Origin of the sequence: Companilactobacillus mishanensis (assembly GCF_003946505.1) — a bacterium.
Classification (GTDB): Bacteria; Bacillota; Bacilli; order Lactobacillales; family Lactobacillaceae; genus Companilactobacillus; species Companilactobacillus mishanensis.
Window position 1 is genome coordinate 57,672 of the sequence record NZ_RHON01000001.1, and the last position, 115,343, is coordinate 173,014.

The window sequence follows — 115,343 nt, forward strand, 5'->3', positions numbered from 1 at the left end:
AAACTTTTGACACCAATTCTTCCACATACAATGGAGCAGGTTTGGGAATATCTCAAAGAACCTGAAGAATATGTTCAATTAGCTGAAATGCCAAAAGCAGAAAAACAAGCTGATTTTGATGAAATCGAATCAACATGGACAGCATTTATGTCATTCCGTGATGATGTGTTGAAGTCACTTGAAATGGCACGTGATAGCAAATTGATCGGTAAATCACTCGAAGCTAAAGTTACAGTTTACCCAAGTGATGAATTGAAAGAGACATTATCTAAGATTGACAGTAACTTGGGTCAATTATTAATTGTTTCTCAATTTGAGATCAGTGATGCTGCTGTTCCAGATAACGCTGACGATTACGAGAATGACAGTGTTCTCGTTGAAAAAGCTGAAGGAGAAGTTTGTCAAAGATGTCGTATGGTGAAAACTGATGTAGGTTCTGACTCAAACTTCCCTAATTTCTGTGCTAGATGTGCTAAGATTGTAACGGAAGAATATCCACAAACAATAAGCGAAGGCTTTGAAGAATAGAGTTGATACTATGTTTGAAGGTAAAATTGTAAGATATAACAAGAATAAGGGTTTTGGATTTATCAATGATGGAGAAAATGATATTTTCTTCTTTGCTGACTCAATTCTTAACCGTGAAGACTTTTATATTCAAGAAGGTCTGACAACTACATTTGAAGTTGCACCTGGTTACAAAGGTCCACAGGCTGTAAATATTACTATTACTGCATCAGATGAAGAAGAAAGCACAAATTAGTGCTTTCTTTTTTGTTTGTGAAAATTACATTTTTAGTTATCTATCAACTGAAGATATGTTATTCTATTTTGCATGTTACAATTAAAATTGCAGTAGTCTAAATTGTTGATCAAGAGGTTTTATTAATGCATAAAGAAGATTCAAAATATTATGAACAAGTCGTTGCTACAAAACGAATGTTTGGTGGCAAAATCTTTAACGTAGATGTTGAACAGGTTATTTTACCTAATGGAATTCCATCTATCAGAGAGATTGTCCAACATCATGGTGCGGTCGGTATTATTCCACTTGTAGACGACAAAATGATTTTTGTACGTCAGTGGAGAGCCCCACTAGAGCAAGAAACATTAGAGATCCCCGCTGGAAAAATTGATACGGATGAAGGATCTGATTTACAAGAAGTAGCACTCCGTGAAATGAACGAAGAACTCGGTTTAACGACTGATAAATTAGAAAAGGTAACGGCATTTTATGCCAGCCCTGGTTATTCTAATGAAAAATTAACGATGTATTTAGCCAAAAACTTGAAGCCAGTAGAAAACAAACGCCCATTGGATAGTGATGAATTTCTAAACGTAGAGAAATTGACACTGGATGAAGCCAAGAAGTACGTCGAAGACGGAACAATATGTGATTCTAAAACCATTTATGCAATCACATATTGGGAATTGCTTAAATCGAAGGGTGAATAGTATGTTTTCTAAACTTAAAAGTAGATTTAATGGTAATAAATTTAATAAAAAGAATAATGATCAGTCACTTAATCCAGTAGTATCTGAAGAAGATATCCAAAAACAACAAAAAGCGATTGCAAACCAAGAGCGGCAACGTGTTGAGCAGGAGTATAGGAAGCAACATCCTGATCAAATGAAGGAAGAACAAAAACTTTCTTTCGATCATAAGACAAATAAATTGAAAAAAAGACTAAATATTGCGATTATTACAGTATTCGGCTTAATTGTTCTTGTATTCTTAATTTTATTTTTTGTATAAGGAGTTCATATAAATGAAAATTGGCGTAATTGTTCCAATGGAAGAAGAAATCAAATTATTAAAGGATTCACTGAGAGATGTCGAATCTCAAACAGTTGCTGGTGTAGAAATAACTACTGGTAATTATGGCAAGCACAAGGTAATTCTTGCTCAAAGTGGAATCGGTAAAGTTCAAGCAGGGATGACAACTACTATTTTGAATGAACGCTACACACCTGATTTAGTCGTAAACACTGGTTCAGCTGGTGGTATTGGCGAAGGACTCAAAATAGGTGACATTGTTATTTCTGAAAAACTTGCCTATCACGACGTTGATGTGACTTCATCAGGTTATAAGATGGGTCAATTACCAGGAAGTCCTTTATATTTTGAAGCTGATTCATTTTATGTAAACGAGATTCAAAAAGCAGCCGAAAAGACAAACTTGATCTATCACAAAGGTTTGATAGTTTCAGGAGACCAATTTATTGACGACAAAGCTAAGATTGCTACAATTAAAAAGTCGTTTCCAAATGCATTGGCATCTGAAATGGAAGGTGCAGCAGTTGCACAAGTATGTACTCAATTTGGTACACCTTTTGTGGTTATCCGTTCCATGAGTGATGTTGGTGATGAGGATGCCAGTGTCAGCTTCGATGAATTCGTAGTTGTTGCCGGTCGTAAATCAGTTCAAATGTTGCTGAACTTTTTAGATCAAGAATAGTTTGAAAAGGAGATTATTACGTTGGGGTATATATATTTAGATAATGCTGCCACCACACCGATGGCTAGTGAAGTTATTGAAGTAATGCATGAACAAATGATCAATACATTTGGAAATGCGTCTGCTACCAATTATTTTGGTCGTCAAGCTCGTAAAGTACTTGATGAAAGTAGACATACTATTGCGCAAAGTATCAACGCTAAGGACTCAGAAATCGTCTTTACTAGTGGCGGTACTGAAGCTGACAACACTGCTATCATTTCAACAGCCTTATCTCGTCAAGATAGAGGAAAACACATTATTACAGATACAACTGAACATGAGGCCGTTTTAAAACCCATGGCATATTTGGAATCCATTGGTTTTGATGTGACTTATCTTGAACCGGATGAATCCGGGGTAATTTCAGTAAAATCTGTTAAAAATGCCCTAACTGATGATACAATATTAGTTTCCATTATGTATGGAAATAATGAGGTCGGTTCAGTAAATCCAATTTCAGAAATTGGTGAGTTATTAAAAGATCATCAAGCATATTTCCATACTGATGCTGTACAGGCCTATGGAACTGAGGATATTGATGTCAAAGCTGAAAATATTGATATGTTATCAACGTCAGCTCACAAGTTATATGGACCTAAATTCATGGGCTTCTTGTACATCAATGATTCCATTCATATTCCTTCATTGATCATGGGTGGGGATCAAGAAACTAAACGTCGTGCCGGAACTGAAAATATTCCAGCAATTGCTGGATTCGCTGAAGCAGTTAGAATGGCTTCAGACAGTGAAAAGAAAGCTAGACGAGAAAAATATTTTGGTTTCAAGCAACAAATCCAAAAAATTCTGAACGAGAATGGTATCAAATATGGTATTAACGGTCCATCCACTAGTCACGGATTAAATCACGTGTTTAATTTGTATCTACCTGGAATCGATCGTGGTATTCTATTAACGCGTTTAGATTTAGATGGTTTTGAAGTATCAGGTGGTTCTGCCTGTACAGCAGGCAGTTTGGAACCATCACATGTGCTGATTGCCATGTTTGGAAAAGATAGTCCACGTATTCATGATTCATTGAGAATTAGTTTTGGTAAGAATAATACTCCAGAAGAAGTAGAAGCTTTTACAAAAAAACTAATAGAAATCGTCAATGACTTGACTAATTAATAAAAAATGAGCAAACTAAATATTGAGAATTTTATTAATTAAGGGGACTTATTATTATGGAAAAAAATGACGCTCAAGTTTTAGGCGATACAAACGTATACGAAATTGCACCAGATGTTAAAAAATACTCACTCTTGGATGCTGGATTTTTTGAAAGCAACCGTGGCAATTTCCGTTTGGAAAGACCTATTTCAGGAACATCACCATATGATGCTAGATATATGCTAAAAATCACTATCAATGCTAATCTTGATGGAATGAGAATGGCTATTACTGATAAAAGTGGATTGCATAATCTCAATATTTTTAAAGGTAAAGATACACAGTCAGAAATAGATGACTATAAATTTTTAATTAAGTACTTGATCGAAAAGGATGTTTTGATCAAGAAATAAGAGGGTTATTTTTATGGAAAAAGCAAAAAAGCGCGTAGTTGTTGGAATGAGTGGTGGAGTTGATTCTTCAGTAAGTGCTCTTTTGTTGAAACAACAAGGATACGAGGTTATCGGTGTCTTCATGAAGAACTGGGATGACACAGATGACTCTGGAGTATGTACAGCTACTGAGGATTATGAGGATGTAGCAAAGGTTGCCAACAAAATCGGAATTCCTTATTATTCAGTTAACTTTGAAAAAGAGTATTGGAATCGCGTGTTCCAATACTTCTTGGACGAGTACAAGAAGGGTAGAACTCCAAATCCTGACGTTATGTGTAACAAGGAAGTTAAGTTTAAGGCATTCTTAGACTATGCCAATCAATTAAATGCTGACTACATCGCAATGGGTCACTATGCACAATCATTTACAGATGATAACGGTGTAGTTCATTTATTACGTGGTGGAGATGCTAACAAGGACCAAACTTACTTCTTGAGTACTGTTCAACAAGACCAACTAAAGACTGCTTTATTCCCAATTGGCGGAATGCAAAAGTCAGAGGTTCGTCGTATTGCTGAAGAGGCTGGTTTAGCTACAGCTAAGAAGAAGGACTCAACTGGTGTATGTTTCATCGGTGAGAGAAACTTCAGAAAGTTCCTTAGTGAGTTCTTACCTGCACAAGAAGGTACTATGATGACACCTGAGGGTGAGGTTAAAGGTAAGCATACTGGTTTGATGTACTACACAATTGGCCAAAGACAAGGCCTTGGTATTGGTGGAAATGGTAAGTCAAACGAGCCATGGTTTGTTGTTGGTAAGGATATGAGTAAGAACATTCTTTACGTAGATCAAGGATATGAGAATCCAAGATTATACGCTGACCATCTGGAAGCATCTGATTTGTCATTTATCACAGGTCTTGACTATGGAGATGAATTCCACTGCACAGCCAAGTTCAGATATCGTCAACAAGATACGGGTGTTACAGTTCACGTATTGGACGATGGCAAGGTCACAGTTGACTTTGACAACCCAGTTAGAGCAATTACACCAGGACAAGAAGTCGTATTCTATGACGGTGAGGAGTGCCTCGGTGGTGCAACTATCGATGCTGCTTACATGAAGGCAAAGAAGTTACAATACATTTAAAAATTAATGATCCTTTTTCGATTGGATTGTGGATGTTTAACATCCATATGACAATTGGGAAAGGATTTTTTGTTGTAATCTGTACATATCATGAGTATGCTTAAACTATTCTTAGTCAAGAAAAGGAGAATTGATCAGCAAGACAGATTTATAAATTACTAAATGGGGTGAATTACTTTTGGAAAGATCTAGGAGAAAACATTTATTGTATGTTATTTTCTTAATTTCATTGGTTCAGTTAGCTATGTTTTCCATTGTGTATAGGATTAAGTCGCCAAGTGAATTTTCTTCGATGGTTTATCAAGTAAATACTAGTAATAAAATGAAACTGATTATTTTTCTGACATCTTTATTAATATTAATTTTTATCTTTGCAGTATCGTTGATACTGACGAACAGCTTTCGCTATTTAAGTCATAAGATTTTTTCAACTTCAGATTCTACTTGGCATTTTGAACTTATTTTTATTTATTTTTTGTTCATCTCTAGCATTCAGGTGATTGTTTCAGCAGTCGGGGTCAAATATTTGTCTTATCCTTTACCTATCATGTATATGATTGCTTTGATCTATTTGGCTTGGAAGGTATGGAATAAATCAAAAAATGTAATTGGTACAGCCGGTATAATTATGTTTGGGGTATTGATTCAATTCCTCCTGGAAGTATTGAGCTAATTTAGAATGTTATTAAGTTTAGAGAAAGGTGAATCCTCAAATTGAGAATTCACCTTTTTTATTTCAAAGATATTGAGATTTTGTATTAAATATACCGGGTACCTTGAAAAAATTGAGATAAATCTCCATAATTGGAGTATTAAGTAAAAATAGTAAGGTGAATTGGCATATGGAACTATATTTTGTGAGACATGGGAAAACTGAATGGAATTTGGAAGGTAAGTATCAAGGGAGTCATGGAGATTCTCCGCTATTACCTGACAGTATTCATGATATTAGTTTGTTGGCTGAACGTTTACGTAAAGTGAATATTAGTCATGCTTACACTAGTCCATTGCCACGTGCCAAAACTACAGCCGAGGTTCTTATTTCTGATATGAACAAGAATATTCCTCTAACGGTAGTTGACGACCTTCGTGAATTTGATTTGGGTGTTATGGAAGGTAAGAAATTTGTTGATCTTGAGAAGAAAATTCCCGAAGTCATTCACGCCTTTCGTTATGAACCTGCTGACTATGACAATAATAAAATCAAAGCTGAATCATTTGAATCAGTAGTGAAGCGTACTAATTCTGCAATCAATCTGATTGTTGATAAAAATCATGGTAAAGGTAATGTTTTGATCGTCAGCCATGGTGCTGCATTAGTTGCAATGATCCAATCACTTTTGGGTAACGATATTGCTGACATCCGTAAAGATGGTGGCTTATCAAATACAAGTTTGACGCATCTACGCTATGAAAATGGTCGATATAAATTGATCAATTGGAATGAAACAAAGTTTTTAAACAAAGAACTAAAGAGTACTGACACTATCTGAGGTATTTTATGACTGAATCTAAGCAACAAAAAGAGACCAGAATACAGCAATTGGTCAAGAAGTTAGAAAAGGACAATCGACAATTGCCCGTAATCCTGGAATTGTCCGCCAACTTAGTAGAGGTTGGCGATTTGGAGCAGGCTGAAGATCTTTTAACTAGATCATTGACATTATTTCCACAAAATACAGACCTTTTATATAATTTGGGGAATGTCTATTTTTTGGCAGATCAATCTGAAAAAGCCCATGAGATTTTCACTTATCTGATCAAGGCCAATTATGGGTTTGAAGCCTACTTCATGGAAAGCAAGACTTTAAATCAACAAGGTAAAAAGTCGATGGCGATAGTTTACGCTTTGACTGCGGTTGAAAAAGCACCAAATGACTTTGCTGCCAATGAGCTGATTGCAGACTTATTGATGGCGAACGGAAATTTTGATGATGCTAAAAACTACTATATTAAGGCAAATGGAATCAATCCAACTGCTAAGGCGTATTTCAACCTAGCACTATGTAAAATGAATTTGAAAGAACCATATGAACACGAATTAGATCAATCTAAAAAATTAGACAATGATTATTATTTAAAAAACGAAAAAGAATTAGCTGATCTACAGCAATTTATGACGAAGAATCGAGGTAAAAATGACTGAAACTGATGAAAAACAATATTTTGTTGGAACAGTAAAAGCTATTTTCTTCGAGAATCCTGAGAATTTATACAAAATATTTTCCATCAAAGTTAAGAAAACCAATACTGATTGGGATGCCAGTGATATCGTTGTTACCGGCAGTTTTGGAGAAATTTCTGAAGAAGAAGAATACAGATTTGAGGGTGAATTAGTGGATCATCCTAAATATGGACAACAATTTAAAGCTGAAACTTATCACCACAGTCGGCCCAGCGGTCGTAAAGAGTTGATAAGCTTTTTTTCTGGAGAAGAATTTCCTGGTATAGGTAAGAAGACTGCTGAGAAAATCGTTGATAAATTAGGTGATAATGCGATCGAAAAAATTATCAGAGATCCTAATGCACTGGATTTTTTGAAGTTAGGCGAAGAAAAGACCAACTTGGTGGTAGAACAGATTTCTAATAACAATGAAGCTGAACAGACACTCTTCGAATTAAGTAATTTTGGCTTTGGAAATGTATTATCTGCTCGAATCTACCAACAGTACGGCGCGAATACCATCGATAAAATCAATGAAGACCCCTACAAACTAGTTTTGGAAGTTAAAGGAATCGGATTTAAACGTGCTGATGAATTGGCAAGGAGACTAGGAATTGCTGAAGATGATCCGCGTCGAATCAAGGGAGCTTTGATTCAAATTGTTGATGACTTGGTTAACTCGTCCGGCGACACCTTTATTCCACAAGAAGTTATGTTGAAACGAGCATATTCAACTTTACAATCTCGAAATACTAAGCCTGATTTGGATCAGAAAATTGTGGATTGTCTAAAGGAATTGGTAAATGACGGTTCAATAATTGTTGAAGATAAGAAAGTATATGAAAAAACTATTTTTGATGCTGAATGGTCAATTGCCCAATCTTTGAAAATGATCACTGATACGTACAAAGGTGAAGAGTGGTCTGACAAAGAATATAAAACTGAACTTGCCAAAGTGGAACGTGATTTCAAAGTAAAATACGATGACTCACAAGAGAATGCCATTCGACAGGCCTTGAGCCATTCAGTCTTCCTATTAACGGGTGGACCAGGTACTGGTAAAACAACAATTATTAACGGAATCGTAGCTATGTATTCTAAGTTGAACGATGCCACACTTGACCCAGAATCAGAGGATTATGCTATTGCTTTAGCTGCACCAACTGGAAGAGCGGCTAAGCACATGGGTGAGACGACTGGACTTCCAGCTATGACCATCCATAGATTGCTCGGACTTACGGGAACTGCCGATGATGAATATGCTGAACCAACCTTAGATTGTAAATTATTGATAATTGATGAGATGTCCATGGTTGATACAAGATTATTCAAAACTCTGATTACTGCAGTTCAGCCGGGTACCCAGGTTATTTTGGTCGGTGATAAAGATCAGTTGCCATCTGTCGGACCAGGTCAAATATTTTCAGATATGATACAAAGTGATGTTTTTGCAACAACCATTTTGACGGAGATTCATCGTATGGATGAGGATTCGACAATTATTCAATTGGCTCACGATATTAATCGAGGAATAATTACCGATGATGTTTTTCAAAATCGGTCTGATCGAAGCTTCTTTAGTACTGGTAGCAACAATGTGCCAGATGCCGTTTCACAAATAGTCAGCAAATCAGCCGAACGAGGTTTTGATATTGCTGATGTTCAAATTTTGGCGCCAATGTATCGTGGAAAAGCAGGTATTGATAATTTGAATGTAACGATTCAAAATGTTGTCAATCCAATGAACGAAAAACGCAAAGAAGTTTCAATGGGAAATGTACATTATCGAATCAATGACAAGGTTGTTTATTTAGTTAACACACCTGAGGATAATGTATTCAATGGTGAAATCGGTAAAATAGTTGGTATTGATTTGGCGAAGACTAATACTGATCACGTTGATAAAATTATTATCGATTTTGAAGGAAATCAGGTTACGCTGGATCGAAAAGATTGGAGCAATATCACGTTGGCTTATTGTACCTCGATACATAAAGCCCAAGGTTCTGAATTCGAAATGGTCATTTTACCGTTAGTTAATGAGGAATCAAGGATGCTCCGTCGTAATTTGTTGTATACGGCAATTACTAGGTCTAAGAAAATCTTGATCATGGTTGGTAATAAGTCGGCTTTTGAACGAGCCATCCAAGATCAATCATCTGCTAGAAATACTACTTTGAAAGAACGACTGTTAGAGATTTTTAAAGTGGCAGCTGAACCGGTAGTAAATGAGGATTCAGATTCAGATGAAGTTGAAGACCAATCAGAAGATGATGGACAATTAACTTTGGATAAAGTTATGAGCAATGCAATTGATCCTATGATCGGTATGTCAGGAGTCACACCATTTGATTTCATGAAAGATACAAATAAAACCGCTTAGACAATGTCTAAGCGGTTTTTGTTTTTTATTCGATTGGTAACCAGAATTGATGCTGAATCGATTTGAAATGTATATGGAATTCATGCTGTCCTAATTCTTCACCATCCATTTGGCCTTGTTCGACACTATGGTCTGAAATAGTAAATTCTGGCTCTTGAATATGCCATACTTCCTTATCCTTCAGATGTGAACCATTCGTCAGCAATTTGGTAAATAGTTTAACGAATGTCATACCGGTGATTTTATTGACAACAACTAAATCTAACTTTTCATCGAAAGGTTGGGCAAGAGGGTCGATAGCAATCCCACCACCAAAATAAGGATGATTTGTTGCAACCACTATATATGCTGAATCGAAATGTTTAGTTTTACTTCCATATTCAACATCGATAGGGAATCCACCTTGAAGATGAATAACTTTTATCAAGCTCGAAACATATGCTAAAGTCCCCATCTTCAACGTATTCAAAATATCTTTTCGTTTGGAGTGGTTAGTGTAATATACCGTACTTGCATCGAAACCCATTCCGATGTTGTTAACAAAGTATTTAGTTTGATTGGTGTTTAAATCATCCGCTTGTGCAACATCGATCGTGACTGGATCATCCATGATCAACATCTTTTGCAGTAATTCAAGTGGACCCTGTTTTTTGATTTTCAATCCTCGACTAAAATCATTTCCTGATCCACTGGGGATGTAGGCAAGGGGAGTATCAGGATTATCTGATATCATTACTCCATTGAGAGCCTGGTTTAAAGTCCCATCTCCACCGATAACCAAAATTCTGGTAAATGGAGTAATATTTTCTGCCAATTGTTTGGCAATTGGTATTCCATCGCCATCACATTTAGTTTCGTGAACTTCAAAATTAATTTCAGCGTTTTTTAGAAAATTTTGAATCTTGTTCCAAGTACTTTTTGATTGGCCATTGCCAGCACGTTTATTATAGATTATTTCAATCTTCTCAATCTTTGACATTAGTTCTGGTTACTCCCCTAGAAATAAAAAAGCAGATCGATTGATCTGCTTAAATTGAAGTTGATATTAACATTGGAAGGATAACAGGATTTCTTGCAGTACGTTTGTATAAGAATTCTTGTAATCCATCGATGATAACTCGTTTTAAAATTGCTTCGGTGACAGGATTTTCTTTGTCATCAAATGCGTTCTTGATCAAATGGAAAACACGTTTTTGCGCTTGATTGATCAACTCACCTGATTCTCTCATATAGACGAATCCTCTAGAAAGAATATCTGGACCAGCCAAAACAATATGTTTCTTGTAGTCGATAGTTGCAACTACAACGACCATTCCTTCTTCTGAAAGAATTTGACGATCGTGGATAACAACGTTACCAATATCGCCAACACCTTTACCATCGACATAAACATCTCCGGCAGGGAAGTGTCCTGCACGATGAGCAGTATCTTTAGTCAAGGCAAGAACATCACCGTTTTCCATCAAGAATGAATGATCTTGCGGAACATCACATAATTCAGCTAATTCAGTGTGTATCTTTAACATACGATACTCACCGTGAATTGGCATGAAGAACTTAGGCTTCATTAATCGAAGCATCAATTCTTGTTCTGTTTGACCACCGTGTCCAGAAGCATGGATATTGTTGACTTTACCATGAATAACTTCAGCACCAGCTTCAGATAATTGGTTGATCAAATGGTTAACACTGATAGTGTTACCAGGAATAGGGTTACTAGAGAAAATAACCGTATCTCCAGGTTGAATACTGATCTGTCTGTGTGTTCCGTTTGCAATACGACTAAGTGCTGCAAGTGGTTCACCTTGAGAACCAGTACATAAGATCAATGTTTCGTTAGCAGGAACGTGATTCAATTCGTGTGGGTCAATCAACATTTCATCAGGAATATTTAGATATCCTAATTCACGACCATTTGCGATTGCACCTTCCATGCTTCGACCAAAGACAGCAATTTTACGACCCTGTTGGATCGCAGCGTCAACGGCTTGAGAAACACGATAAATATTTGAGGCAAATGTAGCAAATATGATTCTGCCTTGAATAGTCTCAAATATTTGGTGAATAGTAAGACCAACTGAACGTTCTGATTTTGAGAAAGTTGGAATTTCAGCATTTGTACTGTCTGACATGAGAAGTAAAACACCTTCAGCACCAAGACCAGCCATCTTTTGGAGGTTAGGTGCAGGTAGTCCAGCAACAGGAGTCAAGTCAAACTTGAAATCTCCAGTTTCTACGATTGTTCCTTCTGGTGTATGTACAGCAACACCTAATGTATCAGGAATTGAGTGAGTAGTTCTGAAAAATGTAACGCTTGTTTTGGGAAACTTGATTACAGAATCTTCACCGATTACGTTCATTTTTGTAGATTGTAATAGGCCATGTTCTTCCAATTTACCTTTAATTAATGCACAAGCTAATGGACCGGCATATATAGGTATATTTGGTAACTTTTGTAATAGGTAAGGAATTCCACCAATATGATCTTCGTGACCATGGGTGATAAATAAACCTTTAATTTTATCTTGATTTTCAACTAGGTAACTATAATCAGAAATTACGTAGTCGATTCCCAGAAGCTCGTCTTCAGGGAATTTGATACCGGCATCAATAACGATCAATTCGTCTTGATATTCGACACCATACATATTTTTACCGATTTCGCCAAGGCCCCCGATGGCGAAAACAGCAACTTCATTATTTTTAACGTTTAGAGCCATTAACTAAAACTCCGTCAATTTGAAATTAGGATTCTGTTGTTCATATTCAAGATGTTTCTCGTCTAATTCTTGAATCAATTCGATATCGTAATTTGTATTTTTTTCTACTTGTTCACGTACGTCAACGCTGGTATCAGCATCGATGTAGATTGAATGTGTATATTCACGGCGGGGGTTATCTTGTTTGTTTTCTTGGAATAAAACTTTGTATATCACTATAAATTTCTCCTTTTGTATTTCATTAAAACGAAGCTCAAAAGTGTTTCGTTTAAGTATTTCCAGTCCATTTGGTTGAGCAATCAACAAGTAACACAATTTTAACATACACGAACTAGTAAGTATACTCAATCGCACGCATGGTGAAGCGCTTTTTTACGAGATAACAACTGTGCTTGGGTCTACTTCAAAAGGATTCTTTTTGTCGATCTTGTCATAGTATAAATGACCATTTAAATGATCGATTTCATGTTGGCAAACGATTGCAGGATAATCGCGCACACGTAGTGTTTGAGAGTTACCATCAAAATCATCATATTTGATAGTGATACGGTCGGATCTAGGAACAAATCCAGGGACATCCTCATCAACAGACAAGCAACCTTCACCTTGTGATAAAGCTGCATTTTGAACTGAGTTTCTAACAATAACGGGGTTGATCAATGTGATTTTTAACAAAGGCTTGTCGGGATTTTCTTCGTCTGGGACTAAAACAGCAGCCATCATTTCTGAGACTCCAACTTGGGGTGCGGCCAAACCGACACCGGCACGAAGTTGATGCTTTTCGGCGAATTCCTCATTTTGACTGTTTACTAGGTATTCCATCATGTCATCAGCTAATTTTTTATCTTTATCACTTAATGGAAATTCTACTTTTTGGCTTACTTTTCTTAAAACAGGATCGCCATCACGGACGATATCTTTCATTAAATACATATTTTCCTCCAATAATGTTGGGTTATGAAGCTAGTAATTACATTATAGATTATTTGACCTAAAATTTTTACTTAAAAATCTATATTTTATTATGAGTAACTATAATTTAAAAAGCTTGTGAAATATGGTAAACTCGATTTATGCAACATATGTTTGCGGTTTCATCGTTGATACTGCAGGCTAGAATGACTTTTAATGCTGTTCCATTACCAATAACTCATAAGTGCTATCGAATCCATTTTTGATCTTGCACTTTTTTTGTGTAATGGGGTTGGTTGATCAAGTTGAATCGTTGTTGTACCAAAAAAATTTTGTTTAATCTAGGAGGAACCAGATATGAAGCTAATTGATTATGGTGTTAGGGACGATGAAAGACCTTATATTGAAGAGTGGTCAAAGAAGAATAATATCGAAGTCAAAATTGTTCCAGAATTGCTAAATCCTGAGACTATCGAATTGGCCAAGGATTATGACGGGGTTGTTGCTTATCAACAACTACCATATGAATCAGCTATTTTTGACAAAATGAATGAATTTGGTATTCATGTGCTTTCACTTAGAAATGTTGGTGTTGATAACGTTCCTTTTGATGCCCTTAAGAAAAATGACATCAGATTGACTAATGTTCCCAGTTATTCACCAACAGCAATTGCTGAATATTCAGTAACTGGTTTGATGATCTTACTTAGAAGTATGAAATCAATGATCCGTAAAGTTGATAAACATAATTTTATGTGGGCACCTGATATTGGTCGTGAATTAAATGAGATGACTGTGGGTGTTGCAGGTACAGGTAGAATTGGTCAAGCTGCAATTAAAATCTATCAAGGTTTTGGAGCAAAAGTGATTGCTTTTGATAAATATCGTAATCCTAATATTGAAAAACAAGATTTATATGTAGACACATTAGATGAATTATTAAAAGAATCTGACGTTGTAACACTTCATTTGCCAAGTTTGGGAGCAGGAAACACTGTTATCAATAAAGGCAGCATTGCAAATATGAAAGATGGTGCGATCGTCGTAAATACTGGTCGTGGTGATTTGATCAATACCGCTGACCTTAACGATGCTGTGAAATCAGGCAAACTTTTAGGAGCTGTGCTAGACGTATATGAAAATGAAGTTGGTATTTTCAACAGTGACAGAACAGGCCAAGAGCTAGATGACAAACTTTTGAGCGAAATGATCGAGAATCCTAAGATTATCGTATCTCCTCATATTGCCTTTTATACAACAACCGCGGTTAAGAATATGGCAACAATTTCTCTAGACTCGATGGTTGACGAATTGAACAATGGTAAATCAGATAATGAAATAGACCTTGGATAATGAAATGAAAATTGTTTTGTAAAAATTATTGTATTTTTTTTCATCAATGGTAAACTGAAAGTATTGAAAGCCCTTACAGATATATGTAAGTGGCTTATTGTTTTGAATGGAAGGAATGTGAAAAATGGCACAAAGTTCAGTTGTTGATTTTGACGCAATTAAGAAAAATTTGGCAGATTTACCGAAACCTATTCAGATTTTGGATGAAAATTCCAAGGTTGTTGACAAAGAGGCATTTGATTCATTTTCCGATGACGATCTTGTCGAATTCATGAAGAAGATGGTTTGGGAACGTGCATTGCACGAACAAACAATGAATTTCTCTCGTCAAGGACGTATGGGATTCTATGCTCCTACAGAAGGTGAGGAAGCTTCAGAGATGGGTACAGTCTTAGCTATGAAGAAGCAAGACTACTTATTACCTGCTTATCGTGATGTTCCTCAATTGATCCAACACGGAGCAACAGTTACAGAAGCATACTTATGGTCAAGAGGCCATGTTGTTGGTAACAAGTACGAAGCTCGTGCTATGATGCCACAAATCATCATCGGTGCTGCATATGATGAAGCAGCCGGTGTTGCTATGGGTCTTAAGAAAAACGGAGAAGAAGCAATTGCCTTCACATATACAGGTGATGGTGGTACTTCTCAAGGTGATAGTTACGAAGGTATGAACTTTGCCGGAGCTTTCCAAGTACCTGCATTGTTCATCGTTCAAAATAATGGTTTTGCTATTTCTACTCCAAGAAATAAACAGACTGCTGCACCTTCACTTGCACAAAAAGCAGTTGCTGCTGGTATTCCAAGTGTTCAAGTTGATGGTATGGATATTTTGGCATGTTACAAAGTTGCTAAAGCAGCTCGTGACTACATCATCGCTGGAAATGGTCCCGTAATGATCGAAACATTGACATATCGTTATGGTGCTCACTCAAGTGCTGGTGATGATCCTTCACGTTACAGAACTGAAGAAGATACAAAACCTTGGCATGAAAAAGATCCTCTAATTCGTTTAAGAAAAGTTCTTGAAGATAAAGGACTTTGGTCAGATGAACAAGAAGATAGTCTCGTGGATGAGTACAAGGCAACATTCAAAGATGCAATCAAGGAAGCAGATGCTGTTCCAGTTGATAAGGTTTCAGATATGTTGAAACGTACATTTGAAATTCCAACTCCAGAAATGAGAAAAGAAATTGAAAAATTCGAAGCAAAGGAGTCGAACTAAAGATGGCAAAGAAGACATATATTAAAGCAATCACTGACGCCTTGGATATTGTTTTGGACGAAGATCCAAAAACATTGATCTTTGGTGAAGATGTTGGTAAAAACGGTGGTGTATTTAGAACCACACAAGGTTTACAAGACAAGTATGGTGAAGACCGTGTCTTTGATACACCTTTAGCTGAATCAGGTATTTTAGGATTAGCAACTGGTCTTGGTGTTACAGGCTGGCGTCCAATTCCTGAAATCCAATTTATGGGATTTTCATTTGAAGCTATTGACCAAATTGCTGGCCAAGAAGCTAGAATGCGTTTCCGTTTCGATGGTAAACAACATTCACCAGTTACTATCCGTACACCTTATGGTGGTGGTACACATACTGCTGAAATGCACGCTGATAACCTTGAAAACTTCTTTACAGGAGTTCCAGGACTACGTGTTGTTATGCCAAGTAACCCATACGACGCAAAAGGACTATTGATTTCATCAGTTGAAAGCAATGACCCTGTTCTATTTATGGAAAACTTGAAGTTATATCGTTCAATGAAGGATGATATTCCAGAAGGCAAGTACACAGTTCCATTGGATCAAGCTAATGTTGTACAAGAAGGTACAGACTTAACTATTGTTGCTTATGGTGCTGAAGTTAACGAAGCAAAGAAAGTTGCTGACAAACTTAAAGACAAAGCTTCTATTGAAGTTATCGATCTAAGAACTGTTTCACCAATCGATACAGACACAATTTTCAAATCAATCGAAAAGACACACAAAGTAGTAATCGTTCAAGAAGCTCAAAAAATGGCTGGTGTTGGAGCACAAGTTGCTTCAGCAATTGCTGAGGATGCTATTCTTTCTCTTGATGCACCAATTGGTAGAGTTGCTGCTCCAAATAGTGTTTACCCATTCGCCCAAGGTGAGGATTACTGGATCCCTGGTGCTGATGAAATTGAAGAAAAAGTAAACGAAATTTTAAACTACTAATTAATGACTAAATGCATGGAAGGGAAGGATCCAAAGTATGGCTTTTAAATTTAAACTACCTGAACTAGGTGAAGGTATGGCCGAAGGTGAAGTTGCTAGCTGGCTTGTTAAAGAAGGAGACACAGTTAAAGAAGATGATTCTTTAGTTGAGATCCAAAATGATAAATCAGTTGAGGAGCTACCTTCTCCTGTTGCTGGTACTGTTAAACAAATTGTTGCTCAAGAAGGAGCAACTGTTGAAATTGGAGATACTTTGATCATTATTGATGATGGTTCTCCTGACACAGGTGACAACGATGCTGCTCCAGCAGCCGCTGCTGACGATGCTGCTCCTGCAGCATCAGATGACAAAGCTGCCGCTCCAGCCGCTGCAGCAGCACCTGCTGCGGAAGCTACTGGTTCAGCAAATGCTAAATACTTAGCAATGCCATCTGTACGTCAATATGCACGTGACCAAGGTGTTGACCTATCAACAGTTACACCAACTGGTAAGCATGCACAAATTACTGAAGCTGATGTTGATACAGCTAAGAGTGGTGCTCCTGCTGCAGCCGCCGCTCCAGCCGCCGCCGCTGCTCCAGTTGATACTGCTGCAGAACCTATCAAACCTTACAAGTCAGACTCACCAGAACTTGAAACACGTGAAAAGATGACTATGACAAGAAAAGCTATTGCTAAAGCAATGGTTCAAAGCAAGCATAGAAGTCCACACGTAACTAGTTTTGACGATGTTGAAGTTTCAGCATTGATGGCTAACCGTAAGAAATACAAGCAAATTGCTGCTGACAAAGATATTAAGTTAACATTCTTACCTTATATCGTTAAAGCATTAGTTGCTGTAATGAAGGAATATCCAGAATTCAACGCATCTATTGATGACACAACTGAAGAAATTGTTTACAAACATTACTTCAACGTTGGTATTGCAACAAACACAGATCATGGTTTGTATGTACCAAATATCAAGAATGCTGATTCTAAAGGTATGTTCGAAATTGCTAAAGAAATCTCAGAAAACTCTCAAGCCGCATATGACAACAAGATGAGTGCCAAGACAATGTCTGGTGGTTCAATTACTATCAGTAACGTTGGTTCAATTGGTGGTGGCTGGTTTACACCAGTTATCAACCAACCTGAAAGTGCTATTTTAGGTGTTGGTAAAATCGCTAACGAACCATACGTTGACGAAGATGGAAACATTCAAGTTGGTAAGATGCTCAAGCTTTCATTGAGTTATGACCACAGATTAATTGATGGTGCTTTGGCACAAAACGCATTGAACCTCATGAAGAAATTGCTTCATGATCCAGATATGTTGTTAATGGAGGGTTAGTATTAAAATGGCAGATAATGTTGAAGAAAAAGATACAGTTATTATTGGTTCAGGTCCCGGTGGATATGTTGCAGCTATTCGTGCAGCCGAATTAGGACAAACTGTTACAGTTATTGAAAAAGAAGACACTGTCGGTGGTGTTTGTTTGAACGTTGGATGTGTACCATCCAAAGCTCTTATCGCTGCTGGTAACCGTTTGAAGCAAGATCGTGACTCATCAGTTTATGGTATTACTACAACAGGTGCTGAAATCGATTTTACTAAGACACAAGCATGGAAAGACGAAAAAGTTGTTGCTCGTATGACAAACGGTGTTAACATGCTTCTCAAGAAGCATAAAGTTGAATTGATCCAAGGAGAAGCATACTTGGACAATGATACACAACTACGTATCATGCCAAGTGGTCCTCGTCAATTCATGGATAACGGTGGTGGCCAAACTATTAAGTTCAAGAACTTAATTTTGGCAACTGGTAGTCGTCCAATTGAAATTAAAGGATTCAAATTTGGTGAACGTATTATCGATTCTACAGGTGGCTTGAACCTTAAAGCTATTCCTAAGGAATTCGTTATCATCGGTGGTGGATATGTTGGTACTGAGTTAGCTGGAGCATATGCTGACTTAGGTGCACATGTTACTATCCTTGAAGGTACACCAAACATTATTCCTAACTTTGAAAAAGATATGGTTTCTGTTGTTAAGAAGAACCTTGAAAGCAAAGGCGTTACAATTATTACTAGCGCCATGGCTAAGAAGGGTGAAGAAACTGACAAAGATGTAACTGTAACTTATGAAGTTGATGGAAAAGAAGAAAAAATCACAGCTGACTATTGTATGGTAACTGTTGGACGTCGTCCAAACACAGACAACTTTGGTCTTGAAATGACAAGTGTTAAGACAACTGATCGTGGACTTGTAGAAGTTGACGAACAAGGTCGTACATCCGTTTCAAATATCTTTGCTGTTGGTGATATCGTTCCCGGACCTGCTTTAGCTCACAAGGCTTTCTTTGAAGCCAAAACAGCTGCAGGTGCAATCTCAGGACAAAATTCTGCTAATGACTTTATTGGTGTGCCAGCGGTCTGCTTTACAGATCCTGAATTAGCAAGTGTTGGTCTAACAAAAGACGAAGCTAAAGAAAAAGGAATCGAAACAGACGTTGCTAAGTTCCCATTTGCCGGTAACGCTCGTGCCGTTTCACTTGACGAAGCTGAAGGTTTTGTAAGATTAGTTGCTGAAAAAGGCACTGGTACATTAATTGGTGGTCAAATTGTTGGACCTGGTGCTAGTGAATTGATTTCTGAATTAAGTGTTGCAATTAATTGTCAACTTAACGCAGAAGACATTGCACGTACAATTCACCCACATCCAACATTAGGCGAACCTGTACAAGAAGCTGCAGATATTCTTATTGGATATCCTACACATATTTAATTAAACAAAAGCGATGCAATTGCATCGCTTTTTTTGTATAGTTAAAGAGTAAAAAGATTGGGGGATTTTGACAATGCGAGAAAATTACAGTTATCCACTTGATGGTGATTGGACGTACGATGATATCGTTAAAGTCGTTGCACTATACAACGCAGTAGAGGCTGTTTATGAACATGGAATTCAACGGGAAGAATTTATGCAAAAATATCGAGCATTTTGCCAAGTAGTACCTATGAAAATGGAACAAAGACGTTTGGATCATGATTTTGAACAAGAGTCTGGATATTCAATTTACAAGGCATTTAAACAAAGTCAATCGACTCCAGTTAACGGGAAAGTAAGGCTTCATTATGAAAGAACAAAGTAAGGAAATAGATAAATTTTTAACTTCATTGCTAAAAGATGTCGGTGAAAAATTATTTGTTGATGCGGATCGTAACAAAAGTGTTGCAACTAAGTCTGGTAGAAATGATTTAGTTACAAATTTCGACAAATCAACTGAAAAGTCAGTTGTTCAAACTATCAAAGAAAATTATCCGGATGCTGTTATTGTAAGTGAGGAAGGCTATGGTGATACTCCTGATAGCATGGATGGCCTGGTATTTTTTGTTGATCCAATTGACGGTACCATGAATTTTGTCAAACGTAGGGATGATTTTGCTTCCATGATCGGGGTATATTTGGATGGTAAGCCATATGTCGGAGCAATTATTGATGTGATGAATAAAAAGATTTATCATGGTGGTCCTGAAATCGGTGTTTATGAAAATGAACATAAACTTGAAAATCCTGAAAATTTGGAATTATCGCAAGGGCTAGTTGATATAAGTGGTCCAATGGTATTAGCAAATAAATTTAATACTCAAAAAGTAGTCCACCATAGTAGTGGAATTAGAATTTTTGGTAGTGCAGGAATAGTTTTTAAACATTTAGTAACTGGAAAAGAAGTCATGTATATGTCCTATTTAGCTCCTTGGGACTTGGCTGCTGGACGAGTACTTTGTGAAAGTATGGGCTTAAACGTTGTAGGAGTTGACGGTACGCCTGTAAATATGCTAAAATCACAAGTCGTAATAGCTGGTACTCAGAAAGTCGTTTCTGAAGTACTAGAAACGGTTAAAAATTGTGACTAAACTGTGAATTACAATCACAGTTTTTTTATTGCAAGTGATGATTATTGTCATTTATGGAAGGAAGAAATAACTTGACTAAAAGAAGAGAAGATATTAGAAACATTGCGATTATCGCCCACGTTGACCACGGTAAAACAACCCTAGTTAATGAAATGCTAAAACAATCAGATACATTAGATGAACATTACCAAATCCAAGATCGTGCCATGGATACTAATGCAATCGAAAAGGAACGTGGAATCACAATCCTTTCTAAGAATACTGCTGTTGATTATGACGGTAAGAAGATCAACATTTTGGATACTCCAGGACACGCCGATTTCGGTGGTGAAGTTGAACGTATCATGAAGATGGTTGATGGTGTCCTATTAGTTGTTGATGCTTATGAAGGAACAATGCCTCAAACACGTTTTGTTTTGAAGAAAGCTTTGGAACAACATTTAACACCAATCGTTGTTATTAACAAAATTGATAGACCAGGTGCTCGTCCTGAAGAAGTTGTTGACGAAGTTCTTGAATTGTTCATCGAATTAGGTGCTGACGATTCACAACTAGACTTCCCAGTTATTTATGCTTCAGCTATCAATGGAACATCAAGTTATGATTCTGATCCTGCAAAGCAAGAACATACTATGAATCCATTGTTTGATACTATCCTTAAGACTATTCCAGCTCCTATTGATAATTCAGACGAACCTTTACAATTCCAAGTTGCCTTACTTGATTACAACGATTATGTTGGTCGTATTGGTATTGGACGTGTATTCCGTGGAACTATCAAAATCGGTGATAACGTTACTGTTATGAAGCTCGATGGATCAACCAAGAACTTCCGTGTAACGAAGATATTTGGTTTCATGGGTCTTGATCGTGTTGAAGTCCAAGAAGCTAAAGCCGGAGACCTTATTGCTGTTTCTGGTATGGAAGATATCTATGTTGGTGAAACTGTATGTCCAGTTAATCATGAAGAAGCTCTACCATTGCTTCGTATTGATGAACCAACACTACAAATGATGTTCCTACAAAATAACTCACCTTTCGCTGGTCGTGAGGGTACAGAAGTTACTGCTAGAAAGATCGACGAACGTTTAAGAAGACAATTACATACTGATGTTTCACTTAAAGTTGAAGATACTGATCAAGCTGGTGCTTGGATGGTTTCTGGACGTGGTGAACTTCACTTGTCAATCCTTGTTGAAGAAATGAGACGTGAAGGATTTGAACTACAACTTTCTCGTCCAGAAGTTATCTACAAGAATGTTGATGGCGTTAATAGCGAACCATTTGAGGAAGTTACAATTGATACACCTGACCAATACGTTGGTTCAGTTATCGATGCAATGTCACAAAGAAAAGGTGACATGAAGAACATGGAAAGTACTGGTAATGGTCAAACTCGTTTGATCTTCTCAGCACCTTCACGTGGATTGATCGGATTTTCAACAGAATTCCTTTCAATGACTGGTGGTTACGGTATCATGAACCATACATACGAAGAATACAAACCAGTTGTTAAGAACTGGGAACCAGGTAGAAGATCTGGTGCCCTAGTTTCAATCAACCAAGGTCAATCAACAACTTATAGTTTGCAATCAGTTGAAGATCGTGGTCAATTATTTATCGGTGCACAAGTTGATGTTTATGAGGGAATGATCGTTGGTGAAAGTAGCCGTGATCAAGATATCGCTGTTACAGTTACTAAAGGTAAGAACCTTACAAATACTCGTGCTTCAGGTAAAGATCATGCTGCTGCTATCAAGACACCTAAGGCTATGTCACTAGAACAATCTATCGAATTCTTGAATGAAGATGAACTATGTGAAGTAACACCTAAGAATGTACGTCTTCGTAAGAAGATTCTTGATACAAATGAACGTAAGAAGTATGACAAACAACGTAAAATGTCTAAAAAAGCTTAATTCAAAGAGGACAAGAGAAATCTTGACCTCTTTTTTTTATACCCAATTGTGTAGTAACGAGATTTTGATTGGTGGTATAATCTTAGTATTAGATTTTGGGAGTTTAAATGTGAAAAAATTAAAGCTAATTGACCTTTGGATCGTCGTTCCTTATGTGATTCTTTTAGGGATCGGTATCGTTATGGTCTATTCTGCCAGTTTTTATAATAATATGATGCAAGGTGGTAGCACCACACAATATCTTTTGAAGCAGACTTTATATGCTTTGCTGGGTGCTTTTATCTGTTTTATTGTTTATATGCTCAAGGCAAAAGTATTAAAGGGAAGAGGTCTCTTAAGTCTTCTTGGTGGTATAACTTGGTTTTCATTACTGTTTTTGGTAATAAGGGCAAGAATTAATCCAAGCAGTAATATTAATGGTGCTTCTGCATGGATCAATTTGGGGTTAATAAATTTTCAGCCACTAGAATTAGCCAAACTTGTTTTGATAATGTATTTAGCCTTAGTATTGGCGATAAAACAAAATAAAATGAATGACATCGACGGATTTAGAAGTTTATGGCAAGCTAACAAGGTACCGTTGATTTTCATTTTGACCATGATAATAATGGTCGTAGTTCAACCTGATTTTGGTGGAGCTTTAATTTTAATTGTGTTGAGTTTGGTGTTGATTTCAGCATCTACTATACCTTCCAATTTAATTTGGAAACTCGATGGTTCATTAATAGCTATGGTTACTGCTGCATTAGTGTTCCTATTTACAGCAAAACCAGGATTCTTTATTCATAATTATCAGTATCAACGATTTTTGGCCATGCAACATCCATTCGAATTAGAGAGGACGTCTGGGGCACAGATCGTAAATTCATTCTATGCCATCAGTAACGGTGGATTCTTTGGAGTAGGTTTAGGAAACAGTATTCAAAAAAGAGGTTATTTACCAGAACCTCATACCGATTTCATTTTATCTATCATCAGTGAAGAATTAGGTGTTTTTGGAGTATTGATCATTCTTTGCTTATTGGCCATGATAGTTTTGAGAATCGTCCTTGTAGGATTACGCTCAAAAAGTACATATAATTCATTAGTTTTGTATGGAATTGCTACAATGCTCATGTCACAAATCATTTTAAATGTTGGTGGATTATTAGGATATATTCCTTTGACCGGTGTTACATTGCCATTTATTAGTTATGGTGGTTCAAGTATATTGGTCTTATCCGCAGCATTAGGTATCGTACTCAATTTGGAGGCGACAGCAAAGTTTGATTCAATCGAAAAATAAAGGTGATTTAATGTTTAAAAAAGTAGAACGTCAAGCACTTTATGTTTGGCTCTATTCCATGAAATGGAAAAAGAAGTTACAACATTATGGGACTATTTACTATAGTTCACCCAAAATGAAATATGTAATGCTTTATGTCAATACCAGCAGATTGGCTGATGTCAAAAAAGAACTTACGACTAAAAAATATGTTAAAAGAATATCTTTGGCACATCGTAAGGAACTTGATGAACATTATGATTTGGCTGATGTCAGAAAAGCTGAAAAATTTACCGAAGGTGGAGAAGAATGAAAGTCGTATCTGGAGCTTTTGGTGGTCTAAATTTAAAACCAGTTCCTGGAAAAAACACTCGTCCAACTTCTGGGAAGGTCAAGGAAGCCATGTTTAGTATGATCACTCCATACTTTAACGGTGGAATCGCTTTGGACCTTTTTGCTGGAACAGGGTCGCTGGGAATTGAAGCAGTTTCTCGAGGCTATGAAAAGGCATATTTAGTAGATAAAGCCTATAAAGCAATTAATGTAATTCATGAGAACGTTGAAAAAACACATCACGAAGAACAATTTGTTGTAGTAAAATCATCGGCAACTGAAGCATTAAAATCATTTGCTGAACAGTCAGTGAAATTTGACTTAGTTTTTCTGGACCCACCATATAGAATGAAGATCACTGAAAATCTAATTAAAGATATGATTTCAAATCAACAATTAAATGAGGGTGCTGTTATTGTTGATGAAACCGATTATGAAGTAGATTTATCTGAAATGGATAATTTAAGTTTGATCAAAAAGAAGGATTACAAAGATACAATGGTTGCGTTGTATCAGTACGGAGGAAATTGATGTCAGAAAGAATTGGATTGTACGCAGGCAGTTTTGACCCAGTGACTAACGGACATTTGGATATTATTAGGAGAGCTTCAAAGCTATTTGATAAGGTAATAGTGGCAACAATGACCAATACAAAAAAGACTTATCTCTTTAACTATGAAGAAAAGAAGTCTTTTATTGAAAATGAAATTAGTGATTTGGATAACGTTATTGTTATTGACGGTAAGGATCAACTAACAACTGGCCTTGCAAAAAAATACAATGCACGTTTTCTGGTCAGATCAATGAGAAACTCGGATGATTTTGGTTATGAATCCGGAGTGGCTACGATCAATAAAGTATTAGACGATGATATTGAAACAGTATTTTTATTGGCAGATTATCGCTATACAAATATTTCATCATCAATGATCAAAGAGGTTGCAAGATTCGATGGGGACATTTCTCAATTAGTCCCTGAACTTGTAGCCCAAGAATTGAAAAAACGGTTGAGAAAGGTAAACTAGCCATTGAAATTCAACAAAACACGCAATAAAGTAATTGGCGCCATATTCATTGTTATTGTAGTATTGCTATTTTTTATGTTCCCAACCAAATACTATTTGGAAGTTCCAGGAAGCGCGGAACCGACCTCACAATATGTGAAAGTTGATGGCAAACACGACAAGAAGAAAGGTGATTTGCTTTTAACAACAGTTGGACTAGTTAAAGGAACACCTTTCACCTTGTTAAAATCATTGGGGAATGACTTTGAGACTATTTCTCCTCAGGATGAGTTAATGGGTGGTGAAACATCGCAACAATATTTCCAAGTTCAACAGTATTATATGAAGTCGGCGACAAACAGTGCGATTCAAGCTGCCTACAGTAAGGCACATAAACCTTTCACCAAAGAGTATAAAGGTGTTTATGTAATGGATATTACTAATAATTCCAATTTCCAAGGGAAGCTGGAAGTTGGAGATACCATTAATGCTATTGATGGATACAAATTTCATAGTTCGACACAATTCATTAATTATGTGAAAAAGTTGAAAAAAACCGCTACAGTCAAAATTAACTTCATTCGTGATGGCGAGAAAAAAGAGGCTAAAGGTACACTTGTTAAGTTGCAAGATACCAAGCGTCATGGGTTAGGAATAACTTTAACTGATGATACAGTCGCAAAGGGTACTCCACCAACTGTCATCAATGCTGGCCAAATTGGAGGACCGTCAGCTGGTCTGATGTTTACACTACAAGTGTATTCACAAATAGCTAATAAGAACCTTAAAAAAGGTAGAACGGTTGCTGGTACCGGTACGATAAGCCCAGATGGAACAGTTGGACCAATCGGTGGTATCGATAAAAAGGTTTACGCAGCGTCTGCCGAAGGAGCAACCATATTCTTTGCGCCAAATGACCCTGTAACTAAAGAAATTAAGAAATATGATCCAACATATGTGAATAATTACAACTTAGCCAAACAAGCCGCTAAGAAGATACATACAAAGATGAAAATCGTTCCAGTTAAAAAATTGGACGATGCAATCAATTATTTAGAAAAATAAAACAATCAGTCGAAAGACTGGTTGTTTTTTTGCGTAATATACTTTGAGGTGATTTTAATGGAAAAAATTATTGAAAAGCTAAAAGAGTATAAAATTGTAGTTCTTACGTGCTTGGTAATGCTTTTGGGAGTCATGTATTTGAATGTGAATGGCAATAAAAAGAGCCAAGTAACTGAAACTAAACCCATGACTGAAGTTGTTCAAAAAAAGGATCCTATGAAGAGCAAAGAAAATGAACCCAAGAATATGATGGTCGATGTTCAAGGTGAGGTAAAACATCCAGGTGTATTTAAGATGAATAAAGGATCTATTGTCTTAGATGCTGTCAAAATGGCAGGAGGAATAACTGAAAGTGGTGATATTAGACAAGTTAATCAAGCTCAAAGAGTGACAGATGCCATGCAAATTTATATTCCACACATTGGAGAAAAATCAGCTGTTGCTAGTGGAAATACAAATTCTGGTTCTCAGTCCGGTGATAAATCCAAAACACAGGTAAACATTAACACGGCAGCAGTCGAAGACTTTCAATCAGTGTCTGGTATTGGTCCGAAGAAGGCTGAAAAAATTATTGAGTTCAGAGAAAAGAATGGAAATTTTGCTCAGTTAGAAGATTTAACAAAGGTCAGTGGGATAGGTGACAAGACTTTAGAGACACTCCGTGATTCATTGACAGTATAATGAGAAATAACTGGATTTTCCCAGCGATGTTGGTTACCTTGCTGTCATTTTGGTATTTTACAAGTAATAATTTATTAAATGGAATATTGATCGTATTTGTTTTATTGCGTATTTGCTTTTTAAAGAACACCAGGATTCTCATTGTTGTACTATTTTTAGGAGCCATATTTGCATTTAAATTTGAAACAGTTCAGCAAAGCCTATTAAATTCGGCAACAATTGAAAATTTGAGCAAAGTCACTATATTTCCGGATAAAATCAAAGTTAATGGAGACTTGTTGTCTGGTGATGCTGTGACAAAGCAGGGTACTGTAAAATTTCTATACAAAATTCCAACTGAAAAAGAAGCAATGTACTGGAAGAAAATTTCCGACCCAATCGATGCCGACGTATTTGTTAAAAGTATTGATAAAATAGAAGGACCCAGAAATCCTGGTGAATATAATTTTAAATTATATTCAAATCATCGGCAGATATTTTATAATGCAAAGTTTTCAAAGATTAATATGCCAACATTGCATGAACCACACGGAATTTTTGAGAAAATAAATGTTTTACGAATACATTCAATAAAGTATCTTGACAGTTTGCCTAAGTGGATCAGGATACATACCCAAAATTTGTTGATAGGCTACTCTGGTAACGATGAGTCTGATTTTTTCAAGACACTTAGTGTCTTAGGAGTCATTCATTTATTTAGTTTATCTGGCTTACATATACTTATTTTGGTCAACATGTTTTTGAAGTTTACATCCTTACTGAAAGTTACCAGAGAAGCTGCAGAGTACATATTGTTAACCATATTGCCAATTTATGGTGTGTTTGTGGGATCTAAAACTGGTATTTGGCGAGCTATCGTACTTACATTGGTTGCAATTATTGTCAAAAAATTGGAAATCAAACTTAGTAAATTAGATGTATTTTCCATCACGATATTGATATGCGAGTTAGTTAATCCGTTTGCGGTGACTGAAATGGGTGGCCAATTGAGTTTTCTTTTGTCGTTAGCTCTCATTTTTTTGAATGCAGGTTCATTTATTGCGTCTACTTTCAAAATGAATATTGTCAGTGTCCCAATTATTTCTTTCTATACATTTCAATTCAGTTGGTTAACATTAATAATGAACTTAGTGTTTGTTCCTATATTTACTTATATTATTTTGCCGACCACAATATTAGCACTGTTTAGTGTAAACAAATTCAATTCATTCTGGCTATGGTTAAATGGATGGTTCGATAAAATGTATTCATTGATGGGATTAATTTCCACGGATAGTCGTTTTGCATTCACTACAGGACAAATATCTATTTGGCTGGTAGTTGTAATGATAATTCTGTCGTTTTACTTTATTGAGCGAAAGAAAATATATGATAAGTTTTTAATTGAATTCATTGTCGTGTTTTCCATTTCAGTATTCTTGATCAAAGTTCCTATGTTTGGGTCAGTCTCGTTGATTGACGTTGGACAAGGAGATAGTATTTTAATCACAACTCCTCTCACTCGCAAGACAGTTTTGATCGATACTGGAGGAAAATTGGCCTTTCCAGTTAAACCCTGGCAGAGAAGAATTAGTATGAATCAAGTAGAGACTAGTACTATTCCAGTTTTAAAATCTAAGGGAATCACACACATAGATAGAGTTTTTCTTTCACACAAAGATGTTGATCATATTGGTAATCTTGAAACCTTGTTGACTAAATTTCCAGTGGATGAAGTTAGTTTTGGAAGTGGATTAAATACAAATCAGAGAATTAAAGATATCATGAATGCTCATAAAGATGTGAAGTTTTCAGCTTTAGAAAGTGGTGATCACCTTGATTTAGGGAATATAGGTTGGAATATCTTATGGCCAAGTAAGCCTAGTATTGGTGAAAACGGTGATTCTTTAACTATTCTTGCAAATATAAAAGGGACAAATTGGCTGTTTACTGGTGATCTGGATATCGAGAATGAGAATAAAATAATTGCGGCAAATCATTTTCATGTTGATTATTTAAAAGCCGGGCATCATGGTTCGAAGACTGCAAGTGGAGACAAACTATTGGAAGAGATACGTCCACAATGGGCATTGATTTCAGCCGGGGTCAATAACCGATATGGTCATCCTAATAAGGAGACTATTGATAGATTTGATACTCACAAGATTGCACATGTGAACACTGCTGATTATGGTATGATAACTTGGTATTACTTTCCATTTGATCAACATACAGAGCTAAAAGGATATTTGAAGGGTGAATTGATTGAAGCTAAATGAGTTAAAAACAAACTTAAAGCAGAATAATGTTAGTAACGTTTATTTGGTGACGGGACAAGAGCAGGCATTTATTAAGGACATTAGAAAGTCGTTCAAGAATCTCTTACAACCAGAAGAACAAGAAATGAACTTTTCTAGTTTTGATTTGAGTGAAATACCAATTGGAGATTTGATCAATGAATCTATCTCAGCACCGTTCTTTGGAGACAGACGGCTTGTTTTTGCTGAAAACCCATATTTCATGACTGCTGAAAAAGTAAAGCATACAGTTGATCAGGACCCAGAAGTTTTGATCGACTATGTCAAGAACCCAACTCCCACGACAATATTAGTCATTTTTGCAACGTATGAAAAATTGGATGCCCGAAAGAAGATTACTAAACAATTAAAAAAAGTGGCAACTCCGATAGATGCAGGGATGTTAGATAGTCATTTGTTAGCAAAAGCAATTCAACATGAATTGAGTCAAGATGGTTATTCCATTAATGGGGATGCTTTGAATATGCTTATCAGTAAAACAAAAGGCAATTACTCGCAGACACTTAATCAACTGGATAAATTGAAATTATATGCTTTGAAGTCAAAAATTATCAACGTTGATGCAGTTAATGAACTTGTTCCTCAAAGTTTGGATGACAATGTTTTCGATTTGATGAATAGTATTTTAAAAAACGATGTATATAATGCCGAAGATCTATATCATCAGTTTTTATTGCAAAAAATCGACCCGATATTATTAACTGCAATAATGACCTCACAATTAAGGTCACTGATCCAGACGAGAATACTAAGTAAAAAGGGCTTGTCTGAAGCTACTATTGCTAAGCAACTTAAAATACATCCTTATCGAGTTAAAATGTCTTTACAACAATCTAGAAAAATCGGAATGGACAAATTAAGCCTTATGTTTCACGATATTGTTAATTTAGATTATCAAGTTAAGTCAGGCCAGGGTGACAAAGAACTCCTTTTTGATTTATTCATCGCAAAATTTGCATAAAAAAAGGCCAACCTATATTTAAAATAGGTTGGCCCTAATTTTTAGCAAAAAAAATAAGCAACTAAAGTTGCTTAATGATTGATTAGTTTAATTTTGAAAGTCTTGACTTGTCGCGGGCAGCTTTGTTAGCTTTGATCAATCCCTTTGATTTTGCCATGTCGATTGCACGTTCAGCGGCTCTGAACAATTCATCTTTATTTTCACCATTGTTAGCTGCAACAGTTTCAAAGTTTTTGATAGCTGAGCGCATTGCGCTTCTTTGAGCATTGTTGCGAAGGTTAGCCTTGTCGGCACTCTTTACGCGTTTGATAGCTGATTTAATTTGTGGCATTTATTTCACCTCCGATTTATCGTTTGTTATAAACACAATACGTGTATTATACCCAACGAGAGCATTCAATGCAATGAATACTTATAAAAAAAGTCAGCCTTGATAAATATTTTTAAATGTAGTAATGTTAATAGCTGTGTTAACCATTACTCTGTTTAGCGAGTCACCAACGTTTTGCATAGTATGGCTAAATATAATAGGAAAAGGTGAATAGAATGGCTATTTCAAAAGAACAAAAGAACGAAATCATCAAAAAATATGCACGTAAAGATGGAGATACAGGTTCTCCAGAAGTACAAGTTGCCGTATTAACTTATGACATCAATGCATTAAACGATCACTTGAAAGTAAACAAGAAGGATCATCATTCATACGTTGGATTATTGAAGAAGATCGGTCACCGTCGTAACTTACTTTCATACCTAAGAAACAAAGACGTTCAACGTTATCGTGAACTCATCAAGTCATTAGGTCTACGTCGTTAATATATAAATATAAACATAATCAAAGAGATTCCTACGGGAATCTCTTTTTTTTTGTAATGTTTTTATTGTACTTTACAATGTGATAAGATGTTATTCAGGTATAGCTCAAGTAGTCTGATCAAAGACTTAAAAAAACGCAATTTAAATTGTGATCTATGCTATTTTTACGAAATGAGAGATGAAAAATGAGTCAAAAAATTAAAATTATGATTCTTAGTGGTGTACGTGAAACAGGTAAAAACATGTACGCTGTCGAAGTTAATGATGAAATATATATTTTAGATATTGGTTTGCAATATCCTGATAACGATCTTTATGGAATTGATGTCGTTGTCCCAGATATGACTTATATTCAAGAAAACATCAGTAAAGTTGTCGGTATCTTCTTGTCACATGGTCATGCGGATGCGATTGGTGCATTACCATACTTAGTTGGAGATTATGACATTCCAGTCTTTGGTGCGAAAATGACCATTGAATTAGCAAAAATCGTCTGTTCAAATGATCGTCGTAGTAAGAAATTTGATAACTTCCATGTTATCGATGAAAACACAGCTATCGACTTTAACGAAGCAACTGTTTCTTTCTTCAAAACAACTCACTCTGTTCCTGATTCATTGGGTACTGTTATCAAGACACAAGAAGGAGAAATCGTCTATACTGGTGATTTCAAATTTGATCAAGCTGCCTTGCCTCTTTACAAGGCTGATTTAGGAAGAATTGCTGCAATTGGTAACGAGAATGTTATCGCTTTATTAAGTGATTCCGCAAATGCTGAATCTCCATTTGAGAACTCAAACGAAACAGATATTTACGACTATATTTTAGATACTTTCAGTTATCATAATGGTCGAATTATTATTGCCCAAGTCGCATCAAACATTCAGCGTATGCAACAATTATTGGATGCCGCTGACAAAACAAATAAGCGGGTTTACCTTTCAGGTTTAGATGCTGAAAAGATTTTGAAGACTGCAATGAAATTGGGCTACCTTGAAGTCGATAACAAAGAATTGATCATTACAAGTAAAGACTTGGATAAAGTCGACAAAAAAGATCTAGTAATTATCGAAACTGGTAGAATGGGTGAACCTATCAAATTGCTTCAAAAGATGGCAAATCCAGCTGCAAAGACCAAGTTTGATATTGAAGAGGGAGACTTGGTATTTATTGCTACAACACCTTCTCACTCACTCGATACAACTTTTGCAAAGACTAGAGATGCTATTTACCGTACTGGTGCTGAAGTTAAAGCTTTAGGTGATGACATGCATCCATCAGGTAATGCTAACAAGACAGACTTACAATTGATGATCAACTTGTTGAAACCAAATAACGTGATCCCAGTTCAAGGTGAATATCGTTTATTGGATGCACATGCCAAGATTGCTCATGAGACTGGTATACCTTATCAAAATATTTTCTTAACTAAAAAAGGTGACGTTTTGAATTATGAAAACGGACAATTTTATTTAGGAAAAGCTGTCGACGCTGGGGATACTATGATTGATGGTATTGGTGTCGGGGATATTGGTAGTATCGTTCTTCGTGATCGTGAATTATTGGCCGAGGACGGTGTGTTTATCGCTGTAGCTACAATTGACCGTAAAAAGAAAAAAGTGGTTGCAAAGCCTAAAATTACCGCTAGAGGCTTCGTTTATATGAGAACAAGCCGTGACCTTCTAAGTGAAAGTTCTGATTTGATCGTTAATCAAATTACTGATTATCTTCAAAACAGTAAAGATTTTGACTGGTCAGATTTGAAACAGGGAGTTCGTGAGAAATTGAACCACTTCTTGTATGAACAAACTAATCGTCATCCAGTAATACTTCCAGTTATTATGGAAGTTAACCAAAACAGACATCGAAAATCCAAAAAATAGACCGTCATAGTGCGGTCTTTTATTATAACGAGGTAAATAATGGACGATTCAGATAATCTAAAAAAAATTTTAGAGCAGGCTGATGACGCATTTGAAAAGGGAAATTGGGAAGATGCGGTGGATTTTTATTCAAGAGCATATGGAATGAAACAATCCTTTTCCATTAATCAAGGTTTAGCGGCAGCGTTGTTAAATCAAAAGAATGCAGATCAGGCAGAGTCAGTAATTTTGGATTATTTTAATTATTATTTAAGTGATCCAGAAGCTGCTCAATTGGCCGTTGACATAGTAATAGAGAACAATGATTATCTGTTGGCCAATCAGATGATTCATTTTTACGCTGAAAATAAACTTTCGACGATAGAGGATGACTTTATCGATAATTTTAAAACGCGTGTAAAAATCTCAGAGGATAGGCATAGTAGATCTTTCACACCAAAAATGAAAATTATCGTGAAAAAAATCAATTCGATAGTCACATTGAATGTTGTGGACCAGATACAGCTGATCAGAAGCCTTCGGGAGTTTGATAAGGAACATTATTTGAGCTGTACCAAGCTTTTGATACAAAATCCGTTGCTTCATCCGCTGCTAAAAAGTGAAGTTATTGAAAATCTTTTTAAGCTTGGCATAGATGAAGAATTGAAAATGTCGTTCTATGGTGAAAATAAAACTTGCAATCCGGCTAGATTAAAGCCTATTATGTCTTCGGATGTTTATTTATCCATGTGTGACGAATTGGAAAAACTAATCGCAAATTCTGAAAATCAAGTTCAACTGGAAAATCTTCGTAGCGAGCTGTCTCTGTACGCTGCGTTGGTCTATCCGTTCGGTTCGGAGATAATAAAAACTCCAGAATTGTGGACAAAAGTTTTCCTTTTGCGGTATGGTTTACTAGATGAGTCACAGGTGGGTGACGATCCGGGGTTATCAGACGTTGAGAAATGGATAGATCGGTTTGATTCATTGATAAATACTTTTCAACAATGAAATTATGAAACTTTTTTCAAAAAGGGTGTTTACAATTCAAACCGCGCCCCGTATAATCCAAAGAGTATATTTTTAGTTGGTGATTTGCGGTGAATTTGTTTGCTTTCGCCTCTGAAAGTAGTATAATTTTTCAGTAAAGAGTCATCTAAAGAACATCTTCTTTGGATTAATCTTATGAAATGAAATTTTAGGAGGATTCTTTGTAATGGCAGAAAAAGAACATTATGAGAGAACTAAGCCCCATGTAAATATTGGGACAATTGGTCACGTTGACCACGGTAAGACTACTTTAACAGCAGCAATTACAAAGGTTTTGGCTGACAAAGGTTTAGCTAAAGCTGAGGATTACGCTGATATTGATAAAGCTCCAGAAGAAAAAGAACGTGGGATCACAATCAACACAGCCCATGTTGAGTACGAAACTGAAAAGCGTCACTATGCACATATTGATGCTCCAGGACATGCTGATTACGTTAAGAACATGATCACTGGTGCTGCACAAATGGATGGTGCCATCTTAGTTGTTGCTGCAACTGATGGTCCTATGCCACAAACACGTGAACACATCTTGCTTGCTCGCCAAGTTGGTGTTGACTACATCGTTGTATTCTTGAACAAGACTGATCTTGTTGATGATGACGAATTAGTTGACTTAGTTGAGATGGAAGTTCGTGAGTTACTTTCAGAATACGATTATCCTGGTGATGACATTCCTGTTGTTCGTGGATCAGCTTTGAAGGCTCTTGAAGGCGACCCAGAGGAAATCAAGCATGTTGAAGAACTACTTGACATCGTTGATGAATATATCCCAACACCTAAACGTGAAACAGACAAACCATTTATGATGCCTGTTGAAGATGTATTTACAATCACTGGTCGTGGTACTGTTGCTTCTGGTCGTATTGACCGTGGTGAAGTTAAAGTCGGTGATGAAGTTGAAATCGTTGGTTTGAAGCCAGAAGTTGAAAAATCAACTGTTACTGGTCTTGAAATGTTCCGTAAGACTCTTGATCTTGGTGAAGCCGGAGATAACGTTGGTGTTCTTCTTCGTGGTATTAACCGTGACCAAATCGAACGTGGACAAGTTCTTGCTAAACCAGGTTCAATCAAAACTCACACAAAATTCAAGGGTGAAGTTTATATCATGACAAAAGAAGAAGGTGGACGTCATACTCCATTCTTCTCAAACTATCGTCCTCAATTCTACTTCCATACTACTGACGTTACTGGTGTTATTGAATTGCCAGACGGTGTAGAAATGGTTATGCCTGGTGACCAAGTTACTTTTGAAGTTGACTTGATTGCTCCAGTTGCCATTGAAAATGGTACTAGATTTACTGTTCGTGAAGGTGGACGTACAGTTGGTGCCGGTGTTGTTACAGACATCATGGACTAATTGTTACTAAAACACGAATTTTAAAGAGTCGAGACCTTGGTCGCGACTCTTTTTTTGTAGTAAAATACCCAAATACACGAAGAAATCATACAGAATATTTACAATGGCGCGATTTTAAGGTAATATTACAAAGTATGAGATCGTGAAATACCGGAGGGATAAAATGTCTGCTAAGGCTAAATTTACAAAAAAAGAAAAAAACACTGGTGAATTAAAATTTGAAATTGACCAAGACACTATTAAAAAAGGTTTAGATACTGCCTTTAACCGTGTTAAGAAGAGTTTGAACGTACCTGGATTCAGAAAGGGTAAAGTTCCTCGTCAAATTTTCAATCGTATGTACGGTGAAGAAGCACTTTATGAAGATGCTTTAAATGCTGTATTGCCAGTCGCATATCAACAAGCTGTTGATGATACAAAAGTTGATCCTGTTGATCAACCACAAATTACTGTTGATTCAATGGAAAAAGGTCAACCATGGGCTATCAGTGCAACTATTACTGTTAAACCAGAAGTTGAACTTGGAGATTACACAGGTATTGCTGTTAAGAAACAAAAACGTAACGTCTTGAAAGCTGATATCGAATCAAAACTTGAAGACTTACAAAAACAACAAGCTGAACTTGTGCTTAAAGATGGAAAAGCTGAAAAGGGCGACACAGTTGTTATTGACTATGTTGGTACAGTTGATGGCAAAGAATTTGATGGTGGTAGTGCACAAAACTACTCACTTGAATTAGGTTCTGGTTCATTCATTCCTGGATTCGAAGACTCATTGATCGGCCACAGTGCTGACGAAGATGTTGACGTTAAAGTTACATTCCCAGAAGATTACCAAGCAAAAGAACTTGCTGGTAAAGATGCAATCTTTAAGACAAAGATCCATGAAGTTAAATCAAAAGAACTTCCTAAGTTAGATGATGACTTTGCAAAAGATGTCGATGAAGACGTTGATACATTGGATGATCTAAAGAAGAAGTTACATGATGAAATCAAGGATCAAAAGAAAGAAACTGCAGAAGAAAACATTCAAGAAGAAGCTATTTCTGGCGCAGTTAAGAATGCTAAGATCGATGAAGTTCCTCAAGCAATGATCGACACAGAAGTTGAAAACCAAATGAACCAATACTTGGCTAACTTACGTCGTCAAGGAATCGATCCTAAATTGTATTACCAAATGACAGGTACAACAGAAGATGATTTGAAGAAGCAATTCTCATCAGACGCTGAAGAACGTGTTAAAACTGACTTAGTTATCGAAGCTGTTGTTGCTAAAGAAGGCATCAAGGCTACTGATGATGAAATCAAAGACGAAGTTAAGTCACTTGCTGACGAATACAATATGGATGAAAAAGCCGTTAGAGGTGCTTTAACTGACGAAATGCTTTCTCATGATATTGCTGCTAAGAAAGCAATTGAACTAATTGTTGACTCTTCAGTTGAAAAATAATTAAAAAAATAAGAGGCTATTAAGCTTCTTATTTTTTTGTAGGCTAAATGCTTTACCTTTCAACTTGGCAATGCTAGACTTTTCAAGTATTGGAACTATTGAAGGAGAATGTATAAATGTTTGATAGTACAGAAACTACAGGTACAATTAGTTGTTCTTTCTGCGGAAAGACTCAAGACCAAGTCAAGAAAATTGTTGCTGGACCTGGTGTTTACATTTGTAATGAATGTATTGACCTGTGTAAAGAGATAATTGATGAGGAGCTTGGAGAAGATACTCCATTAGATCTTGAAAACATTCCAACACCCGTTGAAATCAAAAAAATTCTTGATGATTATGTAATTGGCCAAACTGATGCAAAGCGTGCTTTGTCAGTTGCTGTTTATAACCATTACAAGAGAATTAATAAGATGGAACACTCTAAAGACGGTGAGACAGAGCTTCAAAAGAGTAATATTGCCTTGATCGGACCTACTGGTTCTGGTAAGACATTCTTAGCTCAAACTCTGGCTCGTATTCTGAAAGTTCCATTTGCGATTGCAGATGCTACAACATTAACTGAAGCTGGTTATGTTGGTGAAGACGTTGAAAACATTTTGTTGAAACTTTTACAAAATGCTGATTTTGATGTTGAAAAAGCTGAACACGGAATCGTTTATATTGATGAAATTGATAAAATTGCTAAAAAGAGCGAAAATGTCTCGATTACACGTGATGTTTCCGGTGAAGGTGTTCAACAAGCACTTCTCAAAATTCTAGAAGGTACTGTTGCTAGTGTTCCACCACAGGGTGGAAGAAAACATCCACAACAAGAACTTATTCAAATTGATACTACTAACATTCTATTTATTGTTGGTGGTGCCTTTGATGGTATCGAAACAATTGTTAAAAACCGTTTAGGTGACAAGACAATTGGTTTTGGTGCTGAACAACAAGAGTCTCTTGACGAAACTAAGAGTTTCATGCAACAAATCATTCCAGAAGACTTGATGAAGTTCGGTATTATTCCTGAATTTATCGGTCGTATTCCTATTGTTACTGCTCTTGAGAAGCTTACTGAAAGTGACTTGGTACAAATCTTGACTAAGCCTAAGAATGCCTTGATCAAGCAATATAAGGAATTGATGGATATCGATGGTATCAACCTTGAATTTACAGATGGCGCATTAAATGAAATCGCCAAGATGTCAATTGAACGTGATACCGGTGCTCGTGGACTTCGTTCTATCGTTGAAGAAACTATGTTGGACACAATGTTCGAAATTCCAACAAGAGACGATGTTGAGACTGTTAAAGTTACCAAAGACGCAGTTCGTAAAATTAAAAAACCAGAATTGATATTGAAAGATGGAAAGGTTGCCTAGGTGGCGACTTTTTTTTTGCCATTTTATGATAGAATGATGAGACTGAGGTGAATTATGCAAGTTAATAATGTATCGATGAATTTAAGTGCTGTAAGTTCAAAACAATATCCTGGTGAAGGTTATCCAGAAATCGCCCTTTTAGGTCGTTCTAACGTTGGAAAATCATCACTGATCAACACACTGATCAATCGTAAAAGTTTTGCTAGAACTTCAAGTACACCAGGTAAAACACAAACCTTGAATTTTTATAATATAGAAGACTTACTTTATTTAGTTGATGTTCCCGGTTACGGTTTTGCGAAAGTTTCTAAAAAGCAACGTGAAGAATTTGGAGTTATGATCGAAGAATATTTAACGACTAGAAAGCCTTTAAAGGGAGTCGTGATTCTAGTCGATGGACGTCACACTCCGAGTGATGATGATATTTCTATGTATCAATTTGTTAGTTACTATCACATTCCAACTTTGATTGTTGCGACAAAAATGGATAAGGTTAAAAAGAATCAATGGAACAAGACAATTAGTCAAGTAAATAAAACAATGCAGATCAATCAAACTGATCAATTACAACTATTTAGTGCAGAAACTAAGAGTGGTAAAGATGAAGTTTGGTCTTGGATCGAAAATCATATGAAATAAAAAGGCAGAACAGTTCATGTTCTGTCTTTTTTGTTATATCATGAAAGTGATTTCAATTTTTCTGGAAACATACACTTTAAGAATATATAATATAACTATAGGAATGAAAAACTATATTTAATTGTTATTATTTTTAAAAAAAGAGGATACTATTAGGTGTAGAAATCAATCAATCAGATGGAGGGAATATAATGTCCACATTAGAAGTAAAAGACTTACATGTTTCAGTAGTAGATGATGAAAACGGTAAGGGACAAGAAATTCTTAAGGGTGTCAATCTAACAATGAGTACTGGCGAGATCCATGCAATCATGGGTCCAAACGGTACTGGTAAATCGACCTTGTCTCAAGCTATTATGGGTAACTCAGCATATAAAGTTACACAAGGGGATATTTTGTTTGATGGAAAGAGCATCTTGGAAATGCCTGTTGATGAAAGAGCTAGAGCGGGCTTGTTTTTAGCTATGCAATACCCTCAAGAAATTGCTGGTGTTACAAATGTTGAATTCATGCGTGCTGCTATCAATTCTCGCCGAGCTGATGATGATCAAATTCCAATCATGGAATTCATGAAAAAATTAGATGCTAAACAAGAAATTCTCGATATGACAGATGAGATGTCAGAAAGATACTTAAACGAAGGATTCTCCGGTGGGGAAAAGAAACGTAATGAAATTTTGCAATTACTAATGATCGAGCCTAAGTTTGCTATCCTTGATGAAATTGATTCAGGTCTAGATATCGATGCTCTAAAGGTTGTATCACGAGGAGTTAACTCAATGCGTGGTGACAATTTTGGTTCATTGATCATTACTCACTATCAAAGACTGTTGAATTATATCGTTCCAGACCAAGTTCATATCATGATGGATGGAAGAATTGTCAAGAGTGGTGGACCAGACTTAGCTAAGAAACTTGAAGAAGAGGGTTATGCTGGTTTGCGTGATGATTTGAACATCGATGCAAAATTAACAGACGAAATATAGGAGGGTAATTATGCGACCTAGTTTAAAAGAAAATTATCTTGATCAAGTAGTTGATTTTGCAAATAAAAATGAAGAGCCAAACTGGTTTAGCGAATTACGCCAAGATGCTTTAAACAAATCTGCTGATTTGGCATTACCTCAATATGAAAAAATCAACTATCGTAGTTGGCGTTTGGATCGTCCTAAAGCACCGTTTGCCGAAGATGAAAACATTTCAGACGTGACACTTCCAGAAACAGATAATTTATTAGTGCAAAATGGTGGAACGACTGTAGTTTCAAAATTGAGTGATAAATTAGCTGACAAGGGAGTTATTTTTACAGATATTTGGACAGCTTTGAAAGAATATCCAGATTTAGTTCAAAAATATTTTTTGAATACAACTATTAATGTTGATTCAAATAAATTAATTGCACTTAATTTGGCACTTATGAATGGTGGTTCCTTCTTATACATTCCAAAGAATTTAAAAGTTGAAGAAGCTATTCAAGCAATTTATATTCAAAATGGTGATGAGAAGAAAGACTATAATCATCATGTTTTAGTCGTTGCAGATGAAGGCAGTGAAGTAACTTATCTCGAAAATTATTTGAGCAACGGCAACAAAGAAACTAATATCGCTAATATTGTGGTTGAAGTTGTTGCATTGGATAATTCTAATGTTCATTTCTCCGCACTAGATCAATTTGGAAGCAATGTTTCAACATACTTGAATCGTCATGGTTACGTTGGCAATGATGCACGTCTTGATTGGGCCATCGGTTCCATGAATGATGGTCATGTCGTCGGTGATTTCGGTACAGAACTTCGTGGTGAAGGTTCACATACAGAAGCTAAAGTCGTTGCCATCACTACATCTGACCAAGTACAAGGAATCGATACAAAAGTTACCAATTATGGAAAACATTCAATTGGTCATATTTTGCAACACGGTGTTATCTTGCAATCTTCAACACTTACTTTCAACGGTGTCGGTCATATTGTTAAAGGTGCTAGAGGATCAGATTCACAACAAGAGAGTCGTGTTCTGATGCTTTCTAGAAAAGCCCGTGGAGATGCCGATCCAATTCTATTGATCGATGAAAACGATGTTACAGCCGGACATGCTGCCAGTGTTGGTCGTGTTAACGAAGATCAAATGTACTACTTGATGAGTCGTGGTATCGATGAAAAGACAGCTCAAAGATTAGTTATCCGTGGATTCTTAAGCAGTGTTATTACTGAAATTCCTGAAAAGGAAGTTCGGGATAGAATGACTGCTATGATCGAGAGGAAATTAGTCAATGGACAACAAAAGTAATCCTTGGAGAAAAGATTTTCCAATATTAGATCAAAAGGTCAACGATGAAGATCTAGTTTATCTTGACAATGCTGCTACAACACAAAAACCACAGGCAGTTATTGATGCTATTTCCGACTTTTATTCAAATGATAACGCGAATGTTCATCGCGGCGTTCATACTTTGGCTGAGAGATCGACTGAAGAATTTGAAGCTGCTAGAGAAAAGATTCAAAAGTTCATTAATGCTGAATCAAGTGAAGAAATCATTTATACAAAAGGTACAACTGATTCCTTGAATATCGTTGCCCGCAGTTATGGACAATCAAACATTGAAGCAGGGGATGAAATTGTCATTTCATACCTTGAACATCATAGTAATTTGGTTCCATGGCAACAGTTAGCTATTCAAAAACATGCGACATTAAAGTATATTGATTTGACTGATGATGGTTTTGTCGACTTGAAAGATGCTAAAAAGCAAATTACCGACAAGACAAAAATTGTTTCTATCGCTCATGTTTCAAATGTCATGGGTGTTGAAAATCCAGTTAAAGAAATAGCTAAAATTGCTCATCAGCACGGTGCCATCATGGTTGTCGATGGTGCGCAATCAGTACCACATATGCCAGTAGACGTTCAGGATCTGGACTGTGATTTTTTGGCCTTTTCTGGTCACAAAATGTTAGGACCAACTGGAATTGGTGTGTTATATGGCAAGAAAGACTTGCTAAATGCAATGCCACCTGTTGATTTTGGTGGAGAGATGATCAATTTTGTCCATCTACAAGATACTTCGTGGACGGATCTACCTTGGAAGTTTGAAGCTGGAACTCCCAACATTGCAGGTGCGATAGTACTTGGCAAAGCGATAGATTATTTAAACGAAATCGGCATGGATAAGATTCAAAGTTATGAGTCTGAATTAGTTGATTACGTCTTACCAAAAATTTTAGCGATCCCGGATGTCACTGTTTACGGTCCCAGTGATCCTAAAAAACATACCAGTGTGATTTCATTTAATCTGAATGGATTACATCCCCATGATTTAGCAACAGGATTAGACATGGAAGGTGTAGCTGTTCGAGCAGGGCATCATTGTGCGCAGCCACTTATGACTTATCTAGGTTTGTCAGCGACTGCCAGAGCCAGTTTTTATTTGTATAACACTAAAGAAGATGCTGATAAACTAGTTGATGCAATTATTGCAACAAAGGAGTTCTTTAAAGATGGCACTATCTAAAATGGACAATTTATATCGCCAAGTAATTTTGGATCATTCTGCTCATCCACATCATCATGGTAAATTGGACGATTCGACCAATGAGATCGAATTGAAAAATCCAACCTGTGGGGATGTATTGCAGCTTGATGTTAAAGTTGACGATAATAAAATCACAGATATTGCTTTTAGTGGATATGGTTGTACTATCAGTCAAGCATCAGCCAGTATGATGACTGATGCTGTTATGGATAAAACAGTCGATCAAGCAGAGGATATGGTCGAAGCTTTTTCAGATATGATATTAGGCGAAAAATCTAATACAGATATTTTGGAAGATTCAGCTGTTTTGAAGGGTGTTTCGCAATTTCCAGCCCGGATCAAGTGTGCAACCTTAGCTTGGAAAGCATTACATAAAGCATTGAATAAAGAATAAAATTTTAATTCTAAGCAGGAGGGTGAAAGTATGCCAGAAACAGAAAACACAAAGAATAATGAAGATGCTGCTACTTCGGTCGAAGCGTTAGATTTAGATAAAGATTATGACTTTGGTTTTCATGACGATGTCAAACCAGTTTTTACAACTGGTAGAGGATTGACAGAGGATGTTGTTCGTACGATTTCGAAAGAAAAAGGCGAACCACAATGGATGTTAGATTTTCGTTTGAACTGTTATGAAACTTATAAAAGAATGCCTATGCCTGACTTTGGACCAGATCTATCAAAGCTAGACTTAGATAATATGCGATATTATCAAAAACCAACTGATAAACAATATCGTGATTGGGATGAAGTTCCTGAAGAAATCAAGACTACTTTTGATAAATTAGGTGTTCCTGAAGCTGAAAGAAAATATTTGGCTGGTTCATCTGCACAATATGAGTCAGAAGTTGTTTATCACAACATGAAAGATGAATTTGATAAATTGGGAATCATCTTCACTGACACAGATTCTGCTTTGAGAGAATATCCAGAATTGTTCAGAAAATGGTTCGGTACGTTAGTACATCCTAATGACAACAAGTTTGCTGCCTTAAACGGTGCCGTATGGTCTGGTGGATCATTCATTTATGTTCCAAAGGGCGTTAAATTGGATATTCCTATTCAGTCATACTTTAGATTGAATTCTGAAAATTCAGGTCAATTTGAACGTACATTGATCATCGTTGATGAAGGCGCAAGTGTTAACTATGTTGAGGGATGTACTGCTCCAAATTATTCATCAGATAGTTTACATGCTGCTGTTGTTGAAGTATTTGCCGAGAAAGACGCTTATATGCGTTATACGACTATTCAAAACTGGTCGAATAACGTTTACAGTCTTGAGACAAAACGTGCTCAGGCAATGGAAAATGCCACAATGGAATGGGTCGATGGTAACTTAGGTTCTAAGATCACTATGAAATATCCTAGTGTTTACCTTGATGGTGAAGGTGCCAGAGGTACAATGCTTTCTATCGCCGTTGCTGGTAAAGGTGTCGATCAAGATGCAGGTGCTAGAATGATCCATAATGCTAAGAACACATCATCATCAATTGTTTCCAAGTCCATCTCTAAAGATGGTGGAGCAGTTGATTATCGTGGTACAGTTCGTTTTGAAAGAAATTCTGACGGATCAAAAGCCCACGTTGAGTGTGATACTATCATCATGGATGAGGAATCAAGTTCAGATACGATTCCATATAATCAAATTTTGAATGGTAATGTCTCGATGGAACATGAGGCGAAAGTCTCGAAGGTTTCAGAAGAGCAGCTTTATTACCTAATGAGTCGTGGACTTAGTGAAGCTAAAGCTACAGAAATGATCATCATGGGATTTGTGGAACCATTTACCAAGGAACTTCCAATGGAGTATGCCGTTGAACTTAACCGTTTGATCAGCTACGAAATGGAAGGAACAGTTGGTTAAAATTAATTATAAGAAAACAAAAAAACGACTGACGTCTGTCAGTCGTTTTTATTTGTCTAAGTCTGAGTAATCATGGTTGATAATTTCTTCTAATTTGAATTTGTCGTCGTCGAATGAGAATTTGATAATACTGCAATTGGTAAAGCCGCTCTTTAGTACTTTCACTGAATCGTACCATTGGTTAGTGAAAGCAAGAATTGAAACATAGTGACTTACGACTAGGACATTGTCATTGTCGTTGTTCATAATGTCGATTAATTCTTTTGTAACACGTTTTTGAACATCGACCATATCTTCTCCTCCATATTGGACAAACGCGTCATAAAATAGCTCATAACGTGAATTCAATGGATTCAGATCTTTGTTTTCACCTTCAAAAAGTCCAAAATACATTTCTCTGAGACCTTTGCGTCTCTCATATGGCATGTCTGTTACTAGTTCTAAGGTGTCAGTAGCGCGTTCTGAACTTGAAGAATAAGCGGCATCGAAGTGGATATCGTTATCTTTAAAATATTTTCCGGCAATTTTTGCTTGAGCAATTCCTTTGTCTGTCAAAGGAGCATCAGACCAGCCTTGCATTTTTCCACGTTCATTAAAAATTGTTTGGCCATGTCTCATTATGTATAGGTTTTTAGTCATTTGATCTGTCATCCTTAATCGATTATTTTCTGGTACAACTAGTGTACGTGATATTTAAATTTAAAAAAAGTCATTCGCAATATTTTAATTTGTTTACAAATATTTTAAGAAAAGTACTTGAAAAATTGTTTTTCTCTGCTAACATTCTATGTATAATTAATTTTAGTTTTATTTGAAGTAGTTATTCATCTGTGTGTTAAGAGAATTGGCGGTCGGTGTGAGCCATGCAGGGTGAACTAATGAAATACTAAACTAAAGTTTCGTGTCCTGCGTTATGGGAATAAAGAGCAAGTATAAATACTTGAATTTTGGGTGGTACCGCGCAAAGAGCGTCCCTGCATTATGCAGAGATGCTCTTTTTTTATTCCATTTTTATGACCAGGACGATCAATTAGGAGGAATTTTTTACATGAATATTATCGACGAACTCAAATGGCGTGGATTGGTAAATCAAACATCAGATGAGGAAGGTCTAAAAGATTTAACAGATAAGAACGATATCTCACTTTATTGTGGTATGGATCCAACTGGCGACTCAATGCATATTGGTCACTTGTTACCATTCATGACATTACAAAGATTTGCGGAAGCTGGCAACCATCCCTATATCGTTATCGGTGGAGCAACTGGATCAATTGGTGATCCCAGTGGTAAAAAAGCTGAACGTCCAATGCAAACGATGGACCAAGTCAACCACAACGTTGACGCTCTAAGTAATCAAGCTAAGAAGATTTTTCCAAGTTTTACAATGGTGAACAATTATGATTGGACAGCTCAAATCGGTATCTTAGATTTCCTTCGTGATTATGGAAAATTATTCAACGTCAACACAATGCTTAATAAAGAAATTGTTTCAAGCAGACTTGAAACAGGAATTTCATTTACAGAATTTACTTATCAAATTTTACAATCATTAGATTTCTTGACACTTTATCGCCAACACAATGTTCAATTGCAAGTTGGTGGTGGAGACCAATGGGGTAACTTAACTGCTGGTTTGGATTTGATTCATAAGGCAGAAGGCCAAGAAGCAGAAGTTTATGCATTGACTATTCCATTGTTACTAAAATCAGATGGTACAAAGTTCGGTAAAACCGCTGGTGGTGCGGTTTGGCTAGATCCAGAGAAAACATCACCATATGAATTTTATCAATTCTGGTTCAATCAGGATGATAAAGATGTTATCAATTTACTCAAGAAATTTACTTTCTTATCAAAAGAAGAAATTGATGAGTTAGCAGAAAAAGTACAATCACAACCGGAAAAAAGAGAAGCACAAAGAAAATTAGCTCAGGAAGTTACTACATTTGTTCACAGTGAGGATGCCTTGAAGACAGCTGAAAAAATTACAGAAGTTCTTTTCTCAGGTGAGATCCAAGAGCTTACAACTGATGAAGTTAGCCAAGCATTTAACGGTGTTCCAAGTGCAGAGATTCCCAACGAAGAAATCAATTTAGTTGATTTGTTGATTGAAGCAAATGTCGACAAATCGAAACGTCAAGCTCGTGAAGATATTCAAAATGGAGCTATCAGAATCAATGGAGAAAGATTAACAGATACAACATTAAATATTGATCCAAGCACTTCATTTGACGGTAAATATATTGTTATTCGACGCGGTAAGAAGAAGTACTTCCTAGCTATAATCAAATAGATCACTAAGGCGATGGCAGATATGAAAAAAGCAAGTCGATTATCATTTTGGGAAAGTTTAATAATTATGTTAGTCATGTTTCTAATTTTAGGAACAATGATGATCAAATTAAAAATGACCCCACAAATTCCGATTCTATTAACATTTACATTATTGTTATTTTACGGAAAATTTCGTGGATTCTCTTGGAATGAACTTCAAGATGGAATAATTGATGGTGTTAAACCAGGTATTATTCCGATGATTATTTTTATTATGATCGGGGTATTAGTGGCCGCCTGGCTCATGTCTGGTGTAATACCGACCATCATGGTTTATGGACTTGAATTATTGAATGCTCGTTTCTTCTTGTTTACAGTATTTGTCAGCTGCTGTTTAGTTGGAGTTATCGTGGGTAGCTCATTTACCACTATTTCAACACTTGGTATTGTCTTTATGGGTATTGGACAAGTAATGGGTATCAATGTAGCCTTAACGGCTGGTTCGATAGTATCTGGAGCACTATTTGGTAATAATATGTCTCCACTTTCAGGAACAACTAATTTATCAACTGGTATTGCCGGAGTTAGAAATGTTTTTGATCATATCAGAACTATTTCTCATACGGCTTTGATTTCAGCAGTAGTTACAGCTGTCATCTTTTTGTTTGCTGGTCACAGTGGAACTAATCCAAACATGTCTTCAGTTCATCACATTATTAATGCATTGGAAAGTAACTTCTTCGTTTCACCATGGATGTTGATACCGATTGCCGTTTTGATTTTGTGTGCAGCTCTGCAGGTACCTGCCATCCCAACATTATTGTCGGGTGCAATCACTGCAATCGTTATGCACATATTCATCGATCATCCATCATTTTCAACTATAAGTAATCAAATAATGACCGGCTTCAAATTGAATACTTCTGATAAACAAATCAATGCGATTGTTAGTGGCGGTGGAGTTTCAAGTATGTTAGACAGTATTTCTTTGATTCTTTGTGCCTTAACATTAGGCGGTGTTTTGTTAAAACTTGGTGTTGTTGACAATTTGATCGGTAAGTTAAGAGATCAAGTCAATACTCCTGGAAAATTGATCTCAGCTTCGATCATCAGTGCTATTGGTGTCAACTTCCTAGTTGGTGAGCAATACATTTCAATTATCTTGCCGGGAACTACTTTCAGAAAGAACTTCGCTGAACAGGGTATTGAACCTCAATACTTGTCACGTGTCTTAGCAACAGGTGGTGCTGATATCAATGCGCTGGTTCCATGGGGTGTCAGCGGTATTTTTATCGCCGGGATCTTGGGAGTTAGTCCATTAGTATTTATTCCATTCGCATTCTACGTTTGGTTAAATCCATTATTAACTGTCATCTTCGGATTTATCTTTGGTAACCGTTACAAAGTTGCCAAGAATGATGACAAAAAAGTAGTGGGTAATGTGTCTAAACAACTTGACTAATGTCATGAATTCCACTATATTTATTTCAACGAAAACTTTTAATCAAGTCCTGTGAGGCTTGGAAGGTTCTATACATTTTGACTAAAAGTGTAAACTTCCTAACCTTGTGGGATAGGAAGTTTTTTGTTTACAAAAAATAATAATAAAAGAATTTTTAATCAGATCCTGTGAGGTCTCAAAGATTTATCGATGGACGAAAGTCTATCTTGAGGACTCCAGGACTGGCTGGAGTCCTTTTTATTTGGAGGAAAACAATGAAAAATATACTTTCTATGTCACAATTTTCGAATCAAGAAGTCTACGACCTTATCGATAGCGCAATGGGTTTCAAGGCCGGTGAAAAATCCGATGCTGGGATGAATAAATATGCGATGAACTTATTCTTTGAAAACAGCACCCGAACAAAATCCAGTTTTCAAGTAGCCGAAATGAATTTGGGTATGCGAGAAATTGCATTCGATGCTTCAACTTCTTCAACTACTAAAGGCGAAACATTGTATGATACGGTCAAAACTATCGAGAGTATCGGTGCTAGTGTTGCTGTAATACGTCACAGCGAAGATGAATTTTACAACGAATTGTTAAAACATGATTTAAACATTCATCTTATCAACGCTGGTGATGGTACTGGCCAACATCCCTCACAATCACTTTTAGACATGATGACTATTGCTGAACACTTTGGACAATTTGAAGGATTAAAAGTAGGTATTATTGGTGATTTGAGCCATTCACGTGTTGCCCATTCTAATGCTGAGATTTTAACTAGATTAGGTGCAGAGGTTAGTTTCGGTGGACTTGATTCTTGGTACACACCAGAATTTGCCGAAATCGGACCTCACATGGATGTTGATGATCTATGTCGTGAAATGGATGTTGTAATGTTACTCAGAGTTCAACACGAACGTCTTTCAGCTGATGAAAATAAAGCTTTTTCTAAAGAAGATTACTTCAAAGAATTTGGTTTGGACATGAGAAGAGTCGATATGATGAGAGAAGATGCCATGATCATGCATCCAGCTCCAGTCAACCGCGGAGTTGAAATTGCTGACGATGTTGTTGAATGTGACAAATCATATATTTTCAAGCAAATGCAAAATGGTGTATTCATGAGAATGGCAATGATCGAAGCAGTTCTAAAAGGAGAAGATACTTCAGATGAGAACATTAATACAAAACGCCAAGCTATATTACGATAATAAAATTTCAAAGCAAGATTTACTGATTGAAGATGGAAAGTTTTCGCAAGTGAAAGATTCTATCGAACCAAATGCAGATTCTGTTATTAACGCTGAAGGCAAGTTGGTGGCACCTGGGTTAGTCGACGTTCACGTTCATTTTAGAGAACCAGGTCAAACTCACAAAGAAACGATTCAAACTGGAACATTGGCTTCAGCACATGGTGGTTTTACGACTGTTGGAGCGATGCCTAATGTCACACCAGTGCCTGATGACGTTGAAAAATTTTCAAAACAGGTTGAACTGAATAACAGTGAGTCGTTGATCAATACCTTACAATATGCCCCAGTCACACTCGATGAGATCAGTACAGAGTTGAGTCCGATCGAGGATCTGGCGAAATTAGGTGCTTTTGCATTCTCGAATGATGGTCACGGAATTGACATCGCACAGACAATGTTCACTGCAATGGAACGAATTGCTGCTATCAATAGTCACTTATGTGCGCACGTTGAAGATCAGAGTTTATTCAATCATGGCGTGATCAATCGTAGTAAAATATCCACAAGATTGGGATTACCTGCAATCAATCAAGCTGCAGAGACCTCACAATTGGCCAGAGATATTCTATTAGCAAAGGATACCGGGGTACATTATCATGTTTGCCACATTTCTACAGCAGACAGTGTCCAGTTGGTCAGATTAGCCAAAGATGCTGGTATTAATGTCACAGCTGAAGCTAGTCCACATCATTTGATTTTGAGTGATAAAAATATTCAAGCAGATGATGCAAATTTCAAAATGAATCCTCCATTAAGAACTGAAAATGATAGACTCGCCCTAGTTGAGGGCCTCAAAGATGGTACGATAGACATGGTTGCAACTGATCATGCTCCACATGCTAAAGATGAGAAGAATAAGGGATTCCTGAAGAGTGCATTTGGAATCACGGGAATCGAAACATCATTTCCACTCATGTACTCGAATTTCGTTGAGACTGGAATTATCAGTTTAGAATATCTTCTTGATTTGATGGCAACAAAACCGGCTGATGTATTCAATTTACGTAATGCTGGGAAAATTGAAATCGGTCGTCCAGCTGATTTCACAATTATTGATTTAGATTCTACATATGAGATAAAAGAACAGGATTTTCTATCCAAAGGTGTTAACAGTCCGTTCATCGGTGATGAGGTAAATGGATTGATCGAAAAGACTTTCGTAGCCGGAAAGTGCGTATACGAAAAGAAATAGGAGAAATGTATGACAAAGCCAGTTATTGTTGCGTTAGATTTTGCAGATGATTTTGAATGTATTGAATTTTTGAGCCAGTTTCCTAAAGACACAGATCTATTTTTGAAAATTGGTCTCGAAATGTTCTGTCAATTTGGGTATCCATTTGTTAGAAGTTTGAGAAATAGAGGTTACAAAATTTTCTTGGATTTAAAACTTCATGATATTCCTAACACGGTTAGAAGAACCTGTGAAATGATTGCTAAATGGGATGTGCAAATGTTGACCGTCCACGCCAGTGGTGGCTCAGAAATGATTGCTGCAGCCAAGGAAGGCTTAGCTAATAGTGATACCAAATTATTGGCGGTTACTCAGTTAACATCTTTAGGTCAGGATGAATTGGAAAACGAATTACAGATTCCACTACAATCACAGGATTATGTTACACATCTAGCAAAACTAGCATACGAAAACGGTGCTGACGGAGTTATTTCTTCAGCCTTAGAAGTACCTTTGATCAAAGAAGCAACTGGAAATGATTTTCTATGTGTGACACCAGGTATCAGACCAAAATCAGCACAAGTCGGTGACCAAAAACGTGTTGCTACACCTGCGAAGGCCAAAGAGTTAGGTAGTGATGCGATTGTCGTTGGACGTCCAATTACTCAAGCTGATGATGGATTCAATGCTTATAACGATATTTCTGAGGAGTGGAAATAATGGAAAATAAAAAAGTTGCTGAAAGTATTGCTAGTCAATTACTAAAAATCAAGGCGGTCAAGTTTAGTCCCAAGGAGCCATTCACATGGATCAGTGGTATTAAGTCACCGATTTATACAGATAATAGATTGACGATTGCTTACCCAGATTTCCGCCAACAAATCGCTAAGGACTTGGCTGATTTGATCAAAGAAAATTATCCTGAAGCCAATGTCATCAGTGGTGTTGCCACAGCTGGAATTCCACATTCAACGGGTGTTGCTAATATTTTGAATCTACCTTTGAATTATGTGCGTTCAAAGCCAAAGGGTCATGGGACTAAAAGACAAATTGAAGGTCGTTGCCAAAAAGGCGATAAGGTAGTAGTTATTGACGACTTGATCTCAACTGGTGGTAGTGTTTTACAAGCGGTTGATGTTATAAGAGATGCTGGTGCTGAAGTCGTTGGTACGGCAGCAATTTTTACCTATAATTTACCAGAAGCTGATAAAAATTTTGAAATGCATGAGACAACTTTAAAGACTTTGACGAATTATCCTGTCATGATAGAAATGGCCCAGAGTTTAGGTTATGTAGAGTCTGAAGATATGGATCTCTTACATCAATGGTATAAGGATCCTGAAGGCTGGTGTAAGTAATGGACTGGTATCAAATGGCACGTCCATTGATTTTTGCGGTCGATCCAGAAATCGACCATCATTTAGTTGCTAATGGTTTGAAGATATTTAATCGTCGTTCCAAATTGTTGAGTACGATGTTTTATTCGAAAAATCGTGAAAGTTTAGGAGTCGACGTAAAAGGAGTTCACTTCAGTTCTCCGATAGGAATTGCTGCTGGATTTGACAAAAATGGTCAGTTTTTCAATAGTTTAGGTGGATTAGGTGCCGGTTTCGTGGAAGTGGGTAGTGTTACTAGGAATCCACAAAATGGTAATCCTAAGAAAAGAATTTTTAGATTACCTGAAGATCAAGCTATTATCAATCGAATGGGATTGAATAACGATGGTGTTGAAGTCGTTAAAGAGCGTTTAGCTGATTGTAAACATGATACTGTGATTGGAATCAGTATCGCTCCAGGTCACGGTTTGACAACTGACCAAATGATTCAAGAAATGGTTGACGATGTTGAAATAATTCATGATCAAGCGGATTATGTCGCACTTAACCTCAGTTGCCCAAATCAAGTTGGAGTAATGAGCCTGCAAAAACCAGATATTTTGATCGATTTGCTGGGTAAAGTTAGTAATTTGATGATCGATGAACCTGTATTTTGTAAATTCAGTAGTGATTTGACATCTGACGAATTACTTTCAATATTGTCAGAAACCAGTCATTTAATGGATGGCGTTATCTTGTCAAACACAAGTACAAGTCGAGACAATTTACATTCTAAGAATAAATTTGAAAAGGGTGGACTCAGCGGTAAGCCACTTTTGAAGAAATCATTAGGACTGACCGAAGCTGTATTTGCTAAATATGGGGATGAATTACCAGTGATATTCTCCGGTGGAGTATTCACGACTGAGGATGCTCAGGCAGCATTAAATGCTGGAGCAGTTTTAGTACAAGTATATACAGGATTTATTTATAACGGACCATCTCAAATCGAACATATCAATCGAGGATTATCTGAAAATAAGATTCTCAAATTTGTTAAATAATGTTTTAGGGGACACAGTGATGTGTCTTTTTTGTTTTGCTGAATTTGTTAGTTATTGCTAAAATAGACGAATAATAAACGTGGGTTTCGAGGAGAAAATATGAGTGAAGTAACTTGTGATCAAACTAGAGCAATTAGTGACAGAATCATCTTTGATGGCGATATGAATGATAAGGGTACGTTATTTGGTGGGAAAACATTAAGTTTACTCGATGAAAATGCAGGTTTGGCGGCTTTTAAGTACACGAATGCTAAAGTTGTGACTGCAAGTTATGATCACATGAATTTTTGGAGTCCTATCACTCCCCGTGATTATATTCGCCTTCAATCTTATGTTACTGGGGCAGCTCATCGTGCAATTGAGGTATTCTCAAAAATTACTACCTATGATGTTGCCACTAAACAACCAATAATTGCTTTTACTAGTTTTTGTACAATGGTCACCCTCAAAGAATTCGGTGAAGTTGATTTTGACACTATTGTGCCCGAAACTGATGAAGAGAAATATCTCTGTTCTGGTTGGTCTGAGCGAGTTCAAGAAAGACGTATCGCACATCAAAATCGTCATGAATTTTTAAACCATTTAGAATTATAAAGTGTAGCCAGCGGATGCTGGCTTTTTTAATTTCCACAATGTAAGCGGTGTTACAATCAATAATATAAGGAAAGGAAGTAGTTTTTATGGATGAAGCAGAAAAGCTAAATATTTTATCAAAACTGGTATCGATCAAATCAGTTAATGATAATGAAAAAGATGTTGCTGAGTATATCAAAGGACTTTTTAATGATCACGGAATTTTCTCTGAAATAATCCCATATAAGGGTAATCGAGCTAACTTGGTAGCTGAAATTGGTGACGGTGATAAGATTTTGGCATTTTCTGGCCATATGGATACCGTCATGGCTGGAGATGGCTGGACATATGATCCATTTAAGCTGACCGAGAAGGGCAATGAATTGTATGGACGTGGTGCGACTGATATGAAATCTGGATTAGCTGCCATGGTCATTGCAATGATTGAACTGAAAGAGAGTGGCGTGAAACTAAATGGTCGAGTTCGCTTGCTAGCCACAATTGCTGAAGAAGTGGGTGAATACGGTGCCAAGCAATTGACTGATGAAGGTTATATGAAAGATGTAGATGCACTAGTAATTGGTGAACCTTCTGCATATTATCTTGTATACACACATATGGGTTCATTAGATATTCGAGTAACTTCGACTGGAAAGGCAGCACATTCTTCGATGCCAGATGAAGGATTCAATGCAATCGAACCCTTACTGAAATTCCTCGAACAAGCCACAGATACATTTAAGAATACTGGTGCAAGTGATCCAGAATTGGGCGACTTTATTTTTAACATCACGACCATTGAAGGTGGTACTCAAGTCAATGCCATCCCTGGATCTGCACAGGCAGAAATGAATTTCAGAACGGTACCAGATTATGATAATGAAAAAGTTTTGACGAAAGTTAATGGAATTATCAACGATATCAATAAGCAAAGTGACAATGATTTGAAATTAGAAATAATGATGAATTTACCAAGTGTTAAAGCAGGTAAGAATTCTGAAATAATTAAGCTTACTGAGTCTATTACCAAGAAATACTTTGGTGATAACGTCCAAAGGGTTGGTATTGCCGGTACCACTGATGCGGCCATGTTCTTGGATGGGAAGCCTGATGACTATGATATGGTCATTTCTGGACCTGGTAATGCTACTATGCATAAAATTGATGAGTCTGTTCCTAAAGATATGTACTTGAATTTTATTGATATATATAAGGAGATAGCAAGTCGTTATTTGAACTGATCTGCCACTTCATCCGTCTAAAATGGTCCGGGATATTTTTTGTTTGTTGAAATATACGAGAAGGTTGAAAACTTTTGTTTTCAGCTTTTTTTGTGTAGAGTATATTTATTAAATAAATTAATTGGAATAAAAAGTATGTGATTTTATAAATTACTTTGACACGCAAAGTAATTGGTGTTACATTTATATCATCGAAAAGCAAAGAAGTGATGAGATGAAAACTGATATTTCTAAAGATATTATTCGTGGTCATACCAATACCATCGTTTTGAACATTCTGAGTCAGGGCGATAACTATGGTTATGAAATATCGAAAACTGTAAAAAAATTAAGTGACAATCAATATGAATTGAATGAAGCTACTCTCTATACGGTTTTTAGGCGTTTAGAAAAAAATGGTGATATTAGTAGTTACTGGGGTGATGAATCTCAGGGTGGACGAAGAAAATATTATCGAATTACTGATCAAGGTAAAGAAACGCTTGATAGCAAAATCAAAGAATGGAATTTTGCCAAGGTCATTATTGATCACTTAATAGTTGGAAGGATTGATGATACAAATGAATAACGAAATCAATAAATTAATTTCAGATAAATTAGCAGATATTTTTGATTCATATGAATCAACTCCAGATTTGAAGGAACTTTCTGATGAACTTCAATCTGATCTTTTAGCTTCGGCTGAGGACAAGGTTAAAGCTGGCTCAACTCCTGAGCAAGCTGTTGATAATGCTTTTGATAATTTCGGAGATATTGACGACTTGATTGATCAAATCAATGAAAACAGTGACAAACATCATGGTTCTAAAAAATCCTATAAATTAGATATTGATGATAATGGTGTCCGTATCAATGATGGCAAACTTTTAAATATTGACGATCATGGCGTGTCGATCAACCAAGGTAAGTTTTTTAAAGCTGACAACAATGGCGTTAAATTAGGCAAACTTACTATTGATAGTGATGGAATCAGAACGGAAGATAAGCCTTCCAAGGAATCAAAAGAGGATTATTTCGATAACTTTGACAATCAGTTTGATGCTTCAGTAAACACTGAGGTTTATGTTGAATCATTGAATTTGGTCAATAAAAGGGAATTCAGCGCCGATGAGATAGACAATATTGATGTTGATTATAGTCAGGTCAAATTAACAATTTTGCCATCTAAAACTGACAAAATTGTATTGAGAGAATACATGTCTCGAGATAATGATAAATATTATGCTCAAATTGGAGTAGTGGATGATGATTTAACAATCAAAAATGGAGCTTATCCGAAGTTTCTTCCATTAAGAGTCAGAGTTCAATTGTTACTTCCAAAAGAATTTATTGGTCGTTTACGTTTGCTCAATTATTCAGGAAACATTGTAATGTCGGGAATCACAGGACTTGAAGGTGTTAAAGCAACTCTACATAGTGGTAGTTTCAAGGCAGAGAATATTGAAGTGGACAATTTGGCTGTTAAAGCTAAGTCAGGTTCTGTTCGTCTAAATAATGTTAAAGCAACTGATTTGTTAAAAATGAATGTTCATTCTGGATCTATTAAGTTTGATAAGTTATTCAGTAATGAAATTGATTTAGATGCTCATAGTGGATCAATCCATGGTCATGCGTTTAATGGAGCTGGTAAGATAAATCTCCATTCGGGATCCTTAGTCATGAGCGTTCATGAACTAACAGATGATGTTAATATCAGCTCAAAAAGTGGTTTGGTAAAATTGGATACTAGTCTTTTGGATAATTTTAAATTTGATTTATCTGCCAAATCAGGGACAGTTAAAGTTCCAAGTTTTGCTGTACTTGATCATGATGTCCAGTCTTACAAAGATGGAAGCATTGGATCTGATCCACTACACTCAATAATTGTGAAAGCTGCTTCTGGAGCAATTAATATGAAATAAATGATTTTATATTATTAGTAAACTCTTAACGTAACACACTTTCATTAAAGAAATTCTCATGGTAGTATTGTGTTTTTTGTAAATAACCATTATTCTAATAACATTGTAAGGTTAGGGGAGAGAATAATGGAAATTGCAAAAAGAAGATGGAGAATGCCGTCAGCGTTCACCATTTTATTTTTCCTATTAATTGTCGTTGCAATTTTGACATGGATAATTCCAGCTGGTCAATATGAGACGACTAAGGCAGGGAACGTTATTTCTGGTACATACAAAAGTATTGCAAGTAATCCCCAAGGATTATGGAATATTTTTGAGGCTCCAGTAAATGGTATGGTCGGTACTAAAACGACTGATGGAGCAATATCAGTTTCGCTGTTTATTTTGGTTATCGGTGGTTTCTTGGGAGTCACGACTGAAACCAGAATGTTAGACGATGGGATCGGGTCTATCGTTAAAAAATATGCCGGTCAAGAAAAAATTCTGATTCCATTTTTGATGACATTGTTTGCTATTGGGGGAACAACTTTTGGTATGGGTGAAGAAACCATCGCTTTTGTGCCAATTTTAATCCCTATTATTGTCAGTGTCGGGTACGATACCATTACAGCGGTGTCGATATCTTTGATTGGTTCGCAAATTGGCTGTATGGCTTCGACCGTCAACCCATTTGCAACTGGTGTAGCTTCAGAAACCATTCATATATCACCTGGTGATGGAATTTTTCCCAGATTGATATTCTTAGTTTTGACGTTGATCATTTCTGTGATTTTTGTCATGCACTATGCTTCAAAGGTAAAAAATGATCCTTCTAAATCATATGTTTTCGCACGTCGCCAAAAGAACTTGGAAGAATTCGGTAATAGAAGTGAGAAAATTGCTGATAAATTAACTGGTCGTCAAAAGGCTGTTCTAGTAGTATTTATTTTGACCTTTGTCGTGATGATAACTAGTTTGATTCCTTGGACCAGTTTAAATAAGAATTTGACGTTCTTTGAACATTTGAATCATTCAATTACTCATACGCCATTCTTAGGAGCGTTTGTTGGGAAAAGTTTGATTCCACTTGGTAATTGGTATTTTACTGAAATTACTACTTTATTTATTATTGGTTCTATATTAATTATGTTTATTTTCCATATGCGTGAAGTTGATTTTATCAGTAGTTTCTTGACTGGTATGCAAGACTTCATTAGTGTGGCAATGATCGTTGCAGTTGCTCGTGGTGTCCAAGTTATTATGAATGATGGTAATATCACAGCTACAGTATTGCACGCTGGAGAAATTGGACTACATGGATTATCCTCATCTATTTTCATCATTTTGACATATATATTCTATATTCCAATGTCATTTTTGATTCCATCTAGTTCAGGTTGTGCAGCTGCCACAATGGGTATCATGGGACCTCTAGGAAGGTTTTCTGGAGTCAGTGGTTCATTGGTAGTTACTGCATTTCAATCAGCCTCAGGCTTTGTTAATTTGATTACACCAACTTCTGCAATTGTTATGGGATCTTTGGCAGTTGGTCATATCAGCATTGTCACTTGGGTCAAATATATTTGGAAACTATTAGCAATTTTATTTGTATTTACTTGTGTATTTTTAGCAGTTTGTTCAATTTTTAAATTATAATCAGTTAACAACTTTGTGTTAGTTAGCTATATGTTATACACTATGAATAACATAAAAAGTAAAGACTAGACTATTATTGTGTCTAGTCTTTTTTTGAGGAGTTATATACTAAATGAATTATGTAATGGGAATTGATCTTGGAACCAGTTCTGTAAAAGTTTCAGTAATGAATAAAGAAGGAGACATAGTATCACAGGAAAGTTCAGATTTGTCTGTCGATCAGGAGCAACCTGGATATTCCGAACAGGATCCAGAAGAATGGGTCACTGCCACCACAGTTGCGATCGTCAACTTAGCATTAAAAGATCATATTGATTTAAATGATGTTGAAGGTGTAAGTTTCTCTGGTCAAATGCATGGACTAGTATTAATGGATAAACATAATGCTGTTTTACGTCCAGCAATTCTATGGGATGACACACGTACAACTGAACAATGTAAAGAAATTATGGATATTTGTGGTGACGACTTTTTAAAGATCACTCGCAATAGACCTTTAGAAGGATTTACTTTACCAAAAATATTATGGGTCAAAGAAAATGAGCCAAAGATTTTTGCGCAAGCTAAAACTTTCTTACTACCAAAAGACTATCTACGTTTCAGAATGACTGGAGATATCAGCATGGAATATTCAGATGCTGCCGGAACAGTCTTATTAGATGTAGAAAACAAAACTTGGAGCAAAGAAATTTGTGACAAATTAGGACTTAACATTGATATTTGTCCTAAATTAGTAAGTTCCATCGATGAAGTCGGCAAAATTAGTGAACATTACTCTAAATTCTCAGGGATGTCGATGAACACTCGTGTGATTGCCGGCGCTGCAGATAATGCTGCTGGTGCAATCGGTGCAGGTATCATGGATGAGAGTAAAGTCATGATAAGTACTGGTACCTCTGGAGTTGTCCTCAAACATGAAGACAGCATTCGTGATTATGGTGGAAAGTTGCATTTTTTCAATCACGCTATTCCAGATAAATATTATTCGATGGGTGTGACACTTGCAGCGGGACACAGTTTGTCATGGCTTCACGATAATTTTGGTGAGTCAATGAGTATGGAAGAGTTTGTCAAATTAGCCGGTGAGTCACAAGTTGGTGCACATGGACTATTATTCACTCCTTATATTGTTGGTGAACGTACACCTTATGCTGATAGTAAGATTCGTGGAAGTTTCATCGGAGTTTCAAGTAAAAATAATAAAGCTGATTTTGTACGAGCAGTACTTGAGGGTGTTATTTTCTCATACGAAGATATCTTGAAGATCTATCATGAGCATGGTGAAAAATTTGACACAGTTTATTCAATCGGTGGTGGAGCAAAGAGCCCACTATGGTTGCAGATTCAAGCTAATGTCTTTAATACAAAAGTATCGACAATCGAAAATGAACAAGGACCAGGACTCGGAGCAGCCATGATAGCTGCTGTTGGGGTAAAATGGTTTAGTGATCTTCATGAGTGTGCAGATAAATTTATCAAAAAAGGTAAGAGCTATTGGCCTGAGCCAGAAAAAGCTGACCGATACAAAGAGCTATATAAAATTTATTCTCAAATATATGCACAAACTAAAGAAATGAATCATGAACTGATTGATTTTAGAAATAATGACTAGACTAAAGGGTTGAGAGTGAAATTCTCAACTTTTTTTCTTGTTACACATTAAAGTGGAGTGAAATTCATGTTGAACGTCAGGCAAATAAGAGTCAATTGGAGCAAAGATAAACTACAAAAACTTATCGATGCTGCGGTTAATCAAGAAATATTTAGCTTCTTCGAATCAAGTGATGAACAAACTAAGTGGATCGGAATAGGGAGTACGAGTAGGATCAATCCCGATTCTGTTCAAAATTCTTTTGATGTAGTTCGTGATTGGTTTTTAAATATACAGAAACAACTACCAAAGAAAACTGATTTAAATAGTATTGCAGTTATCGGTGGATTTTCGTTTTACCAATTCTCTGAAAAATCAAAGTTTTGGCAAAACTGGTCTGGTGGTGTATTTGTATTACCTAGAATAATCATCAAAATATCGAGTGATAAAGTTGTTATTTCAGAGATTAGAGAACACGGATTTTCTGGCGATAAGCTTGAAGATGCCCTCGACAAAATTATGCGTATGGATGGATCTAGTTCGACTCTACGATCTTTTACAAAACGAAATGATTCACCAGATTGGGCAAAGACAGTTGACGAACTTGCTGGAAAAATTTCTCAAGATGAAATTTTGAAAAAGGTTGTATTGGGGCGTTTTTCTGAGGGAATATTAGATGGACAAATTGATTCTAATAAGTTGTTGAAGGGTCTGCAGGCACTTAATCGCAATACGTATCATTTTATTTTGAAAATAAAAGACCAAATGTTTGTGAGCGCCACACCAGAAAGGCTTTTCAAGCTTGAAGACAAAGATTTCTCCACAGCTGCTGTAGCAGGAACAATCAAGCGTGGTGACAGTCAACTTTCTGATGATAAATTGTCTTTAGAATTGTATAAAGATGAAAAAAATCGTGCTGAGCATAGTATTGTTGCGACTGAAATACTTTCAAAAATAAAATCTTTTAGTGATGATATTGAAAGTTCAAAAGTTCCGATGATATTAAAGAATCAAACGGTCCAACACTTATATACTCCGATAAATGCAAAGATAAATACTGACAAAAATGTTTTCGATTTGATCAAGATAATGCATCCAACGCCAGCATTAGGTGGCTTTCCCACTAAGCAAGCATTGGAGTTGATCACACAACTTGAGACACGTAAGCGAGTTATGTTTGGTGCACCGATCGGATATATCACTCTATCAGGTAATGCAGAATTGATTGTTGGCATAAGATCAATGTACATAAACAAAAATAATTTTTTAATATTTGCTGGAGCAGGGATCATGCCTGATTCAGTTGGCAGTTCCGAGTTTGCAGAAACGGAGCTAAAATTACAACCGATGTTGAAGCTATTACAATATTTGGAGGGTAAATAATGAACGACGTAATGACCACTAATATCAAGATTTTTTTACTGTCATTATTTGAACAAGGTGTTAAGAATTTTGTCGTCTCACCCGGTTCTCGTTCCACACCAGTGGTACTTTTGTTGGCAGAATTAGCCACTCAAAGAAGTGAAATAAACATATACATCGATGTCGATGAACGAAGCGCCAGCTTTTTTGGGCTGGGATTAGCTAAGAAAAACAAGATTCCAGTCGGTTTGATTTGTACTTCTGGGACTGCTGCAACAGAATATGCTTCCGCCGTAGCTGAGGCAAAATTATCACATATTCCTTTAGTCGTAATAACTAGTGATCGACCTGCCGAGCTATCTAACATTGGTGCTCCACAAGCAATCAACCAAAATGATCTCTATCATGGAAATACGAAATATTTTGTTAACCTAAATTTGCAAGATGATTCTGAACAAACGTCGAAATATGATGAGTTTGAGTCACAGAGAACAGTTGCACGATCTTTGGATTACCCAAGGGGTCCAGTCCAAATCAATTTACCTTTAAGAAAGCCATTGATGCCAATTTTGGATAGTGAAGATCCACTTGTTTCCAAAATTAATTTCAATTCTGCTAACTATTCGTCAGTTGTTACAGATTATAAGCAGATTTTGGCTGATAAAAAGGTATTGATAATCGCTGGTCCCGAGGAACTAGATTATCATTCAGACTTGCTGGCATTAGCTGAAAGCCAAAATTGGCCAATTATGGCAGATGTACTTTCAAACACTAGAAATGGTAGCAAATACGTTATCAACAATGGCGATTTGATTATAAAGACTGGTACTAAAGAGATTTTAGATTACGTCAAACCGGATGTGATTTTGAGATTTGGCGGTACGTTGGTTTCAGCCTCTATTTCCAATTGGTTAAAGGAAGTGTCTTCAAGTGCTGAAATTATATACGTTGGGGATCACGAATCAAATGATTATACGTTAAGTACAAACAACTTTGTTGCTGGTTCAGAAAAGTCATTTATCAAAAATATCATTAATTTGAATCTGAATAATTCTCCTGCATATCTTGAGAAATTGATAGAATTGAATAATTTTGCAGAACGGAAGAAGAATGAACTTCAAAACGACGAATTTAGTGAATTGAGTATTCCAAAAATTATCGATGATAATATCGCCAAATCAAGCAATATATTTTTGAGTAATAGTATGCCGATTCGTGACTTTGAAAATTATTATCTAGGAACGAAAACTCGAAGTATTTTTTGTAATAGAGGAGCCAATGGTATTGATGGGGTAGTTTCCACAGCAATGGCAACAGGTATTGGTAGTGAGGATAATGTCCTTTTTATTGGTGATCTTGCACTCTTCCACGATATGAACGGTTTAATGATGGCAAAAAGATACCAGATCCCAATGACCATCGTCGTAAGTAACAATAATGGTGGAGGGATATTCTCGTTTTTACCACAATCTAAGGCCACTGATTATTTTGAGACATTGTTCGGGACTCCTCAAGATTTGAAGATAGCTGATATTGCGACTCTGTATGGATTCGATTATTTTCAAGTTCCTGATAAACAGCAGGTAATCAATGCTCTGGATAACGATGCCAAACAAAAAATAATTGAAATTCAGTCGGATAGATCCATCAATGTGAAACAACATCGAATGTTGGAAACAAAATTTGGAAGTGAGATCAATCAGTTTGTTATCGATAAAAGTAAATAAGAATCTATATAACTACGAAGCAAATATTACTGATCCAAATCAAGAAGTTTACGTATTTTTGCATGGCTTCCTTGGTAGTAGTCATGATTTTGATCGAGTAACTGATGAGTCAAATTTCCAATGGTTAAAACTGAATCTATTAGGATTTGGTGAAAATCGAAATCAGGATGTGGATCAGGCTGATTTTGTACAAGCTAATCAGATAAATGAATTAGAAAGTATATTTGCAAAATTAAAATTAACGAGGATGAATTTGGTTGGTTATTCAATGGGTGGCCGAATCGCCATCGCATATGCTTTGAAGTATCAATCAAGATTGAACAAACTGATTTTGGAAAGTACCACCGCCGGTATCGAAGATAGTCAAGCTCGAAAAATACGACAGGATCATGATGCAAAACTAGCAGAAAAAGTATTAAAATTCGGTATGGAAGAGTTTATTGCATACTGGGAAAATATGCCGTTGTTCAAGACACAGAAAGACGTTAATGATACTAGTTTTGTGTTTATGCACAATCAGAGATTGCATCAAAATCATAATAATGTGGCATATTCCTTATTAAAAATGGGGACTGGTTCACAACCCAATTATTGGCCAACAGTTTCCAATCTGGGTGGTTTAAAGGTATATATCATTGTGGGGGCAAAGGATTCCAAGTTTGTTCAAATTGGCGAGCGGTTATCTCAACACATAAACAATTCTCAAATTTTCATCGTTGAAAATGCTGGTCATAATGTTCATTTTGAATTACCGGAAGAGTTTAATAAAGTTATTATTCAATAATCATCAGTTTAATACGGTTGAAGCTTGTCTAATGTAATGAAAATGTTTGATTAATGCATTTGTCAAAAAATTATAAATTAAATTTAGTTTTCAAATAATTTATGTTTTTCGATGATAAATGTTAATATTAAACTACTGTTATATTTCATTAATTTTAAGGGGATTATTTATGATCAAGTTCATTGGTACTGATTTAGATGGTACCTTACTTAATAGCCATAGCCAGATTTCTGAGGAGAATTCGGTTGCGATCCGTAAGGCTGTTAACGCTGGAATAACATATGCAATTTGCTCAGGTAGGACTTTACAATCAGTTAAGGGCTTTTTTGAGAATGATTTGAAAACGAATGGTTACATGGTTTTATTAAATGGTGCAGTTATCTTTGATCCAGATGGCAACAAGATAAGTGACCGTCCAATGGCAACAAGCGTTGTCGATGAAATGTTGATGCGTTCTGAAAGAGATGGATTTAAGGTAGTTCTGGATGGTTTAGATTCGACATATGTGACTGATCCAGAATTAAGTGGTGCCACATATTATGAGGGAGTCAGTAAGTATAATGTGTTGATGGATTCAGTAGCTGATTTAAGAAAACTGAATAAGAAACCTGATTTTTCGATTTATAAAGTTTGTTTTAGTGCACATCCAGATAAATTATCTGAATTAAAAAAGAAAATTGAATCATTTACTTCACTGCCAGTTGTCATTAGTCGTTCAGGTGCAAGTTATTATGAGATAAATGCTCTTGATGTCACAAAAATGTCTGCTTTACAAAGAATTTCTGCAGTAACTGAAATTCCAATAACTGATTTTATGTGTTTCGGTGATTATGGTAATGATCTTGATATGCTAAAGGGTGTCGGATTTGGCGTAGCGATGGATAATGCAATCAGTGAAGTCAAAGAATCTGCTGATTATGTCACCAAGACTAACGATCAAAATGGTGTTGCTTGGATGATCGATAAAGTTTTGAAAAATGAAATAGTATAAAAAAAGTCGATACTCTTAAATTTTGAGTATCGACGTTTTTTATATAGATTGCATTTTATTATGCGGCGATGGCATTAAGATATTTAGTAAAATTGCAGTTATCGCGGCAATCGCAATAGGTGAGCCAAGTAGATATTGCAATAATTGTGGAGATTCTTTAATAACAGAATTTGGCAACAATACCAGCGCTAAGGTCAAGATTATTGGGAGTCCAATAATATAAATATCTCGATCAGTGGTATTCAGTCTTCGGATCACATTAAGTCCATTCAACATGATAGTTACACAAATGATGGCAAAGACTCCACCAATTACTGGTGCTGGAATTGCGGCTAAGAAGGCAGCAACTTTACTGAAGAATCCCAGAATAATGAACCATAATCCAGCAAAGAAAAAGACTCGCTTGCTAGCAACACCGGTAATGGTGATAACTCCGGCGTTAGTTGAATATCCGGTTACAGGAGTTGTACCAAGTAATGCAGCTACAAGACAGCTGATTCCTTCGCCAATAATTCCCATATTCCATTGCTTACTTGAAATTTTGTGATTAGTCACGGCACCCATTGCAAACCATGTTCCTGTGGTTTCGGTAGTAATCACAGCGTATATAATAATGAAAGTTACGATTGCCGAAAGTGAAAAATGGATTCCATAATGGAAAACAGTTTGTTGTGGAAGGCTGACCCAGGATGCGTCAGCAACGGTTTTCCAATCAAAAAGTCCCATCATTGTTGAGACAATCGTACCAACGGCTAACGCTAAAATGATTGATCCAGTTCTAAAGAATCGCTTAACACTAGGAAAACGCATGCTTATTCCAACTGCAACAAGTAGTGTCAGTGCTGTGACGGTAGCCAGAATCATATTATTATTGATATTGCCACTAGCTTCAAAAATATTATCGTTAAGTGCTGAAGGAATCAGTGAAAGTCCAACACAAGTTATAATAGTTCCTCCAACTAAAGCAGGCACCAATTTATTGATGATTTTTTGGAAGATTCCTGTCGCTCCCATAATTATCAAAATTACTGCTCCAACTAATAATGAGCCAATCAGTGTGCCCATTCCGTTTCCATTTACTCCACCTGATGCTAGAACCACACCGGCAGCAGCTCCCAATGGAACAAAAGAGGGACCCTGTGATACTGGCATTTTCATGAAGACATAAGTTTGTAGAATCGTTCCTATACCAGCAGCTAAGAAAGTGGACTGAAGCAGGCCCATTTGGCCAGATAGACTCATTGACATCATTCCGGCAAGTATTATTGGTGGTACGTAAATATCCATAGCTAGGACATGTTGGAGGCCCAAGAAACCTGATTCTGCCAAGCCTACTTTATCGTTTGGTCCTACCAAAAGATTGGTATTATTTTCGGACATTTTGGTTCTCCTTTTCATTTATTTATATAAATATTGAGAAGTGAGAACTTAGGTGAAAAATCCGCCTTGTCAGTGGAAAATACTGATAGGTGATAATCAATCACTTCTTTGTTTATAATAAATATTAGAATATCACTGATAATAGTATTAATAAAGACCAAAATGTTCGTGTTTTGCCCATAAACCGCAATCATTCGTCCAAAAATAATTTATACGTTATAATTGTTTTGTTATATAAGTCTGTTTGAGGAGGATCTTATGAAGAAAATTATTAATGATGTTGAGAACATAGTGCCTGAAATGGTTTCAGGTCTAGTACGTACGAATTCAGATTTGGTAAAAGAGATTCCTGGTACTACAGCAGTGGTAAGAAACGATGCTGGTTTTGCGTCTGCTGATCAAGTGGGTATTGTCTCAGGAGGTGGTAGTGGTCATGAACCACTTCATGCTGGGTTTGTTGGAGATGGAATGCTGTCCGCAGCTGTCGCAGGTCAAGTGTTTACCTCACCAACGCCCGATCAAATTTATGAAGCAATCAAGGCCGTTGATAAAGGTAAAGGTGTCCTATTGATTGTCAAAAATTATTCCGGTGACGTTATGAATTTTGATATGGCTAAGGAAATGGCAGAAGCAGAAGACATTAAAATCGGTACAATAGTTGTGGACGATGATATCTCAGTTGAAAACAGTGAATTCACTCAAGGGAAACGTGGAGTTGCTGGGACTGTTTTAGTCGAGAAGATTCTTGGTGCAGCCGCACGTTCAGGCATGGCACTGGATGATTTAGTAAAGTTGGGTAAGAAAGTTGTTGATAGTACAAAGACAATCGGAATTGCACTGAAAGCAGCAACAGTCCCAGCAGTTGGACATCCTGGATTTGACTTGGGTGAAGATGAAATCGAATTTGGAATTGGTATTCATAATGAACGTGGATATTCAGTTGAAAAAATTCAACCTTCTAAAAAGCTTTCTCAAGAATTAGTAGAAAAGATTACCGGTGAGTTTTCTGACAAGTCAGGAGATTTTGCTATTCTTGTCAACGGAATGGGCGCAACACCATTAATGGAGCAATATATTTTCGCAAATGATACTTTAGATGCGTTGAAGGCGAAAAATATAAATGTTAGTTATAGTCGTGTCGGTAACATGGTCACCTCATTGGATATGGTCGGAATCTCATTGACAATAATGAAGGCAGACCCTGAATGGATCAAATGGCTTAACGAACCAGTTAAAACAATTGCATGGTAGGAGATCAATATGAAAATTGAATTAAATGATGCTGAAAAATGGATAAATTTATTCGTTGATAAGTTAGAGAAAAATAAAGCAGAACTGAACGAACTGGATACTGCCATTGGTGATGGTGATCATGGTACAAATATGGATCGTGGTGCTAAAGCCGTCAAAGACGCGTTTGCAAAGAAAACACCAGTTGATTTATCTGAGCTTTTTAAAACAACTGCATTTGCAATGATCCAAAAAGTTGGGGGAGCATCAGGTCCTTTATATGGAACTGCCTTCTTGGATATGTCAAAAGCAGCTAAGGATAATGATGATTTGTCTGCTTTAGTACAAATTGGTGCCGATGGCATCAAACGTCGTGGACAATCTGATGTCAAAATGAAAACAATGATCGATGTATGGCAACCAATTGCGGATGATCTAAAACAAGGTCCGTTGACTGACCAACAAGTTACAGATGCCTTGGAATCAACCAAGGATATGGTTGCTACCAAAGGTCGTGCAAGTTATTTGGAAGAAAAATCAGCAGGACATTTGGATCCTGGTTCTCAATCAAGTGCATATCTGTTCGAATCTTTGATTGAAGTTATCGGAGGTTAAAGTATGAAATATGGAATTGTTATCGTATCCCATTCAGTGAAAATAGCTGATGGTGTGAAGGATTTAATTTCTGAAGCAGCGCCAAGCCTTTCAATTACTGTTGCTGGTGGTACAGATGAAAATGCAATCGGATCGTCGCTAGAGAAAATTCAAAAAGCATTTGATGAAAATATTGGTGATGAAATCTTAGCTTTCTATGATCTTGGTAGTTCTAAGATGAATTTGGAAATGTTCATGGAAATGACCGATAAGGTAGTTCATAAATATGATGTTGCTTTGGTTGAAGGTGCATATACTGCGGCAACTTTGGCTGAGATTGATTCACCGTTAGAGACTATTGAAAATAGTTTGAAACCATTAATTATCAAATAAAAGACATACCATGACAATATATTGTAAATTGATGTTTAATTTATAATATATTGTCTTTTTATTTGTAATATATTGTTATTTATGTAATCAGTAAGGTTGATATATTAATGTTTATTGATTGATAAATCAAAATATAGATTATTTATTCATAAATATAGACTGATATTATTGTGAAAACAGCTTGTGGAAAACGCTTACATAAGGTATTCTTTAACTCAAAGGAAGGGAGGAGAATTCACAATGAAGAAATCATTTATATTTAGCTTAATATTTGGTCTATTTTTTGCAGTTATTACTTTTGCGAGTTTTAATAATAAGAGTTTTGCTTCCAACAACTATCCAGTTGTGTTTGTTAATGGCTTGACAGGTTGGGGTCGAGGTGAGGCCGGAGACAATTTATATTGGGGTGGAAAGACTACCGATTTGATCAAGGACCTCAATTATGGCTCCGAGTCTGATCGACCAAATGCTTTAGAGGGCACTGTCAGTCCTTATAGTAGCGATTATGATCGAGCAGTGGAATTGTACTACTACATAAAGGGTGGAACTGTCGATTACGGTCAAGCACATGCTGACCAGTATGGACACTCTAGGTATGGAAGAACATTTCAGGGCATTTATCCTAGCTGGGATGGCACCAATAAATTGCATCTGTTAGGTCATTCGATGGGCGGCCAAACTGTCAGGGAACTAGATACGCTACTCAGGGATGGAAGTCCCGTTGAAGTTCAAGCCACTGGTGATCAAACCAGTTCGCTTTTCCAAGGTGGCAAGAATTGGGTGGATTCAGTTACAACAGTTGCAACTCCATCTAACGGAACGCCAACTGCAACTGATGTTGGAAATCTGCGAGTTGTAAGACATTTACTTTATACCGGTGCACTGGTTGGAGCAAAAGTCCCACTTGTAGTTCCATCAGCAGACTATAAACTTGATCAATGGGGATTAACGAGAAATCAAGGTCAATCAATGATCGATTACATTGGTACCGCATTGAAAAGTAGAATTTGGTCCACAAATGATAACTCTTTATACGATCTAACATCGAATGGGGCAACCGCTATCAACAACAGGACCAATCTATCTCCAGATGTTCATTATTTTACGTATTCAGGTTTAGCAACCAAACCTAATGCTTTTGGACGCTATGTACCTATTTCAACTATGAATAAGGTCGACAAAATTGGCGCAGCATTTATTGGAGCTGCCGGAAATGATCCAAGATGGTGGCCTAATGATGGAGAAGTGCCGGTTATATCTGCACAATTTCCAATTGGTCAGGCAGCTGTTCGTGATGATGTGACGGATGATTCACAGACTGGTGAATGGCAATACAATGATCCAGAAAACGGCTGGGATCATAAAGATTTCGTATTACAAGATTATGATCAGGCATCATCATTGAGAAACTCGATAGTGGGATTTTACGATAATATTGTCCGCAAATTACATGCACTCTAAATTAATCACGAATTGTCATTAAAATTCTTAAAACTTAAATGCCCTAAAGGTGGTCACCCCCTAACTCCTTTAGGGCATTGTAGTGTCCTGAATTTTTCATTAAGTGAATCGAAGTTAGTGCTAATAAATTTATAAATTTGGTATAACTTCATGAGATAAGGGGTATTGAGTGAATATTTCGTGGTAGAATAAACATAAACGATTTATGGATTTTAATTCCAAATATTTTTATATTTACATCTGAATTAATTAAACGACTAGAGTAATTTTATGGTTAATGTATTCTCTGAGGGATTTAGCCAAAATGCTGAACAGATAAAAAAAAGTAAGCGAACTCGACTTGAAGAAGAAAATTTTCTAATTGACGAAATACCAGAAAATTGTGCTTTAGTAAGTATTACAATGACAATCCCAGGACCCATCAAGAACAACAGATTTTTGAGTCATACATTTGATGTGGTAGTGAAAGATTTTCTTTCAAACTACAACGTAGTCAAAGAAATTTTATGGGATATAACTACTGGACCCGAAGCATTTATTATTATCGAAAAAGATCCTGGAGTATTAAAAGAAGAAGCAATCAAGTATGAATCCGATAAACCATTGGGTGCCATCTTTGATATCAATGTATTTACTGTTGAAGGTGATAGTGTTGATCCAATCACCAGAAAAGAACTAGGCGTACCAGAAAAGAAATGTATGATTTGCGACAATACAAAAAAAGAATGTGTTACAAATCAAACACATTCCGATGAAGAGTTCCGTCAGTTTATTGACAAGTTGATCAATGACAATATTGATTTTTAAAAAATATTGATAGGGAAAGCCGTAAGGATCTCTCTATTTTTTTATAGTTAATTTTCTATAATTATTAAAATGTGCATTTTTGGCTTTTTGAAACCGTTTTGATGATATGATAAAAACACTGGAGGGTATAAACAACAAAGGAGATTAAATAAATATGAATATGTACCTTTTGATTAATATTATTGGTCTATTTGTGTTCTTAGCTATTGGGGTGTTGTTCTCTAAGAAACGTAAGGAGATCCAATGGAAATCAATCATTATTATGGTTGCTTTGAATCTTTTAATGGCGTGGTTTCTGACAAGTTTTGATGTTGGTCGAGCCATTGTTTCTGGAGCTGCAGAAGGTTTTAATTGGCTAGTCCAGGTTGCGTATGTAGGTATTGAATTTGCCTTGCCAAGCTGGGTCCATGTCAAAAGTATGGATTTTGTAACTAGTGCATTATTACCGATCCTGCTGATTGTTCCATTGTTTGACATATTAACTTATATTGGAGTTCTACCATTTATAATTAAGTGGATCGGAAAAGGATTATCATTTATCACAGGTCAACCGAAGTTTGAATCATTCTTTGCTGTTGAAATGATGTTCTTGGGTAATACTGAGGCACTAGCAGTCTCAAGCCTCCAATTGAAAAAAATGAAACCTGAACGTGATGTGACTTTAGCGATGATGTCTATGAGTTGTGTCACAGCATCTATTATTGGAGCCTATATTCAGATGATGCCGGGTAGATTTATTTTGACCGCGATTCCAATAAATATCATAAATGCAATCATAGTAACTAGTTTATTGAATCCGGTTAAAGTTGATGCAGTTGAAGATACGGTTGCAACAATTTCTAACGATGATGAAGGTAAAAAAGAACCATTTTTCTCATTCTTAGGTGATTCTATCTTAGGTGCAGGTAAATTGATCTTGATCATCACTGCGAATGTTATTGCTTTCGTTGCTTTAGCTGCATTGATCGACAAAGTTCTACAATTAGTAAATCCATGGTTGACCTTGGAGCATATCCTTGGAATTATCATGTATCCCTTCGCTTGGTTGCTAGGTTTAAACAGCCATGACTCCTTCCAGATGGCGCAATATATGGGTACCAAGTTAGTTACAAATGAATTTGTTGTAATGGGTAAAGTTACAGATATTATTAATAAATTTGATCCACATTTCAAAGCAGTTCTGACAGTCTTTATCACATCGTTTGCTAATTTCTCAACCTTGGGAATGATCATTGGTTGTTTCAAAGGATTAGTTGATAAGGGTAAAAATGATATTATTTCTAAAAATGTTGGTTATATGTTACTTTCAGGTATTTTAGTTTCGCTATTGTCAGCAGCTTTTGTTGGATTATTCGTATGGTAATAAAAAGGACGATTATTATATAATCGTCTTTTTAAGTGCTATTGGATCCATTTGAATACATTTTCAATATTTGCTGTCCAAGTATTCCATGAGTGATCACCTTTGACAGATTTCCAAGTATAGTTAGATGCCAATTTTTCGGTCATGAAATTTTTGAAGTTTAAATTATCTTCATACATATAATCGTCTGTACCACAGATGGTTAGGACTTTTTGCTTTGAATTGTTTTCCGAGAAAATATTATATGGTTGATTAACTTTAATTTTCTCTGGACTATCAAAGATAGTATCAAAAGTTTCTGGAGCCATTGGGCATGAAGGATTATTTCTAAAATGTTCAATATCAGTAATTGGTGATAATGCCGCAACCTTACCAAAGATTTTGGGATTTTTAAATCCAATTTTTAATGCACCATATCCTCCCATACTTGAACCGGCGATGGCAGTATCGCGTTTGTGTGTAGAAATAGGTAGGAGAGACTGTATTTTTGGAATCAGCTCATCCACGAAATACGAATAGTAAGGGATGAAATTAGAGTCGGTATAAAAAGCATTTCTTGCCTCTGGCATGATGACCGCCGTATTATATTCACGAGCCAACTTTTCGATATTCGTGTGACGGATCCAGGCTGAATCGTCACCAGTATACCCGTGTAACAACCAGAGTGTCCGGTAGTTGTTCTCATTTGTGTCAGGGATAATGGCGGTAGTTTTAAAATAAGTATGTAAATAATTTGTTCGATAACTGATATTGATAAGTGACAAGTTAGTGCCTCCTAAATATTTATCTTCACGTTGATTATAGCAGAAGTATTGTTTTTTAGGATTGAAGAAAAAGGTGAGCAATTTGGATGAACCAGAATATTTAGTATTTCCCTTTGAGATAAAAGATTTTGGAAAAATAAAAATGAGATTAATTCGAAACAAAGGTATGGTCACTTTGAGTGATGAAGGAAAGGTCCATAAGTATGTCAAAAATAATGACATTTCTCAGAGTGTCATCAGTCATTTCCTTGAAAAATATAAGGTCAAACAACATGGTAAAGAGTTATTTGTTATTGTTCCTGAGAATGAATTAAAGATGGCTAAAGATAGACTATTACAGGCTATTTTGGGAATTTTAGTCAATTAAAAAAGAAGCTGTGAGTAGTATCACAGCTTCTTTGTGTCTCTAAATGTTTTTAAACTAAGACTTCAATAAAAGGTTAAAGGTTCGCTTAGCTACGGAATAAAACAGTTTAAATATAGTTAACAATTTGCATAAGGATTTGAACAACCACAACGAATAACACGGTAGATGTTGTGACTAAGTTTGTTGCATATTCGACATCACCATGAGATTGTCCAACTAAGATCGGTAAAACAGCCAATCCTGGTGCAGCAGCTTGGATGATCAGAGTATTGCTCTCCAAACTAGGCATTGTAGTTCCCATTGAAGCACCAAGCATGATAAAGCATATCATCAGTGCAGGAGCAAATAAGAATCTTCCCAATAATGCCCAAATTGTATCTCGATCAAATCTAATTGATTTCAATCCGGCATCTGCTAGGATGATACCAATGTAGATCAGTGACATTGGAGTAACGATTCCACCAACCATATCTAGAGTTTTTGTGATCCATTCTGGAATAGGGATGGCTAGTAACAAGAATACAAGAGAGACTAGAAATCCAACAAGTGGAGCTGGTAAAAGTTTACGCCAATTAAATTCTTTCTTTGTATCTTTAGTAACAGTTGGATCATCATTAGAAATGAAGAAAACACCAATTGCCCATGTAGAAATAGTGTTCATAACATAGTAAACCAAGAAGTATGGCAAACTCTTTGTACCGAACAACGCCATGTTAAGTGGCAATCCAATAAAAATAGTATTTGCATTAGCAAACATATTGATAAAAGTACCACGACGACCTGGTCGGATACGTAAAATTTTAGTTAATAACCATGCAACGATATAGCTACCAGCAAAACTGGCAAATGCAAAGACTAGTCCGCCTGAAAGACTAGCCAGTTTGTCTCGAGTTAGATATTTTAATACTGAGACAAAGATTGATGCAGGTAATGCAATGTTCATAATTAAAAATGAAATGTTTCCTTTGAATTCGTCGCTGAGACGACCTGAGTTTCTAAGCCAGTAACCTAATGCAATAACGATTACAATTTCAGCAACGCTTTCTAATGAAGTAACGAAAGCTTCCATAAAAATTCCCCTTTTTGACTAATTAAATTAATATTCTGGTGTCCATTTAAGTTGTTGAACGGCTTTGTCGCCATCCTTTGAGTCGCTAAGGTTTTCCTCGATTGCTTGTTCAGCAACACCATTAGCAACTGTCATACTAAAGACATCTAATTTTGAAACAGGAGGTAATACAGCTGCTCCTGGTTCGGTTGGGTCAACGATTCCCCCAAGTGAATGAGCAGCACGATTGATCATACCGTCTGACAATAATTTTGCATTTACTGCAAGTGCACCGAGTCCAAGTCCTGGGTAAACTAAGGCATTATTTGCTTGTCCAATGTGGTAAGTAACACCGTTAAGTTCAACAGGAGCGGCTGGAACACCGGTAGCAACTAGTGCTTTACCATCAGTCCAGTTGATTAAATCTTCTGCAGTTGCTTCTGCCAATTTAGTTGGGTTTGATAATGGGAAGATAATTGGACGGTCAGTGTGTGCTGCCATATCCTGAATAATTTCCTTGGTGAATGTTCCTGGTTGTGTAGAGGTACCAACTAAGATAGATGGATGTACAGCATTCATTGCTGCCTTCAAAGTTGTAAGTTCATCAGCATTACTGAATTCACTACGATCTCTGGCAAATGGTTTTTGCTCGGGAGTTAGACCTTCTGTATCTTTGAAAAGTAGTCCTTGTTTATCGACGAGATAGAAGTGTTTGCGTGCTTCGTCTTCAGAAAGTCCTTCTTCGACCATGGCATCAAAAATACGTTTTGTGATACCTGCACCAGCAGTTCCGGCACCAAATGACATATAAACTTGGTCAGTTAATTTCTGTTTAGAAATGTTTAAAGCACCAAGGATACCGGCAAGTGTGATGATTCCTGTACCCTGAATATCATCATTGAATGTCAAAATCTTATCCTTGTATTTATTGAGGATGTTGGCGGCATTATCACGACCAAAATCTTCAAAGTGGAGATACATATTAGGGAAAGTATCTTCAGCAATTTCAACAAATTTATCAACGAAGGCATAGTATTTGTCTCCTCTGACACGTTCGTGGCGATTACCGAGATACAAGTCATCATCGAGTAACTTTTGATTATTTGTACCAACATCAAGAACGACAGGTAACACTGATTTAGGATCAATTCCTGCAGCTGCAGTGTATACCATCAATTTACCAACTGAGATGTCAACACCTTGCAGACCCCAGTCACCAATACCGAGAATTCCTTCTCCATCTGTTACAACGATCAATTTAATATCGCGACCGTCAGCAGCATTTTTTAAAGTCTTTTCCATATTGTCGGGATCATCGATTGATAAATAGGCTGCATTTTGGGGGTCGATGAATAATCTACTATAGTTTTCGATAGTGTCAGCGATGGTTGGATCATAAACGATTGGCATGAATTCATTAACGTGTTCGCTGAAAAGCTTATAGAACAAAACTCTATTTTCATTGAAGATATCCATTAAGAATAATCTTTTAGCTAAATCGGTATCTCTCATCTGATATTGAGCATATGTTTGTTCAACTTGTTGATCCAAAGTTTGAACGAATGGGGGTAAAAGTCCCTCTATTTGAAATTGCTTTCTTTCGTCTGCAGTAAATGCAGTTCCTTTATTAATAAATGGGTTATTTAGAACATTAAATCCTGTGTTTGTCATAAGCATCCTCCCGAATTAATTTACAGCATGACTATACACCGCTATAAAAATTATAGTCAAACGTGATATAATTAATAAGAATAATTTATAGGTGAATTATGAATATTAGAGACTTGCAATATTTTACAAAATTAAATGAATTAAAAAGTTTTTCTGATACTGCAAACTATTTTGGTGTCAGTCAACCAACTATTTCATATTCTTTAAAACGTTTGGAGAAGGAATACGAAACGGAGTTAATAGTAAGAAAAAGTTATGCTAACTCAGTCACGTTGACTGTTTTTGGTGAACAGCTAATGAAACACGCACATAGGATACTTAGAGAAGATAATCTGATGCGTAAGGATATTGACCGGTTAAAGACAAAAAAATTAAAAGTTGGATTTCCGCCGATCATTAGTGATTATCTTGTCCCTCAAGCCTTTGATAAATTGAAGACCTCAGGTATGTTAGATCGAATAGAACCAATTAGTGCAGGTTCAAAAGAATTATTAGATCAACTTTATGATGGCGATTTGGATATTTCACTGCTAGGTGCAAGTTATTTGCCACATGAAAATGATTTTGATTATGAAGTAATAAAAAAACAAAATTTCAAGATTATTGCGAGTGACAAGAGAGAGTTTCCCAAAACACTTCATTTGAAAGATTTGATAAATGAGGATGCAATCCTGTTGGACGAGAATTCAATGCATCGTCAGATCGTTGACAATTTAGTTGATAAATATAATGTATTTACAAACGTTGTCTACCAAACAGCTGATTATCGATTACTGTTGGACCTTGTTCGTGCAAATAAGGGGATTAGTTTGATTACCGAAACAGCATTGGTCAATGCCCCAGGAGTTAAAGAACTAAATGTAATAGATACCAAATTTCCACCGTTCTATATTATGATTATTTATCGTCATACTCTACAGAAGGGGCCATTGATGAATAAGTTGATCGAGATTTTTAGTAAATTATAAAATTAACCATTAATATAGAATTTAAAGTTCAAATTAATTGTAAAGTGGCAAGAAATTTTGTAGTATAAAGCCGTAATCAGAAATGATTACATTAACAGATTTAGAAAACAATACTAACTCCTATATAATCTATTTCATAATCAATATCAGATAACAGACCGTTTATCCGTCACCGAGAGGTGACGGTTTTTTTATTTTTATTTTCCGAACTACGATAAAAATATAAATGATAAGATATTACTTATTTGCGCTATACAAAATAGTTTATGAAGAATATACTGGTATATACCAAGTTGTAGAAAGTGCCATCTATTGGCATTTATATTGTATTTATCTTGGGACTTAAGTCATTTTGTTGTATATAGAATTGGATCGTTATGATCCTTTGAAAATTTTAACTGACCGAAACTAGGGGATAGTTCATTGTTTGTTAAAAATTTGATGATTCAAAATAAGACCAGGGGTGGTCTTATTTTTTTGTAAATATCTGCTCAAATAATCACAATATCCATAATTATTTTTGTGAAGCGATTTTTATTTTCCAGATATATAGTAAACACTTACCACAGTATGTTTTTATGGCTTCCATTACTAGCAGTTATAGCTGCTATGACTTTTACATATTGTTATTGAAAATAAATTGAACCTATAATAATCTAATAAGAACATTTTGCACTTGTATGTGAATGTGTTCACGTATGGGAGATGATATATTGGATGATTACAAAGTAATGTATGATGATGAAATCAAAGTTGGTATGACTGGAGAACTTACCAAACGTGTCACCGATGATGATGTAGATTCGTTTGCTAAGGTAACTGGAGATTGTAATCCGATCCATATGGATAATGATTTTGCCAAACAGTCAAATTATCTGGGTAGAGTTGCACATGGTATGTTATCTGCCGGATTGATTTCAGCATGTTTGGGCAATAAGATGCCTGGACCAGGAGCTGTATATATCAATCAAGATTTAAATTTCCATAAATCCGTTTTTATTGGTGATGTCTTGATTGTTACCTGCAAAGTCATTAACATCAAGGACAATGGTGATTCAAAGATTGTAACTTTGGATACAAAAGTTACAAATCAAGATGGTGATATTGTTACTGATGGACATGCAATCATGAAGCCAGCTAACAGAAATGAGTAATATTATTGTACATAATTAAAAAAAGATTTGAGGTGTTGGATGACCTCAAATCTTTTTTTGCAAAAAAAACGAGTGACATCTTTCGATATCACTCGAGTCTAAATTAATAATTAGCTTTATTTGCCAGGGAAGCTTGGGTGGCGTTTCTCTAAGAATGCTGCCATACCTTCTGTTTGATCTTCTGTAGCAAATGTTTGTGACCACATTTGTGTTTCGAAATCGATGGCTAGATCTAGTGGTAGGTCAGCGGCACGATCGATAACATATTTAGCCATGCTTACAGCAATTAGACCATTCTTCATAATTGTTGAAGCAATTTCGTTAACTTTATTCATCAATTCTTCTGGTGCTACAACTTCTTCGGCAATACCTACACGATATGCTTCTGCTGAATCAACCATTGAACCAGTAGCAATCATTTCTTTAGCTTTACCACGACCAACTAAACGAGTTAGACGTTGTGTTCCACCAAATCCAGGAACGATACCAAGTGTTGTTTCTGGTTGACCAAATTTAGCTTTTTCTGATGCAATACGGATATCACATGATGCAGCTAATTCAAGTCCACCACCTAAACAATAGCCATTAACTGCGGCAATTGTGAATTGAGGTAAGTTTTCTATTTTACCGAATGAATTGTGAGCAAGTTTTGATAGGTTTGAAGCTTCGATAGGATTCATATCTTTCATTTGAGAAATATCTGCTCCGGCAACGAATGCTTTCTCGCCAGCACCAGTAATAACCAAAATCTTGATCTTATCAGCGTTTGCTTTAACGTCATCTAATGCTTGACCAATTTCTGTCAATGTATCTGAGTTCAATGCGTTCATTGATTTTGGACGGTTGATTGTTAATGTAGCGATTCCGCCATTTTCTTCTAATAGAACATTTTCGTATTTTGTTGCTGTAACTGAGTTTGCCATTATTAGTAATCCCCTTTATTTCGTCTGGTTTTCACCAGCAAGTACTTTCAACCACAATAATAACGATAAATGAGTAAAAATCAAATTTACTGTGAAAAAAGTTCAAATAATGTAAAAAGTGAAAAGGCTTGAGAATAGGGGATTCAGCGAAATCAAATATTCTCTGAAAATTTATTTTTGAGCAAACTTTGTGAAATATTGAATAAAAATTGATCTAAAAACCGTTTAAAACCAGAGTGTTTGACGACCTATAACATATTTTTATGGTAGGTATGAAAAAATATTAATGTTTACGCTTTCAAAATAGTTTTGTATTATGCAAATTGTTAAGTCTGGCGACTGAACATTTGAAGAAATCTATAACCACAAATTATCCTTTCGATATTTTAAGCTACTTAACATATTAAAAAGGAGGCGTCTACATTGAGTGGAACATGGGATGCGCGTTTTGCAGCAGAGTTTTTTGGTACTATGATACTGATCTTATTCGGTAATGGTGCGGTGGCAAACTCATTTTTAAAAGGAACTACAGGTAATGGGGAACCTGGCCAAGCAAATGGTGGTTGGTTATTTATAGCCATCGGATATGGTTTGGGTGTTATGATCCCAGCGATGATGTTTGGATCTATTTCAGGTAACCATTTAAATCCGGCTATTACAATTGCCCAAGCAAGTGCCGGTATTTTCCCTTGGGACAAGGTTTTACCATATATCATCTGGCAGTTTGCGGGTGCAATGGTAGGTCAGTTACTTCTATTGTTAGTATATTGGCCATATTATAAGAAATCGAAAGATCAAGCATTGACATTGGCAACATTTGCGACTGCTGATGGTGCTGGAAGTTCTTGGAACGGTTTCTGGGCTGAATCAGTAGGTACATTTATTTTGGTATTCGGTGCTATGGGATTGTATCGTGGAATGTTCTTCCATCAAGCAATCGATATTGCCAACATTGGTGTAGGTCTATTGATCGGTGTATTGGTTATTGCACTTGGTGGTCCAACAGGACCAGCCTTGAATCCTGCTCGTGACTTGGGACCTCGTATCGTGCATGCATTGATGCCAGTTCCTAATAAAGGATCATCACATTGGGAATATAGTTGGGTTCCAGTTGTTGCTCCGATCGTAGGTGGTGTACTAGGAATATTCGTTTATAAAGCATTCTTTGGTTTATAGAAACGTTAAGATACTCAAGTTAATTGACACTTGGGTATCTTTTTTTTGGTTTATTGATGACAAGAAAATGATAAGTCAAAATTAATGTTTATAATATATTGTTCACGATTTCACGAAGGTGCCTGATACACCGGCACCATAACTTTTAGTTATGAAAAAAATAAAAAAGTTATATTGGTTTCGATTTGTGTAAAGGTTTACATTACTGAGTGAAGGCAGTTAAGTGAAAAATGAAAGAGCTTGATAGTGAACAGTTCTTACATAAAAAAATATGTGAAATGCTTAACTACCATCTATAGAAATTCAACCGATTAAGTTTAAATGACTCGGCTATAAAAACATTTGAATAACTCAAACTTATCAATCAGCGAGTACTTTCATATTCAAATGTTAAATGGTAACCGTAAATCGTTTTTACTTGATCCAGATGATTTTAATTCTTTGTAAAAAAGGTGGAATTGATATGTCAGATACAAGTACAGACACAATGGTAAAAATTAGCGAAAAGCTAAAAGGTAACGTTGCTAGATCAGTTAATCCTTATGGATGCCGTCAAGAAATTTTGAATCAAATCGCTTATGTACAAGGCAAAGGTCATTATGAAGGTGCTAAAAAAGCATTGATCATCGGTGGTTCATCAAGTTATGGACTAGCAAGTCGTATCACAGCAGCATTTGGTCAAGGAGCAGATACAATTAGCGTTGCTTTCGAACGTCCACCAAAGGATGAAAAGATGTTAGGTACAGCTGGCTGGTACAACAATATCTACTTTAGAGAAGAAGCAGAAAAGGCTGGATTGATCGGTAAGAACTTCAATGGTGATTGTTTTACACAAGATATGAAAGACAAAGTTATTGATTATATTAAGAAAGAATTTGGTGGTCCAATTGACTTATTAGTATATTCAGTTGCTGCACCAAAACGTGTAAATCCTGACAACCCTGACGAAGTATGGCGCTCAGTAATCAAGACAGTTGGTAAACCAGTTACTGGTGAAAACATCAACCTTCAAGAAGGTAAATTGTTCGAACAAACTGTTGAACCAGCTACGGAAGATGAAATCGAAGCCACAAAGCACGTCATGGGTGGCGAAGATTGGGAGATTTGGGTAAATGAATTGAAGAAGGCCGGCGTTCTTGCTGACGGATTCAAGACAATCCTTTACTCATACATCGGACCAAAGAGTACATATGACTTCTATCACGAAGGTACTTTAGGTATTGCTAAAGATGCTGCTGAAGAATCATCACATAAGATCCAAAAGAATATTGATGACATCAATGGTGAAGCATTGATTTCTGTATCACGTGCCGTAACAACTAAAGCTTCTGTTGTTATTCCTATTTTCCCTCTATATTGTTTAGCACTTTATAAAGTTGAAGAGGAAACAGGAACACACGAAACACCAATCATGCATAAAGATCGTCTATTCCGTGACATGGTTTATGGTGGCCGTCGTGAAGTTGATGAAAACGGTCGTCTACGTCCAGATGCATGGGAACAACGTGAAGATATTCAAGAAAAAGTTTCTAAGTTAATGGCAAAAATTACTCCAGAAAACTTCAATACTGATTTAACTGGTTATGCAGAGTTCCGTCGTGAATTCTTACAAATCAACGGATTCGAAGTTCCTGGTGCAGATGAAACAGAAGTTGACTTGGATCAATTGATGAAATTAAAACCATAAAATAATAATTAAATGCAACTTCTTTAACAGCATTAGGCTCGGGCGAGTAGTTGTAACAAATAGTAATAAAGGATGGGGTGTGTTTTAGATGACTGTGCAATTTATAAACAGTGAAAAGGCCGCAGAACTTATTCCTGATGACGCGACAATCGCTTTAGAGGGATTCCTAGGTTCAGATGTTGCTGAAGAAATTCTTGAAAATATGCGTAAGAGATTTGACAACGAGGGTCATCCAAAGAACCTTGAAGTATGGCATGCTTCAGGTATTGGTGATGGTAAAGATCGTGGTACAAACAACTTTGCCGCAAAAGGTATGTTAAGAAGACTAGTAGGTGGCCACTGGGCACTTGCTCCAAAATTGGAGCCACTAGTTGCTGACAATGAGTTCGAAGCTTATAACTTCCCACAAGGAGTTATGTCACAAATATTCCGTGATTCATCAGCTCATAAACCAATTCAAATTAGTAAAGTTGGGTTAGGTACATTCGTTGACCCTGATGTTGAAGGTGGAAAATTAAACGATGCTGCTAAAAAAGATGATCTAGTTTCAAAAATGAAGATCCATGGTGAAGACTATCTTGCATATGAAGTACCAAAGCCTAATGTGGCTATCCTCCGGGGAACATATGCTGATGAAGACGGTAATATCACCTTTGACGATGAACCTTTGATTCTTGAATCTACATCAATCGCAATGGCTGCACATAATAATGGTGGTAAAGTCTTTGTTCAAGTTAAGAGAGTTCTAAAAAAAGGTTCAATGAAACCTAAGGATATTAGAATTCCTGGATTGTTAGTTGATTATGTTGTAGAAACATCAGACGAATCAATGACAAGACAAAGTACTGATACTCAATTTAACCCAGATTATGTTAACCAAGCTGTTGTTAAACCAGCTGGAGCAATTGACGTACCTTTGGATGCCAAAAAAGTTATCGCTCGTCGTGCAGCAATGTTCAAGAATGATGATGACAATATCGTTAACTACGGTATTGGTAAGTATCCTGAAACAGTTTCCCTTGTTTTGAAAGAAGAAGGATCTGCTGAAAATATTACAACTACCGTAGAACCCGGAACATTCGGTGGTGTACCAATGGGTGGAGGAGACTTTGGCTGTGCCATTGGACCTGAAGCTACAATTGATCAACCATACATGTTCGACTTCTATGATGGTGGTGGTATTGATATCGCCTTCCTAGGATTAGCTGAATTAGATAAGAAAGGTAACATCAACGTATCTAAGTTCGGTCCTAAGATTGCCGGTACTGGTGGTTTCGTTAACATCACTCAAAACACACCTACAGTTGTATATACTGGTACATTTATGGCCGCTGGACTTAAAGAAGAGGTCAAAGATGGTAAATTGAATATCCTTAAAGAAGGTAAATTCAATAAATTAGTTGACGCTGTTGAACAAATCACATTCTCTGGTCCTGTTGCACATCAAAATAAACAAAACGTTTATTACGTAACAGAACGTGCCGTCTTCAAGTTAGTAGATGGCGGTATTGAATTAACAGAAATCGCACCAGGAATTGATCTACAGAAGGATGTATTAGACCATATGGACTTCAAACCTATCATTAGTGACGATTTACGTTACATGGATCCTCGTATTTTTGAAGAACCATTAATGGGTGATACAAACAACAAACCTGGCGAATCAGTTAACGTGAATGCTTAATAATTAAAAAAGCGAAAAGTCATTAAAAATGGACTTTCCGCTTTTTTTATGGTTTTTCGATGAACTCTTCTTCATTCGAGTTTAATTTTTTAAAGTAGTTTGCGATCCACTTTTGAGTGTATCTCACTAGGTTATTTGGATATACGTCACCTAAATTGCAAAGGCTGATATCCCAAGGGAAATATGGTTCAAAGTCACGATGTTCGATATCACCAGAGTAATTTTCACCAATGGGTGCAGCGACGATACCGACAGTGTTTTCCATCTCTTGACACATATTAAGAATCAAGTCCCAAGAACTAGTTTGGAAAAAGAAATCCGGTGTAATGCCGCGTTGGCTGAACTTCTTTTTAACTTGGTAGGTGACCATGAAACTATCATCTAAAGTAACAATTCTTTCTTTACCGATCTCGTCGATTGGGATTGGACCTTTACGTTCGTGGAATCGATGGTTTTGATTGAACCATACAGCAACTGAATCTTTATAAATAACGTGTTCTTGAATAGAAGGAAAAGTTGCGGGTGAAACCAAAACTGCTAGGTCGATTTCTTGCAAGATCAACATCTTTTGAAGTTCATAAGCACCTTTTTCAACAATTTGTAAATCTATGTCAGGGTTTTCTTGGATAAACTTCGGAATTGCTCGATTAAATACAGTTGAAATTATGACGGGAGCAATACCAACTTTGACGGTTCCACGTTTCAAAGTTGCTTTATCTCGCATACTTTTCATCATGTCATCATAGTCGGAGCTGACCTGTCTACCATGACGAATCAGATCTTCACCCAGTGGTGTTAGACCAGTAATTCGACCTTTACCACGGATAAAAATTTGGATGCCTTCTGTATCTTCAATTTCACTGATCAGTTTACTCAGTGCAGGTTGAGAAACATGTAAAATACGGGCACTTTTTGTTAAATTGAAACCATTATCAACAATAGTGATTAAATATTGAATTTGATGTATATCCATTTAAATGACCTTTCTATTTAAAAATCTAATAAATAATATAAAAAGAATTATTCAATAGCTATTATCATCTCATTAAAGTATTCACTCGACAATAGAGTTTGCTGGAAATTTCACAGAATCAAAATATTTAATTTTTTTAGTCAAAAAGGAGGTAGAAAAATGCAATTTATTACAAGCGATGGTGTCAAACTAGAATATGATGATGTCGGAAAGGGGCAACCCATATTAATTATGACGGGATATGCCGGATACAAGGAAATTTGGCGTTCTCAAGTGGAGGTATTGAGCCAAAATGGATATCGTGTCATTAATTTGGATCGACGCAATCATGGTCGTTCAGAGACCACCACAAAGGGCTTAAGGATGAGCCGTCAAGGTAAGGATGTGGCCGAATTGCTGGAACATCTGAACTTGGAAAATGTTGATATCATGGGTAATTCTATGGGTGCTGCTACTATTTGGGCTTATTGTTCCTTGTATGGCGACAGTAATTTGCACAAAGTTATTAGTGTGGATCAATCACCAAAAATGATTTCCGAACCAGATTGGCCATATGGATTATTAGATTTGAATTGGGATAATTTTCCTAAAGCATCAGAAAGGATGTATGCAGTTCATACTACGTATCAACGTATTAATGATGAAACATACAAAGCTGTGAAAGAGGCACAAGGAGGTAGGAAATTTGATTATACTTTGAATCGTCCATTATTGTATGATCATGCGTTTCAAGATTGGCGAGATGTGATCTCATTACTCAATATTCCAGTATTATTTATGTCAGGCGGTGAGAGTCCGTTTTGGTCACCAGAACATGCTGTCGTATCCGCAAAACTATGTCAAAACGGTGAATCCTTGATCGTGCCGGAAGCTGGTCACATAATTATGTCTGAACGTCAGGACTACTTTAATGAAAAAATGTTAGAATTTCTTTCCGATTAGAATATTACTTTTGTAAGACAAAATCGTTACTTTTTCTATAAAAGAGTGCATAAATGTCAGATTTTATGCACTTTTCTTATATAATTGCCATTAAGGACGTGAATCTTGAAATCATGATCATGTCACATGTAATCAGTATGGTATAATTTTTGTACAAAGTTATTAGGAGTATCAGATAAATTATGAAATACACAAATGAGCAACAAACTGAAATAGCTCAATATGCAATAAAAAACGATAATGATTATAAAGCTACCGGTGAAAAATACGGCATATCTTATCAACAAGTAGCTGCTTGGGTCAGAAAGTTTAACAAGAATACTGGTGTAGCGGATAAGAGTAGTAGCAAAAAAAAGACTACAGAAAAAAAAGCAACAACTACGAAAAAAGCTTCTCAATCTAAAACTAGTAAAAAGATCAGTCCTAAAAAAAATGACAAGAAGACTTCATCATCTGTTGCATCCAAAAAAGAAGAATCTGCCAGTACACTAGATGTATTAAGCAGACGCGATCCTGTTTTAGAGAAACAGTTGGAGGACGTTAAGCGTCGTCTTGGCTTGATTTAATAGGAGGATAAATGTTCATGAAAGAAATAATATTTGTCTGTCTTGGAAATATTTGTCGGTCACCAATGGCCGAAATGATGTTTGATGATCTGATCAACAAGGCGGATTTGAAATCGAATATTAACGTTGAATCTAGATCAACGTCAACATATGAAATCGGAAACGCCCCACATCCAGGAGCAATTTCTGAACTGAAAAGACAAAATATTCCTGTTATTGAGCATTTTGCTGAACAAATATCTGATTATGATTTTCGACATGCAGACCTTATTGTCGGAATGGACGCCCAAAACATAATCGATCTTAAAAATATGGCACCCTCTGGTACTGAAGAAAAAATATTTAAAGCGTATGACATTTTAGATATTGATAAAGAAATTGAAGATCCTTGGTTTGATCATAAATTTAATAGGACTTTTACCCAATTGGAAGAGGTATTACCTCAGTGGTTGGAGAAGGTCAAAGCTTAAACTTTCTGGAATTTATTTTCAGAAAGTTTTTTATTTTCTGAAAAGTGGTATGTTTTTAGTAAAGGGGAGGGGTCAATGTGGTTTTACATTTAGATGCTGTAACTGTAGTCATAAGATTACTGCTCGCAACGGTAATATCTGGTGTAATCGGATGGGATCGGGCGCAGAAACATCGTCCAGCTGGTATAAGAACTCATATATTAGTGTGTTTGGGTGCATGTATTATTGCCTTAGTACAAAAAGAAATTGGCTTCGATGCCTTAGAAATAGCCAAGGTATATCCACAATATAAAGGCATAGTTCGTGCGGACGATGCTCGATTGATTGCTCAAGTTGTAAGTGGAATTGGTTTCCTTGGTGCTGGTACGATCATCGTTGAACACCATTCCATCAAAGGATTAACTACTGCAGCAAGTTTATGGGTCGTTGCCTGTTTAGGCTTAGCAGTAGGGATGGGTAACTATATCATCGCGATTGCCAGTTTTGTAGTTGTATATGGTGTAATTGCTTTTCTGAAAAGAATCGTTTCTGTCAGTCCAACAAGAAATTTAGAAATTCAATATGATAGTAAAACAGATTTCAAAAAATTTATTTCGGACTATTTTGATAAACAAGATATTACGGTAAATAATGTGAGTTTTAGGGCCAGCAAGATTGACGATAAATACGTTTATACCAACGTTTATGAGGTAAAATTACCTCATAAGATGACCTATGTAGATGTGGTCGAAGATTTATCAGGAAATGATAATATTACAAAAGTTCGAGCAATTTCACCAGGCTAATTTTGTAATCTTTTGAACACCTAACCTTAATCAAAAAGATAAGAATACTAGCAATCACCATTTAACTTTGGTAAAGTATTTTCCTGTGGGACAAATCAGATAAATGGGTGATTAAATATATGTTAGTTTTTCTGTTCAGTATGTTTTTAGCAATCGTCCTTTTGACGGTATTGCTTATGATAGTTAAGCGAAATTCATTCAGAGTTGGAATTTGTTTGGGATTTGTTTTAACTGTTGGAACTGCGATTTATATTTCTACCAATGCATCAAGGATTGAATTTACTTCGGCTTGGCCTTTTATTGAGAAAGTTCAAAAGGTTCAAGCTGATGACGATGATCGGAAGATTCAACTTTCGGTGTCGGATTTTAAAGAAGTTCAAAACGATTATGACTATGTTTCTTATACCGAACTTAGTGAAAATAACAAGTTATATCGTGGGAAGTACATTAACCAATGGGGTAAGATCAAGGATGTCATTGCTAATGACCAAGTAGGTTGACAGCTTGTCATTGATCTTCACGAGGATGAAGAGAGTAGTCCTGTGCTGGTAAGTTACCATCTTAGCGACCTAGCCAAAGAGACAAAGAACCTTAAAAAAGGTGATTTAGTGAATGTTTATGGTGAAGGCTCGAGCAGTGAAGGTAGACTTAACCAGAAAAAAATACCCATGATAGACGCACATTTTATAGAATATGAAAATAAAGGAGCAAATTCTTAATTGAATTTGCTCCTTTTGTATTAATATCTGTGTTTATTTAACCAGTTTAAAATCTCTTGATATATTTCCCATTTTCTACTTGGTTCATTTAATATTTCATGCATCAAGAAAGGATAAACATGAATTTCTTTATCTTTGGATGAAAACTTCTGATAAATTTCTAGTGAGTCTGAAACGGGAATCAAACCATCTGCTTCACCATGTAGTAAAAGAATTGGATCAACAACTTTATCTAAGTCTTGTTTCAAGTCTGCCGCACTATCCATCAAGGTATTCATCAAACCTACTGTAAATTCTTTAAGGTTCATTGGATCATTATTATACTTTGCTGTTACTCTTGGATCAGTATTTACGCCTTTTCCGAGTTGATTAGGTAAGTATTTCTCTGGATCACCATCAATTTTATCAGTAAAGGAAATTGAGAGTGGGTCAGTAGCAACGATGCCATCTACTATGCCTGGATAATTGGTAGCAACTTTCAAAACTGTGTGTCCGCCCATGCTATGACCTAACAAGAACGTTGGCAGATTTGGAAATTGAGTTTTTGCCATATCAATAACTATTTTACAATCGTCTGGTAAGTTGTTCACGCTCGTTAAATGGCCACGTTTCCCCTCAGATTTACCGTGACTTCTTTGATCGTAGCGAAATACGTTAAAATTATTCTTTTGAAGAAAACTAGTGATAGTATCATATCTACCTGAGTGTTCTGCTAAACCGTGAACGAGAACGATATTTGCAAACGGATAGTCTGCTTTATCGGTTTGTTCAAATAAGTTCAGACCCTTTGTAGATGATTCAATCATTTCCTCTGAGTGTCTACTAAAATTATTATCAATAAAGTCCATAAAATTACCCTCTCTTATTGGAATCGATTACATATATATTTTACTACAATGTGAATTCAAAATAAAAAACACCCATCAAAATTAATTGATAGGTGTCATTTTAAAATTATCAAAAGGGTTTTGTTTAGAACTAACGATAATCATACTTTAGAAATATTGACAATTCAGGCAGGTTGTAAATATAACAAAGTAGGAGAAGTCATTTATTTGTTTTCTTTTGAATCATCTGTTTTTTTAGAAGATTTCTTATCTGCAGAATCTACACGTTCTACATTTTTTTTAACATCATCGGGAAGTGAGGCAAACTTATCAAATAAACTTCCAAAATCATTTTCACGTTTCACTGTTAAGCCCATTGGTATCAGCCCCTTTCAGGTTAGTTTGCTTAACTACTTTTTAATTACTTATATTATAGTACGTTTCCTACCAAATCTCAATTGCTTGCAACTCATTAATAATAGATTAAAATAATATAAGCGTATTGAATTAATTAGATAATTGTCAAAATAAAACGTCATATATATGATGAAACGAGGTATTGGCTTGGCAACAGAATATTTAGAGCATAAATTAAGCTTATTACCGGCTCGTCCAGGTTGTTATTTAATGAAAGATGTTAACTCAAAAATAATATACGTTGGTAAAGCCAAAAATTTAAAAAATAGAGTTCGTTCATATTTTAAGAGTTCTCACGAGGGTAAAACTGCCAAATTAGTATCTGAAATTAGGGATTTTGAAACAATAATTACATCTAACGATAAAGAGGCTTTTTTATTAGAGATAACTTTGATCCAAAAACACCAACCTTATTACAATATCCGATTGAAAAAAGGGACAGGATATCCATATATCAAGATTACTAATGAACGTGATCCTAAGATGGAAATTACCGGTCAGATCAAAAAGGATGGAGCTTATTATTACGGTCCATATCCTAATGTATATGCTGCATCAGGTACTTTGAATTTTCTACAAAAAGTCTATCCATTAAGACGTTGCCAGGGTCACATCGGGAGACCTTGTTTGTATTATCATATGGGACAATGTTTAGGAGCATGTTTCAAGGAGGTCCCAGAAGAAAAATATATTCGACAGATCGAGAAAATTAAAAAGTTTTTAGACGGTAACGTTGGTGAAGTAAAGGCAAGTTTGAAATCTAAAATGAAGACGGCGTCAGAAAAGCAGGAATATGAGCGTGCTGGAGAATTGCGCGATCAAATCCAATATATTGAAGCCACTGTTGAAAAACAAAAGATCATTTCAAATGATAGTACACCAAGGGATATCTTCAATTACTATGTTGAGAAGGGATGGATCTCAATTCAAATCTTCTTCATCCGTCAAGCAAGATTGATGAAACGTGAGAAGCGGGTGTTTGCTTGTGTCAATTCTCCTGAAGAAGAACTTTCTACATTTATTCTTCAATTTTATAATCGTCGCAATCAAGTTTTACCTAAAGAAATTTTGGTTCCGGAAAACATTGACAAAGATACACTTTCGGATGTTTTGAATGTTCCCTTTAGAACACCACAACGTGGTCAAAAACGTGATTTGATGGAGATGGCCGCTGAAAATTCTAAATTAGTCTTGCAGGAGAAATTTAGATTAATGGAGTTGGATAATCGTCAAACTTATGGTGCACAAGAACAAGTATTCAAGGCTTTGGATCTACCATATGGTCACGTGATCGAATCATTTGACCATTCACATATTCAAGGAACAAATCCTGTCTCTGCCATGGTCGTATTTCAAGATGGTCGACCTGAAAAAAGTAATTATCGTAAGTACAAGATAAAAGGCGAGGTCGAACATCAGTCTGGTGCCGATGAGGCTGCCAATACACGAGAAGTCGTATACAGACGTTATTCAAGACTTCTGAAGGAAGAAAAGCCATTACCTGACTTGATACTGATGGATGGTGGAATAATTGAACTAAGAGCAGTTATGGATGTTTTACAAAATGAACTGGGAATAAATAATGTTCCTGTTGCTGGTATGGTCAAAGACAGTCATCACAATACTTCTCATTTAATTTTTGGAGAAGAGGGAAAAACGGTTGAACTTGATCGAAAGAGCCAAGGATTTTATCTACTACAAAGAATTCAGGATGAAGTCCACAGATTTGCTATTACTTTCCAAAGAAAAACCAGAAGTAAGAATGCTTTGTCATCCCAACTTGATGGGATCCAAGGTGTTGGTCCCAAAACTAGAACAAAGTTACTTAAAAAATATGGTTCAGTCAAGAAAATCAAAGAGGCTCCCGTTGATGATATCATTGAATTAGGTATCCCTCGAACCACTGCACAAACCATTAAAATAACTTTGGCAAATATTGAAACTCATAAAAAATATAAGAAGATGTAAAAAAAGCGTTGCTGAAATTTTTCAGCAACGCTTTTGGTTTATTTAGATTGTGTTTCTGCAGCTTTTGCAGGTTTCCAAAGTCCATAGATAACTCCGGCAACGATTGCACCAATTACTACAGCTAATAAGTAAAGAAGTGGGTGGTTAGCAAGTAATGTTACGAATAAGCCACCATGTGGTGCTGGGACATTAACATGCCATAGTTGTGTCAAACCACCACCGATTGCTGCTCCGATAACACTTGAAACGATAACGTGAAGTGGATCTCCAGCAGCAAATGGAATAGCACCTTCGGTAATGAATGAAATACCTAGAACATAGTTTGAAAGACCAGCTTGTCTTTCTTGTTCAGTAAATTTGTTTTTCCAGAATGTTGTAGCAATAGCAATTGCTAGAGGTGGAATCATACCACCGACCATGACGGCAGCCATTAGGGCACCATCTTGTGTAGCTGTAAATGTACCAATAGCAAATGTGTATGCGGCTTTGTTGAATGGACCACCCATATCAACAGCCATCATTCCACCTAATAGAGTACCAAGAATAACAGCATTACCAGTTCCCATTGATTCAAGGAAGTTAGTGATTGCGTGATTAACAACGGCGAAAACAGGGTCAACTGCAAAGTACATGATTGCTCCAGTAAAGAGTAATCCTAGAACTGGATACAACAGAATTGGCTTTAGACCATCCAAAGTCTTTGGAAGTCCTTTAAGCAGTTTCTTGAGTCCAATTACGACCCATCCGGCGATGAAACCGGCAAGTAGACCACCGATAAATCCGGCAGGACTCTTAGAAGGCACAACTGATGCGGTTGCGACAGATGCCATATAACCACCAACAAAACCAGGTAGTAAAGCAGGTCTGTCACCGATTGAAACGGCAATGTATGCAGCTAAGATAGGAATCAAGAAGCTGAATGCATAATTACCAACGTTGTTAAAGAATAAGAACCATTGTGAATGTGATCCAACGGCAGGCTCTAGTAAGAACGAGAGGGCCATTAAAATACCACCACCAACAACAAATGGAAGCATGTTGGAAATACCATTCATTAAGTCAGCATAAATTTTTGACCAAAGTGATTTCTTTTCAGTACTTTCTTCTTCGGTTGATGCAGCGCCACCTTCTGAGTGGAAGATCGGAGCTTTTTGTTCAGTAGCTAAGTTGATCAATTCCTCTGCTTTGTTGATACCGTCAGTTACAGGACGGTTAACTAAGTGTTTACCATCGAAACGAGGCATATCGACTTTCTTATCTGCAGCAATGATGACACCATCAGCACTGGCAATATCAGAAGCAGATAACAAATGTTTAACACCTTCAGAACCATTTGTTTCTACTTTAATATCAACACCCATTTTTTCAGCTTGTTCTTTTAGTGCAGCTTCGGCCATATATGTGTGGGCAATACCAGTAGGGCAGGCTGTTACAGCAACGACGAAAGGTTTTTTGTTTGAAGATTCTTTAGCAGCAGCTTCAGCAACAGCTTTAGAACGAGCTTGTTCTTTTTCTTCGTCAGCTTTGTCTTTTGCTTCTTTAGCTGCCATAGCGTCGTCAAATAACTTTTGAACTTCATCAGCAGTTTTGGCCTTTTTTAGGTTTGAAACTAAATCAGGATTGATCAAAAGTGATGATAATGATGCAAGTGCTTGTAGATGGAGATTATCAGCACCTTCTGGAGCGGCAATCATGAAGAATAGGAAGGTAGGTTGGCCATCCAATGATTTGTAATCTAAACCAGATTCACTTTTTGCAAATAGCACGGTTGCTCTTTTAACAGCCTTGTCATGTGCATGTGGTATGGCAATTCCATCACCAATACCAGTACTTGTTTCAGCTTCACGTTTTAAAATGTCTGATTTGTAAAGTTCTTTGTCATCAATAACTCCAACTTCAAAGTATTTATCGACCATTTCGTCGATAGCTTCTTCTTTAGTGGTAGCTTTAAGATCCATGATCATGGCATCTTTTAGTAGTAGTTCCTTCAGATCCATTAATTCTTCCCCCTAACTTAATTGACTGACAGTAATGTCATTGTACACTTCATTTATTTTGGAACGTACGGCAATATCTTGACTGAATGCAGTTGCTGAACCGCAAGCGGCGCCTTCATGAAAACTTTCGATTGCGTCTTTAGTCTTCATGAATGTTCCGACAAATCCAGCAATCATTGAATCACCAGCACCAACTGAATTTATTACAGTTCCTTTTGGTGCGTTTGCTTTGTATACGTGGTCCTTAGTTACCAACAAGGCTCCATCACCGGCCATAGATACAAGTACGTGTTTTGCACCTTTATCCAAAAGCTTTCTAGCGTTATCAACAATATCTTGTTCTGATTTGAAAGTAGTATTGAATAAATCTGCCAGTTCGTGGTTGTTTGGTTTAACTACGAGTGGATGTAATGGCAATGTATCTAGCAATGCTTGTCCAGTAGTATCAATGACGAAATCGGCACCTTGGGCTTGAATCATTTTTGCAATATCAAGGTAGAAAGTATCAGCAATTTGTTTTGGCAAACTTCCTGACATGATCACAACATCGTCATTACCAACTTGTTTTAGTTGATCAAGGAATGCTGACTTTTCATCTGCAGAAATGGCTGGACCAGTTCCGTTTATTTCGGTTTCTTCATCTTGTTTTGTAGCATTGATTTTAACGTTGATTCGAGTGTCATCCTCAACGGTAGTAAATGATGTATTCAAATTCTTCTTTTGTAGAAGTTTTTCAAACATCAATCCGGTTGCGCCACCAACGAATCCCAATGCTGTAGAATCAAGCTCTAATTCCTTTAATATAATAGAAACGTTGATTCCTTTTCCACCTGGTAATTTTACATCGCTAGTAGTTCTATTCACCTCGCCATTGTTCAGTGCGTCGACTTGTAGCACATAATCAATGGAAGGGTTGGCAGTAATTGTATAGATCAACTATTTAACCTCCGTTACTTTCGTTTGTCTGGATAATAATTCGAGCGATTTACTTGGCAACTCATTAGTCAATAATTCGGCATCCCTCAATGGTGCAAATCTATTGAAACTAACTTGACCACATTTAGATGCGTCAGCTAATACGTAAGCTTTATTTGAATTCTTAATGGTGATTTCTTTGGTTGATGCTTCCTCGGGATCTGGTGTTGTAAAACCTGCTTGAATGGAAAAACCATTTGTTCCGATAAAAGCTTTGTCAAAATGATAATTCTCTAACGAGCTGGTCATGGTTGAACCTACGATTGCCTTGGTACTTGATTTTAGTTTTCCACCAGGTATGAATGTTTCAATCTGATAATCTGCTAAAATCGATGCACTATCAACACTGTTTGTGACGACTAATAAATTGTTTAAATCTGAAAGGTAAGGAATGATAGTTTGAACAGTTGTACCAGCATCCAGAAAAATGACTTCATTGTCGTTTACTAGTGCGGCGGCGGCTTTTCCTATTTTATCCTTATCATCAGTATTGGCAGCCACTTTTTGTGAAAGGGCGGGTTCATCGTGGAACGAAATAATATTTTGAGCACCACCATAAATTCTTAAAAGCTTGTGACAGTTTTCTAAATCCTGTAAATCACGTCTTAAGGTAGATTCTGATGCCCCAGTGAGGGGTATCAAATCTTGCAACTTGACGATATTATGCATTTGAAGTTGCTTTAAAATAATCTGATGTCTCTCTTCGGTAAGCACTTACATTCACCTCTTGATGTTATAATACTCCATATTCCGTCAAAATCAATCATAATCGTTCAAAAACATTCAAAAAGTTTCAAAATGTGTCAGGGCTGAGAAAAAACATTGGACACTTAATTAGGTTTAGAAGTATGATGGTACGTGTTTTTGTGCTAGAATTTAAAAATGATAAATAAAATTACAATAATAGGTAGAAAGGAGGGGTCAAATGTTTGTTGATAACGTTAAAATCACCGTCAGATCAGGTAAAGGTGGCGATGGTTCAGTAGCATTTAGACATGAAAAGTACGTCCCTCTAGGTGGACCAGCTGGTGGAGACGGCGGTCGAGGCGGAGATATTATTCTCCGTGCTGATGAAGGAATGAATACTTTGATGGATTTTCGTTACAAGAGAATCTTCAAAGCAGATCCAGGTCAAAATGGACAGATCAAGTCAATGTACGGTCGTAAGGCTGATCCAGTTTATATTGCAGTGCCAACAGGTACCTCAGTATATGATGAAGATTCTGGACAGTTGGTAGGAGACTTGATCGAGAATAATCAGGAACTTGTCATCGCCAAAGGTGGAAAAGGTGGACGAGGTAATATTCATTTTGCCAACTCTAAGAACCGCGCACCTGAAGTCGCTGAAAATGGTGAGCCCGGTCAAGAAAAACATATCAAGTTGGAATTGAAACTGATTGCCGATGTTGGTTTAGTTGGTTTTCCTTCTGTAGGTAAATCGACCTTGCTTTCGGTAGCAACTTCAGCCAAACCTAAAATAGCTGCATATCACTTTACGACTTTGAATCCTAACTTAGGAATGGTCAAATTAGATAACGGTCAAGATTTTGTTATTGCTGATTTACCAGGTTTGATCGAAGGTGCATCAAATGGTGTCGGATTGGGAATTCAATTCCTACGTCACGTTGAAAGAACTAGAGTTATATTGCATCTAGTAGATATGGATCCTGAAAACGGTCGTGATCCTTATACGGATTATTTAGCCATTCGTAAAGAACTTGGAACATATGATGAGAATATTCTAAGTCGACCAGAGATAATCGTTCCAACAAAGTTGGATGTTGAAGGTTCAGAAGAAAGACTTCAAGAATTCAAAGAAAAGTTACCTGATGATGCAGACATATTTGCAATATCAAGTATTCAACATACAGGTGTCAAACAACTGTTGAATCATACTAGTGAAGTTCTAGCAAACGCTGAACCAATCCATTTCAATGTTGTAAACGATGAAACTGTCGAATACAAGTATCAACCAAAAGCAGATAAATTTAAGATCGAAAAAGAAGAAGATCATAGCTTTATTGTCACTGGTGACGAAGTTGAGCGTCTATTGCAGATGTCAAATCTTGATCATCAAGACGGTATTATGCGTTTTGCACGTAAGCTTAAGGGTATGGGTGTAGAAGATGCACTTATCAAGGCTGGTGCAGAATCAGGCGATTCAGTAACGATTCTGGACTTCACATTCGAGTTTATTTAGTAATTTAGGGGCAAAGTATATTATGAACAAATCACCAAAGAGACGTTATATTGGCGGATTTGATGGACTGAGAACGTTAGGTGTTATTGGCGTTATTATGTACCATTTGAATCCAACTTTATTTTCAGGTGGATACCTTGGGGTACCCATCTTTTTCCTAATCTCGGGGTATTTAATAACTGATCATTTTTTCAACACTGTTGATGCAGGCGGTGAGTTTTCTTTAGGGGGATTCTATGTAAATAGAATCAAGCGATTGTATCCAGGACTATTGTTTGTTTTATTAGCTTCTGGAGCTTATATCGTCCTATTTTTGAAAGATTTGCTGTACCACTTAGATCAAATATTCGTTACCAATGTATTGAATGTTTATAATTGGTGGCAGATTTTCAACGGTCAATCTTATTTCGAAAGATTTGCCAATAATGAATCGCCCTTTACACATTTGTGGACATTGTCAATTGAAGGCCAATTTTATATCGTTTGGCCAATATTATTATTGTTGTTCATCAAGTTTGGTGTTAGAAAGAGTCGAATCTTTTGGTTTGCAATGATTGTATCAATTGCTTCAGCCATCCTAATGGCATTGCTTTATCAACCTGGTGTTGATCCTAGTCGTGTTTATTATGGTACTGATACTAGATTGTTCTCAATCTTATTGGGATGTGGTCTAGCAATAGTTTGGCCAGCGGAGAAACTTAAACATGGTGTTATGAAGAGCGACAAGATCAAGCTCAATATCGTTGGTTTGCTTTCGTTTGCCTTGATGATATTCATGATATTTACCGTTAAAGATTCATCACCATTCTTATATCGTGGTGGAATGTTCATATTCTCTGTCGTAACTTGTATCTTTATCGGAGTGGTCGCTCACCCTGATGCTGTTTGGAACAAGGTTTTATCTAATAAACTTTTCCACTATGTTGGAAGCAGAAGTTATGGACTTTATCTTTATCAATTTCCAGTGATGATCTTTTTTGAATCGAAATTTAAAGACATCGCTAATCATCCGATCCTTTATCCAGTTATCGAAGTTGTCATTATCTTCTTAGTAACAGAATTCTCGTATCGATTTGTTGAGAGACCATTGTCACATGCAAAATGGAGTGACGTTAAGCATTTCTTTACGTCATCCTCAGCAATGAGTCGTATTTTAGCAATCATTATTGCTGCCATTTGTATTACTGGTGGTTATGGAGTTGTGAAAGCAACCACAGCACCAAAGCCAAAAGCTAATGATAGTCAATTAGCTCAACAAATTAAGAAAAATACTCAGACGAATAGTAAGCGCAAGCAAAAGGCTATCGATAATCTGAAGAAGAATAAAAATGATTCTGAGGGATTATATTCTGCAGCAAATACTGCAAAGTATAAGAAACTTGCTAAATCACATCCTGTTAATAAAGATTTTGAAAAATATGGATTATCACAGGTCGACTTACAAAGACTTCGTGATGTTAAAATGACAGGTGTTGGAGATTCAGTAATGGCCGACGGATTGAATAACTTTAACAAGTTATTTGATGAAAATAACGTTGTTATTGATGCCGCTGTTAGTCGTCAGTTGGATCAAAGTATTGATATTCTTCAAAAGTATAAGGATCAGGGAGCATTGGCTCCAAATGTTCTTATTGGATTAGGAACTAATGGTCCATTCTCGAGTGAACAACTTGATCAAGTTATGCATTTGGTTGGTCCCAAGACTCACGTATTTTGGATAAATACGTTTGTACCATCAAGACCTTGGGAAAAATCTGTCAACGAATTACTGGCAAATTCAACTAAGAAATATAAAAATCTTTCAATTATTGATTGGAATGGATATGCACAAGGTCACAAAGACTGGTTCTATGATGACAATGTTCATCCAAATCCAGATGGCTCGATGTACTATTCTTCATTTGTTGCCAAAGAAATATTGAAAGACTTAAAAAAATAGATAGGATTTTTGTATGGAATTAGAATTTTTGGGAACTGGCGCGGGAGTGCCTTCAAAAGGCAGAAATGTTTCAAGTACTGCATTGAAACTATTAGACGAAAGAAACGAAGTTTGGTTGTTTGATGTTGGGGAAGCAACACAACATCAAATATTAAGAACCGCAATCAGACCTAGAAAAATAACAAAAATTTTTATAACTCATTTACATGGTGATCATATTTTTGGTTTACCAGGATTGTTGTCGAGTCGTGCCAATCAAGGTGGCCAAGAACCATTAGAGTTGTATGGTCCCGTCGGTATAAAGGATTTTGTGGAAACATCTCTAAGGGTTACTGGAACAAAGCTAAATTATCGAATCAAGTACATTGAAATGAAAAATGGTGGCGAGATATTTAGCGATAAAACTTTCTCAGTTTATGCTGGAAAGTTAGAACATCGCATCACTTGTTTTGGCTACAGAATTGAAGAAAAGCCTCGAACTGGTGAACTTTTAGTGGATAAGCTAAAAGAATATAATATTCCGAACGGTCCTATTTTTGGTGACTTGAAAGCTGGAAAGACAGTCACTCTGGAAGATGGTACGCAATTAGACGGTAAGGACTTTATTGGCCCTGATAAGCCAGGTAAGAAAGTCGCAATAATTTCTGATACTCGGTATACTCCAGAAATCGATAAATTGATCGATCATGCTGATGTGGTCGTCCATGAGTCGACTTTTTCAGATGAAGATAAAAAGTTGGCGTACAACTACTATCATTCGACGGCGTCTCAAGCTGCACGTGAAGCCAAAAAAGCACATGCAAAAGGCTTGTTATTGACTCATATTTCTGCTAGATATACAGGTAAGGCGTCATTGATTTTACAAAATGAAGCTAAGAAGTTTTTTGAAAATAGTCGAGTGGTTAATGATTTTGATGTTTATGAAGTACCATTTAATTAGAAATGGGGAATACTTATGACAAATTTACTAAATCAAACTGTTCTCGTGACTGGTGCCTCATCAGGTATCGGTAAAGATGTTGCAATAAATGCAGCTGAATCTGGTGCCAATTTGATTTTGGTAGCTAGAGATACTGAGAAATTGGCTCAAGTCAAACAGAAATGTATCGAAGTAGGAGATGAATATTCAAATCATTTTTACCTATCGATCGATATGAGTGATCCAAAAGCAATTACTGAGGGTGTCGAAACGATTTATGACAACTTTGAAAATGTCGATATTTTAGTAAACGCAGCGGGTTTTGGTGATTTTTCAAATTATCTAGAGACCGATTTTGATTTGATAGAAAAAATGTTTCGTGTTAATGTGCTGGGATTAATGTTGATGACGCGTTTGGTTGCTTCTCATATGATTGAGAATGGCCATGGGCATATTTTCAACGTTGGTTCGATGGCTGGGAAGATCACTACTCCAAAATCTGCCGCATACTCGGCAACCAAAGCAGCTGTGATTGGCTTTTCTGACGGTATCAGGCTTGAACTAAAACCTTTCAATATACTTGTCACGACCGTTAATCCGGGCCCTGTTGCAACTAATTTCTTTAATGTAGCTGACCATGAAGGTAAATATTTGGATTCTGTTAAAGCATTTGTTTTGGACCCTGACAGATTAGCATGGGATATCGTTAATACATTTAACAAGAAAAAACGTGAGATCAATCGACCAAGATACATGGAATTAGCAAGTGTACTTTACAAAATGGCACCAAGTGTGGGAGACTATTTCGCAGGGACGTTTGGAAATCGTAAATAGGGGATTATAGTTATGGATAATAAAAAAAGACAATGGAAATTTGTTATAGGATTGATTGTTGCATTAATTGTTGTAATTTTTGCAATTTTAAATGTCGATCCAGTTGCGGTCAGTTTTGGTTTCACTAAAATCCAATTACCACTGATCGTTTTGATAATCGTCACTTTGATATTAGGTGCAGTAATAACAATGTTACTTGCCAACACCGGTTCAAAGAAGAAGGACGAAAAGAAGTTGTCCAGATCTGCTAAAAAGCAATTATCCAATGTAAAAGTTTCAAATGATAATCAAATTGCTAATGCTTTAAAGGATAATAAGACAAAAAAGTAAACAAAAATGAATTTTTGCTTGCCGTAGCGTTATTATGATAGTATTATATTAAACGTTAGATTTGATTAAGTAATATAAATAAAGGAGTTTATAAATATGGCTGTTCCAAAGAGAAAAACATCAAAACAAAGAAAACGTCAAAGACGTGGACATATTAAGTTGAACACACCTAACATGCAATTTGATGTTGCAACTGGTGAATATCGTTTAAGTCACCACGTATCACCATCTGGTATGTACAAGGGTAACAAAGTTATCGATGATTCAAATAATACAGAAGAAGCTTAATTAAAAGTCAAGTCGTAATGTCTTGACTTTTTTTGTATAAAACGGGGAATTGATATGAAAAAGACCAAATATTTTCTATTATTGCTGATTCCGATTTTCTTCATGGTTTTGAGTGGTTGTTCAAGTCTTTCACTCAAGACCACCAAAAATGAATATAATGCAAATGGATTAGTCGCCGTAATTAAAGGTAAGGCTACCAAAACAAAAAAACTTACCTATACTGTTGCTGGCGTGACTAAAAAAGTCAGTATGAATGAAGGTCATTTTGCATTTACAGTTCCTACTACTTCTAATCAGCAAGATGTAAAGATTGTTGCCAGTGATGGGAGTGCAACGCAAACAAAAATCGTTACTGTTAACAAAGAAAAACCATTGACGGATTATACTGCACTTGCACAGCAATATAATTACAATGCTCTGATGGTGGATCGTCCTACTGACCAGTTACCACTTATCGTTAAGGACGGAATATTTACATATAAGCAACCTACAGGTACTACTTTATACTTTAACGTTCAAAGTAATTACCTCATGGGTATTGCTATGAAATGCCAATATAAAGATTTGAAATCTGAGACTGGCTTGAAGAATTTTGGAATGAGTTTGTATACCATGTCGGAATTGGCAGGAGCAGACGGTAAAGCTGTTACTAAGAATCTTCAAAAGCAAATGAAGAATATGGACAATGGTAACAAAACCACAATGAAGCAAATCACTTCTAAGGGTGTTCCTGTCAATATTAATTTGGCTGGAAATGCCTTTTATGTTTATATAACTAAGTAAGTCATGCATTTAGCATGGCTTATTTTTTTTGCATTTTTTTGAAAAAAGGTATTGCCTTATAGTCCACTATAAGGTGTATTGTCATACACGTAGAAAAATATTAATAAATAGGTGAAATAAATATGGGGATCTTTTCTCGATTAGGTTGGTTTTTCAAACGACGTTGGCGTCAATACTCGTTTGGTGTTTTAGCATTACTATTAGTCGCGGCCTGCAATGTGGTACCACCTCGGATAGTAGGTAATGTTGTAGATGCGGTCAGTAAACGGAACATGTCAATGCAATTTTTATTTGTAAATCTTGGATTACTATTAGTTGTCGCAATTTTAGGTTACATTCTAAGGTTTGTTTGGCAGAAAATGATTTTTGGTAGCTCGTATGTTTTAGAGCGTGACTTGCGTAACAGGCTATTTCATCACTTTATGAAGATGGATACGACTTTTTATAAAAAATGGCGTACAGGTGATTTAATGGCCCATGCAACGAATGATATCGATGCAGTTAGAGAGGTTGCCGGTCCCGGAGTTTTGACCTTGGCAGATTCATTGATCACAGGATTGTCGATGATTTTTGCGATGGGGATTTTTGTCGATTGGAAGTTGACACTTTATGCGATACTTCCACTGATTTTGTTAGCTGTCATGGCAAATGTTTTGGGAAATAAGATCCATGATGCATTTATGGATTCTCAAGCGGCTTTTTCGAGTATCAATAATAAGACTCAAGAAAGTATCGTCGGGATCAAAGTTGTCAAAGCTCTCGGTCAAGAGTCTGAAGATGAAGCGGACTTTGACAAATATGTTGATAAAAATATTAATGCAAATAAGAAAACATATCGTCTTAATGCCATGTTTGATCCGCTGACATCGATAATAATGGGTCTTTCATATGTCATAACCATTATTCTTGGCGGATTAGCGGTTATACATTCTCGGATAACTATCGGACAATTAGTATCTTTTATCACGTACATGGCTGAGTTGACATGGCCAATGTTTGCGATTGGAAGTCTTTTCAATATTTTGGAAAGAGGATCAGCTAGTTATGATCGGATAATAGAGCTGTTGTCTGAAAAGTCTTCTTTGGTCATCCCTAAACATGAGGTCAAGGACCAGCCAAGAGGTACTTTGAATTTTGAAATGAAAAAATTCCACTATCCAGATGGAAATGTCAGTGCACTCAAAGATGTTAGTTTTAATTTGGGCGAGGGACAAACTTTGGGGATCGTTGGTCCAACTGGCGGTGGTAAATCAACAATTATTAGTTTGTTGATGCGTGATTTTGATCATTACAACGGTCAAATAACAGTTGGTGAACATGATATCCGTGATTTTAAGTTGGATGATTATCTTGATAATATCGGATATGTTCCACAGACCAATTTTCTATTTTCAACTAATATTCGTGATAACATTCGTTTTGCTAATATCGATGCTGATCAAAGTCAGGTCGAGGCTGCTGCATACGTGGCTGATCTTGATACTGATATCAAAGGGATGCCAGAAGGGTATGATACACAAGTTGGTGAACTGGGTGTTTCATTATCAGGTGGTCAGAAACAACGATTATCGATTGCACGCGCAGTTTTAAGTAATCCAGAGTTATTGATATTGGATGATTCTTTATCAGCTGTAGATTCTAAGACTGAGAGGAATATTGAAAACAGAATCGCTCAGAACCGAACATCGGGAACAACCATCATTGCCGCCAGCAGATTGAGCTCAGTGGAACATGCCGATCAGATTCTGGTAGTCGAAGATGGGACGATTTCTGAAAAGGGGACACATAAACAACTATTGGATAACCGTGGTTGGTATTACGACACCTTCAATCTGCAGGAACGTAATGCTGAGATAGAAGGGAGGTTGAACACTCGTGGATAAAAAAGATGAAGAAGTTATCAATGATATTCAGGCTTTGACGCGAAAACAACAACGAAATATTTTGAAACGTCTGTTCAGCTTTGCATGGGCATTCAAACGTCAATTTCTAACAGCAATATTTTTTGCAATATTATTAAGCATCATTAATGTACTTTTACCAAGAATGCTGCAGTATTACATGGATCATTATTTGGTTCATCAGAGTACAGGCATTCAAATAATAGTTGGCTTTGCGATAGTGTATTTTATTGGAACTATGATCAAAGCCGTGGTTCAATTTGTTCAGAACTTTGCATTTTCAATGGGAGCTGAGCGAACTTTGGAGAAAATCCGAAGTCAGCTATTCAGGAAATTACATGCTTTGGGTATGGATTATTTTGATAAAACTCCCGCAGGTTCGATAGTTTCTCGAGTAACAAACGATACCAAAACGTTGTACGATTTCTGGAACTTATTCTTGATGATCCTAGTTGCCGTATTTTCAATGGTTTCCGCATTTGTCGCTATGATGTCAGTAAATGTGACATTAGCGATAGCAACAGGACTGTTCGTAATTTTGTTGTATATCCTGATTTGGTTATATCAACGATTGAGTTCCAAAATTTATCAAAGATTGCGTGAATACTTGGGTCAGATCAATACCAAGCTCAATGAATCTCTGATGGGTATAAATATTATTCAGCAATTTGGTCAACAAAAACGTATGGTGTCAGAGTTTGAACAAAAAAATGATCAGTATTTTAGGCAAAGAAATAAGATGATAAATGTTAATTCATTTTTACTTTACCCAACGATCACGTTGATGTTCACATTGTCGGAAATTATTTCATTAGGTGGGTTTGGTTTTGAAAGTACACATACCATCGTTGCCGCCGGTGTGATTTATGCGTTTATTTCTTACCAACAAAACTTTTTTAATCCACTATCGAATGTCATGAACTACATGTCTTATTTTCAAGATGGAATGATTGCAGGTTATCGGATCTCAAAGTTGTTCGATAATCAGACTTATTCACCCGTACAAGCTGAAGACAGTGATGCAAAAATTGAAGTAGGTAAGATCGAGTTTAAACATGTAACGTTTGCTTATGAACCTGGCGAACCAATTTTGAAAGACATCTCGTTTACAGTCGAACCTGGACAGACGATTGCCCTAGTTGGACATACCGGAAGTGGCAAGAGTTCGATCATTAATATATTGCTGAGGTTTTATGAGTTTGGTGAAGGCCAGATACTTATTGATGACAGAGATATTAGAGAGTATTCAACTAAGGAATTGCGTCAAAAATTAGGATTAGTGATTCAGGAACCATATTTGTTTTATGGTGATGTGGCTAAGAATATCCGTATGTATGACGAAAATATTACTGATCAACAAGTTGAACAGGCTGCTGAATTCGTTGATGCCGATGGATTCATACAAGAATTACCTGGTAAATATCATGCTAAAGTAATCGAAAGAGGTAGTAGCTTCTCAGTTGGGCAGAAACAGTTGATTTCATTTGCCAGAACAATTGTCAGAAATCCAAAAGTATTGATACTTGATGAAGCAACGGCAAATATTGATCCACAGACTGAACAAAGTATCACTCGTGGACTAACTAAGATGCGTGACGACAGAACCACCATTGCGATTGCTCATAGATTATCGACCGTACAAGATGCTGATCAGATATTAGTACTGAGTCATGGTCGAATAGCTGAACGTGGCACACATGAGCAATTGTTGGCTTCTGGGGGATTGTATTCAGAACTATATGAATTACAGTCCATGGATTAAATTTTTAAATTAAAAGGTGAATTAAATGAAGAAATTAATTAATGAGGATTATTTTGAGGGCGAACGTCCATTGTTCAAGGCCCATGATGAAGAGATAGATGATACAACTTTTGGAACAGGTGAATCACCTTTAAAAGAAACACACGATTTGGATTTGAAGGATGTTGTATTCAAGTGGAAATATCCACTTTGGTATTCAAAACATATCAAGGTCGATGATTCAGTTTTTGAAACAATGTCACGTTCAGGTATCTGGTATACAGACGACATTGAAATAACAAATTCAGCTTTACAAGCTCCAAAATTATTCAGAAGAGCAAGTAAAATCAAACTTGAAAATGTCCTTTTCGCGGATGCTGAAGAAACTATGTGGAATTGTAAGGATATTGATTTGAAAGATGTTCAAGTGAACGGTAATTATTTTGGTATGAATAGTGAAAATATTCGGGTAGACAATCTGAATGTAGTTGGAAATTATGTTTTCGACGGAGCAAAAAATATTGAAGTTCATAATTCAACCTTTGTGTCAAAAGATGCATTTTGGAATTGTGAGAATGTTACAATTTATGATTCTAAAATCAGTGGTGAATATCTAGCTTGGAACACTAAAAACATTACTTTGGTAAATTGTACGATTGAAAGTGATCAGGGACTTTGTTACATCGATAACCTAAAGATGGTCAACTGCAAAGTGCTTCGTACTGATCTTGCATTCGAATATTGCTCAAATATCAATGCTGAGATCACAACAAATGTTATGAGTATCAAAAATCCAATTAGTGGGACAATCAAGGTGGAGTCAGTAGATAATATTATTTTTGACGACCCCGAAATTGATCCAGCTAATACCAATATTCAAACAAAAAAGCTTGCTGCCAAATAGGCGCAAGCTTTTTTAGTGAAACTAGTAAGTCCCTGAATAATCTCAATGTCATTCTCTTTAAGTTCGGGGACCACTTATTCAAAAGGTGTAGTGGATATTAAACAAATATCTGCCGAGCCGGGAATGGGATTCTTAGCCTTGGGCTCAAATTCATGTTTTAATTGATGTAAGTTGATTTTTTGTTTGCCAAATTTTAAAGCAGTACGATTTTCACCAAAGGTTACTGGAGTCATTCCTAATATATTTTTGTAGAAGGACACTGTTTCAGGAATACTTTTTACTGTCAGTACCATGTGGTCTAATGATTTTATCTCCATAAATTATCCTCCAAACAAAAAAAAGATGCCTTTAGGCATCCTTATCGTTGTCCTTATTCTTCATAATAAGTGGAATTATACTAAATATTATTGCGAAAATTATTGTTACAATCAATGTTTGCTGGGAATTAAAAATTTGTTGGTTTAAGGCACCACCGATAAAGCCGGCAACTTGGCCTAAAACGATTGCCCAGAAGAAAACAGCAACATATCTCATTAATATCCATCTCGCTTTCTTTCATACTTTAACATAAATTAAGGGATTCCCCAATAATGTTTGAATCAATTTTGTTATAATTTTATATAAGGGGGCTGGAAAATGCAAACACAATTACAAGTTATGAGCAGCTATAGTTTGCTGCAAAGTCCCATCAAGTTACCTGAGTTGGTAAAAACAGCTAAAGACCGGGGATACAAGTCGTTAGCATTGACCGATATTAATAATTTGTATGGCTCAATAGATTTCTATCGACTGTGCCGTAAGAATGAAATCAAGCCAATTATTGGTTTGACTGTTCAAATGGCTGGAATAATTTCTGGAGAAGACACGTATCCATTGATTCTGTTGGCGAAAAACGATGTTGGATATCATAATCTAATTAAGATTTCTTCTGCCGTCATGTCAAGCAAGGATCCAATTCAGCTTGATGCAATAAAAGATATGCTTCATGGACTCTTTTTGATCACGCCATCAGTTGGTGCAGAAATATTAACCACAGATGAACCATTAAAGTTTTCAGCCAACCTAGCTCAATTGGTTGATCACGATTCATTATTTATTGGAGTTGGTTTGTACGCTGATCAAATCAATCGTGTAAGTAAAGCTAAAAGGGTATCCGAAATCACCAATCTTCCTATGGTTGCGTTGACCGATGTTAGATATATCAATAAAGATGATGATTTGTCTTATCAAGTTGTTAATCATATTCGGTCCGGTGAGAAATTTGAAAATACTGATCAACTTGAAGAAAACGGAGAATATTATCTAAGAACCGCCGAAGATGTCGATTTTGATTTTGAACATTATGACATGAGTTATGCAATTGAAGCAGCTAATAAGATTGCAGATGCTTGTAATGTTGAAATTGAGTTTAAGGCGACAGAACTTCCTGTTTTCGAAACACCGAATAAAATACCATCTGTTCAATTCCTTCAAAGTTTAGCTGTTAAGGGATTAGAAAAACGCCTAAATGGTCAAGTTTCAGACGAATACAAAAAACGATTGTCGTATGAATTAAAGGTCATCGATCAAATGGGATTCTCTGACTATTTCTTGATTGTTTGGGATGTTATCAAGCACGCACATGAAGTTGGGATAAAAACCGGTCCTGGGCGTGGTTCGGCCGCAGGTTCTTTGGTTTCATATACACTGGGGATAACTCAGGTGGATCCAATTAAATTCGATTTGCTGTTTGAACGATTTTTAAATCCTCAACGTGTCAATATGCCTGATATTGATTTGGACCTTCCTGATGATCGACGTGACGAAATGGTTGAGTATATGCATGAGAAATATGGTTCAGAACATATGGCACAAATAATTACGTTCGGAACTCTAGCAACCAAAGCCGTTTTGAGGGATGTTGCACGTGCATTTGGTCAGACCCAATTTCAAATGAGTAAGTGGTCGAATTCTATACCTCGAAGTTTAAATATAACTCTTGATCAATCATTTGAAGAATCTGGTGCCTTGAAGGAACTGGTCAGAAACTCCGATGATAATCAGTTGATATTCAAGGTTTCTCGTCGACTTGAAGGAATACCTCGTCATTATTCGACTCATGCCGCTGGTATTGTTTTGAGTAAAAAGAAAATGACTGACATTGTTTCAGTTCAATTGGAAGCCGATGGTATCAACTTGACGCAACAGACCAAGAATAATGTTGAGAGTCTGGGACTTCTAAAAATGGATTTTCTGGGATTGAAGAATTTGACTATTCTGGATAAATCAATTCAGCTGATTTCGCAAAAGGTTGGTAAGGAGTTCAAGCCAGAGAGAATTCCGTTAGATGATCCAGAGACTTTGAAGTTATTTCAAAAGTCTGACACGGATGGTGTCTTTCAGTTTGAATCAGATGGTATCAGGAGTGTTTTGCGTCAATTAAAACCGACTAGCTTTAATGACATCGTTGCTACGAATGCTTTGTATCGTCCTGGTCCAATGCAGAATATCTCGACGTTTATAGCTAGAAAACATGGGGATGAACCTGTTGAGTATCCTGACGAATCTTTGGAAAAAATCTTGAAGCCGACATATGGTGTCTTGGTCTATCAAGAACAAGTCATGCAAGCATCTTCCGAAATGGCTGGTTTCTCGTTAGCAGATGCTGATATCTTGCGAAGAGCCATCAGTAAAAAGAACGAAGGCCTGATGAATGAAAATCATAAAAAGTTTGTTGTTGGTGCAGTGAAAAATGGTCATACTGAAGAATCGGCTGAGAATGTCTATCATTATATAGAAACGTTTGGTAATTATGGTTTTAATAAATCCCACTCAGTTGCATACTCGATGATTGCTTTTTGGTTGGCATACATTAAAGTACATTATCCGGAGATTTTCTTCACCTGTTTACTGAATTCTAATATGGGTAGTGAAGAGAAATCTGCAACTTATATTCAAGCTGCAAAAGAACGTCATATAAAAATTGAGAACGTAGACATCAACAAAAGCAGTTATAATTTTATTGTTCATGATGATTCGATCCGCTTTGGCTTTTTAAGTGTCAAAGGGATGAGACGTGATTTTTCACAGGCAATTATCAATGAGCGCGTTCAAAAGGGCATTTATACTGATGAGCTGAACTTCTTACAACGAATGGATGTCAAATTTGTCAAAAACGATAATATTGAGCCGTTGGTTTTAGTTGGTGCATTTGATAAGTTCAATCGTAATCGGAAGGAAACTCTGTATGATATACGCGATTTGATTGAAAGTATTCAGCTCGCTGGTAATAATATTTCGTTATTCGATGTATTGGATCCCAAGAAGCACTCAATGGATGACTTCACTTTGACTGAAAAGTTGAATCAGGAAAAAGAATATCTGGGTATCTATATTTCAGGCCACCCAGTTGAAAAGTATCGAGAGAAACTTTTGAATACTGAAACAGTTCCAATCAGTCAACTGGAGATCCACAAGGGACAAACAGTCAATATTTTGGGATTGATCAAAAGTATGCGAGTCATTCGGACTAAAAAGGGTCAGAGAATGGCTTTCGCAAATATTGAAGACGAGACCGGCAATATATCGTTGACGATTTTCCCAAGATTATTCCAAAAAATTTCTGAAGATGAAATAGAAGGAAGAATTCTATTAGTTGTTGGGAAGCCTAATGATGGTCAACGTGGAGATCTTGAAGTTATTGTAGACAGAATCAATGATCCTAAACAGTACATGATCGAATTGCCAGATCAAAGATTGTATCTGAGAGTTTTAAACCAGAATGATACTAAAGAAAAATTGACACAGTTGTATGATTTGGTAGAAACTTCACCAGGAAATATGCCAGTAATTGTTTATCGGGAAAGAGAAAAACAGGCATTATTATTAAAATCTAATCGTTGGATTAACTTTAATGACGAAATTAGAGCAAAATTAGTAGATTTTTTGGGTGAAAAGAACGTTTTCCTAAAAAAAGGCAATTAATTTAGTGATAAAACGTTTTCAACGCTACAAAGAATGTGAAAAAAATGTTATATTTTATTAGGTTTTGTTTTAGAAACAAATAAATTTGGAGTGTGAATAAATGAAGCGGATTGGTATTTTGACCAGTGGTGGAGACGCCCCTGGTATGAACGCTGCTATTAGAGCAGTCACACGTCGAGCTCTTGATAAGGGTCTTGAAGTGTTTGGTATCAATTATGGATATGCTGGCTTAGTTGCCGGAGATATCTTTCCATTAACTGCATCAGACGTATCCGATCGTATTCAACGTGGTGGAACTTTCTTGTATTCTGCAAGATATCCAGAGTTCGCCAAAGAAGAAGGTCAACTAAAGGGTATCGAACAACTTAAGAAGTTCGGAATTGATGCATTAGTTGTCATCGGTGGTGATGGATCATATCATGGTGCATTGCGTTTAACTGAACATGGATATAATGCTGTTGGTTTGCCAGGTACAATCGACAACGATATCCCATATACAGACTTTACAATTGGTTTTGATACAGCTGTTACAACTGTTATTGAATCAATCGATAAAATCAGAGACACAGCAACTTCTCACGAAAGAACTTTCGTTATCGAAGTTATGGGTCGTGGAGCAGGAGATATCGCTCTATGGTCTGGTGTAGCTGGTGGTGCTGAAGAAATCGTTGTACCAGAACGTGAATTTGACATTGCTCAAGTTGCTGATCGTATCAAACGTGGACGTGAAAAAGGTAAGAAGCATATGCTTGTTGTCTTAGCTGAAGGTGTTATGCATGCTGACGAGTTCATGGAAAAACTTAACGAATATGGTGATTTCCAAGCCCGTGCAACTGTTTTAGGACATGTTCAACGTGGTGGTTCACCAACAGCCAGAGATCGTGTCTTAGCAAGTAAGATGGGTGCTTATGCTGTTGACTTGCTTGAAGAAGGCAAGGGTGGCGTTGCAATTGGTATCGAAAACAATCAATTAACATATCATAATATGCTTGATTTATTCGATGGCAAACACAAACCAGATTTAGACTTGTATGATTTAAATAAATCATTAAGCAGATAGTTTGATACAATAATCGTTTTAAAATAAGAAAAGAGGATTCTAATGAAAAGAACAAAAATCGTAAGTACACTTGGTCCTGCAAGTAATGATGTCGAAACAATTACAAAGTTGATTGAAGCTGGCGCAAATATTTTCCGTTTCAACTTCTCACATGGTGACCATGAAGAACACCTTTCACGTATGAAGATGGTTCATGAAGCCGAAAAAATCACTGGTAAAACAGTAGGTATCGTTTTGGATACAAAGGGTGCTGAGATTCGTACAACCGTTCAAGACGGTGGTAAGTTTGAAGCCAAGATCGGTGAAACAATCCGTATTTCAATGGATGACTCATTAACAGGTAACCCATCAAAGATTGCTGTTACATACCCAGGTCTATATGATGATACACATGTTGGTGGACACGTATTGATCGATGATGGTCTTGTTGACTTGAAAATCACTGAAAAAGATGACGAACACCGTGAATTAGTTACTGTTGTTCAAAACGACGGTATGATCGGTTCAAGAAAGGGTGTTAATGCACCTGGTGTTGAAATCCGTCTTCCTGGTATCACTGAAAAAGATGCTTCAGATATCCGTTTTGGTTGTGACAATGGAATCAACTTCATCTCAGCTTCATTCGTTCGTAAAGCTCAAGATGTTCTTGATATTCGTGAAATCCTTGAAGAAAAACACTGTGAATATGTACAAATTTTCCCTAAGATCGAATCACAAGAAGGTATCGACAACATCGATTCAATCTTGCAAGTTTCTGATGGTCTTATGGTTGCTCGTGGTGACATGGGTGTTGAAATTCCATTTGAAAACGTTCCATTTGTACAAAAGAGCTTAATCAAGAAGTGTAACGCACTTGGTAAACCAGTTATCACTGCTACACAAATGCTTGATTCAATGCAAGAAAACCCACGTCCTACACGTGCCGAAGTTACTGACGTTGCTAACTCTGTTCTTGATGGTACAGATGCAACTATGCTTTCTGGTGAAAGTGCTAATGGTGATTACCCTGTTGAAGCTGTTGCTGCAATGGCTAACATCGACGAACGTACAGAACAACAACTTGATCAAAACAATCAACTTGCTATCCAACGTTTCGAAGATTACAAGGGCTCAAACATCACAGAATCAATCGGTGAAGCTGTTGTTAGAACTGCTGAAGAATTAAACATCAATACAATTGTTACAGCTACTGCTTCAGGTTACACTGCACGCATGATTTCTAAATACCGTCCAAGTGCTGACATTCTAGCTATTACATTTGATGAATTGACACAACGTGGTTTAACAGTTAACTGGGGTGTAAATCCTATCGTTACTGAAAGACCATCAAACACTGATGAAATGTTTGATCTTGCTTCTAAGAAAGCCCAAGATCTTGGCTTTGCTAAAGAAGGAGACTTGATTCTTATCGTTGCTGGTGTTCCAGTTGGTGAATCAGGTGCTACAAACGTTATGAAGATTCAATTGATCGGTTCAAAGCTTGTTAAAGGCCAAGGTGTTGGTGAAGAAGCTGTTGTTGGTAACACTGTTGTTGCTCACACTGCTAAAGAAGCTAACGATAAGGTTAAAGAAGGAGACATCCTTGTTACAGAAATGACTGACAAAGATTACCTTCCTGCTCTTGAAAAAGCTAGTGCCGTTGTTGTTGAAAACGGTGGACTTACATCACATGCTGCTGTTGTTGGTATTGCTATGGGCTTACCAGTTGTTGTTGGCGCTAAAGACGCTACATCACTAATTGCTGATGGCGAAACAGTTACAGTTGACTCAAGACGTGGTGTTGTTTACAAGGGTGCTTCACACTCACTTTAAGATCAACTTATAAAAGTTAATAATTAAACTGAAAGAGACGTTATGTTTCTTTCAGTTTTTTTGTGTTTAGGGGTATGATTTAATTTATAGATTTAGAACGAGGTGTAAAAGTGTCAAATAAAGACGTGCTAATATTTGAAATTGAACAGGCCAAAGGAAAACCAGAGAATTTCCGTCATGCCGATAATTATTGTCCATTTTGCGACACGGATAATTTAACTAATATTATTGATAAAAAGGGTGACATGATTTGGTTAGAGAATAAATTTAAAACTTTAAGAAATACCAATCAAACAGTGTTGATCGAGTCTGCTAATCATGAGGATGATATTTCAACATATTCAGTTTCCAAAAACAGAAAAGTTTTTCAATATATTTTCCATTGCTGGAATGACATGATTCAAAGTAATAAGTATAAAAGTGTCTTAATGTATAAGAATTTTGGACCGATGTCAGGTGGAAGTTTGAGGCACCCACATTTCCAAATTGTTGGATTGAACGATGTTGATGGATATAAACATACTGAACCTGAAAATTTCACCGGAATGAATGTTTGGGATGATGAACATATAAATGTCAATATTTCAGAAAAACCAATCATGGGTTTTGTGGAGTTCAATATTATTATTCATGATTTAAAATATATCAATAATTTAACAGAATTCGCTCGAGTTACAGTCAAGTATGTTCTTAGTGATTTCTATGAGGGTAGATGCAATTCTTATAACATATTTTTTTATAAGACTGGATCTGAAGTTGTTTGCAAAATTGTGCCGAGATTTGTTGTTTCTCCATACTTTGTTGGTTATAGATTGTCACAAAAAGATGGTGATGAACAGTTAACTGAAATTTCTGGTGTACTTTTAGATAAGTTAAAGAATGAAAGTAATAAATAGGATTAAAAAAAGGCGTATCTACAAAATGTAGATACGCCTTCGTGGTAAGGTGCGGCGGCCTTCCGAACGCTTTCGCGCCGGTCGCTTACCCTTACCTTGGTTTGGCACCGAGAACCAGTATGACATAGAATGATGTGGTAAGTCAATTAAAGTTTGAAAGTACCTCAATGATCGCCAATCATTATTTGTATCGAATGTCTTTAATGGTGCTATACTTCGGGCCAGAAGGAGATAGTAACATGAAAGATTTCAAAGAAATTAATCAAATTCGAGCATACAGACATCAGTTTGCTGCTAAAAATACTCACTACTTTAAAAACCTTAGTTTGAAACGTGAAAGAAGGGTAAGAAAACATCCTTATTATTTTGCGTTGCCGTTAGGACTTACTAAATCTTATAATTGGATCTCAAGAAAAATTACGAGTGAAAAATAGACTTGCATTAGATTGCAAGCCTATTTTTATCTTTAAAATTATTTTCCAGGTTGATAGTCTTTATCAATGATCAATACTGGTTTGATAGTTTTACCACTAACAGAATCAGCATCAGCTTCGTTGATTTGGTCGAAGTCATAGAATTTTTCAGTTAAATCAAATTGGAATGAACCCATTTGATAGAATTTGATCAAACGTGGAATATCGACTTGGGGAATTGAATCACCCATATTTACACCAACAACTTTTTTATCATCAACACATAAGTCATTCCATGTAGACAAGTCAATGTTGTTTGGAGTAACAGCGATACATGCACTTGTACCACCTTGTGTAAGTGCAGTAATGGAATCTTCCATAACTTGTTTAACACCAGTAGTATCAACAGCCCAGTCAACACCTAGGCCACCTGTGATTTTCTTGATTGCTTCAACAGCGTTTTCGTTCTTACTGTTTACAACATCGGTAGCACCTAATTTCTTAGCAAGTTCAAGACGTGAGTCAACAATATCAACAGCGATAACATTAACACATCCAGAAATCTTACCAGCCATCATGGCAGCTAAACCAACGGCACCTGTACCAAATACGGCAATTGTGTCGCCAGGTCTTGGTTGAAGAGTATTGAATACTGTACCAGAACCAGTAACATATCCACAGCCTAGAGGTCCAAGTTTACGTAAATCGAGATCCTTAGGGACTTTAACGGCATTTCTCTTATTGATTACTGTGTGAGTAGTAAATGAAGATTGGTTGAACATATCACTGACGTGATGACCATCTTCGGTAAAATGATCTGAACCATCAGGACGGGTACCTGAAAGGTTAGATGCGGCATATTTACGACATTGTGTAGGAATACCTTTTAGACATTTGTCACATTCACCACATGAATAGAATGACATGATAATGTGGTCGCCAGGCTCAAAAGTTGTTACATTTTTACCAACTTTTTCAACAATTCCTGAACCTTCATGTCCAAGAACAACTGGGAAACTGAAGGCTGCATCACCTTTTCTCAATGCTTCATCTGAATGGCAAATACCTGATGCAACGACTTTAACTTGTAAGCCATCGTCTTGTAGGTCTGCTAATTCGACATCATCTTTGATTACAAAAGGATCATTTACCTTGTCTACAACTGCTGCTTTAATTTTCATAATGTAATTCCACCTCATAATTTTTACTAAATTATGATAACGTTTTCTTCAATTGTGTATTATTTCACACTTTTCTTGAAAATGCAAACTGCGGTATTTATTTTCTTTCTTCTGCAGGCATAGATGAGTAGTAGGCTTTGTATTTTTTATAGAAACTAGTTTTATTTTTCATACCAACAGATTCGATAATGTCTGAAATGGGTAAAGTCGTTGCAGCTATTAAACTATGTGCCTTGATCAATCTTTGTGTTGTTACTATGGTACTGAAGGACTTACCGGATTCTTTTT

General features: G+C 36.4%; 110 protein-coding genes (2 of these 110 cut by a window edge). 89 read left to right on the forward strand and 21 right to left on the reverse strand.

The features are described 5' to 3' along the window. From ileS to recD2, 11 genes are all read left to right on the forward strand, one after another. Nucleotides 1–528, forward strand: partial view of an isoleucine--tRNA ligase gene (gene ileS, locus EKM63_RS00305; RefSeq protein ID WP_125702554.1) — the end only. 2,253 nt of this gene lie to the left of the window's left edge; the window shows 528 of its 2,781 coding nt (coding positions 2,254–2,781); its start codon lies off the left edge, out of view; the stop codon is at nucleotides 526–528. A gap of 10 nt (nucleotides 529–538) precedes the next feature. Further along, nucleotides 539–763 (forward strand): cold-shock protein, encoded by a 225-nt coding sequence (locus tag EKM63_RS00310; RefSeq protein ID WP_125702556.1) that lies wholly within the window; start codon nucleotides 539–541, stop codon nucleotides 761–763. 125 nt (nucleotides 764–888) lie between these two features. Next, nucleotides 889–1,455, forward strand: coding sequence for an NUDIX hydrolase (locus EKM63_RS00315; RefSeq protein ID WP_125702558.1), 567 nt, complete (start codon nucleotides 889–891; stop codon nucleotides 1,453–1,455). 1 nt (nucleotide 1,456) lies between these two features. Continuing rightward, on the forward strand, nucleotides 1,457–1,756 hold the full coding sequence (locus EKM63_RS00320) for a hypothetical protein (RefSeq protein WP_125702560.1): 300 nt from the start codon (nucleotides 1,457–1,459) through the stop codon (nucleotides 1,754–1,756). A 13-nt stretch (nucleotides 1,757–1,769) separates the two neighbouring features. Then, on the forward strand, nucleotides 1,770–2,459 hold the full coding sequence (locus tag EKM63_RS00325) for a 5'-methylthioadenosine/adenosylhomocysteine nucleosidase (protein WP_125702562.1): 690 nt from the start codon (nucleotides 1,770–1,772) through the stop codon (nucleotides 2,457–2,459). 21 nt (nucleotides 2,460–2,480) lie between these two features. Continuing rightward, on the forward strand, nucleotides 2,481–3,629 hold the full coding sequence (locus EKM63_RS00330) for a cysteine desulfurase family protein (protein WP_125702564.1): 1,149 nt from the start codon (nucleotides 2,481–2,483) through the stop codon (nucleotides 3,627–3,629). 56 nt (nucleotides 3,630–3,685) lie between these two features. After that, nucleotides 3,686–4,024, forward strand: a complete 339-nt coding sequence (locus EKM63_RS00335; protein ID WP_125702566.1) for a hypothetical protein — start codon at nucleotides 3,686–3,688, stop codon at nucleotides 4,022–4,024. Between the two features lie 13 nt (nucleotides 4,025–4,037). Next, entirely contained in the window at nucleotides 4,038–5,156 is a 1,119-nt protein-coding gene (gene mnmA, locus EKM63_RS00340; protein ID WP_125702568.1) for a tRNA 2-thiouridine(34) synthase MnmA, read from the forward strand. Between the two features lie 842 nt (nucleotides 5,157–5,998). Beyond that, a complete protein-coding gene (locus EKM63_RS00345; protein WP_125702570.1) occupies nucleotides 5,999–6,649 on the forward strand; it encodes a histidine phosphatase family protein in 651 nt (216 codons plus the stop codon). A gap of 8 nt (nucleotides 6,650–6,657) precedes the next feature. Beyond that, entirely contained in the window at nucleotides 6,658–7,302 is a 645-nt protein-coding gene (locus EKM63_RS00350) for a tetratricopeptide repeat protein (RefSeq protein ID WP_125702572.1), read from the forward strand. Next, a complete protein-coding gene (gene recD2 / locus EKM63_RS00355; RefSeq protein ID WP_125702575.1) occupies nucleotides 7,295–9,703 on the forward strand; it encodes an SF1B family DNA helicase RecD2 in 2,409 nt (802 codons plus the stop codon). Before EKM63_RS00350 ends, recD2 begins: the two co-directional genes overlap by 8 nt. 25 nt (nucleotides 9,704–9,728) lie before the next feature. On the opposite strand, the gene EKM63_RS00360 is transcribed toward recD2, so the two are convergent. From EKM63_RS00360 to def, 4 genes are all read right to left on the reverse strand, one after another. Further along, nucleotides 9,729–10,682 (reverse strand): diacylglycerol/lipid kinase family protein, encoded by a 954-nt coding sequence (locus EKM63_RS00360; protein WP_125702577.1) that lies wholly within the window; start codon nucleotides 10,680–10,682, stop codon nucleotides 9,729–9,731. Between the two features lie 49 nt (nucleotides 10,683–10,731). Beyond that, entirely contained in the window at nucleotides 10,732–12,423 is a 1,692-nt protein-coding gene (rnjA, locus tag EKM63_RS00365) for a ribonuclease J1 (protein WP_125702579.1), read from the reverse strand. 3 nt (nucleotides 12,424–12,426) lie between these two features. After that, on the reverse strand, nucleotides 12,427–12,639 hold the full coding sequence (locus EKM63_RS00370) for a DNA-directed RNA polymerase subunit epsilon (RefSeq protein ID WP_125702581.1): 213 nt from the start codon (nucleotides 12,637–12,639) through the stop codon (nucleotides 12,427–12,429). Nucleotides 12,640–12,795: 156 nt separating this feature from the next. Beyond that, the gene (gene def / locus EKM63_RS00375) at nucleotides 12,796–13,356 is read right to left on the reverse strand and encodes a peptide deformylase (RefSeq protein WP_125702583.1); all 561 of its coding nucleotides are present in this window, start codon (nucleotides 13,354–13,356) and stop codon (nucleotides 12,796–12,798) included. Between the two features lie 336 nt (nucleotides 13,357–13,692). On the opposite strand from def, the gene EKM63_RS00380 reads away from it, so the two are divergent. The 16 genes from EKM63_RS00380 to holA all read left to right on the forward strand — a co-directional run bounded on the left by EKM63_RS00380 (nucleotide 13,693) and on the right by holA (nucleotide 30,315). Further along, on the forward strand, nucleotides 13,693–14,688 hold the full coding sequence (locus EKM63_RS00380) for a D-2-hydroxyacid dehydrogenase (RefSeq protein WP_125702585.1): 996 nt from the start codon (nucleotides 13,693–13,695) through the stop codon (nucleotides 14,686–14,688). A 124-nt stretch (nucleotides 14,689–14,812) separates the two neighbouring features. Beyond that, complete coding sequence (pdhA, locus tag EKM63_RS00385; protein ID WP_125702587.1) at nucleotides 14,813–15,913, forward strand: pyruvate dehydrogenase (acetyl-transferring) E1 component subunit alpha; 1,101 nt, start codon at nucleotides 14,813–14,815, stop codon at nucleotides 15,911–15,913. A gap of 2 nt (nucleotides 15,914–15,915) precedes the next feature. After that, nucleotides 15,916–16,890, forward strand: coding sequence for an alpha-ketoacid dehydrogenase subunit beta (locus EKM63_RS00390; RefSeq protein ID WP_125702589.1), 975 nt, complete (start codon nucleotides 15,916–15,918; stop codon nucleotides 16,888–16,890). A 37-nt stretch (nucleotides 16,891–16,927) separates the two neighbouring features. Then, nucleotides 16,928–18,223 carry a 2-oxo acid dehydrogenase subunit E2 gene (locus EKM63_RS00395; protein ID WP_125702591.1) on the forward strand — a complete coding sequence of 432 codons (1,296 nt, stop codon included), beginning with the start codon at nucleotides 16,928–16,930 and terminating at the stop codon, nucleotides 18,221–18,223. A gap of 7 nt (nucleotides 18,224–18,230) precedes the next feature. Continuing rightward, nucleotides 18,231–19,658 (forward strand): dihydrolipoyl dehydrogenase, encoded by a 1,428-nt coding sequence (gene lpdA / locus EKM63_RS00400; protein WP_125702593.1) that lies wholly within the window; start codon nucleotides 18,231–18,233, stop codon nucleotides 19,656–19,658. 73 nt (nucleotides 19,659–19,731) lie between these two features. Beyond that, nucleotides 19,732–20,025: a UPF0223 family protein gene (locus EKM63_RS00405; RefSeq protein ID WP_125702595.1), complete on the forward strand. Its 294-nt coding sequence runs from the start codon at nucleotides 19,732–19,734 to the stop codon at nucleotides 20,023–20,025. Then, on the forward strand, nucleotides 20,009–20,791 hold the full coding sequence (locus EKM63_RS00410) for an inositol monophosphatase family protein (protein WP_125702597.1): 783 nt from the start codon (nucleotides 20,009–20,011) through the stop codon (nucleotides 20,789–20,791). The genes EKM63_RS00405 and EKM63_RS00410 overlap by 17 nt, the downstream gene beginning before the upstream one ends. A gap of 53 nt (nucleotides 20,792–20,844) precedes the next feature. Next, entirely contained in the window at nucleotides 20,845–22,710 is a 1,866-nt protein-coding gene (gene typA / locus EKM63_RS00415) for a translational GTPase TypA (RefSeq protein ID WP_125702603.1), read from the forward strand. 109 nt (nucleotides 22,711–22,819) lie between these two features. Continuing rightward, on the forward strand, nucleotides 22,820–23,995 hold the full coding sequence (locus tag EKM63_RS00420; RefSeq protein ID WP_125702605.1) for an FtsW/RodA/SpoVE family cell cycle protein: 1,176 nt from the start codon (nucleotides 22,820–22,822) through the stop codon (nucleotides 23,993–23,995). 10 nt (nucleotides 23,996–24,005) lie between these two features. Beyond that, complete coding sequence (locus EKM63_RS00425) at nucleotides 24,006–24,287, forward strand: YlbG family protein (RefSeq protein WP_125702607.1); 282 nt, start codon at nucleotides 24,006–24,008, stop codon at nucleotides 24,285–24,287. After that, complete coding sequence (gene rsmD, locus EKM63_RS00430) at nucleotides 24,284–24,838, forward strand: 16S rRNA (guanine(966)-N(2))-methyltransferase RsmD (RefSeq protein WP_125702609.1); 555 nt, start codon at nucleotides 24,284–24,286, stop codon at nucleotides 24,836–24,838. Before EKM63_RS00425 ends, rsmD begins: the two co-directional genes overlap by 4 nt. Then, nucleotides 24,838–25,332: a pantetheine-phosphate adenylyltransferase gene (coaD, locus tag EKM63_RS00435; protein WP_125702611.1), complete on the forward strand. Its 495-nt coding sequence runs from the start codon at nucleotides 24,838–24,840 to the stop codon at nucleotides 25,330–25,332. Before rsmD ends, coaD begins: the two co-directional genes overlap by 1 nt. A 3-nt stretch (nucleotides 25,333–25,335) precedes the next feature. Further along, nucleotides 25,336–26,376, forward strand: a complete 1,041-nt coding sequence (locus EKM63_RS00440) for a SepM family pheromone-processing serine protease (RefSeq protein ID WP_125702614.1) — start codon at nucleotides 25,336–25,338, stop codon at nucleotides 26,374–26,376. A 57-nt stretch (nucleotides 26,377–26,433) separates the two neighbouring features. Then, entirely contained in the window at nucleotides 26,434–27,057 is a 624-nt protein-coding gene (locus tag EKM63_RS00445) for a helix-hairpin-helix domain-containing protein (protein WP_125702616.1), read from the forward strand. Nucleotides 27,058–27,284: 227 nt separating this feature from the next. Further along, entirely contained in the window at nucleotides 27,285–29,315 is a 2,031-nt protein-coding gene (locus EKM63_RS00450; protein WP_164504873.1) for a DNA internalization-related competence protein ComEC/Rec2, read from the forward strand. Beyond that, nucleotides 29,302–30,315 (forward strand): DNA polymerase III subunit delta, encoded by a 1,014-nt coding sequence (gene holA / locus EKM63_RS00455; protein ID WP_125702620.1) that lies wholly within the window; start codon nucleotides 29,302–29,304, stop codon nucleotides 30,313–30,315. Before EKM63_RS00450 ends, holA begins: the two co-directional genes overlap by 14 nt. Nucleotides 30,316–30,397: 82 nt before the next feature. Here the strand turns inward: holA and rpsT are convergent, their stop codons facing one another. Further along, entirely contained in the window at nucleotides 30,398–30,646 is a 249-nt protein-coding gene (rpsT, locus tag EKM63_RS00460) for a 30S ribosomal protein S20 (protein ID WP_125702622.1), read from the reverse strand. Between the two features lie 215 nt (nucleotides 30,647–30,861). Here rpsT and rpsO point away from each other — a divergent pair, with 215 nt between their 5' ends. From rpsO to sufB, 12 genes are all read left to right on the forward strand, one after another. After that, nucleotides 30,862–31,131, forward strand: a complete 270-nt coding sequence (gene rpsO, locus EKM63_RS00465; RefSeq protein ID WP_125702624.1) for a 30S ribosomal protein S15 — start codon at nucleotides 30,862–30,864, stop codon at nucleotides 31,129–31,131. Nucleotides 31,132–31,316: 185 nt separating this feature from the next. Further along, the gene (locus EKM63_RS00470; RefSeq protein ID WP_125702626.1) at nucleotides 31,317–33,014 is read left to right on the forward strand and encodes a ribonuclease J; all 1,698 of its coding nucleotides are present in this window, start codon (nucleotides 31,317–31,319) and stop codon (nucleotides 33,012–33,014) included. Nucleotides 33,015–33,053: 39 nt separating this feature from the next. Further along, complete coding sequence (locus EKM63_RS00475) at nucleotides 33,054–34,004, forward strand: tetratricopeptide repeat protein (protein ID WP_125702628.1); 951 nt, start codon at nucleotides 33,054–33,056, stop codon at nucleotides 34,002–34,004. A gap of 205 nt (nucleotides 34,005–34,209) precedes the next feature. Then, complete coding sequence (tuf, locus tag EKM63_RS00480; RefSeq protein WP_125702630.1) at nucleotides 34,210–35,400, forward strand: elongation factor Tu; 1,191 nt, start codon at nucleotides 34,210–34,212, stop codon at nucleotides 35,398–35,400. 163 nt (nucleotides 35,401–35,563) lie between these two features. Next, nucleotides 35,564–36,850 carry a trigger factor gene (gene tig / locus EKM63_RS00485; RefSeq protein ID WP_125702632.1) on the forward strand — a complete coding sequence of 429 codons (1,287 nt, stop codon included), beginning with the start codon at nucleotides 35,564–35,566 and terminating at the stop codon, nucleotides 36,848–36,850. 116 nt (nucleotides 36,851–36,966) lie between these two features. Further along, on the forward strand, nucleotides 36,967–38,214 hold the full coding sequence (clpX, locus tag EKM63_RS00490) for an ATP-dependent Clp protease ATP-binding subunit ClpX (RefSeq protein WP_125702634.1): 1,248 nt from the start codon (nucleotides 36,967–36,969) through the stop codon (nucleotides 38,212–38,214). Nucleotides 38,215–38,268: 54 nt separating this feature from the next. Beyond that, nucleotides 38,269–38,853: a ribosome biogenesis GTP-binding protein YihA/YsxC gene (gene yihA, locus EKM63_RS00495; RefSeq protein ID WP_125702636.1), complete on the forward strand. Its 585-nt coding sequence runs from the start codon at nucleotides 38,269–38,271 to the stop codon at nucleotides 38,851–38,853. A 191-nt stretch (nucleotides 38,854–39,044) separates the two neighbouring features. After that, the gene (gene sufC, locus EKM63_RS00500; protein WP_125702638.1) at nucleotides 39,045–39,839 is read left to right on the forward strand and encodes a Fe-S cluster assembly ATPase SufC; all 795 of its coding nucleotides are present in this window, start codon (nucleotides 39,045–39,047) and stop codon (nucleotides 39,837–39,839) included. Nucleotides 39,840–39,849: 10 nt separating this feature from the next. Next, the gene (gene sufD, locus EKM63_RS00505; protein ID WP_125702640.1) at nucleotides 39,850–41,139 is read left to right on the forward strand and encodes a Fe-S cluster assembly protein SufD; all 1,290 of its coding nucleotides are present in this window, start codon (nucleotides 39,850–39,852) and stop codon (nucleotides 41,137–41,139) included. Continuing rightward, the gene (locus tag EKM63_RS00510) at nucleotides 41,123–42,361 is read left to right on the forward strand and encodes a cysteine desulfurase (protein WP_125702642.1); all 1,239 of its coding nucleotides are present in this window, start codon (nucleotides 41,123–41,125) and stop codon (nucleotides 42,359–42,361) included. The genes sufD and EKM63_RS00510 overlap by 17 nt, the downstream gene beginning before the upstream one ends. After that, nucleotides 42,348–42,776, forward strand: a complete 429-nt coding sequence (gene sufU / locus EKM63_RS00515; protein WP_125702645.1) for a Fe-S cluster assembly sulfur transfer protein SufU — start codon at nucleotides 42,348–42,350, stop codon at nucleotides 42,774–42,776. The genes EKM63_RS00510 and sufU overlap by 14 nt, the downstream gene beginning before the upstream one ends. A 30-nt stretch (nucleotides 42,777–42,806) precedes the next feature. Further along, complete coding sequence (gene sufB, locus EKM63_RS00520) at nucleotides 42,807–44,249, forward strand: Fe-S cluster assembly protein SufB (protein ID WP_125702647.1); 1,443 nt, start codon at nucleotides 42,807–42,809, stop codon at nucleotides 44,247–44,249. A 48-nt stretch (nucleotides 44,250–44,297) separates the two neighbouring features. On the opposite strand, the gene EKM63_RS00525 is transcribed toward sufB, so the two are convergent. Next, nucleotides 44,298–44,888, reverse strand: coding sequence for a histidine phosphatase family protein (locus tag EKM63_RS00525; protein WP_125702649.1), 591 nt, complete (start codon nucleotides 44,886–44,888; stop codon nucleotides 44,298–44,300). Between the two features lie 409 nt (nucleotides 44,889–45,297). Between EKM63_RS00525 and tyrS the strand changes: the two genes are divergently transcribed. From tyrS to EKM63_RS00610, 17 genes are all read left to right on the forward strand, one after another. Further along, nucleotides 45,298–46,542: a tyrosine--tRNA ligase gene (gene tyrS / locus EKM63_RS00530; RefSeq protein WP_125702651.1), complete on the forward strand. Its 1,245-nt coding sequence runs from the start codon at nucleotides 45,298–45,300 to the stop codon at nucleotides 46,540–46,542. A gap of 21 nt (nucleotides 46,543–46,563) precedes the next feature. Further along, nucleotides 46,564–47,985, forward strand: coding sequence for a Na+/H+ antiporter NhaC (nhaC, locus tag EKM63_RS00535; protein WP_125702653.1), 1,422 nt, complete (start codon nucleotides 46,564–46,566; stop codon nucleotides 47,983–47,985). 254 nt (nucleotides 47,986–48,239) lie between these two features. Next, the gene (locus tag EKM63_RS00540) at nucleotides 48,240–49,184 is read left to right on the forward strand and encodes an aspartate carbamoyltransferase catalytic subunit (protein WP_125702655.1); all 945 of its coding nucleotides are present in this window, start codon (nucleotides 48,240–48,242) and stop codon (nucleotides 49,182–49,184) included. Further along, complete coding sequence (locus EKM63_RS00545) at nucleotides 49,144–50,418, forward strand: dihydroorotase (RefSeq protein WP_125702657.1); 1,275 nt, start codon at nucleotides 49,144–49,146, stop codon at nucleotides 50,416–50,418. Before EKM63_RS00540 ends, EKM63_RS00545 begins: the two co-directional genes overlap by 41 nt. A gap of 9 nt (nucleotides 50,419–50,427) precedes the next feature. Beyond that, a complete protein-coding gene (gene pyrF / locus EKM63_RS00550; RefSeq protein WP_125702658.1) occupies nucleotides 50,428–51,117 on the forward strand; it encodes an orotidine-5'-phosphate decarboxylase in 690 nt (229 codons plus the stop codon). Next, a complete protein-coding gene (gene pyrE / locus EKM63_RS00555; protein WP_125702660.1) occupies nucleotides 51,117–51,755 on the forward strand; it encodes an orotate phosphoribosyltransferase in 639 nt (212 codons plus the stop codon). Before pyrF ends, pyrE begins: the two co-directional genes overlap by 1 nt. Then, nucleotides 51,755–52,777 (forward strand): quinone-dependent dihydroorotate dehydrogenase, encoded by a 1,023-nt coding sequence (locus EKM63_RS00560; RefSeq protein ID WP_125702663.1) that lies wholly within the window; start codon nucleotides 51,755–51,757, stop codon nucleotides 52,775–52,777. Before pyrE ends, EKM63_RS00560 begins: the two co-directional genes overlap by 1 nt. A gap of 99 nt (nucleotides 52,778–52,876) precedes the next feature. Further along, nucleotides 52,877–53,371 (forward strand): acyl-CoA thioesterase, encoded by a 495-nt coding sequence (locus tag EKM63_RS00565; protein WP_125702664.1) that lies wholly within the window; start codon nucleotides 52,877–52,879, stop codon nucleotides 53,369–53,371. Nucleotides 53,372–53,457: 86 nt separating this feature from the next. Further along, on the forward strand, nucleotides 53,458–54,591 hold the full coding sequence (locus EKM63_RS00570; protein ID WP_125702666.1) for an ArgE/DapE family deacylase: 1,134 nt from the start codon (nucleotides 53,458–53,460) through the stop codon (nucleotides 54,589–54,591). A gap of 214 nt (nucleotides 54,592–54,805) precedes the next feature. Beyond that, nucleotides 54,806–55,159 (forward strand): PadR family transcriptional regulator, encoded by a 354-nt coding sequence (locus tag EKM63_RS00575; RefSeq protein WP_125702668.1) that lies wholly within the window; start codon nucleotides 54,806–54,808, stop codon nucleotides 55,157–55,159. Further along, nucleotides 55,152–56,492 carry a DUF4097 family beta strand repeat-containing protein gene (locus EKM63_RS00580; RefSeq protein ID WP_164504874.1) on the forward strand — a complete coding sequence of 447 codons (1,341 nt, stop codon included), beginning with the start codon at nucleotides 55,152–55,154 and terminating at the stop codon, nucleotides 56,490–56,492. The genes EKM63_RS00575 and EKM63_RS00580 overlap by 8 nt, the downstream gene beginning before the upstream one ends. Before the next feature lie 126 nt (nucleotides 56,493–56,618). Then, nucleotides 56,619–58,127: a YfcC family protein gene (locus EKM63_RS00585; RefSeq protein WP_125702672.1), complete on the forward strand. Its 1,509-nt coding sequence runs from the start codon at nucleotides 56,619–56,621 to the stop codon at nucleotides 58,125–58,127. Between the two features lie 112 nt (nucleotides 58,128–58,239). Further along, entirely contained in the window at nucleotides 58,240–59,739 is a 1,500-nt protein-coding gene (gene xylB / locus EKM63_RS00590; RefSeq protein ID WP_125702674.1) for a xylulokinase, read from the forward strand. A gap of 66 nt (nucleotides 59,740–59,805) precedes the next feature. Beyond that, nucleotides 59,806–61,101, forward strand: a complete 1,296-nt coding sequence (locus EKM63_RS00595) for an isochorismate synthase (protein WP_125702676.1) — start codon at nucleotides 59,806–59,808, stop codon at nucleotides 61,099–61,101. Continuing rightward, nucleotides 61,101–62,807, forward strand: a complete 1,707-nt coding sequence (menD, locus tag EKM63_RS00600) for a 2-succinyl-5-enolpyruvyl-6-hydroxy-3-cyclohexene-1-carboxylic-acid synthase (RefSeq protein WP_125702677.1) — start codon at nucleotides 61,101–61,103, stop codon at nucleotides 62,805–62,807. Before EKM63_RS00595 ends, menD begins: the two co-directional genes overlap by 1 nt. Continuing rightward, entirely contained in the window at nucleotides 62,770–63,591 is an 822-nt protein-coding gene (menH, locus tag EKM63_RS00605) for a 2-succinyl-6-hydroxy-2,4-cyclohexadiene-1-carboxylate synthase (RefSeq protein WP_225418245.1), read from the forward strand. Before menD ends, menH begins: the two co-directional genes overlap by 38 nt. A 169-nt stretch (nucleotides 63,592–63,760) precedes the next feature. Next, nucleotides 63,761–64,582 (forward strand): Cof-type HAD-IIB family hydrolase, encoded by an 822-nt coding sequence (locus EKM63_RS00610; protein ID WP_125702681.1) that lies wholly within the window; start codon nucleotides 63,761–63,763, stop codon nucleotides 64,580–64,582. A gap of 39 nt (nucleotides 64,583–64,621) precedes the next feature. Here the strand turns inward: EKM63_RS00610 and EKM63_RS00615 are convergent, their stop codons facing one another. After that, on the reverse strand, nucleotides 64,622–65,962 hold the full coding sequence (locus tag EKM63_RS00615) for a uracil-xanthine permease family protein (protein WP_125702683.1): 1,341 nt from the start codon (nucleotides 65,960–65,962) through the stop codon (nucleotides 64,622–64,624). A gap of 258 nt (nucleotides 65,963–66,220) precedes the next feature. Here EKM63_RS00615 and dhaK point away from each other — a divergent pair, with 258 nt between their 5' ends. The 6 genes from dhaK (at nucleotide 66,221) to EKM63_RS00645 (ending at nucleotide 71,810) form a co-directional block, all read left to right on the forward strand. Next, nucleotides 66,221–67,213, forward strand: a complete 993-nt coding sequence (dhaK, locus tag EKM63_RS00620) for a dihydroxyacetone kinase subunit DhaK (protein WP_125702685.1) — start codon at nucleotides 66,221–66,223, stop codon at nucleotides 67,211–67,213. Nucleotides 67,214–67,222: 9 nt separating this feature from the next. Further along, nucleotides 67,223–67,807, forward strand: a complete 585-nt coding sequence (gene dhaL / locus EKM63_RS00625; protein ID WP_125702687.1) for a dihydroxyacetone kinase subunit DhaL — start codon at nucleotides 67,223–67,225, stop codon at nucleotides 67,805–67,807. Nucleotides 67,808–67,810: 3 nt separating this feature from the next. Further along, nucleotides 67,811–68,179, forward strand: a complete 369-nt coding sequence (gene dhaM, locus EKM63_RS00630) for a dihydroxyacetone kinase phosphoryl donor subunit DhaM (protein WP_125702689.1) — start codon at nucleotides 67,811–67,813, stop codon at nucleotides 68,177–68,179. Between the two features lie 240 nt (nucleotides 68,180–68,419). After that, nucleotides 68,420–69,640 (forward strand): lipase-like domain-containing protein, encoded by a 1,221-nt coding sequence (locus tag EKM63_RS00635; protein ID WP_125702691.1) that lies wholly within the window; start codon nucleotides 68,420–68,422, stop codon nucleotides 69,638–69,640. Between the two features lie 270 nt (nucleotides 69,641–69,910). Continuing rightward, on the forward strand, nucleotides 69,911–70,447 hold the full coding sequence (gene citX / locus EKM63_RS00640) for a citrate lyase holo-[acyl-carrier protein] synthase (RefSeq protein ID WP_125702693.1): 537 nt from the start codon (nucleotides 69,911–69,913) through the stop codon (nucleotides 70,445–70,447). A 160-nt stretch (nucleotides 70,448–70,607) separates the two neighbouring features. After that, complete coding sequence (locus tag EKM63_RS00645; protein WP_125703434.1) at nucleotides 70,608–71,810, forward strand: NupC/NupG family nucleoside CNT transporter; 1,203 nt, start codon at nucleotides 70,608–70,610, stop codon at nucleotides 71,808–71,810. A gap of 38 nt (nucleotides 71,811–71,848) precedes the next feature. Here EKM63_RS00645 and EKM63_RS00650 read toward each other — a convergent pair whose 3' ends face one another. Further along, nucleotides 71,849–72,574 (reverse strand): alpha/beta hydrolase, encoded by a 726-nt coding sequence (locus tag EKM63_RS00650; protein ID WP_125702695.1) that lies wholly within the window; start codon nucleotides 72,572–72,574, stop codon nucleotides 71,849–71,851. Nucleotides 72,575–72,647: 73 nt separating this feature from the next. Here EKM63_RS00650 and EKM63_RS00655 point away from each other — a divergent pair, with 73 nt between their 5' ends. Then, a complete protein-coding gene (locus tag EKM63_RS00655) occupies nucleotides 72,648–72,941 on the forward strand; it encodes a DUF1828 domain-containing protein (RefSeq protein ID WP_225418236.1) in 294 nt (97 codons plus the stop codon). Nucleotides 72,942–73,047: 106 nt separating this feature from the next. Here the strand turns inward: EKM63_RS00655 and EKM63_RS00660 are convergent, their stop codons facing one another. Further along, on the reverse strand, nucleotides 73,048–74,010 hold the full coding sequence (locus EKM63_RS00660; protein WP_125702699.1) for an AEC family transporter: 963 nt from the start codon (nucleotides 74,008–74,010) through the stop codon (nucleotides 73,048–73,050). Between the two features lie 27 nt (nucleotides 74,011–74,037). Further along, nucleotides 74,038–75,660, reverse strand: a complete 1,623-nt coding sequence (locus tag EKM63_RS00665; protein WP_125702701.1) for a malolactic enzyme — start codon at nucleotides 75,658–75,660, stop codon at nucleotides 74,038–74,040. Between the two features lie 98 nt (nucleotides 75,661–75,758). Between EKM63_RS00665 and EKM63_RS00670 the strand changes: the two genes are divergently transcribed. Both EKM63_RS00670 and EKM63_RS00675 read left to right on the forward strand, forming a co-directional pair. Next, on the forward strand, nucleotides 75,759–76,628 hold the full coding sequence (locus EKM63_RS00670) for a LysR family transcriptional regulator (protein WP_125702703.1): 870 nt from the start codon (nucleotides 75,759–75,761) through the stop codon (nucleotides 76,626–76,628). Nucleotides 76,629–77,341: 713 nt separating this feature from the next. Next, on the forward strand, nucleotides 77,342–77,782 hold the full coding sequence (locus EKM63_RS00675) for a MaoC family dehydratase (RefSeq protein ID WP_125702705.1): 441 nt from the start codon (nucleotides 77,342–77,344) through the stop codon (nucleotides 77,780–77,782). A gap of 116 nt (nucleotides 77,783–77,898) precedes the next feature. Here EKM63_RS00675 and EKM63_RS00680 read toward each other — a convergent pair whose 3' ends face one another. Next, on the reverse strand, nucleotides 77,899–78,705 hold the full coding sequence (locus tag EKM63_RS00680; RefSeq protein ID WP_125702707.1) for an enoyl-CoA hydratase-related protein: 807 nt from the start codon (nucleotides 78,703–78,705) through the stop codon (nucleotides 77,899–77,901). Nucleotides 78,706–79,128: 423 nt separating this feature from the next. Between EKM63_RS00680 and EKM63_RS00685 the strand changes: the two genes are divergently transcribed. From EKM63_RS00685 to EKM63_RS00695, 3 genes are all read left to right on the forward strand, one after another. Beyond that, nucleotides 79,129–79,881, forward strand: coding sequence for an MIP/aquaporin family protein (locus EKM63_RS00685; RefSeq protein WP_125702709.1), 753 nt, complete (start codon nucleotides 79,129–79,131; stop codon nucleotides 79,879–79,881). Between the two features lie 463 nt (nucleotides 79,882–80,344). Continuing rightward, a complete protein-coding gene (gene fabV, locus EKM63_RS00690) occupies nucleotides 80,345–81,568 on the forward strand; it encodes an enoyl-ACP reductase FabV (protein ID WP_125702711.1) in 1,224 nt (407 codons plus the stop codon). Between the two features lie 88 nt (nucleotides 81,569–81,656). Beyond that, nucleotides 81,657–83,252 carry an acyl CoA:acetate/3-ketoacid CoA transferase gene (locus tag EKM63_RS00695; protein ID WP_125702713.1) on the forward strand — a complete coding sequence of 532 codons (1,596 nt, stop codon included), beginning with the start codon at nucleotides 81,657–81,659 and terminating at the stop codon, nucleotides 83,250–83,252. 46 nt (nucleotides 83,253–83,298) lie between these two features. On the opposite strand, the gene EKM63_RS00700 is transcribed toward EKM63_RS00695, so the two are convergent. Continuing rightward, the gene (locus EKM63_RS00700; RefSeq protein ID WP_125702715.1) at nucleotides 83,299–84,225 is read right to left on the reverse strand and encodes a LysR family transcriptional regulator; all 927 of its coding nucleotides are present in this window, start codon (nucleotides 84,223–84,225) and stop codon (nucleotides 83,299–83,301) included. Nucleotides 84,226–84,384: 159 nt separating this feature from the next. On the opposite strand from EKM63_RS00700, the gene EKM63_RS00705 reads away from it, so the two are divergent. The 5 genes from EKM63_RS00705 to EKM63_RS00725 all read left to right on the forward strand — a co-directional run bounded on the left by EKM63_RS00705 (nucleotide 84,385) and on the right by EKM63_RS00725 (nucleotide 87,488). Further along, nucleotides 84,385–85,167, forward strand: a complete 783-nt coding sequence (locus EKM63_RS00705; protein ID WP_125702717.1) for an alpha/beta fold hydrolase — start codon at nucleotides 84,385–84,387, stop codon at nucleotides 85,165–85,167. A gap of 182 nt (nucleotides 85,168–85,349) precedes the next feature. Continuing rightward, nucleotides 85,350–85,733 (forward strand): helix-turn-helix domain-containing protein, encoded by a 384-nt coding sequence (locus EKM63_RS00710; protein WP_125702719.1) that lies wholly within the window; start codon nucleotides 85,350–85,352, stop codon nucleotides 85,731–85,733. A 17-nt stretch (nucleotides 85,734–85,750) separates the two neighbouring features. Next, nucleotides 85,751–86,203: a low molecular weight protein-tyrosine-phosphatase gene (locus EKM63_RS00715; protein ID WP_125702721.1), complete on the forward strand. Its 453-nt coding sequence runs from the start codon at nucleotides 85,751–85,753 to the stop codon at nucleotides 86,201–86,203. A gap of 77 nt (nucleotides 86,204–86,280) precedes the next feature. Then, nucleotides 86,281–86,988, forward strand: coding sequence for an MgtC/SapB family protein (locus EKM63_RS00720; protein WP_125702723.1), 708 nt, complete (start codon nucleotides 86,281–86,283; stop codon nucleotides 86,986–86,988). A gap of 119 nt (nucleotides 86,989–87,107) precedes the next feature. Beyond that, nucleotides 87,108–87,488, forward strand: coding sequence for a hypothetical protein (locus EKM63_RS00725; RefSeq protein ID WP_125702725.1), 381 nt, complete (start codon nucleotides 87,108–87,110; stop codon nucleotides 87,486–87,488). A gap of 239 nt (nucleotides 87,489–87,727) precedes the next feature. On the opposite strand, the gene EKM63_RS00730 is transcribed toward EKM63_RS00725, so the two are convergent. Together EKM63_RS00730 and EKM63_RS11260 are read right to left on the reverse strand one after the other, a co-directional pair. Then, complete coding sequence (locus tag EKM63_RS00730) at nucleotides 87,728–88,555, reverse strand: alpha/beta hydrolase (RefSeq protein ID WP_125702727.1); 828 nt, start codon at nucleotides 88,553–88,555, stop codon at nucleotides 87,728–87,730. 203 nt (nucleotides 88,556–88,758) lie between these two features. Beyond that, on the reverse strand, nucleotides 88,759–88,911 hold the full coding sequence (locus EKM63_RS11260) for an SPJ_0845 family protein (RefSeq protein ID WP_153381861.1): 153 nt from the start codon (nucleotides 88,909–88,911) through the stop codon (nucleotides 88,759–88,761). A gap of 187 nt (nucleotides 88,912–89,098) precedes the next feature. Between EKM63_RS11260 and uvrC the strand changes: the two genes are divergently transcribed. Further along, on the forward strand, nucleotides 89,099–90,919 hold the full coding sequence (uvrC, locus tag EKM63_RS00735) for an excinuclease ABC subunit UvrC (protein ID WP_125702730.1): 1,821 nt from the start codon (nucleotides 89,099–89,101) through the stop codon (nucleotides 90,917–90,919). Nucleotides 90,920–90,957: 38 nt separating this feature from the next. Here the strand turns inward: uvrC and EKM63_RS00740 are convergent, their stop codons facing one another. The 3 genes from EKM63_RS00740 to EKM63_RS00750 are packed head-to-tail and all read right to left on the reverse strand — an operon-like array spanning nucleotide 90,958 to nucleotide 94,605. Beyond that, nucleotides 90,958–92,916 carry a PTS fructose transporter subunit IIABC gene (locus EKM63_RS00740; RefSeq protein ID WP_125702732.1) on the reverse strand — a complete coding sequence of 653 codons (1,959 nt, stop codon included), beginning with the start codon at nucleotides 92,914–92,916 and terminating at the stop codon, nucleotides 90,958–90,960. A gap of 12 nt (nucleotides 92,917–92,928) precedes the next feature. Then, nucleotides 92,929–93,852 carry a 1-phosphofructokinase gene (gene pfkB / locus EKM63_RS00745; protein WP_125702734.1) on the reverse strand — a complete coding sequence of 308 codons (924 nt, stop codon included), beginning with the start codon at nucleotides 93,850–93,852 and terminating at the stop codon, nucleotides 92,929–92,931. Further along, the gene (locus EKM63_RS00750) at nucleotides 93,853–94,605 is read right to left on the reverse strand and encodes a DeoR/GlpR family DNA-binding transcription regulator (RefSeq protein WP_125702736.1); all 753 of its coding nucleotides are present in this window, start codon (nucleotides 94,603–94,605) and stop codon (nucleotides 93,853–93,855) included. 211 nt (nucleotides 94,606–94,816) lie between these two features. Here EKM63_RS00750 and obgE point away from each other — a divergent pair, with 211 nt between their 5' ends. The 10 genes from obgE (at nucleotide 94,817) to EKM63_RS00800 (ending at nucleotide 105,730) form a co-directional block, all read left to right on the forward strand. Further along, nucleotides 94,817–96,091, forward strand: a complete 1,275-nt coding sequence (obgE, locus tag EKM63_RS00755; RefSeq protein WP_125702738.1) for a GTPase ObgE — start codon at nucleotides 94,817–94,819, stop codon at nucleotides 96,089–96,091. A 22-nt stretch (nucleotides 96,092–96,113) separates the two neighbouring features. Further along, on the forward strand, nucleotides 96,114–98,030 hold the full coding sequence (locus tag EKM63_RS00760) for an acyltransferase family protein (protein WP_125702740.1): 1,917 nt from the start codon (nucleotides 96,114–96,116) through the stop codon (nucleotides 98,028–98,030). Nucleotides 98,031–98,043: 13 nt separating this feature from the next. Then, nucleotides 98,044–98,970 (forward strand): ribonuclease Z, encoded by a 927-nt coding sequence (rnz, locus tag EKM63_RS00765; RefSeq protein WP_125702742.1) that lies wholly within the window; start codon nucleotides 98,044–98,046, stop codon nucleotides 98,968–98,970. A gap of 15 nt (nucleotides 98,971–98,985) precedes the next feature. Then, complete coding sequence (locus tag EKM63_RS00770; protein ID WP_125702744.1) at nucleotides 98,986–99,783, forward strand: SDR family NAD(P)-dependent oxidoreductase; 798 nt, start codon at nucleotides 98,986–98,988, stop codon at nucleotides 99,781–99,783. 12 nt (nucleotides 99,784–99,795) lie between these two features. Then, nucleotides 99,796–100,113 (forward strand): LapA family protein, encoded by a 318-nt coding sequence (locus EKM63_RS00775; RefSeq protein WP_125702746.1) that lies wholly within the window; start codon nucleotides 99,796–99,798, stop codon nucleotides 100,111–100,113. A gap of 96 nt (nucleotides 100,114–100,209) precedes the next feature. After that, a complete protein-coding gene (gene rpmF, locus EKM63_RS00780) occupies nucleotides 100,210–100,401 on the forward strand; it encodes a 50S ribosomal protein L32 (RefSeq protein ID WP_125702748.1) in 192 nt (63 codons plus the stop codon). Nucleotides 100,402–100,455: 54 nt separating this feature from the next. After that, nucleotides 100,456–101,184, forward strand: a complete 729-nt coding sequence (locus EKM63_RS00785; protein WP_125702750.1) for a hypothetical protein — start codon at nucleotides 100,456–100,458, stop codon at nucleotides 101,182–101,184. A 122-nt stretch (nucleotides 101,185–101,306) separates the two neighbouring features. After that, the gene (locus tag EKM63_RS00790; RefSeq protein ID WP_125702752.1) at nucleotides 101,307–103,067 is read left to right on the forward strand and encodes an ABC transporter ATP-binding protein; all 1,761 of its coding nucleotides are present in this window, start codon (nucleotides 101,307–101,309) and stop codon (nucleotides 103,065–103,067) included. Further along, a complete protein-coding gene (locus EKM63_RS00795; protein WP_125702754.1) occupies nucleotides 103,060–104,847 on the forward strand; it encodes an ABC transporter ATP-binding protein in 1,788 nt (595 codons plus the stop codon). The genes EKM63_RS00790 and EKM63_RS00795 overlap by 8 nt, the downstream gene beginning before the upstream one ends. A 25-nt stretch (nucleotides 104,848–104,872) precedes the next feature. After that, nucleotides 104,873–105,730, forward strand: a complete 858-nt coding sequence (locus EKM63_RS00800; protein WP_125702756.1) for a DUF3737 family protein — start codon at nucleotides 104,873–104,875, stop codon at nucleotides 105,728–105,730. A gap of 74 nt (nucleotides 105,731–105,804) precedes the next feature. Here EKM63_RS00800 and EKM63_RS00805 read toward each other — a convergent pair whose 3' ends face one another. Both EKM63_RS00805 and EKM63_RS00810 read right to left on the reverse strand, forming a co-directional pair. Next, on the reverse strand, nucleotides 105,805–106,047 hold the full coding sequence (locus EKM63_RS00805; RefSeq protein WP_125702758.1) for a VOC family protein: 243 nt from the start codon (nucleotides 106,045–106,047) through the stop codon (nucleotides 105,805–105,807). Nucleotides 106,048–106,078: 31 nt separating this feature from the next. Beyond that, nucleotides 106,079–106,264 (reverse strand): YjzD family protein, encoded by a 186-nt coding sequence (locus EKM63_RS00810; RefSeq protein WP_125702760.1) that lies wholly within the window; start codon nucleotides 106,262–106,264, stop codon nucleotides 106,079–106,081. A gap of 102 nt (nucleotides 106,265–106,366) precedes the next feature. Here EKM63_RS00810 and dnaE point away from each other — a divergent pair, with 102 nt between their 5' ends. The 5 genes from dnaE to EKM63_RS00835 all read left to right on the forward strand — a co-directional run bounded on the left by dnaE (nucleotide 106,367) and on the right by EKM63_RS00835 (nucleotide 113,895). Beyond that, the gene (gene dnaE / locus EKM63_RS00815) at nucleotides 106,367–109,693 is read left to right on the forward strand and encodes a DNA polymerase III subunit alpha (protein WP_125702762.1); all 3,327 of its coding nucleotides are present in this window, start codon (nucleotides 106,367–106,369) and stop codon (nucleotides 109,691–109,693) included. A gap of 100 nt (nucleotides 109,694–109,793) precedes the next feature. Continuing rightward, nucleotides 109,794–110,753 (forward strand): 6-phosphofructokinase, encoded by a 960-nt coding sequence (gene pfkA, locus EKM63_RS00820; protein ID WP_125702764.1) that lies wholly within the window; start codon nucleotides 109,794–109,796, stop codon nucleotides 110,751–110,753. A gap of 42 nt (nucleotides 110,754–110,795) precedes the next feature. Then, nucleotides 110,796–112,565 (forward strand): pyruvate kinase, encoded by a 1,770-nt coding sequence (pyk, locus tag EKM63_RS00825; protein WP_125702766.1) that lies wholly within the window; start codon nucleotides 110,796–110,798, stop codon nucleotides 112,563–112,565. Between the two features lie 110 nt (nucleotides 112,566–112,675). Next, entirely contained in the window at nucleotides 112,676–113,461 is a 786-nt protein-coding gene (locus EKM63_RS00830; RefSeq protein ID WP_125702768.1) for a DUF4931 domain-containing protein, read from the forward strand. 239 nt (nucleotides 113,462–113,700) lie between these two features. Beyond that, nucleotides 113,701–113,895, forward strand: coding sequence for a hypothetical protein (locus EKM63_RS00835; RefSeq protein WP_125702769.1), 195 nt, complete (start codon nucleotides 113,701–113,703; stop codon nucleotides 113,893–113,895). A 38-nt stretch (nucleotides 113,896–113,933) separates the two neighbouring features. Here EKM63_RS00835 and EKM63_RS00840 read toward each other — a convergent pair whose 3' ends face one another. Both EKM63_RS00840 and EKM63_RS00845 read right to left on the reverse strand, forming a co-directional pair. Beyond that, nucleotides 113,934–115,055, reverse strand: coding sequence for an NAD(P)-dependent alcohol dehydrogenase (locus EKM63_RS00840; RefSeq protein WP_125702771.1), 1,122 nt, complete (start codon nucleotides 115,053–115,055; stop codon nucleotides 113,934–113,936). A 97-nt stretch (nucleotides 115,056–115,152) separates the two neighbouring features. Beyond that, nucleotides 115,153–115,343: the final stretch of an AraC family transcriptional regulator gene (locus EKM63_RS00845; RefSeq protein ID WP_125702773.1), read on the reverse strand. 778 nt of this gene lie beyond the right edge of the window; the window shows 191 of its 969 coding nt (coding positions 779–969); the start codon falls outside the window, past its right edge; the stop codon is at nucleotides 115,153–115,155.

Bases quoted from the DNA above. Each gene is read 5' to 3' on its own strand.
- EKM63_RS00310 (WP_125702556.1), top strand. From the start codon at position 539: ATGTTTGAAGGTAAAATTGTAAGATATAACAAGAATAAGGGTTTTGGA.
- EKM63_RS00315 (WP_125702558.1), top strand. From the start codon at position 889: ATGCATAAAGAAGATTCAAAATATTATGAACAAGTCGTTGCTACAAAA.
- EKM63_RS00320 (WP_125702560.1), top strand. From the start codon at position 1,457: ATGTTTTCTAAACTTAAAAGTAGATTTAATGGTAATAAATTTAATAAA.
- EKM63_RS00325 (WP_125702562.1), top strand. From the start codon at position 1,770: ATGAAAATTGGCGTAATTGTTCCAATGGAAGAAGAAATCAAATTATTA.
- EKM63_RS00335 (WP_125702566.1), top strand. From the start codon at position 3,686: ATGGAAAAAAATGACGCTCAAGTTTTAGGCGATACAAACGTATACGAA.
- mnmA (WP_125702568.1), top strand. From the start codon at position 4,038: ATGGAAAAAGCAAAAAAGCGCGTAGTTGTTGGAATGAGTGGTGGAGTT.
- EKM63_RS00345 (WP_125702570.1), top strand. From the start codon at position 5,999: ATGGAACTATATTTTGTGAGACATGGGAAAACTGAATGGAATTTGGAA.
- EKM63_RS00350 (WP_125702572.1), top strand. From the start codon at position 6,658: ATGACTGAATCTAAGCAACAAAAAGAGACCAGAATACAGCAATTGGTC.
- recD2 (WP_125702575.1), top strand. From the start codon at position 7,295: ATGACTGAAACTGATGAAAAACAATATTTTGTTGGAACAGTAAAAGCT.
- EKM63_RS00360 (WP_125702577.1), bottom strand. From the start codon at position 10,682: ATGTCAAAGATTGAGAAGATTGAAATAATCTATAATAAACGTGCTGGC.
- rnjA (WP_125702579.1), bottom strand. From the start codon at position 12,423: ATGGCTCTAAACGTTAAAAATAATGAAGTTGCTGTTTTCGCCATCGGG.
- def (WP_125702583.1), bottom strand. From the start codon at position 13,356: ATGTATTTAATGAAAGATATCGTCCGTGATGGCGATCCTGTTTTAAGA.
- EKM63_RS00380 (WP_125702585.1), top strand. From the start codon at position 13,693: ATGAAGCTAATTGATTATGGTGTTAGGGACGATGAAAGACCTTATATT.
- pdhA (WP_125702587.1), top strand. From the start codon at position 14,813: ATGGCACAAAGTTCAGTTGTTGATTTTGACGCAATTAAGAAAAATTTG.
- EKM63_RS00390 (WP_125702589.1), top strand. From the start codon at position 15,916: ATGGCAAAGAAGACATATATTAAAGCAATCACTGACGCCTTGGATATT.
- EKM63_RS00395 (WP_125702591.1), top strand. From the start codon at position 16,928: ATGGCTTTTAAATTTAAACTACCTGAACTAGGTGAAGGTATGGCCGAA.
- lpdA (WP_125702593.1), top strand. From the start codon at position 18,231: ATGGCAGATAATGTTGAAGAAAAAGATACAGTTATTATTGGTTCAGGT.
- EKM63_RS00405 (WP_125702595.1), top strand. From the start codon at position 19,732: ATGCGAGAAAATTACAGTTATCCACTTGATGGTGATTGGACGTACGAT.
- EKM63_RS00410 (WP_125702597.1), top strand. From the start codon at position 20,009: ATGAAAGAACAAAGTAAGGAAATAGATAAATTTTTAACTTCATTGCTA.
- typA (WP_125702603.1), top strand. From the start codon at position 20,845: ATGGAAGGAAGAAATAACTTGACTAAAAGAAGAGAAGATATTAGAAAC.
- EKM63_RS00425 (WP_125702607.1), top strand. From the start codon at position 24,006: ATGTTTAAAAAAGTAGAACGTCAAGCACTTTATGTTTGGCTCTATTCC.
- rsmD (WP_125702609.1), top strand. From the start codon at position 24,284: ATGAAAGTCGTATCTGGAGCTTTTGGTGGTCTAAATTTAAAACCAGTT.
- coaD (WP_125702611.1), top strand. From the start codon at position 24,838: ATGTCAGAAAGAATTGGATTGTACGCAGGCAGTTTTGACCCAGTGACT.
- EKM63_RS00445 (WP_125702616.1), top strand. From the start codon at position 26,434: ATGGAAAAAATTATTGAAAAGCTAAAAGAGTATAAAATTGTAGTTCTT.
- rpsT (WP_125702622.1), bottom strand. From the start codon at position 30,646: ATGCCACAAATTAAATCAGCTATCAAACGCGTAAAGAGTGCCGACAAG.
- rpsO (WP_125702624.1), top strand. From the start codon at position 30,862: ATGGCTATTTCAAAAGAACAAAAGAACGAAATCATCAAAAAATATGCA.
- EKM63_RS00470 (WP_125702626.1), top strand. From the start codon at position 31,317: ATGAGTCAAAAAATTAAAATTATGATTCTTAGTGGTGTACGTGAAACA.
- EKM63_RS00475 (WP_125702628.1), top strand. From the start codon at position 33,054: ATGGACGATTCAGATAATCTAAAAAAAATTTTAGAGCAGGCTGATGAC.
- tuf (WP_125702630.1), top strand. From the start codon at position 34,210: ATGGCAGAAAAAGAACATTATGAGAGAACTAAGCCCCATGTAAATATT.
- tig (WP_125702632.1), top strand. From the start codon at position 35,564: ATGTCTGCTAAGGCTAAATTTACAAAAAAAGAAAAAAACACTGGTGAA.
- clpX (WP_125702634.1), top strand. From the start codon at position 36,967: ATGTTTGATAGTACAGAAACTACAGGTACAATTAGTTGTTCTTTCTGC.
- yihA (WP_125702636.1), top strand. From the start codon at position 38,269: ATGCAAGTTAATAATGTATCGATGAATTTAAGTGCTGTAAGTTCAAAA.
- sufC (WP_125702638.1), top strand. From the start codon at position 39,045: ATGTCCACATTAGAAGTAAAAGACTTACATGTTTCAGTAGTAGATGAT.
- sufD (WP_125702640.1), top strand. From the start codon at position 39,850: ATGCGACCTAGTTTAAAAGAAAATTATCTTGATCAAGTAGTTGATTTT.
- EKM63_RS00510 (WP_125702642.1), top strand. From the start codon at position 41,123: ATGGACAACAAAAGTAATCCTTGGAGAAAAGATTTTCCAATATTAGAT.
- sufU (WP_125702645.1), top strand. From the start codon at position 42,348: ATGGCACTATCTAAAATGGACAATTTATATCGCCAAGTAATTTTGGAT.
- sufB (WP_125702647.1), top strand. From the start codon at position 42,807: ATGCCAGAAACAGAAAACACAAAGAATAATGAAGATGCTGCTACTTCG.
- EKM63_RS00525 (WP_125702649.1), bottom strand. From the start codon at position 44,888: ATGACTAAAAACCTATACATAATGAGACATGGCCAAACAATTTTTAAT.
- tyrS (WP_125702651.1), top strand. From the start codon at position 45,298: ATGAATATTATCGACGAACTCAAATGGCGTGGATTGGTAAATCAAACA.
- nhaC (WP_125702653.1), top strand. From the start codon at position 46,564: ATGAAAAAAGCAAGTCGATTATCATTTTGGGAAAGTTTAATAATTATG.
- EKM63_RS00540 (WP_125702655.1), top strand. From the start codon at position 48,240: ATGAAAAATATACTTTCTATGTCACAATTTTCGAATCAAGAAGTCTAC.
- EKM63_RS00545 (WP_125702657.1), top strand. From the start codon at position 49,144: ATGAGAACATTAATACAAAACGCCAAGCTATATTACGATAATAAAATT.
- pyrF (WP_125702658.1), top strand. From the start codon at position 50,428: ATGACAAAGCCAGTTATTGTTGCGTTAGATTTTGCAGATGATTTTGAA.
- pyrE (WP_125702660.1), top strand. From the start codon at position 51,117: ATGGAAAATAAAAAAGTTGCTGAAAGTATTGCTAGTCAATTACTAAAA.
- EKM63_RS00560 (WP_125702663.1), top strand. From the start codon at position 51,755: ATGGACTGGTATCAAATGGCACGTCCATTGATTTTTGCGGTCGATCCA.
- EKM63_RS00565 (WP_125702664.1), top strand. From the start codon at position 52,877: ATGAGTGAAGTAACTTGTGATCAAACTAGAGCAATTAGTGACAGAATC.
- EKM63_RS00570 (WP_125702666.1), top strand. From the start codon at position 53,458: ATGGATGAAGCAGAAAAGCTAAATATTTTATCAAAACTGGTATCGATC.
- EKM63_RS00575 (WP_125702668.1), top strand. From the start codon at position 54,806: ATGAAAACTGATATTTCTAAAGATATTATTCGTGGTCATACCAATACC.
- EKM63_RS00580 (WP_164504874.1), top strand. From the start codon at position 55,152: ATGAATAACGAAATCAATAAATTAATTTCAGATAAATTAGCAGATATT.
- EKM63_RS00585 (WP_125702672.1), top strand. From the start codon at position 56,619: ATGGAAATTGCAAAAAGAAGATGGAGAATGCCGTCAGCGTTCACCATT.
- xylB (WP_125702674.1), top strand. From the start codon at position 58,240: ATGAATTATGTAATGGGAATTGATCTTGGAACCAGTTCTGTAAAAGTT.
- EKM63_RS00595 (WP_125702676.1), top strand. From the start codon at position 59,806: ATGTTGAACGTCAGGCAAATAAGAGTCAATTGGAGCAAAGATAAACTA.
- menD (WP_125702677.1), top strand. From the start codon at position 61,101: ATGAACGACGTAATGACCACTAATATCAAGATTTTTTTACTGTCATTA.
- EKM63_RS00610 (WP_125702681.1), top strand. From the start codon at position 63,761: ATGATCAAGTTCATTGGTACTGATTTAGATGGTACCTTACTTAATAGC.
- EKM63_RS00615 (WP_125702683.1), bottom strand. From the start codon at position 65,962: ATGTCCGAAAATAATACCAATCTTTTGGTAGGACCAAACGATAAAGTA.
- dhaK (WP_125702685.1), top strand. From the start codon at position 66,221: ATGAAGAAAATTATTAATGATGTTGAGAACATAGTGCCTGAAATGGTT.
- dhaL (WP_125702687.1), top strand. From the start codon at position 67,223: ATGAAAATTGAATTAAATGATGCTGAAAAATGGATAAATTTATTCGTT.
- dhaM (WP_125702689.1), top strand. From the start codon at position 67,811: ATGAAATATGGAATTGTTATCGTATCCCATTCAGTGAAAATAGCTGAT.
- EKM63_RS00635 (WP_125702691.1), top strand. From the start codon at position 68,420: ATGAAGAAATCATTTATATTTAGCTTAATATTTGGTCTATTTTTTGCA.
- citX (WP_125702693.1), top strand. From the start codon at position 69,911: ATGGTTAATGTATTCTCTGAGGGATTTAGCCAAAATGCTGAACAGATA.
- EKM63_RS00645 (WP_125703434.1), top strand. From the start codon at position 70,608: ATGTACCTTTTGATTAATATTATTGGTCTATTTGTGTTCTTAGCTATT.
- EKM63_RS00660 (WP_125702699.1), bottom strand. From the start codon at position 74,010: ATGGAAGCTTTCGTTACTTCATTAGAAAGCGTTGCTGAAATTGTAATC.
- EKM63_RS00665 (WP_125702701.1), bottom strand. From the start codon at position 75,660: ATGACAAACACAGGATTTAATGTTCTAAATAACCCATTTATTAATAAA.
- EKM63_RS00670 (WP_125702703.1), top strand. From the start codon at position 75,759: ATGAATATTAGAGACTTGCAATATTTTACAAAATTAAATGAATTAAAA.
- EKM63_RS00680 (WP_125702707.1), bottom strand. From the start codon at position 78,705: ATGGCAAACTCAGTTACAGCAACAAAATACGAAAATGTTCTATTAGAA.
- fabV (WP_125702711.1), top strand. From the start codon at position 80,345: ATGTCAGATACAAGTACAGACACAATGGTAAAAATTAGCGAAAAGCTA.
- EKM63_RS00695 (WP_125702713.1), top strand. From the start codon at position 81,657: ATGACTGTGCAATTTATAAACAGTGAAAAGGCCGCAGAACTTATTCCT.
- EKM63_RS00700 (WP_125702715.1), bottom strand. From the start codon at position 84,225: ATGGATATACATCAAATTCAATATTTAATCACTATTGTTGATAATGGT.
- EKM63_RS00705 (WP_125702717.1), top strand. From the start codon at position 84,385: ATGCAATTTATTACAAGCGATGGTGTCAAACTAGAATATGATGATGTC.
- EKM63_RS00710 (WP_125702719.1), top strand. From the start codon at position 85,350: ATGAAATACACAAATGAGCAACAAACTGAAATAGCTCAATATGCAATA.
- EKM63_RS00715 (WP_125702721.1), top strand. From the start codon at position 85,751: ATGAAAGAAATAATATTTGTCTGTCTTGGAAATATTTGTCGGTCACCA.
- EKM63_RS00725 (WP_125702725.1), top strand. From the start codon at position 87,108: ATGTTAGTTTTTCTGTTCAGTATGTTTTTAGCAATCGTCCTTTTGACG.
- EKM63_RS00730 (WP_125702727.1), bottom strand. From the start codon at position 88,555: ATGGACTTTATTGATAATAATTTTAGTAGACACTCAGAGGAAATGATT.
- EKM63_RS11260 (WP_153381861.1), bottom strand. From the start codon at position 88,911: ATGGGCTTAACAGTGAAACGTGAAAATGATTTTGGAAGTTTATTTGAT.
- EKM63_RS00740 (WP_125702732.1), bottom strand. From the start codon at position 92,916: ATGGATCTGAAGGAACTACTACTAAAAGATGCCATGATCATGGATCTT.
- obgE (WP_125702738.1), top strand. From the start codon at position 94,817: ATGTTTGTTGATAACGTTAAAATCACCGTCAGATCAGGTAAAGGTGGC.
- EKM63_RS00760 (WP_125702740.1), top strand. From the start codon at position 96,114: ATGAACAAATCACCAAAGAGACGTTATATTGGCGGATTTGATGGACTG.
- rnz (WP_125702742.1), top strand. From the start codon at position 98,044: ATGGAATTAGAATTTTTGGGAACTGGCGCGGGAGTGCCTTCAAAAGGC.
- EKM63_RS00770 (WP_125702744.1), top strand. From the start codon at position 98,986: ATGACAAATTTACTAAATCAAACTGTTCTCGTGACTGGTGCCTCATCA.
- EKM63_RS00775 (WP_125702746.1), top strand. From the start codon at position 99,796: ATGGATAATAAAAAAAGACAATGGAAATTTGTTATAGGATTGATTGTT.
- rpmF (WP_125702748.1), top strand. From the start codon at position 100,210: ATGGCTGTTCCAAAGAGAAAAACATCAAAACAAAGAAAACGTCAAAGA.
- EKM63_RS00785 (WP_125702750.1), top strand. From the start codon at position 100,456: ATGAAAAAGACCAAATATTTTCTATTATTGCTGATTCCGATTTTCTTC.
- EKM63_RS00790 (WP_125702752.1), top strand. From the start codon at position 101,307: ATGGGGATCTTTTCTCGATTAGGTTGGTTTTTCAAACGACGTTGGCGT.
- EKM63_RS00800 (WP_125702756.1), top strand. From the start codon at position 104,873: ATGAAGAAATTAATTAATGAGGATTATTTTGAGGGCGAACGTCCATTG.
- EKM63_RS00805 (WP_125702758.1), bottom strand. From the start codon at position 106,047: ATGGAGATAAAATCATTAGACCACATGGTACTGACAGTAAAAAGTATT.
- EKM63_RS00810 (WP_125702760.1), bottom strand. From the start codon at position 106,264: ATGAGATATGTTGCTGTTTTCTTCTGGGCAATCGTTTTAGGCCAAGTT.
- dnaE (WP_125702762.1), top strand. From the start codon at position 106,367: ATGCAAACACAATTACAAGTTATGAGCAGCTATAGTTTGCTGCAAAGT.
- pfkA (WP_125702764.1), top strand. From the start codon at position 109,794: ATGAAGCGGATTGGTATTTTGACCAGTGGTGGAGACGCCCCTGGTATG.
- pyk (WP_125702766.1), top strand. From the start codon at position 110,796: ATGAAAAGAACAAAAATCGTAAGTACACTTGGTCCTGCAAGTAATGAT.
- EKM63_RS00835 (WP_125702769.1), top strand. From the start codon at position 113,701: ATGAAAGATTTCAAAGAAATTAATCAAATTCGAGCATACAGACATCAG.
- EKM63_RS00840 (WP_125702771.1), bottom strand. From the start codon at position 115,055: ATGAAAATTAAAGCAGCAGTTGTAGACAAGGTAAATGATCCTTTTGTA.